The sequence below is a fragment of the Solwaraspora sp. WMMB335 genome, assembly GCF_049179075.1.
Lineage (GTDB): Bacteria > Actinomycetota > Actinomycetes > Mycobacteriales > Micromonosporaceae > Micromonospora_E.
On record NZ_JBMHMF010000001.1, the window covers coordinates 2,990,467 to 3,105,809 of the forward strand.

Annotated in this window: 94 protein-coding genes, 3 tRNA genes and 1 pseudogene (2 of these 98 only partly in view); 40 read left to right on the plus strand and 58 right to left on the minus strand. The window is 70.1% G+C overall.

The genetic code is table 11. The features are described 5' to 3' along the window. A protein-coding gene (locus ACN27F_RS12750) for a LamG-like jellyroll fold domain-containing protein (RefSeq protein ID WP_421433563.1) crosses the window boundary here: on the minus strand, positions 1 to 4,304 show its start. The gene continues 6,793 nt to the left of window position 1, outside the view; only the first 4,304 of its 11,097 coding nucleotides appear in the window; it begins with the start codon at positions 4,302 to 4,304; the stop codon falls past the left edge of the window. A gap of 334 nt (positions 4,305 to 4,638) precedes the next feature. Between ACN27F_RS12750 and ACN27F_RS12755 the strand changes: the two genes are divergently transcribed. Then, on the plus strand, positions 4,639 to 6,075 hold the full coding sequence (locus tag ACN27F_RS12755) for a GuaB1 family IMP dehydrogenase-related protein (RefSeq protein ID WP_421433564.1): 1,437 nt from the start codon (positions 4,639 to 4,641) through the stop codon (positions 6,073 to 6,075). Positions 6,076 to 6,129: 54 nt separating this feature from the next. Further along, positions 6,130 to 6,642, plus strand: coding sequence for a MarR family winged helix-turn-helix transcriptional regulator (locus tag ACN27F_RS12760; RefSeq protein WP_421433565.1), 513 nt, complete (start codon positions 6,130 to 6,132; stop codon positions 6,640 to 6,642). Here ACN27F_RS12760 and ACN27F_RS12765 read toward each other — a convergent pair. The 4 genes from ACN27F_RS12765 to ACN27F_RS12780 form a co-directional block, all read right to left on the minus strand. Then, positions 6,606 to 7,469, minus strand: a complete 864-nt coding sequence (locus ACN27F_RS12765; RefSeq protein ID WP_421433567.1) for a transglutaminase family protein — start codon at positions 7,467 to 7,469, stop codon at positions 6,606 to 6,608. The two genes, ACN27F_RS12760 and ACN27F_RS12765, sit on opposite strands and share 37 nt — an antisense overlap. Then, complete coding sequence (locus ACN27F_RS12770) at positions 7,466 to 8,419, minus strand: alpha-E domain-containing protein (protein WP_421433568.1); 954 nt, start codon at positions 8,417 to 8,419, stop codon at positions 7,466 to 7,468. The genes ACN27F_RS12765 and ACN27F_RS12770 overlap by 4 nt, the downstream gene beginning before the upstream one ends. Beyond that, positions 8,413 to 10,041 carry a circularly permuted type 2 ATP-grasp protein gene (locus ACN27F_RS12775; protein WP_421433569.1) on the minus strand — a complete coding sequence of 543 codons (1,629 nt, stop codon included), beginning with the start codon at positions 10,039 to 10,041 and terminating at the stop codon, positions 8,413 to 8,415. Before ACN27F_RS12775 ends, ACN27F_RS12770 begins: the two co-directional genes overlap by 7 nt. A gap of 361 nt (positions 10,042 to 10,402) precedes the next feature. Further along, positions 10,403 to 11,806, minus strand: a complete 1,404-nt coding sequence (locus ACN27F_RS12780) for an NAD(P)H-quinone dehydrogenase (protein ID WP_421433570.1) — start codon at positions 11,804 to 11,806, stop codon at positions 10,403 to 10,405. Positions 11,807 to 11,951: 145 nt separating this feature from the next. Between ACN27F_RS12780 and ACN27F_RS12785 the strand changes: the two genes are divergently transcribed. Then, on the plus strand, positions 11,952 to 12,407 hold the full coding sequence (locus ACN27F_RS12785) for a gamma-glutamylcyclotransferase (protein ID WP_421433571.1): 456 nt from the start codon (positions 11,952 to 11,954) through the stop codon (positions 12,405 to 12,407). Positions 12,408 to 12,439: 32 nt separating this feature from the next. Here ACN27F_RS12785 and ACN27F_RS12790 read toward each other — a convergent pair whose 3' ends face one another. From ACN27F_RS12790 to ACN27F_RS12800, 3 genes are read right to left on the minus strand one after another with little or no spacing between them, the layout of a single operon-like run. Further along, positions 12,440 to 13,183 (minus strand): SCO6745 family protein, encoded by a 744-nt coding sequence (locus ACN27F_RS12790; protein ID WP_421433572.1) that lies wholly within the window; start codon positions 13,181 to 13,183, stop codon positions 12,440 to 12,442. A 55-nt stretch (positions 13,184 to 13,238) separates the two neighbouring features. Further along, positions 13,239 to 14,162: a hypothetical protein gene (locus ACN27F_RS12795; protein WP_421433573.1), complete on the minus strand. Its 924-nt coding sequence runs from the start codon at positions 14,160 to 14,162 to the stop codon at positions 13,239 to 13,241. Between the two features lie 16 nt (positions 14,163 to 14,178). Further along, a complete protein-coding gene (locus ACN27F_RS12800; protein ID WP_421433575.1) occupies positions 14,179 to 14,808 on the minus strand; it encodes an MBL fold metallo-hydrolase in 630 nt (209 codons plus the stop codon). Between the two features lie 155 nt (positions 14,809 to 14,963). Between ACN27F_RS12800 and ACN27F_RS12805 the strand changes: the two genes are divergently transcribed. After that, on the plus strand, positions 14,964 to 16,106 hold the full coding sequence (locus ACN27F_RS12805; protein WP_421433576.1) for a DUF4349 domain-containing protein: 1,143 nt from the start codon (positions 14,964 to 14,966) through the stop codon (positions 16,104 to 16,106). 73 nt (positions 16,107 to 16,179) lie between these two features. Here ACN27F_RS12805 and ACN27F_RS12810 read toward each other — a convergent pair whose 3' ends face one another. Next, on the minus strand, positions 16,180 to 17,439 hold the full coding sequence (locus tag ACN27F_RS12810) for an amidohydrolase (protein ID WP_421433577.1): 1,260 nt from the start codon (positions 17,437 to 17,439) through the stop codon (positions 16,180 to 16,182). Positions 17,440 to 17,933: 494 nt separating this feature from the next. Between ACN27F_RS12810 and ACN27F_RS12815 the strand changes: the two genes are divergently transcribed. The 4 genes from ACN27F_RS12815 to ACN27F_RS12830 all read left to right on the plus strand — a co-directional run bounded on the left by ACN27F_RS12815 (position 17,934) and on the right by ACN27F_RS12830 (position 24,468). Then, the gene (locus tag ACN27F_RS12815; protein WP_421433578.1) at positions 17,934 to 20,003 is read left to right on the plus strand and encodes a protein kinase domain-containing protein; all 2,070 of its coding nucleotides are present in this window, start codon (positions 17,934 to 17,936) and stop codon (positions 20,001 to 20,003) included. A gap of 7 nt (positions 20,004 to 20,010) precedes the next feature. Next, positions 20,011 to 21,738 (plus strand): phospho-sugar mutase, encoded by a 1,728-nt coding sequence (locus tag ACN27F_RS12820; protein ID WP_421433579.1) that lies wholly within the window; start codon positions 20,011 to 20,013, stop codon positions 21,736 to 21,738. 104 nt (positions 21,739 to 21,842) lie between these two features. Further along, complete coding sequence (locus ACN27F_RS12825) at positions 21,843 to 23,930, plus strand: hypothetical protein (RefSeq protein ID WP_421433580.1); 2,088 nt, start codon at positions 21,843 to 21,845, stop codon at positions 23,928 to 23,930. Between the two features lie 43 nt (positions 23,931 to 23,973). Further along, complete coding sequence (locus ACN27F_RS12830; RefSeq protein WP_421433581.1) at positions 23,974 to 24,468, plus strand: NUDIX hydrolase; 495 nt, start codon at positions 23,974 to 23,976, stop codon at positions 24,466 to 24,468. Positions 24,469 to 24,514: 46 nt separating this feature from the next. Here ACN27F_RS12830 and upp read toward each other — a convergent pair whose 3' ends face one another. Both upp and ACN27F_RS12840 read right to left on the minus strand, forming a co-directional pair. Further along, complete coding sequence (gene upp / locus ACN27F_RS12835; RefSeq protein WP_421433583.1) at positions 24,515 to 25,147, minus strand: uracil phosphoribosyltransferase; 633 nt, start codon at positions 25,145 to 25,147, stop codon at positions 24,515 to 24,517. Then, a complete protein-coding gene (locus tag ACN27F_RS12840) occupies positions 25,128 to 26,429 on the minus strand; it encodes a glycosyltransferase (protein WP_421433585.1) in 1,302 nt (433 codons plus the stop codon). The genes upp and ACN27F_RS12840 overlap by 20 nt, the downstream gene beginning before the upstream one ends. Positions 26,430 to 26,554: 125 nt before the next feature. Between ACN27F_RS12840 and deoC the strand changes: the two genes are divergently transcribed. Genes deoC through ACN27F_RS12855 form a run of 3 tightly spaced genes read left to right on the plus strand, consistent with a single transcriptional unit; the run spans position 26,555 to position 29,812 of the window. After that, on the plus strand, positions 26,555 to 27,541 hold the full coding sequence (gene deoC, locus ACN27F_RS12845) for a deoxyribose-phosphate aldolase (RefSeq protein ID WP_421433587.1): 987 nt from the start codon (positions 26,555 to 26,557) through the stop codon (positions 27,539 to 27,541). A gap of 5 nt (positions 27,542 to 27,546) precedes the next feature. Then, entirely contained in the window at positions 27,547 to 28,977 is a 1,431-nt protein-coding gene (locus tag ACN27F_RS12850) for an aldehyde dehydrogenase family protein (RefSeq protein ID WP_421433589.1), read from the plus strand. Beyond that, positions 28,970 to 29,812, plus strand: coding sequence for an aldehyde dehydrogenase family protein (locus ACN27F_RS12855; RefSeq protein ID WP_421433591.1), 843 nt, complete (start codon positions 28,970 to 28,972; stop codon positions 29,810 to 29,812). Before ACN27F_RS12850 ends, ACN27F_RS12855 begins: the two co-directional genes overlap by 8 nt. A gap of 60 nt (positions 29,813 to 29,872) precedes the next feature. On the opposite strand, the gene ACN27F_RS12860 is transcribed toward ACN27F_RS12855, so the two are convergent. After that, entirely contained in the window at positions 29,873 to 32,329 is a 2,457-nt protein-coding gene (locus tag ACN27F_RS12860) for a CHAT domain-containing protein (RefSeq protein ID WP_421433593.1), read from the minus strand. Here ACN27F_RS12860 and ACN27F_RS12865 point away from each other — a divergent pair. Then, entirely contained in the window at positions 32,328 to 32,552 is a 225-nt protein-coding gene (locus ACN27F_RS12865) for a hypothetical protein (protein ID WP_421433595.1), read from the plus strand. The two genes, ACN27F_RS12860 and ACN27F_RS12865, sit on opposite strands and share 2 nt — an antisense overlap. A gap of 28 nt (positions 32,553 to 32,580) precedes the next feature. Here the strand turns inward: ACN27F_RS12865 and ACN27F_RS12870 are convergent, their stop codons facing one another. Next, positions 32,581 to 33,579, minus strand: coding sequence for an NAD(P)-dependent alcohol dehydrogenase (locus ACN27F_RS12870; protein WP_421433597.1), 999 nt, complete (start codon positions 33,577 to 33,579; stop codon positions 32,581 to 32,583). Positions 33,580 to 33,782: 203 nt separating this feature from the next. On the opposite strand from ACN27F_RS12870, the gene ACN27F_RS12875 reads away from it, so the two are divergent. Continuing rightward, positions 33,783 to 34,982 (plus strand): sensor histidine kinase, encoded by a 1,200-nt coding sequence (locus ACN27F_RS12875; RefSeq protein ID WP_421433599.1) that lies wholly within the window; start codon positions 33,783 to 33,785, stop codon positions 34,980 to 34,982. Next, a complete protein-coding gene (locus ACN27F_RS12880) occupies positions 34,979 to 35,644 on the plus strand; it encodes a response regulator transcription factor (RefSeq protein ID WP_421433600.1) in 666 nt (221 codons plus the stop codon). Before ACN27F_RS12875 ends, ACN27F_RS12880 begins: the two co-directional genes overlap by 4 nt. Before the next feature lie 218 nt (positions 35,645 to 35,862). On the opposite strand, the gene ACN27F_RS12885 is transcribed toward ACN27F_RS12880, so the two are convergent. Next, a complete protein-coding gene (locus ACN27F_RS12885) occupies positions 35,863 to 36,654 on the minus strand; it encodes a TetR/AcrR family transcriptional regulator (RefSeq protein WP_421433601.1) in 792 nt (263 codons plus the stop codon). 87 nt (positions 36,655 to 36,741) lie between these two features. On the opposite strand from ACN27F_RS12885, the gene ACN27F_RS12890 reads away from it, so the two are divergent. Next, entirely contained in the window at positions 36,742 to 37,095 is a 354-nt protein-coding gene (locus tag ACN27F_RS12890; RefSeq protein WP_421433602.1) for a hypothetical protein, read from the plus strand. Here ACN27F_RS12890 and ACN27F_RS12895 read toward each other — a convergent pair. Then, a complete protein-coding gene (locus ACN27F_RS12895; protein ID WP_421433603.1) occupies positions 37,073 to 37,876 on the minus strand; it encodes a trans-aconitate 2-methyltransferase in 804 nt (267 codons plus the stop codon). The two genes, ACN27F_RS12890 and ACN27F_RS12895, sit on opposite strands and share 23 nt — an antisense overlap. A 144-nt stretch (positions 37,877 to 38,020) precedes the next feature. Between ACN27F_RS12895 and ACN27F_RS12900 the strand changes: the two genes are divergently transcribed. From ACN27F_RS12900 to ACN27F_RS12910, 3 genes are all read left to right on the plus strand, one after another. After that, complete coding sequence (locus ACN27F_RS12900; protein WP_421433604.1) at positions 38,021 to 38,554, plus strand: GNAT family N-acetyltransferase; 534 nt, start codon at positions 38,021 to 38,023, stop codon at positions 38,552 to 38,554. Positions 38,555 to 38,903: 349 nt separating this feature from the next. Then, complete coding sequence (locus ACN27F_RS12905; RefSeq protein ID WP_421433605.1) at positions 38,904 to 43,187, plus strand: S8 family serine peptidase; 4,284 nt, start codon at positions 38,904 to 38,906, stop codon at positions 43,185 to 43,187. Between the two features lie 72 nt (positions 43,188 to 43,259). Further along, positions 43,260 to 44,189: a diacylglycerol/lipid kinase family protein gene (locus tag ACN27F_RS12910; protein WP_421433606.1), complete on the plus strand. Its 930-nt coding sequence runs from the start codon at positions 43,260 to 43,262 to the stop codon at positions 44,187 to 44,189. Positions 44,190 to 44,374: 185 nt separating this feature from the next. Here the strand turns inward: ACN27F_RS12910 and ACN27F_RS12915 are convergent, their stop codons facing one another. Then, positions 44,375 to 44,935 (minus strand): carboxymuconolactone decarboxylase family protein, encoded by a 561-nt coding sequence (locus ACN27F_RS12915; RefSeq protein ID WP_421440158.1) that lies wholly within the window; start codon positions 44,933 to 44,935, stop codon positions 44,375 to 44,377. Positions 44,936 to 45,112: 177 nt separating this feature from the next. Next, positions 45,113 to 45,241, minus strand: a pseudogene (locus ACN27F_RS12920) (UTRA domain-containing protein); the annotation flags it as partial. On the opposite strand from ACN27F_RS12920, the gene ACN27F_RS12925 reads away from it, so the two are divergent. The 8 genes from ACN27F_RS12925 (at position 45,225) to ACN27F_RS12960 (ending at position 52,792) form a co-directional block, all read left to right on the plus strand. Beyond that, complete coding sequence (locus ACN27F_RS12925; RefSeq protein WP_421433608.1) at positions 45,225 to 45,380, plus strand: hypothetical protein; 156 nt, start codon at positions 45,225 to 45,227, stop codon at positions 45,378 to 45,380. The pseudogene ACN27F_RS12920 and the gene ACN27F_RS12925 sit on opposite strands and share 17 nt — an antisense overlap. 103 nt (positions 45,381 to 45,483) lie before the next feature. Next, complete coding sequence (locus ACN27F_RS12930; RefSeq protein WP_421433609.1) at positions 45,484 to 45,954, plus strand: hypothetical protein; 471 nt, start codon at positions 45,484 to 45,486, stop codon at positions 45,952 to 45,954. A 60-nt stretch (positions 45,955 to 46,014) separates the two neighbouring features. Beyond that, complete coding sequence (locus ACN27F_RS12935) at positions 46,015 to 46,797, plus strand: alpha/beta hydrolase (protein WP_421433610.1); 783 nt, start codon at positions 46,015 to 46,017, stop codon at positions 46,795 to 46,797. 4 nt (positions 46,798 to 46,801) lie between these two features. Then, positions 46,802 to 47,362, plus strand: a complete 561-nt coding sequence (locus tag ACN27F_RS12940; protein WP_421433611.1) for a hypothetical protein — start codon at positions 46,802 to 46,804, stop codon at positions 47,360 to 47,362. Positions 47,363 to 47,648: 286 nt separating this feature from the next. Then, complete coding sequence (locus tag ACN27F_RS12945; RefSeq protein WP_421433612.1) at positions 47,649 to 48,707, plus strand: S1 family peptidase; 1,059 nt, start codon at positions 47,649 to 47,651, stop codon at positions 48,705 to 48,707. Between the two features lie 127 nt (positions 48,708 to 48,834). Next, positions 48,835 to 51,663 (plus strand): ATP-binding protein, encoded by a 2,829-nt coding sequence (locus tag ACN27F_RS12950; protein ID WP_421433613.1) that lies wholly within the window; start codon positions 48,835 to 48,837, stop codon positions 51,661 to 51,663. 176 nt (positions 51,664 to 51,839) lie between these two features. Continuing rightward, positions 51,840 to 52,382, plus strand: a complete 543-nt coding sequence (locus tag ACN27F_RS12955) for an RBBP9/YdeN family alpha/beta hydrolase (protein WP_421433614.1) — start codon at positions 51,840 to 51,842, stop codon at positions 52,380 to 52,382. Positions 52,383 to 52,573: 191 nt separating this feature from the next. Beyond that, positions 52,574 to 52,792, plus strand: coding sequence for a DUF6767 domain-containing protein (locus ACN27F_RS12960; protein WP_421433615.1), 219 nt, complete (start codon positions 52,574 to 52,576; stop codon positions 52,790 to 52,792). 76 nt (positions 52,793 to 52,868) lie between these two features. Here ACN27F_RS12960 and ACN27F_RS12965 read toward each other — a convergent pair whose 3' ends face one another. Continuing rightward, entirely contained in the window at positions 52,869 to 53,621 is a 753-nt protein-coding gene (locus ACN27F_RS12965; protein ID WP_421433617.1) for a Type 1 glutamine amidotransferase-like domain-containing protein, read from the minus strand. 80 nt (positions 53,622 to 53,701) lie between these two features. Here ACN27F_RS12965 and ACN27F_RS12970 point away from each other — a divergent pair, with 80 nt between their 5' ends. The 6 genes from ACN27F_RS12970 (at position 53,702) to ACN27F_RS12995 (ending at position 62,335) form a co-directional block, all read left to right on the plus strand. Beyond that, positions 53,702 to 54,082 (plus strand): BlaI/MecI/CopY family transcriptional regulator, encoded by a 381-nt coding sequence (locus tag ACN27F_RS12970; RefSeq protein ID WP_421433619.1) that lies wholly within the window; start codon positions 53,702 to 53,704, stop codon positions 54,080 to 54,082. 7 nt (positions 54,083 to 54,089) lie between these two features. Next, positions 54,090 to 55,049: a M56 family metallopeptidase gene (locus ACN27F_RS12975; protein WP_421433620.1), complete on the plus strand. Its 960-nt coding sequence runs from the start codon at positions 54,090 to 54,092 to the stop codon at positions 55,047 to 55,049. Then, entirely contained in the window at positions 55,049 to 56,788 is a 1,740-nt protein-coding gene (gene cydD / locus ACN27F_RS12980; protein ID WP_421433621.1) for a thiol reductant ABC exporter subunit CydD, read from the plus strand. Before ACN27F_RS12975 ends, cydD begins: the two co-directional genes overlap by 1 nt. Further along, complete coding sequence (gene cydC, locus ACN27F_RS12985) at positions 56,785 to 58,674, plus strand: thiol reductant ABC exporter subunit CydC (RefSeq protein ID WP_421433622.1); 1,890 nt, start codon at positions 56,785 to 56,787, stop codon at positions 58,672 to 58,674. Before cydD ends, cydC begins: the two co-directional genes overlap by 4 nt. 81 nt (positions 58,675 to 58,755) lie before the next feature. Next, positions 58,756 to 59,823 (plus strand): DNA primase, encoded by a 1,068-nt coding sequence (locus ACN27F_RS12990; protein ID WP_421440160.1) that lies wholly within the window; start codon positions 58,756 to 58,758, stop codon positions 59,821 to 59,823. Between the two features lie 31 nt (positions 59,824 to 59,854). Then, entirely contained in the window at positions 59,855 to 62,335 is a 2,481-nt protein-coding gene (locus tag ACN27F_RS12995) for a transposase (protein ID WP_421433623.1), read from the plus strand. 108 nt (positions 62,336 to 62,443) lie between these two features. Here ACN27F_RS12995 and ACN27F_RS13000 read toward each other — a convergent pair whose 3' ends face one another. From ACN27F_RS13000 to ACN27F_RS13020, 5 genes are all read right to left on the minus strand, one after another. Beyond that, a complete protein-coding gene (locus ACN27F_RS13000) occupies positions 62,444 to 63,031 on the minus strand; it encodes a GTP-binding protein (RefSeq protein ID WP_282232215.1) in 588 nt (195 codons plus the stop codon). 1 nt (position 63,032) lies between these two features. After that, positions 63,033 to 63,410 (minus strand): DUF742 domain-containing protein, encoded by a 378-nt coding sequence (locus tag ACN27F_RS13005; protein WP_282225544.1) that lies wholly within the window; start codon positions 63,408 to 63,410, stop codon positions 63,033 to 63,035. A 118-nt stretch (positions 63,411 to 63,528) separates the two neighbouring features. Beyond that, the gene (locus ACN27F_RS13010) at positions 63,529 to 63,933 is read right to left on the minus strand and encodes a roadblock/LC7 domain-containing protein (protein WP_421433624.1); all 405 of its coding nucleotides are present in this window, start codon (positions 63,931 to 63,933) and stop codon (positions 63,529 to 63,531) included. Then, positions 63,930 to 67,451, minus strand: a complete 3,522-nt coding sequence (locus tag ACN27F_RS13015; RefSeq protein ID WP_421433625.1) for a nitrate- and nitrite sensing domain-containing protein — start codon at positions 67,449 to 67,451, stop codon at positions 63,930 to 63,932. The genes ACN27F_RS13010 and ACN27F_RS13015 overlap by 4 nt, the downstream gene beginning before the upstream one ends. 398 nt (positions 67,452 to 67,849) lie before the next feature. Continuing rightward, positions 67,850 to 68,929 carry an adenosine deaminase gene (locus ACN27F_RS13020; RefSeq protein WP_421433626.1) on the minus strand — a complete coding sequence of 360 codons (1,080 nt, stop codon included), beginning with the start codon at positions 68,927 to 68,929 and terminating at the stop codon, positions 67,850 to 67,852. Positions 68,930 to 69,120: 191 nt separating this feature from the next. On the opposite strand from ACN27F_RS13020, the gene ACN27F_RS13025 reads away from it, so the two are divergent. Beyond that, entirely contained in the window at positions 69,121 to 70,008 is an 888-nt protein-coding gene (locus tag ACN27F_RS13025) for a putative RNA methyltransferase (RefSeq protein WP_421433627.1), read from the plus strand. A 51-nt stretch (positions 70,009 to 70,059) separates the two neighbouring features. Here the strand turns inward: ACN27F_RS13025 and ACN27F_RS13030 are convergent, their stop codons facing one another. From ACN27F_RS13030 to fabI, 12 genes are all read right to left on the minus strand, one after another. Then, positions 70,060 to 70,740 carry a DUF4272 domain-containing protein gene (locus ACN27F_RS13030; RefSeq protein ID WP_421433628.1) on the minus strand — a complete coding sequence of 227 codons (681 nt, stop codon included), beginning with the start codon at positions 70,738 to 70,740 and terminating at the stop codon, positions 70,060 to 70,062. A 132-nt stretch (positions 70,741 to 70,872) separates the two neighbouring features. Continuing rightward, on the minus strand, positions 70,873 to 72,177 hold the full coding sequence (locus ACN27F_RS13035; RefSeq protein WP_421433629.1) for a thymidine phosphorylase: 1,305 nt from the start codon (positions 72,175 to 72,177) through the stop codon (positions 70,873 to 70,875). 49 nt (positions 72,178 to 72,226) lie between these two features. After that, entirely contained in the window at positions 72,227 to 73,000 is a 774-nt protein-coding gene (locus ACN27F_RS13040) for a cytidine deaminase (RefSeq protein ID WP_421433630.1), read from the minus strand. 226 nt (positions 73,001 to 73,226) lie between these two features. After that, entirely contained in the window at positions 73,227 to 74,504 is a 1,278-nt protein-coding gene (locus ACN27F_RS13045) for an ABC transporter permease (RefSeq protein ID WP_421433631.1), read from the minus strand. A gap of 6 nt (positions 74,505 to 74,510) precedes the next feature. Then, the gene (locus tag ACN27F_RS13050) at positions 74,511 to 75,890 is read right to left on the minus strand and encodes an ABC transporter permease (RefSeq protein ID WP_421433632.1); all 1,380 of its coding nucleotides are present in this window, start codon (positions 75,888 to 75,890) and stop codon (positions 74,511 to 74,513) included. Next, positions 75,887 to 77,440, minus strand: a complete 1,554-nt coding sequence (locus ACN27F_RS13055) for an ABC transporter ATP-binding protein (RefSeq protein WP_421440161.1) — start codon at positions 77,438 to 77,440, stop codon at positions 75,887 to 75,889. The genes ACN27F_RS13050 and ACN27F_RS13055 overlap by 4 nt, the downstream gene beginning before the upstream one ends. A gap of 141 nt (positions 77,441 to 77,581) precedes the next feature. Then, positions 77,582 to 78,649, minus strand: coding sequence for a BMP family lipoprotein (locus ACN27F_RS13060; RefSeq protein WP_421440163.1), 1,068 nt, complete (start codon positions 78,647 to 78,649; stop codon positions 77,582 to 77,584). Between the two features lie 290 nt (positions 78,650 to 78,939). Continuing rightward, on the minus strand, positions 78,940 to 79,281 hold the full coding sequence (locus ACN27F_RS13065) for a hypothetical protein (protein WP_421433633.1): 342 nt from the start codon (positions 79,279 to 79,281) through the stop codon (positions 78,940 to 78,942). A 132-nt stretch (positions 79,282 to 79,413) separates the two neighbouring features. After that, the gene (locus tag ACN27F_RS13070) at positions 79,414 to 79,617 is read right to left on the minus strand and encodes a hypothetical protein (RefSeq protein ID WP_421433634.1); all 204 of its coding nucleotides are present in this window, start codon (positions 79,615 to 79,617) and stop codon (positions 79,414 to 79,416) included. Positions 79,618 to 79,689: 72 nt separating this feature from the next. Continuing rightward, positions 79,690 to 80,502, minus strand: coding sequence for a helix-turn-helix transcriptional regulator (locus ACN27F_RS13075; protein ID WP_421433635.1), 813 nt, complete (start codon positions 80,500 to 80,502; stop codon positions 79,690 to 79,692). A gap of 36 nt (positions 80,503 to 80,538) precedes the next feature. Further along, positions 80,539 to 81,042 (minus strand): MaoC family dehydratase, encoded by a 504-nt coding sequence (locus tag ACN27F_RS13080; protein ID WP_421433636.1) that lies wholly within the window; start codon positions 81,040 to 81,042, stop codon positions 80,539 to 80,541. After that, entirely contained in the window at positions 81,039 to 81,869 is an 831-nt protein-coding gene (gene fabI, locus ACN27F_RS13085) for an enoyl-ACP reductase FabI (RefSeq protein WP_421433637.1), read from the minus strand. The genes ACN27F_RS13080 and fabI overlap by 4 nt, the downstream gene beginning before the upstream one ends. 260 nt (positions 81,870 to 82,129) lie before the next feature. Here fabI and ACN27F_RS13090 point away from each other — a divergent pair, with 260 nt between their 5' ends. Further along, positions 82,130 to 82,495: a nuclear transport factor 2 family protein gene (locus ACN27F_RS13090; protein WP_421433638.1), complete on the plus strand. Its 366-nt coding sequence runs from the start codon at positions 82,130 to 82,132 to the stop codon at positions 82,493 to 82,495. 252 nt (positions 82,496 to 82,747) lie between these two features. Further along, entirely contained in the window at positions 82,748 to 84,136 is a 1,389-nt protein-coding gene (locus ACN27F_RS13095) for an MFS transporter (protein ID WP_421433639.1), read from the plus strand. A gap of 77 nt (positions 84,137 to 84,213) precedes the next feature. On the opposite strand, the gene ACN27F_RS13100 is transcribed toward ACN27F_RS13095, so the two are convergent. The 22 genes from ACN27F_RS13100 to ACN27F_RS13205 form a co-directional block, all read right to left on the minus strand. Beyond that, positions 84,214 to 84,705, minus strand: coding sequence for a PaaI family thioesterase (locus ACN27F_RS13100; RefSeq protein WP_421433640.1), 492 nt, complete (start codon positions 84,703 to 84,705; stop codon positions 84,214 to 84,216). Then, positions 84,705 to 85,493 carry a thioesterase II family protein gene (locus ACN27F_RS13105; RefSeq protein ID WP_421433641.1) on the minus strand — a complete coding sequence of 263 codons (789 nt, stop codon included), beginning with the start codon at positions 85,491 to 85,493 and terminating at the stop codon, positions 84,705 to 84,707. The genes ACN27F_RS13100 and ACN27F_RS13105 overlap by 1 nt, the downstream gene beginning before the upstream one ends. Before the next feature lie 19 nt (positions 85,494 to 85,512). Next, a complete protein-coding gene (locus ACN27F_RS13110) occupies positions 85,513 to 86,511 on the minus strand; it encodes an LLM class flavin-dependent oxidoreductase (protein WP_421433642.1) in 999 nt (332 codons plus the stop codon). A gap of 1 nt (position 86,512) precedes the next feature. Beyond that, entirely contained in the window at positions 86,513 to 88,120 is a 1,608-nt protein-coding gene (locus tag ACN27F_RS13115) for a long-chain-fatty-acid--CoA ligase (protein ID WP_421433643.1), read from the minus strand. Between the two features lie 17 nt (positions 88,121 to 88,137). Beyond that, complete coding sequence (locus ACN27F_RS13120) at positions 88,138 to 93,939, minus strand: SDR family NAD(P)-dependent oxidoreductase (protein ID WP_421433645.1); 5,802 nt, start codon at positions 93,937 to 93,939, stop codon at positions 88,138 to 88,140. Beyond that, positions 93,936 to 94,265: an acyl carrier protein gene (locus ACN27F_RS13125; RefSeq protein WP_421433646.1), complete on the minus strand. Its 330-nt coding sequence runs from the start codon at positions 94,263 to 94,265 to the stop codon at positions 93,936 to 93,938. Before ACN27F_RS13125 ends, ACN27F_RS13120 begins: the two co-directional genes overlap by 4 nt. Positions 94,266 to 94,331: 66 nt before the next feature. Continuing rightward, positions 94,332 to 95,444 carry a fatty acid desaturase family protein gene (locus ACN27F_RS13130; protein WP_421433647.1) on the minus strand — a complete coding sequence of 371 codons (1,113 nt, stop codon included), beginning with the start codon at positions 95,442 to 95,444 and terminating at the stop codon, positions 94,332 to 94,334. Positions 95,445 to 95,541: 97 nt separating this feature from the next. Next, positions 95,542 to 96,762, minus strand: coding sequence for a beta-ketoacyl-[acyl-carrier-protein] synthase family protein (locus ACN27F_RS13135; RefSeq protein WP_421433648.1), 1,221 nt, complete (start codon positions 96,760 to 96,762; stop codon positions 95,542 to 95,544). Further along, a complete protein-coding gene (locus tag ACN27F_RS13140) occupies positions 96,762 to 96,992 on the minus strand; it encodes an acyl carrier protein (protein ID WP_421433649.1) in 231 nt (76 codons plus the stop codon). The genes ACN27F_RS13135 and ACN27F_RS13140 overlap by 1 nt, the downstream gene beginning before the upstream one ends. A gap of 105 nt (positions 96,993 to 97,097) precedes the next feature. Continuing rightward, positions 97,098 to 98,153, minus strand: a complete 1,056-nt coding sequence (locus tag ACN27F_RS13145) for a beta-ketoacyl-ACP synthase III (RefSeq protein WP_421433650.1) — start codon at positions 98,151 to 98,153, stop codon at positions 97,098 to 97,100. Next, entirely contained in the window at positions 98,150 to 99,130 is a 981-nt protein-coding gene (locus ACN27F_RS13150) for a VlmB-like protein (protein ID WP_421433651.1), read from the minus strand. Before ACN27F_RS13150 ends, ACN27F_RS13145 begins: the two co-directional genes overlap by 4 nt. 87 nt (positions 99,131 to 99,217) lie before the next feature. Then, positions 99,218 to 99,856, minus strand: coding sequence for a flavin reductase family protein (locus ACN27F_RS13155; protein WP_421440165.1), 639 nt, complete (start codon positions 99,854 to 99,856; stop codon positions 99,218 to 99,220). Positions 99,857 to 99,888: 32 nt separating this feature from the next. Next, positions 99,889 to 100,395, minus strand: coding sequence for a hypothetical protein (locus ACN27F_RS13160; RefSeq protein ID WP_421433652.1), 507 nt, complete (start codon positions 100,393 to 100,395; stop codon positions 99,889 to 99,891). A gap of 17 nt (positions 100,396 to 100,412) precedes the next feature. Next, on the minus strand, positions 100,413 to 100,904 hold the full coding sequence (locus tag ACN27F_RS13165) for a type II toxin-antitoxin system RatA family toxin (RefSeq protein WP_421433653.1): 492 nt from the start codon (positions 100,902 to 100,904) through the stop codon (positions 100,413 to 100,415). A 2-nt stretch (positions 100,905 to 100,906) separates the two neighbouring features. Continuing rightward, positions 100,907 to 102,202, minus strand: a complete 1,296-nt coding sequence (locus ACN27F_RS13170) for an aspartate aminotransferase family protein (protein ID WP_421433654.1) — start codon at positions 102,200 to 102,202, stop codon at positions 100,907 to 100,909. A gap of 49 nt (positions 102,203 to 102,251) precedes the next feature. Next, positions 102,252 to 103,394 carry an acyl-CoA dehydrogenase family protein gene (locus tag ACN27F_RS13175; RefSeq protein ID WP_421433655.1) on the minus strand — a complete coding sequence of 381 codons (1,143 nt, stop codon included), beginning with the start codon at positions 103,392 to 103,394 and terminating at the stop codon, positions 102,252 to 102,254. An 86-nt stretch (positions 103,395 to 103,480) separates the two neighbouring features. Beyond that, positions 103,481 to 105,064: an aldehyde dehydrogenase family protein gene (locus ACN27F_RS13180; RefSeq protein WP_421433656.1), complete on the minus strand. Its 1,584-nt coding sequence runs from the start codon at positions 105,062 to 105,064 to the stop codon at positions 103,481 to 103,483. Positions 105,065 to 105,361: 297 nt separating this feature from the next. Next, complete coding sequence (locus tag ACN27F_RS13185; RefSeq protein ID WP_421433657.1) at positions 105,362 to 106,912, minus strand: MmgE/PrpD family protein; 1,551 nt, start codon at positions 106,910 to 106,912, stop codon at positions 105,362 to 105,364. A gap of 4 nt (positions 106,913 to 106,916) precedes the next feature. Then, positions 106,917 to 108,011 (minus strand): diacylglycerol/lipid kinase family protein, encoded by a 1,095-nt coding sequence (locus tag ACN27F_RS13190; protein WP_421433658.1) that lies wholly within the window; start codon positions 108,009 to 108,011, stop codon positions 106,917 to 106,919. A 44-nt stretch (positions 108,012 to 108,055) separates the two neighbouring features. Beyond that, positions 108,056 to 108,140: transfer RNA gene (locus ACN27F_RS13195), tRNA-Arg, on the minus strand. A gap of 323 nt (positions 108,141 to 108,463) precedes the next feature. Then, positions 108,464 to 108,548, minus strand: a tRNA-Arg gene (locus tag ACN27F_RS13200). 323 nt (positions 108,549 to 108,871) lie between these two features. Further along, positions 108,872 to 108,956 (minus strand) — tRNA-Arg (locus tag ACN27F_RS13205). Between the two features lie 216 nt (positions 108,957 to 109,172). On the opposite strand from ACN27F_RS13205, the gene ACN27F_RS13210 reads away from it, so the two are divergent. Beyond that, positions 109,173 to 110,171, plus strand: a complete 999-nt coding sequence (locus ACN27F_RS13210; protein ID WP_421433659.1) for a bifunctional lysylphosphatidylglycerol flippase/synthetase MprF — start codon at positions 109,173 to 109,175, stop codon at positions 110,169 to 110,171. Positions 110,172 to 110,253: 82 nt separating this feature from the next. Further along, positions 110,254 to 110,418 carry a hypothetical protein gene (locus ACN27F_RS13215; RefSeq protein ID WP_421433660.1) on the plus strand — a complete coding sequence of 55 codons (165 nt, stop codon included), beginning with the start codon at positions 110,254 to 110,256 and terminating at the stop codon, positions 110,416 to 110,418. Between the two features lie 341 nt (positions 110,419 to 110,759). On the opposite strand, the gene ACN27F_RS13220 is transcribed toward ACN27F_RS13215, so the two are convergent. Further along, a complete protein-coding gene (locus tag ACN27F_RS13220) occupies positions 110,760 to 111,557 on the minus strand; it encodes an AfsR/SARP family transcriptional regulator (protein ID WP_421433661.1) in 798 nt (265 codons plus the stop codon). A gap of 1,003 nt (positions 111,558 to 112,560) precedes the next feature. Between ACN27F_RS13220 and ACN27F_RS13225 the strand changes: the two genes are divergently transcribed. The 3 genes from ACN27F_RS13225 to ACN27F_RS13235 form a co-directional block, all read left to right on the plus strand. Next, entirely contained in the window at positions 112,561 to 114,102 is a 1,542-nt protein-coding gene (locus ACN27F_RS13225) for an MFS transporter (RefSeq protein WP_421433662.1), read from the plus strand. 16 nt (positions 114,103 to 114,118) lie between these two features. Then, positions 114,119 to 114,811 carry a TetR/AcrR family transcriptional regulator gene (locus tag ACN27F_RS13230; RefSeq protein WP_421433663.1) on the plus strand — a complete coding sequence of 231 codons (693 nt, stop codon included), beginning with the start codon at positions 114,119 to 114,121 and terminating at the stop codon, positions 114,809 to 114,811. A gap of 230 nt (positions 114,812 to 115,041) precedes the next feature. Continuing rightward, positions 115,042 to 115,343 carry the beginning of a cytochrome P450 gene (locus tag ACN27F_RS13235; protein ID WP_421433665.1) on the plus strand. The gene runs 910 nt beyond the window's last position, so the window shows 302 of its 1,212 coding nt (coding positions 1-302); it begins with the start codon at positions 115,042 to 115,044; the stop codon falls past the right edge of the window.

A 115,343-nucleotide genomic window follows, 5' to 3' on the forward strand; every position in this document is an offset into this window, starting at 1 on the left:
TTGGTCAGCACCGCGTGGTGCCACTTGCCGTCGTTGACCGGCGCCGCCGACACCAACGCCAACGCCCACCACTGATTGGCCTGGTCGTTGCAGGTGCGGATCGCCAGCTGGGTGCCGTCCGTGGTCGACGAGCCCGGCACCTCCAGACACCGGCCCGCCCCCGAGTTGCGCCACCCGTTCCCGGACGTTCCCCACTTCTGGTTCGCGCTGCTCGAACAGGTCTGCGCCTGGACCGGGGTGCCGTTGCCGGTCGCCTGACCTGCCAGGCCCAGACACTTGTCACCCCGACGCAGCTGCCGACTGCTGCCGACGTAGCGCCAGCTCTGCGCCGTCGCACCGTCGCAGGTGCTCAGTTGCACCTTCGTGCCGTCGGCCGCCAACTCGGCGCACTTGCCGGCGAGCCCCGACGTCAGCGGCCCGGTCGGATCCACCGACGCGGACAGCCCCCGCAACCGGCCGTCGAAGTCGATCCACAACACCGGCGACCCCACCGACGGCGCACCGTCCACCGCCGCGTCCTGCGCCCCCGCCAGCACATCGCCGGTCCCCGTGGTCCTGAACCAGAGCTCCTGAGACCGCGTCCAGGCCGGCGCCAACCGCTCCCCCGGCACCGACACCAGCGACGATGACCCGTCGAACGACACCGCCGTGCCGTCCGCGAACGGACCCGCCGCCCCCAACGTCACCGAATTGAACGTCGCGGTGGTCTGCCAGGTCTCGTTGACCGCCTGAACACCGGCCGCATCCCGCAACCGCCAGTAGTCCGTCGGCGCGGACCCCAGCACCGCCGCCGCGTACACCCCGCTCGTCCCCGCCACCCGCGGCGTCCCCAACGCCCAGGTCCCACCGTTGCTGTCGGTCACCGACGCCAGCTTCCCGGTCACCGAGTCCATCGACAACGACGCCAGCGTCCTGCCTTCGGAGCTGGTCACCTTCGACAACTGCCGGCTCTGACCCCGCGCCGTCGCGTTGATCTCAGTGACCTCGGCCGAGGTCAACGTCCGGTCGAAGAACGCCACATCGGCGATCTGCCCGTCGAAGAAGTTCGCCTGCCCGTGGTAGTTCGGCGAACCATGATGCGGCTGGTCCGGCCAGTTCCCGCCGACGAAACCCGCACCCACGTACTCATGCGCCGACCCACCCACGTCGAACATCTCGATCAGGCCGGTGCGGCCCGCGTGCCGGAGCCCGTCCACATACAGCGACTGACTCGAGCCGGCCCCGGCCAGCACGACGTGATGCCACTGCCCGTCGTCCACCCGACCGGACGACTGCATCGTCGTCGAGTTGCCGTCGTAGAACTTCGCGTGCAACTTCCCACTCGACCCGACATAGATCGACGGCGTGTAGTTGCGCGACGTCGTACCGTCCGAGATCGGATCATGCTGGTACGAGAACAACACCCCCGCCCGGGACGCCGTCCCCGTCCGGAACCACAGACTGACCGACTGGTACGCACTGTCGTTGACCAGCCCGCTCGGCAACCGCACCCGCGACGACGTGCCGTCGAAGTCGGTCGACGTCGACGTCGATCCCGGCCACACCCCCGGCACCCCACCCGCCGACGTACCCTCGTAGAACGCCACATCGGTGCCGCCGTTGTCCAGCATGCTGCTGGCCGCCAGGGTCGACCCGGACGGTTCGTTCAACCGCCAGAACGACGACGGCGCGTGGTTCAGCACCGCGTTCGCCCCCTGGTTGGCGCTGTTACCCCAGGAATACGTGGTGCACGACGCCGTCGGCGGACACACCTTCGTCAACCGGTCATGGTTACCGTACGTGTACTCCCACACGTAGCCACTGCCACCGGCGGTCGGCGCGTCCGTCGTCACCCGGGTCACATGGGACCCGGCCGACGGACTCGCCGTCCCCGCCCACGTCAGCGTCAGCGACCGTCCCGACGCGCTGGTCAGCTTCGACACCAGCCCACTGCCGTTGTAGGTCACCGTCAGGGTCTGGTAGTTGGCGTCCGTCACCGACGTGACCTTGAACGCGCCGCCACCGGCCGCCCGGCCGAACACGTACGTCGTCCTGTGCTTGACGGTCAACCGGTACCCGGTCACCGTGGCGCCGGACTTCACCGCGGTCAGCACCTCGTACCGCCCCGGCGGCGCCACGAACGACCCGTCCCTCCTCGGCCCGAACACCGCCTCCGACCCGTCCGGATACCGCACCACCACACCCAGCACCGCACCCGCCGAGTTCGTCCGCTCGGTCACCCGCGCGTCCAACAGACTCGACCAGCCCTGCCCGAACGCCCCCGACCGACGGGTATCCAACGTGTTGTACGACCGGGTGATCTCCAGCGCCGGCCCTACCCCCGCCACCTGCGCATCCGTCACCGCAGACGTGTAGTTGCCGATCTCCGGGTGGTAACCCACCCCCGGGTTCTGCACCAACCGGGATCCCAACGCCGGCTGCGGAGCCCGCGTGTAGAACACGTACTTCGGATAGCGGGCGCCGAAGACAGCCCCGTCGAACGGCTGCACCGCCCACGAGTACTGCTTGTTTGTCTCCAACAACCCGACCGGGACGTCGTAGTACGACTTGGTGCCCTCGTTGACGTGGATGACGGTCCCGGCGCTGTCGTAGAGCCAGACCTTGTAGCGCACGGTGCCGGACTCGTCGAAATCGCGACCCCGCACGTACAACCGGGGCGTCAACGTCGACACCACCGCACCGTGGGTCGGCGCCCGCTGGTCCACCTGCGGCGGCAGGTTGTTCGACAAGGTCAGCTGCAATCGCGGCGCGTAGTCACCGCCGGCATAGTTGGCCGAAGCGAACAAGGCCGCCGCCGCCTCAGACCAGTGTTCCTCGTCCAACAACGCCAGACCAAGATTGGGCTGACCGAGCGCCCAGCCCGAAATCAGTTCCCGGACGTCGACCTCGACCCACTGGCCGACGGACGGATTCGGGTTCGGGTTCTCACATGCCCGCCCGTTGTCGGTGTAGTACTGGTAGTGACCCGGCCCCAGGTCGATCTTCGGCCCCGGGTAGGCGGCGGTCCGCAGATCCCCGACGCTCCACTCCTCCTCGACCAGCCCGACCTTGATCCGTTGGACGTCACACCTCGCCCGGTAGTTCAGGTACAGCCGCAGGTTCGCCGAGGAGACGAACCAGCCCGCCTTCGCAAACTCCGATGGGATGGTGAACTTGAGAAACGTCCGGGACAGGACGTCATCCTGATCCTGGAATCCGATCGCGAGACGGTCGCCGTCCTGTACGGCCGGGCCGGTGTCCGGATCGGTGTCGACGAACACGTCCCCGCGCGTCGAGATCAGCGCGCCCACGTCCGCCCGTGCCGGGAACACCCGCGCCGGATCCGTCAACCACTCCCGGTCGGCCACCAGCTTCAGCGCCGGACCATCGTCGACCTCCACCAACTCCATCGCCACCGCCGCCGACCGCGCCGGCAACCCTGTTTCCGGATCGACCGACGAATCCTGCATGACCGCCGGCAGAATCGACCCCACCACCGACCCCGCGTCGTCGACCACATCGACCGACCCGCCGTCACCGGCCCGGACCGACACCCCGTCCAGCGTCAGCGGAAACACCCACTCCGACCCAGCCTGCGGCGAGGCCAACACCAGCCCCTGCTGCACTCCGTCCGGCCGCGCCACCACCTCCAGATCGGTGTCCGCGAACACCTCCGCGTACGTGGCCGTCCTGCCGTCGACCGCCGGTACCACCGCCGCCGCACCCGCCAGACCCCAGCCCACCGACCCGCCACCCGGCAGCGACAACTCCACCAACGACTCACCGGCAGCAGCGCCCGCCAGCGACAGACCCAGCGAGTTCTCCTTCACCACCCACCGGTCACCCCGACGCACCAACGTCGAATCCACCGGCCGCCACGAACCATCCGCCGCCTCGTAGTTGACCCGCCCCGTACTCAACTCCACCGACGTCGAACCATCCGCATTGGCGTACACGTCCGCGTCCGGCCCCGACACCGCCGCGTCCCGCACACTCGACTCCGGATCGAACCGGCCCACCGTCACCGGCGACACCGACCCGGCCACCACCGGCTCCCCCGCGAACCCCGACAGACCCTCCACCAACCGCTGCGCCGAACCCGCCCCACCCGACTCCCGCGTCACCGCCGACCCCACGTACCCACCCGCACCAGCACCGTCACCGACCCGCGCCGCCGGCAACTCCACCGCCGACCCACCCCACGGCAACCACCCCGACCGACCCGTGAACCACGACGACAACCACCCCACCGGAAACCCACCGTCCGCCGGCACCGCACCCGGCGGCACCGACGACGACAACCCCACCAGCGCCGCGACCACCACCGCGACCCCACCCGCCCACCGCCGCCACCGAGCAGACGAACGCGACGTCCCAGCACCACGCCCACAGCGCAGATCACGGTTCGCAGACATCAGCGACGACCTCTTTCACACATCGAAACGACGGTCCAGCGACGCCGGACCAGAACAGATCGTCCATGCCCGACGCCCCCGAAACCTGATTGATTTCTGAGGATTGCCTGCGGGAATTTCCAAGGGGATTTCTGAGGATTCCCGGCCGGAGCATCACCGCGACCGCCGTGATCTGGAGCTACGGCACTCGGGCCGCAGGTCGGATCCGCGCATGCCCGCCCGGACGGGCGGGCATGATGACCGAGTGCGGTTCACATCCGGTGCGCCCAGCGCACACGAGCTCACCTACAACGACGTCTTCATGGTGCCCAACCGCTCCGACGTGGCGTCGCGCCTCGACGTGGATCTGGCCACCACGGACGGCACCGGCACCACCATCCCGATCGTGGTCGCCAACATGACCGCGGTGGCCGGTCGGCGGATGGCGGAGACTCTCGCCCGCCGGGGCGGTCTCGCGGTGATCCCGCAGGACATCCCGATCGAGGTCGTCACCGAGGTGATCGCCTGGGTCAAGCGACGACACCTGGTGTACGACACCGCGCTCAGCCTCGCCCCGTCCGACACCGTCGGCGACGCGATCCACCTGCTGCCCAAGCGGGCCCACGGCGCGGTGATCGTCGTCGAGGCGGGAATCCCGGTCGGCATCGTCACCGAATCCGACTGCGCGGGTGTGGACCGCTTCGCCCAGCTGCACGAGGTCATGTCGACCGAGTTGCTGACCGTGCCGGACAGCACCGATCCGCGTACCGGATTCGACCTGATGGCACAGGACCGCCGCCGGGTGGCCCCGGTCGTCGACGGCGACGGCCGCCTCGTCGGAGTGCTGACCCGGGCCGGGGCACTGCGCGCCACGCTCTACCGGCCGGCGCTCGACGCCGCCGGGCGGCTACGGGTCGCCGCCGCCGTCGGCATCAACGGTGACGTCGCGGGCAAGGCCGCCGCGCTGCTCACCGCCGGGGTGGACACGCTCGTCGTCGACACCGCGCACGGCCACCAGGAGCGGATGCTGGCGGCCCTACGTACCGTCCGTGGGCTCGATCCGGCGGTGCCGGTGGTGGCGGGAAACGTGGTCGCCGCCGCCGGCGTCGACGATCTCATCGACGCCGGCGCCGACATCGTCAAGGTCGGTGTCGGGCCGGGCGCGATGTGTACCACCCGGATGATGACCGGGGTCGGCCGGCCGCAGTTCTCCGCCGTGCTGGAGTGTGCGGCGGCGGCCCGTCGCCGTGGCCGGCACGTCTGGGCCGACGGCGGGGTGCGCTACCCGCGCGACGTGGCGCTCGCTCTCGCCGCGGGGGCGGCCAACGTGATGATCGGTTCCTGGTTCGCCGGCACCTACGAATCACCGGGGGACATCTACACCGACGCCGACGGCCGTCGCTACAAGGAGAGCTTCGGGATGGCCTCGGCCCGTGCGGTCAGCGCCCGTACCGCCGACGACAGCCCGTTCGACCGCGCCCGCAAGGCGGTCTTCGAGGAAGGGATCTCGTCCGCGCGGATGTTCCTCGACCCGGTCCGGCCCGGTGTCGAGGATCTGATAGATGAGATCGTCGCAGGTGTACGCAGCGCCTGTACCTACGTCGGGGCAGCCAATCTGACCGAGTTCCACGACCGGGCGGTCCTCGGTGTCCAGAGCGCCGCCGGCTACGCCGAAGGAATGCCGGTGGCGGGCAGTTGGTGACCGCACTATGTTGAGCCACGAAACAGCCTGCGGGCGGGAACGGACGGAGCCACAGTGACGCCTGATCGGGAAGGAACCGTCGCCGAGCTCGGACAGTTGCTGTGGTGGCACGCCCAGGAGGCGTACCGGGTGCAGGCCGCCGTCGGTGACCAGCTCGGACTGCACGTCACCGACCTGGCCTGTCTCAACACCCTGAGTACGCAGCAGCGCACGACCGCAGGTGAACTCGCCGACCGGCTCGGGGTGACCACCGGGGCGGTCACCCGGATGACCGACCGGCTCGCCGAGCGCGGCTACGTACGCCGTAGCGCCGACCCGGCCGACCGCCGGCGGGTGCTGATCGAGCTGACCGCCGCTGCGGTGGCCGAGGTCGGACCCGCCTATCAGGAGGTCAGCAGGGATCTGGCGGCCACGGTCGCCGCCTGCACCGATGAGCAGATCCAGTTCCTGATGGACTTCCTGCGCCAGCGCATCGTCAGCAGCCGCCGGATGACGGCACACCTTCGCGGGCAGCGGCGCGACGAACCGGATCAGCGCAGCCGGGTGAGCACCACCTCGACGCCCTGACCGGTGTTGGCCGGGCCGGCGTACACGCCCTTGAGCGGCGGCACGTCGGCGTACTCGCGCCCCCGGCCGACCACGACGTGCCGTTCGCCGACCGGGATCCCGTTGGTCGGGTCGAACGCTGTCCACCGGCCGGCCCACCACTCCACCCAGGCGTGGCTCTGCCCCACCACCCGCTCGTCGGTCACCGCTGACGGGCTCGGATGCAGGTACCCGGAGACGTATCGGGCGGGGGCGCCGATCACCCGCAGCAGCCCCACCACCAGGTGGCTGATGTCCTGGCAGACGCCTTTGCGCTGACGCCAGGCGTGCACCGCGTCGGTCTGCACCCCGGTCGCGCCAGCGGTGTAGGCGACTTCCTCGCGCACCCGCTCGCAGATGGCCAGCGCGGCGGCGTGCGGGGTCGGCTGGGTTGCCCGTACCGACTCGGCCAGCTCGGTGAGCTCCCCGTCCAGGGCGGTACGAGGGGTGGGCAGGAGGAACTCGTGCCAGCGGTCCACCTGCTCCGGGCTGGCCAGCTCGGTCCAGCCCGCGCCGGCGTCGGCGTCCAGCAGGTCCCCCGGCGGCAGGGTCTCCACGGTGGATGTGGCGGTGACCTCCAGCGTGTCGTGCGGGGTGTGAACGTCGAACGCGGTGACCACGGTGCCCCAGTAGTCCTCGTACCGGTAGGTCCGGGCCGGCGGGAACGCTTCGATGCGGGCCTCCAGCACCGCCTGCCGTGGCTCGTTGCGCGGCGACATCCGCGCCTCGTTGTACGACGAAACCACCTTGCCCGCGTAGCTGAACCCGGTGCGGTGCTCGACCTTCAACCGCCAGCCGCGCACGCTCACGCCACCGCCTCCGACAACCAGGTCACCGCCGAGGTCTGGCGGAAGTAGCGCCGCGACACCGCGTCGTTGACGTGCGAACAGGTGCGTTCGAGGCTGGCCAGCACGGCGGCCAGATCGGTCAGCAGCTCGTCGGCGCCGCGGAACTCCAAGTTGTTGCGGGCCCGCCCGATGATCCGCTGCGCGTCGGTGACCGCCCCGTGCCGGCCGGTGGAGCCCGGCCCCGCGCTCGGTTCCAGCTCGATCAGACACGACTCGGCGGTGGTCAGCGCGGCGAACACCGACCGGGGGAAGAGCCGGTCCAACAACAGGAACTCGGCGGCGAACTGGTCGTCGAGAGAACCCCGGTAGGTGCGCAGGAACGTCTCCCAGGCGCCGCAGGAGCGCAGCAGGGTCAGCCAGGACGGAATGCTACCGCCGGCGCGTTCGTGGGTGGACAGCAACCGGGCGGTCATGTCGACCCGTTCGATGCTGCGGCCGAGCACCAGGAACAGCCAGCCCTCGTCGCGGCTCATGGTGGCGTCGGTGAGCCCGGCCATCAGCGCACACCGCTCCCGTACCCAGCGGAAGAACGCGTGCACCCCCTGCTGCTCGACCCGGCGCCGGGCGTCGGGCAACCCGTGCCAGGTCGCGTTGAGGCACTCCCACATCTCCGAGGAAATGGTCTCCCGCGCGCCGCGTGCGTTCTCCCGGGCGGCGGCCAGTGCACCCACGACCGAGCTGGGGCTGCGCTCGTCGAGGCCGAGCAGGCCGACCAGCCGCGCCACGGAGACCGGCTGGTCGTCGACGGCTACGCCCATCACCGCCAGCAGTGACCGGCAGGCGGTCGGTTCGTCCACCCACGGGTCGGAGATGATCCGGTGCAGGTGTACGTCGAGGATGCGGGCGGTGTCCTCGGCCCGCTCCACGTAGCGGCCGATCCAGTACAGCGACTCGGCGATCCGGCTCAACATCGCACGCCCCTTTCCTGCCGTACCACCGCTGGCTCTTGTGCCTGCTGCTGCTGTTGCTGCTGCTGTGCGGTGGTGGCGTCGCCACCACCCGGACCGGGGTCGGGCAGCGGCGACGGCTCGGACGGCTCGCCGAGGCGTGGGGCGAGCTCGGCCAGCACCGGCGCGTCATCCGGGTGGGGGGTGGCCGACGGGGATGCCAGCACCCAGGTGTCCTTCGAACCACCGCCCTGGCTGGAGTTGACCACCAGCGCTCCCTCCGGCAGCGCGACCCGGGTCAGGCCACCGGGCAGCACCCAGACCCGCTCGCCGTCGTTGACCGCGAACGGACGCAGGTCCACGTGCCGGGCCCGCAGTCGATTGCCGACCAGGGTGGGCACCATGGACAGCGCCACCTCCCGCTGGGCGACCCAGCCCCGCGGATCCATCTGAATCCGCTCCCGTACCCGGGCCAACTGCTCGTCGGTGGCCTGGGAACCGATCACGATGCCCGCTCCACCCGAGCCGTCGACCGGCTTGAGCACCAGTTGGTCCAGCCGATCGAGCACGTGTGCCAGCACGTCCGGGTCCTCGTCGGGCCGGTGGGTCTCCACATTGGGCAGGATCGGTTCCTCGGCCAGGTAGTACCGGATCAGCTCGGGGACGTACGTGTAGAGCAGCTTGTCGTCGGCGACGCCGTTGCCGACCGCGTTGGCGATGGTGACCCGGCCCGCCCGGGCCGCGTTGAGCAGGCCGGCGACGCCGAGCACCGAGTCGGCCCGAAAGTGCACGGGGTCGAGGAATTCGTCGTCGATACGCCGGTAGATCACGTCCACCCGCTGCTCACCGGCGGTGGTGCGCATCGAAACCTCGTTGCCGACGCAGACCAGGTCCCGGCCCTCGACCAACTCGACGCCCATCTCCCGGGCCAGCAGTGCGTGCTCGAAGTACGCCGAGTTGTGCACGCCGGGGGTGAGCACCACCACGGTCGGCTCGCTCACCCCGACCGGGGCGGCGGCCCGCAGCGCGCGCAGCAGTTGGGCCGGGTAGGACTCGACCGGCCGGATCCGGGTCGAGGCGAACACCTCGGGCAGGACCTGCGCCATCGCCCGCCGGTTCTCCATCACGTAGCTGACCCCGGAGGGAACCCGGACGTTGTCCTCGAGGACCCGGAACGTGCCCTGCTCGTCGCGGATCAGGTCGACCCCGGCGACATGGATGCGTACGCCGTTGTGCGGGGTGATGCCGGCGGCTTCCCGATGGAAATGGGCGCTGGTCACCACCAGCCGTCGGGGCACCACGCCGTCGGCGAGCACGTGCGCCGGCCCGTAGATGTCGGCGAGGAACGCCTCCAGTGCGCGTACCCGTTGGGCGACCCCGGCCTCGACGGTGCGCCACTGGTCGGCGGCGATGATCCGCGGCACGATGTCCAGCGGGAACGGCCGTTCGACGCCCTTGAGTGCGAACGTGATGCCCTGATCGAGGAAGGCTCGGGCGAGCACCTCGGCGCGGATCTGCAGCTCGGCGCTGGACAGCGGCTGCAGGGTGGCGTGCAGCGCCTCGTACGTCTGTCGGGGCATGCCCGGCTCGCCGAACATCTCGTCCCAGCCGGGGCCGAGGTGGTAGTCCTCGAACAGATCGGCCATCGGCCAGCCCCGCCCTTCCTCCCGGCGCCTGCGGTCACCTCACCCCGTGGGTCCTGCCCGACGAAGGTCGAGCCTCTCCTGCATCACACCACGGTCCTCGGCAACCTGCATCTTCGTGATCTCCGCACGGTACGCCGGACTCGTTGCGTACGGGTAACACCGCTCGCCCCGCCCGCCGCCCGCCGCCCGCCGCCCAAGATCGTCGGGCAGACAGAAGGGCGGGCTGCCGACACGGGACCTGCCGGCAGCCCGGGCGCTCCACGACCACCGTGAACGGGGGGATCCGGGGGTAGCGGATGTTGCCGCGTCAACCGTACGCCGTTGCGACCGGTTCCCGCCGCCCCAGCCGGTTTTCAACCGGTCACTCTTCGTCGTGCCACATAAGTTGACGTGCGGCTTCAGCGATTGATCCGGACAACGAAGGATAAATTGTGATTGTGTGCGCCAACTGACTGACCGTCATGTGGTTCTCCACCGCCACCGTGATCGGCATGATCAACTCGCTGGCCCTCGGCGCCACCACCACCCCGCCGATGATCTGACCGCTCGCCGGCCGGCAGAACAGCTTGACGAAGCCGTCGTGCAGGTCGGCCATCTTCGCCCGGGCGTTGCCGGCCAGCGGCAGCATCACCTGCCGGGCCGGTACCCGGCCGTCGTCCACCTCGTTCTGCGACACTCCGACCGTGGCCAGCTCCGGATCGGTGAAGACGTTGGCCGCGACGGTACGCAGCCGCAGCGGCACCACCGCCTCGCCCAGGGCGTGCCACATGGCGATCCGCCCCTGCATGGCGGCGACGCTGGCCAGCGGGAGCACACCGGTGCAGTCACCGGCGGCGTAGATGCCGGGCACGTTCGTCCGCGACACCCGGTCGACCGGAACGAAGCCGCTGTCCGCGACCGTGACGCCGTACTCCGTCAGGCCGAGCCCGTCGGTGTTCGGCACCGAGCCGACCGCGATCAGCGCGTGCGATCCGGTCACCGTACGGCCGTCACTGAGCCGGACCTCGACGCCGTCGCCGACACGGGTGACCGCCTCGGCCCGGGAGTTGTTCAGGATCGTCATACCACGGGCCCGGAACACCTGCTCGATCGCGGTCGCGGCATCCGGGTCCTCGTGCGGCATCACCCGGTCGCGGCTGGAGACCAGGGTCACCGGCACCCCCATGGCCAGGTAGGCGCTGGCGAACTCGGCACCGGTGACGCCGGAACCGATCACGATCAGCCGCTGCGGTAGTTCCGGCAGGTCGTACACCTGGCGCCAGGTGAGGACCCGCTCGCCGTCCGGGACAGCGGAGGCCAGCACCCGAGGGGTGGCGCCCGTGGCGATCAGTACGATCGAAGCCTCGATCGCATACTCAGAGTCACTGCCATGCGGGCTGACGACCACCCGATGGGTGTGACCGAGCGTGTCCTCGCCGAGCCGGGCGGTACCAGCGACGAAGGTCACGCCCGCCTTGACCAGTTTGCTGTGCACGTCGGCGGACTGGGCGAGCGCAAGTCGTTTGACCCGCTCGTGCACGGCTGTGGCGTCGACGGTCACCGCCTCCAGACCGTCCGAGTGGATGCCGAACTCCTCCGTGTCCCGGTAACCCGTGACAACCTCCGAGCTGGCGATGAAGGTCTTCGACGGGACGCAGTCGGAGAGCACGCAGGCACCACCGGCACCGTCGGCTTCGATCACCGTGACATCGGCCCGCAACTGCGCCGCGACCAGCGCCGCCTCGTAGCCGGCCGGGCCACCGCCAATTATGACTATCCGCTTCAAGACGACCTTCTCCCCAAATTAGAACTTATGCTGGCAGTTCTACCGCCCGGTCCCGGCCAGCCGCCGGGCGCTCCGCCGGGTGCCCGACACGCGACACGCACACTCGTATTCTCCCCCACCCCGGTGCCGGGCTATCGTCATCGCCGTGCGTCACTACGCCGCGTATGGCTCGAACCTCGACCCCGCTCGGATGCGTGCTTACTGTCCGCATTCGCCCATGGTGGGCACCGGCTGGCTGGAAGGCTGGCGGCTCACGTTCGCCGGCGAGGGGGTGATCGGCTGGGAAGGGGCGGTCACCACCGTCGTGGAGTCACCGGGTGACCGGGTCTTCGTCGCACTTTACGACGTCCACCCCTGGGACGCCGCCCAGCTCGACGAGGTCGAGGGCGCGCTGTCCGGCACCTACCGGCGGCTCACCGTTCGAGTGGCCACGCTGGACGGCGAGGTGACCGCCTGGGTCTACGTCTTCGACGGCTACGAGGGCGGGTTGCCGACCGCCTGGTACCTGTCGGAGATCGCCAACGCGGCGGAGAAGGCGGGCGCGCCCGACGACTACGTCGCCGCGCTGCGCGCCCGGCCTACCCGTACCGCCACCACCTGACCCGGTGGACCGGCCAGGCCACCGTCGTGTCGTCAGGTCGTCGGCTGGATGTGTGCCAACGCGTCGGCGAGCAGGGTGACCAACTCCCGCCGCTGCGCCGGGTCGATCACCGTGAACGCCTGCCCGGCCAGCCGGTTGGTCACCTGATCGGCCCACAACCGACGGCGGATCAGCGGGCCGACCGGCGGCCACGGCGGCGACCAGCCGGCGGCGACCGCGCCGTTGGGTCCCTCCGGACCGCTGAGGATCGCCTCCACCGGCGTCAGCCCCGCCACCCGTACGGCGAGCAGGTGCGCACCCGAGCGGTGTTCGGACAGTAGCCGGACCGCCACGGCGGCTTGTGCGCCGGCTGATTCGTCCGGCCGCGGCATCGCCCGCCAAGCGGCGAACAGTGGCATCGCGGTGGCGTCCGCCGCTCGCACCACCGGGCTGGCCAGCTCGACCAGCCGGTCCACGCCGGTGAACTCCCCCAGCCGCTCGACGCCCCAGCGGCAGCACTCGGCCATGGCCACCGTGGCGACCTGCTGCGGCGTGCTGACAGCGCAGGCCGCGTCCCAGCCCTCGGTGACCGCGTCGGGCGCGATGAAGCCGATCGCGGCGGCGACCGTCTGCGCGGTCACCGGGCCCAAGGCGCCGGCGCGGCCGGCGACGTGGAACGCCCAGCCGCTCAGCCCCAGCTGCCGGGACCGGCGCAGGGTGCCCGGGCATTCGCTGTAGGCCGTGCTCAACTCGTGCAGGCTACGCCGGCACGCCCCGGCGGCCTGGTCGGCAATCACGCGTCCTAGCCTCTCGCCCACGCCGCACGACGGCGACCGTGGCAGTTGACGCATGTCACCGGTCGGACCACCGCTGCGGCAGATCCTCCAGCGCGGCCGCCACGTCGCCGACGTAGCGTCGGGCGGCGGACGCTGACCGTTCCGCTGTCTTGCGGGCCACCTTACGACGCGCCAATTCCTGCTCGGCGGCGGATCGGCGACGCTCCCATTCGGCCAGTTGACGGTGTGCCTCGGCGACCGTCTCAGCGGCCTCGTGCTCGGCGGCGGCGGCCCGGGCGAGGTCGGCCTGGGCGGCCCGCTGTCCGGCGTTGGCTCTGTCGAGTTCCACGGTGAGTCGCTGCCGCCGCGCGGCCAGCTCACGATCGGCCAGCTCACGATCGGCCAGCTCACGCTCAGCCGGCTGCGGTGCCCGGCCCTGCTCGGCGGCGGGCCGCGTCCGGGCAGTGGGTGGCGGCACCTCGTCGTCCGGGCCGACCAGGCGCAGCCGCGGGCGGGGCACCTCGCCGAAGCCGGCGTAGTCCACCGCCCGGACCAACCGGCCGGAGCGCACCTGGGCGGCGATCTGCTCGTCGGCCAGGGCTGCGGACAGAGTCGCCTCCACCTCGGCCAGCGGCAGCTTGCCCGATGCGGTGCCGGGATCCGCCTCGGCGGCGAGCTTGCGGGCCTCGGCGACCAGCCCGTCGACCAGCGCCCGCCGCCGGCTGGACAGTTCGCGCAACGCGGGCCCGCGCAGCTGTCGTTGGGCGTCCCGCAACTGCCCGGAAAGCTCCACCAGCCCGTCGATCAGCTCCGGACGGCGCAGCGCGAGCAGGTTGACCAGCCAGGCGGCCACCGTCGGCTTGCGCAGCTGCCCGATCGCCCGGGCGGCGGCCGGATCGTCGCCCCGGGCCGCGGTCACCGCCTCGGTGCGGGCGGTGACGAACCGCGCCGGCGGCAACACGTACAACTGCGCGACGACCTCGGCGGGCACCCCTGCCACGACGGCGACCGCCCGCTCAGCGCAACGTGGTGCCGGCCGCCAGCCGGGTGTACTCGCACCCGGCCAGCTTGGTCATGTTGCTGTCGGTGACCGTGTGACCGGCGTCGTTGAGCAGCCCGTCGTGCAGGGCGAAGGCCCGGCGCGGGGCGACCGCCCGGACGAAGTCGACCGCCTCGGACAGTTTCAGCCATGGCGCGGATACCGGTACGAACAGCGTGTCCACCTGCGCGTCGGCCGGCACGTCGAACGAGTCGCCGGGGTGGTAGACCGAGTCCGCGACGAGGAACCCCAGGTTCGGCACCCGCGGGATGTCCGGGTGGATCTCCGCGTGCCAGCCGCCGTACGCCCGCACCGGTATCCCGGCCGCGGTGAAGGTGTCCCCGGACTCGACCGTGGTCACCACGTCGCCGATCTGTTCCAGTTTGGACCTGACGGCTGGGTGGGTGTGGACGGTCACCGACGGACGGGTGGCCAGCGCGTCGGCGAGTAGATCGACGTTGAGGTGGTCGAAGTGCTCGTGGGTGATGAGGACCGCGTCGACGCCGTCGAGCGCGGCCGGCTCGCTGAACGCGCCCGGATCGATCACCAGTACCGCACCGTCGTGTTCCAGCCGTACGCAGGAATGCCCGAACTTGGTCAACCGCACCGTGACTCCTAGCCAACCGAATCGTGATCTGACAACCGAATCGTGATCTGCCGCCTCGCAGTCTGCCGGAACCGGGCGCCGCGCGCCGCGCGTCTCAGCGACACCGGGTGCAGATGTGAAACGAACAGATGTAGGACGAGTACGAGGAGAACCCCTTGATAGCGAAGAGTAGGCGCAACCACCGGCGGCTCGGTGGCCGGCGCGGCGTGGCCGCGGCCGGCGCCGTGACCCTGCTCGGACTGGTGATCCTGAGCGGCTGCTCGGGATCGGATTCCGGCGAGTCGACGGACATGTCGACGCAGGCCGAGGCACCGGTGCAGGAGGACGGCGGCGCGGCGGACGGCGCGGACACGGCCGGCGGCGGCGCGGTGGAGCGGCAACGGGAGGCCGCACCCGCTGACGACAGCGCGCAGGAGGCGTCCGCCGGTGGTGCCGCCCCGGCGGATCTGCGGGTCGGCAACCGCTCGATCATCTATTCCGGATCGATAACCATTGAAGTAACCGAGGTCTCGGCGAAGGCCGCCGAGGCGGCCACCATCGCCCGGTCCGTCGGCGGATTCGTCGGGCGCGACCAGCGGTCGGAGTACGACTCGTACGGGCGGGCGACGCTGGAGCTACGAGTGCCGGCCGCCGAGTTCGACGTCGTGGTCGACCGGCTGTCCCGACTGGGTGAGGAACTGAGCCGGGAGCTGAGTACCCAGGACGTCACCGAGGAGGTGATCGACCTGGACGCCCGGATCGCCACCCAGGAGGCGCGGGTGCGCAGCGGCCGGGCGTTGCTGGCCCGCGCCGAGACGCTGGCTGAGCTGGTGATGTTGGAGGGCGAACTGGCCAGACGGGAAGCTGATCTGGCGGCGCTCCAGGCCCGCAAGCGCGGCCTGGACGATCTGATCACCCTCTCACGAATCACCGTCGAACTGGTCGGCCCGGACGCGACGCCGCCCGAGGAGGAGTCGGAACTCGGCTTTCTGAGCGGGCTCGCGGCCGGGTGGCGGGCGTTCGTCGCGTCGTTGCGGGTGCTGGTCACCGTGATCGGCGCGTTGCTGCCCTGGCTGATCGCGCTCGGCGTACCGGCACTCGGGGTGCTCTGGCTGGTCCGGGCGGTGAACCGGCGGACCCGGCTGGCGACCTCGCCGGGACTGACGACGGCCACGGTACCCACGCCACGCGAAGGCGCCGAACAGACGGGGACGCAGCCAGACAGCGCGGAATCCGAGTCCGGCGCGGAACGGACCGGCACGGCCGAAGGCGCGGCGGACCGGCCAGCCGGCAAGGGCGCGCAGCCGCCACACGAGTAGGGCGGCCCGCGACACCGGTAGGGCGGCCAAGACGGATACCGGGTGGTGGCGCGGTCCGCGCCACCACCCGGTGTCAACCCGCCTCGGGTGCCTGCAGCACGGTGTGCACGAGCAGCCGTACGCCGACCCCGATCGCCCGCTCGTCGACGTCGAACGACGCCCGATGCAGGTCGCTGCCGGGTTCGGCGCGGCCCACACCGAGCCGGGCCAGGGCTCCGGGCACGTACTCCAGGTACCAGGAGAAATCCTCACCGCCCATGCTCTGCGGCGTGTCGGCGACCGCGGCCGGGCCGAGCGCGGCGCTGGTGGCGGCGGTCAGTACGCCGATCGCGGCGGCATCGTTGATCACCGGTGGCCGGCCGCGCAGATACTCGATGTCGACGGTGGCACCGGTAGGGGCGACCACTTCCCGGATGATCTGGGTGACGATCTCCGGGGCGGCGTCCCAGGTCGCCCGGTCGAGCACCCGCAGGGTGCCGGCGGCGCTCGCCTCGTTGGGGATGACGTTGTACTGGGTGCCGGCCGAGGCCTGACCGAAGACCAGCAGCAGCCCGGAGTTGGCCGGCACTCGCCGGTTGACCAGGGCGGGCACCTCGGTCACCAGCCGGCCGAGGGCGTTGACCAGGTCGACCGTCAGGTGCGGGCGGGCGGTGTGCCCGCCCGGGCCGGACAGCCGGACGCTGATGTTGTCGGCGGCGGCGGTGATCGGCCCGACCCGCAGCCCGACCTTGCCGACCGGCAGGTTGGGGTCGCAGTGCAGGGCGTAGATCTGACTGACGTCCTCCAGCCCGCCGGCCGCGACGACCTCCAGCGACCCGCAGGGCAGAATCTCCTCGGCGGGCTGGAAGATGAGCCGGACCCGCTGGTTGAGTTCGCCGCGTTCGGCGAGCTGGGCCAGCAGCATGGCCGCGCCCAGCAGGACCGTGGTGTGCACGTCGTGCCCGCAGGCATGGCAGACACCGGCCGCGGTCGACCGGTAGGGCACGTCCTTGACGTCGGTCAGCGGCAACGCGTCGATATCGGCGCGCAGCGCGACCACCGGAGCACCGGGCGGTCCGGCCTCGATGTCGCAGAGCACTCCGTTGCCTTTGGGCAGCAACCGCGCGGTCAGTCCCATCGTGGAAAGCTGATGGGCGATGAAGGCGGCGGTCTCGAACTCGTGGCCGGACAGCTCGGGGTGGGCATGCAGATGCCGCCGGATCGCGGTCAGCTCCGGACCACGGACGTCGAGCAACTGGTCCAGCCCGGCAGGCAGGGGTTGGGCGCCTGGCAGTGGATCGGGCCAGGACGACGCCATCTCGCTGCCGGTGGGCAACGTCAACGCACTCGTCACGTCAGATTCTCGATCACTGTGGATGGGATGGGACGGAGACAGCCTAGACCGGAGCCGGTAACGCTGCGCAACATCATTCGGGTAGTGACCGCATCGCGTATTGTCATGGAATGCCTGGTAGAGGCGTTCAGACCGCTGCGGTCCGCCCCGAATGTCACCATCGAAGGCAGCCATCGGTCCCACACCTCCTACAGCGCGTAACGACGGAGGCAGACACGCGGCCGTCGGTTCGCCCACGAACTGACGGATATCCGACTCTTGCCGACCCCACACCCGGTTGTCACCGACCACCCGCGGCAGGTCACGATAGCTAGTTGCGGCGCGGTGAGGAGTTGTGCACCGAGCGTCCGATCTGGTGTACATTGAGCTATCACACAACGACACAGAGTGGACTTCTCACCAACCTCGGCGCGTGGCTTTCGTTCCGCCGAGTGACCCAGCAAGATAGAGGGGTTGGTTCCCCGGCCCCTCGATTTCTCTCGGCGGCATTTCCTGTGACTCAGATTCCGACGTGGAGTGGCGGACCAGTCAGCTCTACCAGCGCGCGGGCGGCACCTGGCACCACCATCGGTGGCCGGTACGCGCTGCGTGCCGCGGTCGGGCACGGCGGTATGGGCACCGTCTGGCGCGCCACTGACACCCTGCTCCGACGTGACGTTGCGGTCAAGGAGGTCGTCCTTCCCCCGGGACTGGCCCCCAGCGACCGCGACGCGATGTACGAACGCACCCTGCGCGAGGCACGTGCCGCCGCCGCCCTGCAACATCCGGCCGTCGTCCAGGTCTACGACGTGGTCACCGAAGCCGGCCGGCCCTGGATCGTGATGGAGTTGCTGGACGCCCGCAGCCTCGCCGACATGGTGATCGACGACGGCCCGATGGCCCAGCGCGCGGTCGCCAAGATCGGAATCGCGCTGCTCGGCGCGTTGGAGGTCGCTCACGCGGTGGGGGTGCTGCACCGCGACGTGAAACCGGCCAACGTGCTGATCTGCTCCGACGGCCGGTGCGTCCTCACCGACTTCGGTGTCGCCCGGATGCCGACCGACGTGCAGCTCACCACTCCCGGCATGGTGCTCGGCTCCCCACATTTCATCTCCCCGGAGCGGGCCATGGGCCAGGACTTCGGGCCACCGAGTGATCTGTTTTCCCTCGGCGTTACGCTCTACACCGCGGTCGAGGGGCGTCCTCCCTTCGACAAGGGTGATCCGATCGAGACGATGCACGCCGTCGTCGAGGACCCACCGGCGGCGCCGGTACGCTCCGGTCCGCTGACCGAGGTACTCCTCGGCCTGCTGGAGAAGGATCCGGCGCACCGGTTCGACGTACCCACCGCGCGCAGCATGCTGCGCGAGCTGCTCGCCGGCCCGCTGGCCAGCAAGGCGCCGGCGAACCTGGTCACCGACCCGTACGCGGTCGTCTCGGTCCAGCGCCCACCCGCCTGGCAGTTGCAGGCCCAGGCGAGCGCACCGCCGCCGCCCCAGCAACCGCAGCCGACCGGAAAGATCGGCGGTCGGGCGATGTTGGGGCCCAACGAGTCACTCACCGACCGGCTCAACGAGTTGCGCAGAGCGGGCCGGCAGATGCCGACCGCCGCCCAATGGTCGGCCGCCGGACTCGATCAGGCCTACCCGACGTCCCCGGCCAGCGGCCCGGTCAGTCCAGCCGCGCCACACAGCCCGGCCGGCCCGACACCGGTCAGCCCGGCCACCGGACCCACCCGGGCCACCCCTGTGGTCGGTCCGGCCGGCGTTCCCGGCCCGCGCGGCCGGCACGCCGGGCCCGGCCAGGAATTGCTCACCCCGACCGGCGCGATGCCGACACCGAGTTGGAGCGACGGCCCGCAGGGCTGGGGACAGGGCCACCGGCCGACCGACCGGTCGACCGGCGACGGTGCCACCGCGGGAGCCATGCTCGACCGGGCGATCGCCAGCTTCCGGCAGGCCGGCGGCACGGTGGTCACCAAGGTGAAAGCCTGGGACCGCAAGGTGCAGATCGGTGCCGCCGCCGGCGCCACCCTACTGGTGCTGCTCGCGTCCACCCTGCTGTTCAACAGCGGTGACGAGCCGCAGGGACCGACCCTTGTCGCGCCCACCAACATCGAGCCGCCGGGTCCCTCGTTCGAAACTCAGACGTACGCCGACCGCGGTCTTTCGGTCAACGTCCCGGACGGCTGGGTCAAGACCGGCGCCGGTGTCTGGGTCGACTACACCGACCCCGACGACGGTGGTCGCCGGGTGCGGATCCTCGTCGAGAACGCGGGGCCGAGCACCCAGCCGCTGCCGTTCCTGCGCAGCGCCGGCGAACGCCTGTCCACCAACCGTGGCAGCTGTGACGAGCCGTACGAACAGATCGCGCTCGTCGAGGCCGAGGTCGCCGGCAAGCCGTCCGCCGAACTCGAGTACACCTGCGGAGCGGAGTCGAACAAGCGACACGGCATCTGGCGAGCGGTCATGCACGACAGCAAGGCGTACTCGTTTTTCATGACGACGCCCGACGCGCGGTTCGCGGAGAGCAAGCCGATCTTCGACGAGATGATCCGTTCCTTCCAGCTGGCCGAGGCGGGCTGATCGGCAGATGGTCCCCGACGAACGGGACACGCTGCGGGCACAGGTGGCTGCGTGGCTGGCCGACGAGCCGGATCCGGCCGCCCGCACCGAGCTGCGGGAGCTGCTCGACCGGCTGCCCGGCAGTGCCGACGAGCTGGCGGACCGGTTCTCCGGTCCGCTGACCTTCGGCACCGCCGGGCTACGCGGCCCGCTACGCGCCGGTCCCCACGGGATGAACCTGCAGGTGGTGACCAGGGCTGCGGCCGGGCTCGTACGCTGGTTGGCCGCGGCCGGCGCGACCGGACCGCTGGTGATCGGCTACGACGCCCGGCACGGCTCGCGGGCCTTCGCGGTACGCACGGCGGAGGTGGCCACCGGTGCCGGGCGGGACGCGTACCTGCTGCCCCGCCCGCTGCCCACCCCGGTGCTGGCCTACGCGGTACGGGCGCTGGACGCCGCTGCCGGGGTGATGGTCACCGCCAGTCACAACCCGCCCCGGGACAACGGCTACAAGGTCTATCTGGGCGCCGGGCTCGGCGGGGTCGCCGGGGCCGGCGCCCAGATCGTGCCGCCGGCGGACGGCGAGATCGAAGCGGCGATCCGGGCCATCGGCCGGCTGGCCGAGGTGCCGCTCGGCGGTCCCGGCAAGACGCTCGACGACGAGGTGGTCGCCGGATATCTGCGCTCGGCTGCCGCAGTGGTGCGTCCCGCCGCGCCTCGGGCGTTGACCGTGGCGTACACACCGCTGCACGGCGTCGGCGCGGCGGTGGTCCGGGACGCGTTTGCCGCAGCCGGTTTCCCGGCCCCGCTGGTCGTGGCGGAGCAGGCCGAACCGGATCCCGATTTTCCCACGGTGGCCTTCCCCAACCCGGAGGAGCCGGGCGCGATGGACCGGGTGGTCGCGCTCGCCCGCGAGCACGACGCCGATCTGGCCATCGCCAACGACCCGGACGCGGACCGGTGCGCGGTCGCCGTGCCGGTACCGGACCCAACACCGGCCGGGGGCACCGTCGGTAGCGGCTGGCGCATGCTGCGCGGCGACGAACTCGGCGCGTTGCTCGCCGACCACCTGATGCGACAGGGCCGGCACGGCCGGTACGTCACCACGATCGTCTCGTCGTCGCTGCTGCGGGCGCTGTGCGCGGCGCGTGGCGAGCCGTACGCGCAGACCCTCACCGGCTTCAAGTGGATCGTGCGCGCCGGAACGGACGAGGCCACCGCTACGGCTACGGACGCCCGCCGGGCACCGGTGCCGCTGGTCTTCGGCTACGAAGAGGCTCTCGGCTACTGCGTCGCCCCCGACCACGTCCGCGACAAGGACGGCATCACCGCAGCGCTGATGGTGGCTGAGCTGGCCGCCGGACTCAAAGCGGACGGGCGGGATCTGCTGCAGCGGCTCGACGAACTCGCCGTCGAGTTCGGCGTGCACCAGACCGACCAGCTCGCCGTACGGGTCGAGCAGCTGGACGAGATCACGGCGGCGATGGCGCGGCTGCGGGCCGACCGGCCGGCGACCCTGCTCGGCGAGCCGGTCACCGCGTTCGAGGACCTGCTGCCCGACGCGGACGTGGTCGTCGTGCGCACCGGCACCGCCCGGGTGGTGGTACGCCCCTCCGGCACCGAACCGAAGCTCAAGGCGTACCTGGAAGTGGTGCAGCCGGTGGCCGACGGCGACCCGGCTGGCGCGCGGGAACGGGCCGGCGCGGCACTGGTCAGGTTGCGGGCGGAGATGGCAGCCGCGCTGCGCATCGCGTGACGATCACACCGGACTGAATCATCACCTTATGCCAGATGGATCCGATAAATGAGATCCGGCCCGATAAACGTGACCTTCACCTATCGTAGGTCGTTTATCCGGACATGCTGGCTCACCTCGCCTCGTCGCCACCACCACCGACACCACCACCACCGGCCACACCACCACCACCGGCCACCCCGGCACCATTGGCCACCCCGACACCACCGACCACCCCGACACCACCGACTCCGTCGCCGTTGCACCGGCGGCGTCTACTGCACCGGCTGGCCACCCGGCCCCATCAGGTCGCTGGCTGCTGGTTCGCCGGGCTGCTCCGCACACCGGCACCCAGGCACGGCGAGCCACTGCGGCGGTGGACGATCGTCGACGGTCGGTCGACGCTCGCGGTGGTCGACGAGTCCGTCACCGCCCTCAACGCCTACCGCCGCAACCTGCGCCTGGTCACCGACGCGCTCGACCGCGCCGGGATAGCTCACTTCGTCATCCCGGACAGCACCGGCCTGCGCAGCCGGGTCGGCGTACCGGAGCCTGCCCGGCGATCCGCCCTGCGGGCGCTGGCCGGCGTCGCCGATCTGGTCGCCGCCGTACCCGGCCGGCGGGCCCGCCGCTTGTCTAGTCGGCGTCGCGGCGGCCTGTCCGGGCGGCGGGCCCGACGGCTGCGCCACGCCCCGGTGGTGCAGGCCTTCCAGCCGGTCACCAGCCCGGCCGGGGAGCTGACCTTCGGCGCGGAGCTCGCCTGCGAGATCGAATTCTGGCCCGCCGACGGCGACCAGTTGCGGGCGCCGCGCGCCAACGAGTTCACCGTCGCGCTGGCGACCGGTTCGGCACGGGTACGGGTCACCGAGGACGAGGTCAGCGCGTTCGCACCGGAGGACCCGATCGCGCGGTACGTGACCCGCGCCGGCTTCGCCCAGCGGCCCGCCGGGTGGCCGGACTTCCCGGTCGATCTGGTCTGCTGCTGGGCCGATCCGGACGACCCCCGCTGGCGGTTACGCCAGCGCCGGGCGCTGTCCCAGCAGGAAACGGCGACGACGACCCGGCGGACCCGGTCCCGGCGTCGGCGACCCGCCCGAGCCGGCGGCGGCCATGGCCGACATGCCGACGACACCCCGCGCTGGACCGGCGACGCGACCGGTGGGGACAGCGACAGCGCCGGTTGGACCAGCGGCGAACGGTTGCGCTACCTGCTGCGCTCGGTTCATCTACACGCCCCATGGATCCGGCGGATCTTCCTGGTGACAGCCAACCAGCTGCCGCACTGGCTGGATGTCGACCAGCCTCGGCTGACCGTGGTCGACCACCGGGAACTGCTCGGTGCGCACACCCTGCTGCCCACCTTCAACCCGTACGCGGTGGAGTCGGCGCTGCATGAGATCGACGGTCTCGCCGAGCGTTTCCTCTACCTGCCCGGCGACGTCTACCTGGGCCGTCCGGTCACCCGCAGCACCTTCTTCGAAGCCAACGGAGTACCGCGGGTGCTGCTCGACGGGTCCCCGCCAGAGGTCGAATGTCGACAGCTGATCTCGGCACAGTTCGACCGGCTGGTCACCGCCGGCGTACCGGGTGGCGTGCCACTGCCGCTGCGTCGGTCCACGCTCGCCGACATCTGTACCAGCCTGCCCGACCTGGTCACCGGGATCCGGAGTCATCAGCTCAGCCAGGCCGGCGACGTGTCGCTGGTACGGTCACTGCACCACCATTGGTCGTTCCTGCACGGCACCGCCGTGCCCGGGCAACTGCGGTGGCACCAGGCCACTCTGGACGGGGCGGGTACGCGGCAGTGGCTGCACCGGCTACTCGACCGGCGCGACCTGGACGCGTTTCGCCTCGACATGTCCAGCGAATCCGCCACCTCTGGCCGTGGCCGTGATCCGGACGCGGGCGACCCGCAGGAGACGGCATCGCGGCTGGCGTACGACTTTCTCGGACGGTACTTCCCGACCGCCGCGCCGTTCGAGGTCAGCGCCGAGGTGGCCGCCTCGCGCGTCCCGTTCACCGCCACCGAGCTGGCTCAACGACTATTGCGGCCGCCGGTCGGGCGTTATCCTGCCAGTCCACTGGTCCGGATGCGTCCGCCGGTCGAGACGTTCCAGCCACGTCCGCCGGTCGAGACGTCGCGTGACGAGATTGGCTGTTCCGGGCGGGCCGGTCAGGACCTCGATGTCCTGGTCGCACACCGCTGCGGGTGACCACTCACCGGACCGACGGCACCGGTCCGCCTAGAGTGGCCCGGTGCAGGCGATACTCGCGACCCTGGGCTATGTGCTGTCAGCCGACCGCGGTCAGGTGCTGATGGTCCGCCGGGACACCCGTCCCGACGACATCCACTTCGGCTACTACAACGGACTCGGCGGCAAGCTGGAACCGGGCGAGGACGTGGTCAGCGGCATGCGCCGGGAGATCCGTGAAGAGTCCGGCCTGGAATGCCGGACGGTGGACCTGGCCGGCACCATCTCCTGGCCGGGTTTCGGTCGGCAGGGGGAGAACTGGTTCGGCTTCCTGTTCCGGATACCGCACTGGTCGGGCCAGGTCCGACCGGATTGTCCGGAGGGCACACTGATCTGGACCGACCTGGCCGACATGCTCGCCGGGCGGGTGCCGATGTGGCCCAGCGATCGGCACTTCCTGCCGCTGGTGTTCGCCGAATCGCCGGCCGTCTTCCACGGCGTGATGCCGTTCGCCGACGGCACCGCGACCGGCTGGAGCTACACCGACACCGCACACTGACACCGCACACCGACACCGACGACGCACCCGAGCGACGGGCTGGTGGTCAGAACCGTGGCATGCCGCCGAACTGCCGGTCGCCGGCGTCACCGAGCCCCGGCACGATGAACATCTTGTCGTTGAGCCGCTCGTCGATCGAGGCGGTGACCAGCCGCAGCGGCAGACCGGAATCCGCCAGCCGCTCGATCCCGGCCGGAGCGGCGAGCGCGCAGATCACCGTGATGTCGGTGCAGCCCCGGTCGGCGAGCAACCGGCAGCAGTGCTCCAGCGAGCCGCCGGTGGCCAGCATCGGATCGAGCACCAGCACCGCGATGCCGCCCAGGTCGACCGGCAGCGACTCCAGGTAGGCACGCGGCCGGAAGGTCTCCTCGTCGCGGGCCAGCCCGACGAAGCCCATGGACGACTCCGGCAGCAACGCCAACGCCGAGTCGGCCATACCCAGGCCGGCTCGCAGCACCGGGACCAGCAGCGGCGGGTTGGCCAGCCGGGTCCCGTCGGTCGGCGCCACCGGGGTGGTCACCGGATAGGTCTGCACCGGAAGGGACCGCGCCGCCTCGTACACCAGCATGGTGGTGAGTTCGTGCAGCGCGGCGCGGAACGCCGCCGAGTCGGTCCGGGCGTCACGCATCGCGGTCAGCCGGGACTGGGCCAAGGGGTGGTCAACTACGAGTACGTCCACGAGCGTTGAACCTACTCGCCAGCCCGACGGCCGACGCATACACCTCGGCGATCGCCTCGGCGTACCGGGCCGGAGTGTGCGCGGCGGCCCGCCCCGCCGCGGCAGCCGCTATCCGCCGGGCGCTGTCCGGGTCGAGCAGCAGGCGGAGCACTCCGGTGGCCAGCCCGCCCGGGTCCGGATCGGCGCAGACCGCGGCGCCGGCGAGCGCGCCGTGCGCGTGCAGCGCCCGGTCCACCAGCACCACCGGTACGCCGGCCAGCCCGGCCTCCTGCAGCACGAGTGCCTGGGTGTCGGTGCGTGACGGGAAGGCGAACACCTCGGCGGCACCGTACGCGGCGGCCACCACCTCGGGCGGCTGCTGTCCGGTGAGCGTCACCCGCTCGGCGACCCGAGGGTCGGCCAAGCGCAGCAGCCCGGCGAGCCAGCGCGGCTCGTAGAGGGCACCGACCAGCACCAGACGCGCGTTCGGGCAACCGGCCAGGACCTGCTCGAACGCCGAGATCAGCAGTTCGATGCCCTTCTCCCGGTTGACCCGGCCGACGTAGAGGACCACCCGGTCGCTGGGCGCGATGCCGTGGCCGTACCGGAAGTCGTTGATCTGCCGTGGTGTGGTGGGTCGCGGCGCGACACCGGTCGGCACCAGGTGGACCCGCTCGGCCGGCACCGGCAGGTGGATCCGGTCCAGCACGGCCCGGGTCGGCACCACGACCGCGTCCGCTCCACCCAGCAGCAACGTGTTGGTCGCGTCCATGGCGGCCCGACGGCGGGCGACCGCGCCGCTGGCCATCGGCCGGTGGTCACGGGCGTGGCTGGCCGGTGCGGCGGCCGGGCGTGGTACGCCGAGCCGGCGGGCGTACAACCGGACCCCGGCGCTGAGCGCGCGGGCCGGCACCCGGTAGGCGTCGGCGTAGGCGTGCAGGTCGGTGTGGTACGTCTGGACCAGCGGCAGGCCGAGCCGGCGCGCGGTGAGTACGCCGAGCAGCCCGACCGGGCCGGGAGTGTGTACGTGTACCACGTCAGGGCCGACCGCGGCGATCTCGGCGATCGTCCCGGTGGCCGCCGCGCCACGCAGCAGCCACGGCGACAACCGCAGGTCGGCCACCCCGCAGGGTAGTGCGCGCAACCGCAGCACGTCCGGTTCATCCGGCTGGTCCGGATGGCGGGGCACCACGGTCAGCCCTGGATGACCAGCGGTGGTCAGTGCCGCCGCGAGAGTCCGCAACGAGGTGACCACCCCGTCCCGGCGGGGCAGGTACGTGTCGGTGAAGTGCACTGCTCGCACGTCAGGGACGGTGGGTCACCCGGCTCAACATGATGTAACGGTAAGCCAACGGCATCGTTAAGTCTGCTCGTCCGATCGGACCACGCTCAAGATCGTGAAGTGCGGGGCGACGTAGACTCGCGGGCATGACAGCGGCGACCACAGCAGCGCCGGTCGGCCATGACACGGCGCCCACCGGCCACGACCTGGCCGAGGTGGGGCGGTCCCCGGCCACCCTGCGTACCTTCCTGCACGGGTTGCCCGGAGTCGACCAGGTCGGGGCGGACCAGCGGGCCGCGATGCTCGCCACCCGCTCGATCAAGACCACCGCCAAGGCGTGGGCGATCGATCTGGCCATCCGGATGGTCGACCTGACCACCCTGGAAGGCGCCGACACCCCGGGCAAGGTACGGGCGCTGGGTGCCAAGGCACGCCGCCCGGACCCGACCGACGCGGGCTGCCCACCGGTCGCCGCGGTCTGTGTCTACCCGGCGATGGTGCCGGTCGCCGCCGAGGCGTTGGCCGGCTCCGGCGTCCACCTGGCCAGCGTCGCCACCGCGTTTCCGGCCGGGCAGGCACCACTGGACGTGAAGCTGGCCGACACCCGGGCAGCGGTCGCCGCCGGTGCCGACGAGATCGACATGGTGATCAGCCGAGGGGCGTTCCTGGCCGGGCGCTACCACGAGGTGTACGACGAGATCGTGGCGGTCAAGCAGACCTGCGGCGACGCCCACCTCAAGGTCATCCTGGAGACCGGGGAGCTGGCCAGCTACGACAACGTGCGCCGGGCCTCCTGGCTGGCGATGCTGGCCGGCGCCGACTTCATCAAGACCTCCACCGGCAAGGTGCCGGTCGCGGCCACCCTGCCGGTCACCCTGATCATGCTGGAGGCGGTCCGCGACTTCCACGCCGTCACCGGCCGGCGGATCGGGGTGAAACCGGCCGGCGGAATCCGCACCACCAAGGACGCGATCAGGTACCTGGTGCTGGTCAACGAGACCGCCGGTGACGGCTGGCTGACCCCCGACCTGTTCCGCTTCGGCGCCTCCAGCCTGCTCAACGACCTGCTGATGCAGCGGGCGAAGCTGGCCACCGGAGCGTACTCCGGTCCCGACTACGTCACCCTGGACTGATCGCCGTGTTCGACTACGCACCCGCTCCCGAGTCCCGCTCGGTCGTCACCATCCGCGACTCGTACAGCCTGTTCATCGGCGGCGAGTTCGTCGACCCGGCCGACGGCGGCGCGGTCAAGTCGGTCAACCCGGCCACCGAGGAGGTGCTCACCGAGGTCGCCGAGGCCGGTCCGGGTGACGTGGACCGGGCGGTGGCCGCCGCGCGCACGGCGTACCAGCGGGTCTGGGCTGTGATGCCGGGCCGCGACCGGGCCAAGTACCTGTTCCGGATCGCCCGGATTCTCGCCGAACGCAGCCGTGAGCTGGCCGTGCTCGAATCATTGGACAATGGCAAGCCGATCCGCGAGTCCCGTGATGTCGACCTGCCGCTGGCCTCGGCACACTTCTTCTACTACGCCGGCTGGGCGGACAAGCTGGGCTACGCCGGGTTCGGTCCAGGTCCCCGCCCGCTCGGTGTCGCCGGGCAGGTCATTCCGTGGAACTTCCCGCTGTTGATGCTGGCCTGGAAGATCGCTCCGGCGCTGGCGGCCGGCAACACCGTGGTGCTCAAGCCGGCCGAGACGACCCCGCTGACCGCCCTGCTGTTCGCCGAGATCTGCCAGCAGGCCGACCTGCCGCCCGGCGTCGTCAACATCGTCACCGGGGCCGGCGCGACCGGTCAGGCCGTGGTCGCCCATCCCGGCGTCGACAAGGTCGCCTTCACCGGATCCACCGAGGTCGGCCGGCAGATCGCCCGCACGGTCGCCGGCAGCCGCAAGAAACTCACCCTGGAGCTGGGCGGCAAGGCCGCCAACATCGTCTTCGACGACGCCCCGATCGACCAGGCCGTCGAGGGCATCGTCAACGGCGTCTTCTTCAACCAGGGACACGTCTGCTGTGCCGGGTCCCGACTGCTGGTCCAGGAATCGATCGCCGAACCGCTGCTGGAGTCGTTGCGGCGGCGGATGGCCCGGCTGCGCGTCGGCGACCCGCTGGACAAGAACACCGACGTCGGGGCGATCAACTCGGCCGCCCAACTCGACCGGATCCGTACGCTGGCCGCCGCCGGTGCCGACGAAGGCGCGCAGGCCTGGTCGCCACCGTGTGAGCTGCCCGAGCAGGGCTTCTGGTTCGCACCGACCATCTTCACCGGGGTCAGCCAGGCGCACCGCATCGCCCGGGAGGAGATCTTCGGGCCGGTGCTGTCCGTGCTGACCTTCCGCACCCCGGCCGAGGCGATCGAGAAGGCCAACAACACGCCGTACGGGTTGTCGGCCGGGATCTGGTCGGAGAAGGGTTCCCGGATCCTGTGGGCCGCCGACCGGCTGCGTGCCGGAGTGGTGTGGGCGAACACGTTCAACAAGTTCGACCCGACCTCGCCGTTCGGCGGCTACCAGGAATCGGGCTACGGTCGTGAGGGTGGCCGGCACGGGCTGGAGGCGTACCTCGATGTCTGACAGTGGCACCGCCTCCGTACGGGTCGCCGTCCGCAAGACGTACAAGCTGTTCATCGGCGGGAAGTTCCCGCGCAGCGAGTCGGGACGGACGTATCCGGTGCAGGAGGCCAACGTGGCGCTCGCCTCGCGCAAGGATCTGCGGGACGCGGTCGTCGCCGCGCGGGCGGCGGTCAAGGGCTGGTCGGGCGCGACCGCGTACAACCGGGGGCAGATTCTCTACCGGGTCGCCGAGATGCTGGAGGGTCGGCGCGAGCAGTTCGTCACCCTCGGCGAGCCGGCCGCCGAGGTGGACGCGGCGATCGACCGCTGGGTCTGGTACGCCGGCTGGTCGGACAAGCTGCCCCAGGTGTACGGCGGAGCGAACCCGGTCGCGGGCCCGTACTTCAACCTGTCCGCTCCGGAGCCGACCGGGGTGGTCGGCGTCGTCGCACCGGCCCAGCCGTCGCTGCTCGGGCTGGTCAGCGTGGTCGCACCGGTGATCGTCAGCGGCAACACGGCGGTGGCGCTCGCCTCGCCGACCAGGCCGCTGGCCGCGGTCACCCTGGCCGAGGTGCTGGCCACCAGCGACCTGCCCGGCGGGGTGGTCAACATCCTCACCGGACGGATCGCCGAGACCGCACCGTGGCTGGCGTCGCACCTGGACGTCAACGCGCTCGACCTGACCGGGGTCACCGACCCGGAGTTGGCGACCGAACTGGAGCAGGCCGCCGCCGGCAACCTCAAGCGCGTGCTGCGCCCGGCGGTCACGCCGATCGACTGGTCGGCCGATCCGGAAACCCGGCGGATGACCACGTTCCTGGAGACCAAGACCGTCTGGCATCCCAAGGGGGTGTGATGTCGCGGCGCACGGAGATGGAACGTGTCGGCCGCCCCTGGCCGGGTGCCGCAGGCGCGATCATTGACCGAGGCGCAGGCCGGTGGCGTCGGGATCGCCGACCACGGTGAACGCGGCCCAGTCACGTGCGTCGGTGCCGGTTCGGCGCAGGTGAAGCATGCCGCGGCGCAAGGCTTCACCGACGGGCAGGCCGCTTCGCAACTGCCGGTGCAGCTCGATCATCAGGTCGGCGGTCGCCTCGTCGTGCACGGGCCACAGCGAGACGACCACGGCACGGGCACCGGCGGCCAGGAAAGCACGGGCCAGACCGAGAGTGCCTTCGTAGGTGCTCTGGCCCCAGCCCGTACGACAAGCGCTCAGCACCGCCAACCGGCATGACGTCAGCCGCAATCGAGCGACCTCGTCCGAGCGCAGGTAGCCGTCGTCATCGCCGTCCGGACTCAGGCAGAGCGCACCAGGAGTCTCGCCGCTGGACGCGCCTTGAACGCCGTGCGTGGCAAAGTGCACCATTCCGCATCCCTCGATCCGGGCCAGGACGGCCGCCTTGGTGGCCGCCGCGCCGACCAGCGGAGGTCGAGCATCACCGTGTACGGAGGCGATCTCGTTGACCTCGCGTTCGGCGTGGACAAGGGTGGGTAGATCAGGTACGGGAAAGCCGGGCGAGAACGGGTGCCGGGGCGAGGTCGGATTGCCGACCAACAGCAGATCGTGTGTCCGGCCGCGGGGAGTCGCTCGCGCGGCCAGTTCGGCGAAGACCGCCATGCTTGGGACCACCGCGACCGGCCAGCGGTCGACGACACGTTCCCCGGAGCTCAGCCGCAGGGCCGAAAACGGCACCCGTTCCAGCTCACCGTGCGGGATCAGGACAAGGTTGCGTGCGGGGGACCCGGTCAACGTCCCTTCCAGCGGCTCGATAAAGATCTTGGAAAGCGCCTCCAGATTCAGGCCCAGGTCAGGATGTGCCATCGGCATTTCGATCTCGCGGGTCAGCCCCAGGAACGGGTCGGGTGCGGTGGCCGGATTGACCTCGGTCGTGTAGACCATCTCCGGACCGATCGAGCGGTAGGTGACGCCCCGAGCGTCCACGAGCCACATGTGAAGCCCGGCGTATTCCGACTCGGACAGCTGCTGCGCCTGCGGCATCGGCGACAACAGACTGCAGACCAGGAAGCCGGTCTCCCATCGTTCAGCCAATCTGACGGCGTCGGCGACGGTCACGTGTGGATCTTCCACCGAGCCCGGCCGGATCGTCCGAAGCAAACTGCGGCCGCGCGTCCGTTCGAAGACCTCCAGGCACCCCGCCGTATCACCGGCCAGTAGCCGACAAACCTGCCAAAGCCGGTATATGGTGCCCTGCCGTTGCAGGACATCGACGTTGATCCGGTCGCTGGACACGGTCCGGCGGAGTTCCTCCCAGTCGTCAAGCGCTTGGCGGATCTCCGCTTCCGCCCCGACCGCGTCCCCTGCGGCCAACATCATGTACGCGAGGTTGTAGTGCACGGCCCCCCGGTTGTTGATGCCCCCGCGCACACTGAGTCGCACCGCGTCGCGTGACCATTCCCGCGCTTCGGCCAGCCGACCGCGCCGGAACATGGCCGAGGCGAGGTTGTTGGCTGCCCGGCCGGCCAAGGTGAGTTCGCCCCGCTCGATCAATTCCCGGTAACTCTCGACAAGTTCGGCGCTACCGCGTTCGAGGTCACCGCCCTCCACCTCGGCGGTCGCCCAGGTCAGCTTGGCTGCCATGTACTGCGCGGGACGCTGCCGCTGGCAGAACAGCATCAGCTCTTTCGCGTCGGCGATCGCACCCGCGAAGTCGCCGCTGTTGCGCTTGACGGCGACCTTGCCCGACAAAGCGGAGATTCGCAGCATCGCCACGGTCGACTCGTCCGGGATCTGGGCAGCTTCCGCCAATCCATCGTCGATGGACCGTAACGCGTGGTCGAACTGCTGGAGATCAGCGAGCGCGTGGCCCTGCTCGATCATCACGGTGGCCAGCAGGGGGGCCGAGTCACCGGGCTCAGCCAGTTCGAGGACCCGCCGAGCGCAGCCCAGTGCCTGAGCCGACCGGCCATCGCGGTAGTAGACCTGTTGCAGTGCGACGTACGCCTCCATCTGACGAAACCGATCGCTGGCCGTCTCGGCGAACGCGACGGCTCGGCGCGCCACGCTCTCGGCCTCACCGACGCGCTCGAGCCACTGCAGTGCGTCGGCAAGCATGAGCAGGCTTTCGAAGCCCGTCTGCACGGTCAGCCTGGTGCGCCACCTCGCCTGCGGTGGCAGCGTTTCCAACGCTCTCCGGCACTCCGCGAGTTGGGCAGCGCGATCCTCCAGCTTCGCCGACTGGTTGGCGGCGTCGAGCCAATGCATCGCACCGATCACTCGGTCGTGGGTGGACCGGAACTCGGCCAGCTCCCGGTAGATCTCTCTGGCCTCGGCGTACCGGCCCTGCTCTGCCAGGTCATTCGCCCGCGCACGTCGCCTGATGGCTTTCACGACCCCGGATACGCCTTCGAGCATGTCGGTCCTCCTGACGGCTGCTCGTTTCCTGACGGACACGGTCCGGCGGTACGCCGACGAGCCGTCCGTCAGTCCAGATGGGCAGGAGCAGGTACGTTCGACTTCCTCGATCAGCTCCGAGAGCCTGTTGCGGGCATCAGTGAACGGCATGATCGCCATGCCGCAAGCAGAGCAGAAATGGCGCGATTTCTGTGCAGTTCCTGATCCTTCGGGAACCAGCTAGTCGCTGCGACACACCATCGCTGCGGCTCTCACATGGTGACGACGACCTTGGCGCGGGCGTGCTCGGTCTCGACGTACCGGATCGCGTCCGGTACCTCGCTCAGCCGGAAGGTCCGGTCGACGACCGGGGTCAGCTTGCCCGCCTCGGCCAGCTCCCGCAGCGTCGCCAGATGCCCGCCGCCCGTCGTCGCCATCGGCGCGACGATGCGGTGCCGGACGAACCGCCCCAGCAGTGGCCCCCGGACCAGCAGACTCATCGGCCCGAAGACGCTGCCGCCGCTGGAGACGCCGCCGCCGGACAACAGCAGCGTCCCATCCGGGGTCAGTACCCGCCGGCAGTCGGCCAACGACCGGTTTCCGACCAGGTCGAGCAGCACGTCGTAGCGACGGCCGGCGCGAACCGCATCGGTACGGCTGAAATCCTCGCGGGTGTAGTCGACGACGTGGTCCGCGCCGAGCGACCGGACGAGCTCGATGTTGCGGGTCCGGCACACCGCGGTCACCTGCGCGCCGTACGCCTTGGCCAGCTGCACCGCGAAGGTGCCCACCCCACCGGACGCCCCGTTGATCAGGACGTGCTGGCCGGCACGCAGGTCGGCCGCGTCGCGCAGACAGACCAGGGCGGTGGTGGCTGCCAGCGGGACGGCCGCCGCCTGCACGAAGCTCAGATTCGCCGGTTTCGCCTCGACCAGGTTCCCGGCCACGCACACGTACTCGGCGAACGCGCCACCGGCGGAGCCGACCTCGCCGTACACCTCGTCGCCGGGCCGGACCCGGGTCACCGCCCGGCCGACCGCCTCGACCCGGCCGGCGAAGTCCTGGCCCCGGATTGCCGTACCGGGTCGTCGCAGCCCGAAAGACAACCGGGCCAGGTACGGGTCGCCGCGCATCGCGTGCCAGTCGTACGCGTTGACCGAGCTGGCGTGCACCCGGACCAGCACCTGGTCGTCGCCGGGGGTCGGGGTGTCGATCTCGCACATCCGTAGGACGTCGGGTGGGCCGTACCGGTGCTGCACGATCGCCTTCATCGCTGGATCTCCTCAACTGCGCCGGGTCAATTCGCTCGTGGCACAGCATGTCTGCGCCGGCCGGGGTGGTGCGTCCGCGCGTCGGCGGTATCGCGACTGCGCCCGACACGGCAGCGCGCCGGCCGGTCTACTCCACCGGGAGTACGCCAGGCTGCCTCCCTCCGGGCTGCCGCAGCCGACGCCGGTCGGCCTACAGTGCGCTTATGAGCCGGTCGGGCCCTGACGCCGACGTCGCGGCGCCGGGCGGGCGGGCGACGTCACCCGACGGACGGTCGGCGTCGCGGCGCGGACCCGGCCTGGCGGTACTGACCGCAATCGTGCAGCCGGTCGGCACCGCGGTCGCCGCCGGCTGGCAGTCGGGCGGCGTCGGGATCATCGGGTACGCGCTGCTGGTCTTCAGCGGACTGGCGCTGGCCGACCGGCACCGGTTCCCGAGGCGCAACTTCCTGATCGTGCTCGCCGCGACCCTGGCGTACCACCTGCTGGACCGGCCGGCCGGGGTGACCCTGCTGGCGCCGATGATCGCCGCGTCGGCGGTGCTGACCGCTGGTCACCGGTGGCTGGTGGCTGCGGCGTCGGCGACCTCGTGCGGCATCTGGGTGCTGGTCGACGGCGTGACGCTACGTCAGGTGTTGCTGGCGGTGGCGCTCGTCGCCGGTGCCGGGCTGATCACCGAGATCGGCACGCTGATCGCCGGCAAGGTCGACGAGGCCGTCGCGGAGCAGCGCCGGCTCTCCGAGGAGCGGCAACGCCGCCGGGCCAGCGAGCAGCGACTGCTGATCGCCGCCGAGCTGCACGACGTGCTCGGCCACCACCTGTCGCTGATCAACGTACGGGCCGGGGTCGGTCTGCACCTGATGGACCGCGACCCGGAACAGGCCCGGGCCGCGCTCGACGCGATCGCGCAGTCCAGCGCGGAAGCGTTGCGCGAGGTCCAGGCGGTGCTCAACACGCTCTACCCGACCGGCGGGAGCGCGCCGCTCGCCCCCGCACCCGGACTGGACCGGCTCGCCGAGCTGACCGACGACGCCGCGGTGGCGACCCGGACGGTGATCGACGGCCCGGCCCGGTCACTGCCCGCCGCCGTGGACCGGGCCGCGTACCGGATTGTGCAGGAAGCGTTGACCAACGTGCGTAGGCATGCCGGACCGGGTGCCGCCGCGACCGTCACCATCGCCTACCGGCAGGATGCGGTGGTGGTCCAGGTCGACGACGACGGTGGGACGGCGCCCTCCAGACCGGCTGCGGGCCCGGCGGGCAATGGCATCACCGGGATGCGGGAGCGGGCCGCCGCGTTGGGCGGCGAGTTGACCGCCGGACCGGCACCGGACGGCGGCGGTTGGCGGGTACGGGCCACGCTGCCGCTTGATCCTGATCCGCCGCAGGAGGAGGTCGCCATATGATCCGGGTACTGCTCGTCGACGACCAGGCGCTGGTGCGGGCGGGGTTCCGGGCGTTGCTGGACGCCGAGACGGACATCGAGGTCGTCGGGGAGGCCGGCGACGGGGCACAGGCGGTCCGGCTGACCCGGCAGGTCCGCCCGGACGTGGTGTTGATGGACATCCGGATGCCCGGTGTGGACGGGCTGGCCGCCACCCGGCAGATCGCCGCCGACGCCGAGCTGTCCGGCGTCCGGATCGTTGTGCTCACCACGTTCGAGCTGGACGAGTACGTCGGTGAGGCGCTGCGCGCCGGTGCCGCCGGCTTCCTGGTGAAGAACACCCAGCCGGCCGAGCTGATCCACGGCGTCCGGGTGGTGGCCGCCGGGGACGGCCTGTTGTCGCCGAGCGTGACCCGCCGGGTGATCGAGCAGTTCGCCGCCCGTACCGCCGCTCCGGCTGCTCCCCGGCGACTGGCCGAGCTGACCGACCGGGAGCGGGAGGTGGTCGCGCTGGTCGGAACCGGCCTGTCCAACGACGAGATCGCCGCCCGACTGGTGGTCAGCCCGGCGACAGCGAAGACCCACGTGTCCCGGGCGATGGTCAAACTCGCTGCCCGGGATCGCGCCCAACTGGTCGTGTTCGCCTACGAGGCCGGCCTGGTCCGCCCCGGCTGGCTATCGTGACCGGTTTCAGTGCCGGTGACGACGGCACCAGCGAGCCAGAACCCGCTTCGTCGTCGGCACCAGCCGAAGGCCCGGGTCGTCGGGCTGCCCGACACGTTCGACGCGACCTTGATCAAAAGGTCGGCCGCCGGATTCGACGTGATCGCCAGCCAAGGGCTATCGGGGAAGCCACGGGGTCGTCGTCCGAATCGGTCACGCCAAGATGGATGGTTGCGGGATCACGTACGCGAACGCAGGTCGCTCAGGCGCAGCGGGGCAGCCGGCGGCAGCGGGGCGGCCTGCTCGGTGTGGAAAGCGGCGAGCAGGTACGCCACGAATCGTCGGGAGGCTCGCGGTGCCACGCCTGCCGCCGCGGCGACGACGCCGCAGTTGGCCATCAGCAGCAGCGGGAGGTCTTCCAACGCGAAGTCGGCCCGCAACCGCCCGGTAGCCTTGGCCCGCCGGGTCAGCTCGGCGAAGCCCGCCATCGCCCGGCTGCGTTCGGCGTCGACGTCGACCGCGTGGGGAAACGCCGCGATGAACGCCGCGCCGAATCCCCGGTCGGCCGCCTGCATGGCGCACACCTTGCCCGCCATCGCCCGGCTGCGTTCGGCGTCGACGTCGACCGCGTGGGGAAACGCCGCGATGAACGCCGCGCCGAATCCCCGGTCGGCCGCCTGCATGGCGCACACCTTCTCGATCGCGGCGCAGAAGCCGTGCCACGGGTCCGGATCAGCCAACGCGTCGTCGATGACGGAGACACACGCCTGAAACTGCGCCGCGAACACCTCGGTGACCAACGATTCCTTGGTGGGGAACCGGCGGTAGAGGGTCGCGACACCGACCCGGGCGTGTCGGGCGATCGCGGCCATCGGCACGTCGAGACCGCGTTCGGCGAACAACTCGCGGGCGACGTCGACGATCCGGTCGCGGTTCTGCCTGGCGTCGGCCCGCAACCCGGCCTCGGCCGGTGATCTGGTCTGGGCCGGCGATCTGGCCTCGGTCGGCAACCGAGATGATGCGCCGTTCACCTGTCTCACTTTAGCCCAAGTGGACGGGGGTCTCCGTTTGCCGTGTTAGCTTGGCCGGCAATGGATTCCAGGGGCGAGGGAGACGTGGTGGGTTACCAGAAACCGCTGCCGAAGCGGCTTGTTCACGGGCTCAACACCGGCGTACTGGCACTGCGTTCGTCACCATGGTTCGGCCGGCTGATCAGCCGGCGCCTCACCGTCGTCACCTACACCGGCCGCCGTTCGGGGCACACCTTCAGCACCCCGGTGGCCTACCGCCGGACGGGTGACGTCGTCACGATCGGCGTTCAACTACCCGACGCCAAGGCGTGGTGGCGCAACTTTCTGGGCGAAGGCGGTCCGATATCGCTGCACCTCGACGGGACCGACCGGGCCGGGCACGCGATCGCCCGACGCGACGAGCGGGGCCGGGTGCGCGTCACCGTCCAGCTGAAGCGCTGACCGGCGGTTTCACGGCCACCACGAAGACCCGCCGGAACGGAAAGCCGACCAGTCCGTTGTCAGCGGGATAGCTCATGGCCAACCGTTCGCCGAGTCGCTCGCGGAAGGCTGCCCACTCAACGTCGTCGAGCGCCGCGCGGACCGGCCGCAGGGCGGTGCCCTCGACCCAGGACAGCACCGGATGCGCCGCCGGATCGGGCCGTGCGCAGGGCAGCAGGTGCAGGTAGGTGGTTTCCCAAGCGTCGACCGCACAGCCCTGCCGTAGTAGCGGCGCGGCGTAGCCGACCGGGTCCAGCACGGCGTGGCCGTCACGCAGCCCGGTCAGCCGGGCGCGCCATCGTGGGTCGGCCGCGACCGCCCGGATGGCGTCGTGCGACGGCGCGGTGAAGTTGCCCGGGACCTGGAACGCGAGCACCGCGCCCGGAGCCAGCCGGGCCGCCCACCGTTCGATCAGCGCCGGGTGGTCGGGCACCCACTGGAGTACGGCGTTGCAGACCACCACATCCGTCTCGGGTCCGGGATCCCAGTGCCGCACGTCCGCGACCTCGAACCGTAGGGGTGACGCCAGTGCCCGCGCTGCTTCGATCATCTCGGGCGAGGCGTCCAGTCCGGCCACCCGGGCCCGCGGCCAGCGTGCCGCCAGGTGCATCGTCAAGTTGCCAGGGCCGCAGCCGAGGTCGATGACCTCGGTCGGGTCGTCGGCCTCGACGCGGTTCAGCAGATCGGCGAAGGGACGCGAACGCAGGTCGGTGAAACGCAGGTAGGTGGCAGCTTCCCACATGGCACGCCGCTCCCTTCAAGAAACCGTACGTACGTACTGCCACGACGCTACCCGAAAGCAGGGTAGTTTCGCGTCGTGACGTTCACTGGCCGGGGCGCCGGAGAACCCGAGTACCAGCGCCGGACTCCCGGTGCTCGTCCTCGAGTGACCGCGCCACCGCAGGTCCGCCGGGCCGTCCCGGCCGATGCGCCTGATCTGCTCAGGCTCCGGATCCTCATGATGCAGGCGATCGGCGCGGCGGTCGGTGACGAGACGGCACCGTGGCGGGTCAATGCCACCGACTGGTTCACCCGGGCGCTGCACGATCCCGGCACCTTCGCCGCCTTCGTCGTCGAGGATCCGCGACACGGGATCGTCAGCAACGCGGCCGGGCTGTGCGAACGGTTCGTTCCGGGGCCCAAGGACCCGACCGGGCTGCGGGGCCATGTCTTCAACGTCAGCACCGACCCGGATGCCCGTGGCCGCGGCTACGCCCGCGCCTGCCTGACCGCGCTGCTGGACTGGTTCGCCGACGAGACACAGGTGAGCGTGGTCGACCTGAACGCGACGGCCGGCGGCGAGCGGCTGTACCGGTCGTTGGGCTTCGCGCCACCGCGCTACCCGGCACTGCAACTGCGGCGGGTCCGGATGTCCGGGCGGGCACCCGGACCGGGTCGGCCCGGGGACGACAGCCGGTAGACGGACCAGGTGAAGCCGACTCGGCGGGAACCGCCGATCCGGGCCCGGTCCGCGTGCCGGCCTTTCAGGCGGAATGTCAAGTGCGGCGATGTTCGTCTTCACCACATGGGTGTCGCCGTACTCCCTGCCTGCGGCTTGTGGACAACCAGGGCGCGTTGTCCGCACCGGCGGACAACAAGACTGGCGCATCGCACCGTGAAGGGTTGACGGCAGGGAGTTATCGAGATCAAATGTTCGCCGATAGCGCGTTCCACGATCTTCGATGACCACCGGCTGATCCCCGGCCCTGCGATCCAGGAGACGATCGATGTCAGGACGCAACCCCGCCCATCCACGACCATGGACCAGAATGCGCCGCGTTCTGGCCGCCGCCGCCGGCGCGGTCCTCGCCGGCGGCTTACTTGCCGCCCCACCCGCAGCCGCCGCACCGACCGGTGGGGACATGTCGGCCGGCGCCGGTTCGGCGCCGATCGCCGCCGAACTGCAGTCCGCGGTGGCCGAATCGGCCGGCGAGCGGATCCAGGCACTGCTCATGCTGCCCAATCCGCAGCGCTACCCCACCAACCCGGACACCGCGGTCGACCAGCTCCGTACACACGCCCAGGAGCTGCAGGACGAGGTCGAGAACGCCCTCGAACAGCGGGCCGAGATCGCCGGTGACGTCGAAGTGGTCAACCGCTTCTGGATCACCAACATGTTGCTCGTCGAATTCACCGCCGACGCCTCCCGGCTCGCTGCGCTGGCGAGCGTCCCCGGCGTGCAGCGGGTGCTGCCCAACTTCACCGTGACCCTGCCGGAGACCGACCTGGACGCCGCAGCCGACCCGGCCGCGACGATCATCGATGGCCGGATCACCTGGGGCATGGACCGCATCGGTGTCGAGCAGGTGTGGAACGAACTCGGCCTCGACGGCACCGGCGTGCGGGTGGTCACCCTCGACACCGGCGTCGCCATCAACCACCCCGACCTGGTCGGCAAGATGGCCACCGACAATCCCAGCGACCCGACGTACCCGGGTGGCTGGATGGAGTTCAACTCCAGCGGCGGCCTGGTCTCGTCACAGCCCCGGGACTCGTCGACGCACGGCACCCACGTCTCCGGCACCATCCACGGTGGTGCGGCGTCCGGCGTGATAATCGGCGGCGCGCCCGGTGCCGAAATGGCCCACGGCCTGGTCATCCCCGGCGGCTCCGGCTCGTTCGCGCAGGTCGCCGCCGGCATGCAGTGGGCGATCGCGCCCACCGACTCCGCCGGCCGCCCCGCCGGCCGCCCCGCCGACGTGGTCAGCATGTCGCTCGGCGCGGCGATCTACTCCCCCGAGATGATCGCCCCGACCCGGGCGATCGTCGCCGCCGGCGCGTTCCCGTCGTTCGCGATCGGCAACGAGGACATCTTCGGCAGCTGCGGCGTCGGTTCGTCCAGTCCCGGCAACGTGTACGAGGCGGTCGGCGTCGGCGCCACCGACATCGACGACAACGTCGCCGACTTCTCCTGCGGCAACGTGGTCAACAAGTCCAGCTGGACCAGCCCGCCGGCCGACTGGCCGGACAGCTGGGTCACCCCGGACCTGTCCGCCCCCGGTGACGAGGTCTGGTCGGCCAGCCCGGACGGCACCTACCGCTACGCCAGCGGCACCTCGATGGCCACCCCGCACACCAGCGCCGCCGTCGCGCTGCTGCTGCAGGGCGCGCCGGAACTCACCGTCGACGCGACCCGGACCGCGTTGATCGACACCGCCTTCTGGGACGACCGGTACGCCGACGTCGCACCGGACACCCGCTACGGCCACGGCCGCATCGACGCGTACGCCGCCGCCGTGCAGGTGGCCCTGGAGAGCGGCATCACCGGGCAGGTGACCGACGCCGGCTCCGGCGACCCGGTCGCCGGCGCCAAGGTGACCGTCAGCCCGGGCGGCGCCTCGGTCACCACCGGCGAGGACGGCGGCTACACGCTGCGCCTGCCGCCGGGTGACTACTCGCTGACCGCCACCGCCTTCGGCTACGAAGCCGGCTCGGCCAGCGGCATCACCGTCACCGAGGACACGTTCACCACCGTCGACCTGGCACTCGTGCCACAGCCGACCGGCGCCGTCGCCGGCACGGCGATCTTCGCCGAGAGCGGCGAGGGCGTCCCGGGCGTGACGGTGTCCGTACTCGGCGTCCCGACGCCGGTGTCGGTGCTGACCGACGTGGACGGTGAATACTCCGTCGACCTGCCCGCCGGCACCTACCGGATCGCCGCCGACCACCCCCGGTTCGGCACCCCGCCGGCGTTCGAGGTGATCGTCCCGAACCGTGAGACGGTGACCGCCGACATCACGCTCACCCCACCGCCGCAGACCGTCGCCCTGGTCGGCAGCTACGTCGAGTCGTACGCCGAGGAGATCTTCACCCCGCGCGGCATCGAGACGGTGATCTACGACTGGGACGACCTCGTCGCCGCCGCCGACCACCCGCTGGTGGTCCTCGGCTACGGCGTGACCAGCAGTTACGACGCCGCCACCTTCCAGGCGTTCCTGGACGCCACCGACGCCGCCGGCACCGGTGTGATCTTCACCGACCACGCCTACAGCACCGGCAACGGCATCCGGCAGCTGTCCCAGCACACCGGGCAGCCGGCCACCACCGGGTCGAACACCGGCGGCACCGGGGTCGCCGAGTCGTTCTACGAGGTGACCGCCGAGCACCCGATCTTCGACGGGTACTCCGTCGGTGACCGGATCCCGCTGGACACCAGTACCCAGGCCAAGTGGATCGCCTGGTTCGGCGACTACGCCGGTGACGGCCGGCAGACCATCGCCGAGCTCGGCCGCACCGACGCCACCGAGATCTACGGCAACGGCATCGGCGTCGACCAGCGGGCCACCAACCGGCACGTGCTGCTGTCCACCCACGGTGTGTCGGTGACCCGCGGCCCGGTGGACTGGACCGAGGAGGCCACCCAGCTGTTCCTCAACGCCGTCGACTGGGCCGCCCGGCCGGGCGAGACGGGCCAGCCGTACTTCGCGGTACACGGGCTGACCGTCAGCCCGGACGTGGTCAAGAGCGGCGAGCCGGTCACCGTCACCGTGCAGGTGAAGAACATCGGTGCGTCGTCCGGGCCGTACCAGGCGGTGCTGCGGGTCGGCGGCCAGAGCGAGGCGACCACCACGGTCACCCTCGACTCCGGCGTCAACCGCACGCTGAGCTGGACCGTCGACCGGGACGACCTCGGTGACTACGACGTGTCGGTGGAGTACCTGACCGACTCGTTCCGGGTCCGCGCGCCGCAGGTGGGCCTCACCGCGTACACCGTGGACGCACCGGACGCCGAACCGGGTCCGCTGGCCGAGGCCACCGTCGAGCTGATCCACGACGGTGCGATCCTGCCGGTCGGCGCCACCGGCTCCGACGGCACCCTCACCTTCGAGGCGCCGGAGGCCGCCGGCCGCTACACGCTCGTCGTGCGCAAGGCCCCGACCGACGGCGGTACGGCGTACCTGCTGCACAAGACCATCACGGTGTTCGACGACGACGAGGTCGTGCTGGCACCCCGGGTGCTGGCCGGCGGTCCGGTCGGCAGCGAGCTCACCCAGGACTTCGTGACCCGGGTGGACCTGGCCGCCGACCTGGTCGCCAACGGCCACCGGGCGCTCACCTACCTGCGGCCGGCCGGGCTCGCGCCGTGGGCGTACCCGTACGGTCCGGGCACGCTGGTCGCGACGCTGGACACGTACGAGGCGGTCGCCGTGCACCAGGTACCCAAGCTGGAGCGGGACTGGTGGCTGGTCAGCGAGATCATCGGTGGGCTGGACTGGTCCGACCCGTTCGACACGGCGTTGCCGTACGGCGGGGCGGCCCAGGTGCAGCTGGCCGCGACCGCACCCGAGCCGGGTTCGGTCCAGGTCGACTGGTCGGTGACGGACGCGCACGGCAACCCGTTCGCGACCGTGCTCGCCACCGACATCCGGCCGTTCGCCGACCTGCCCGGGGTGACCCGGCTGGAGGACCTGGTCGCCGCGGTGAAGGCGCTCGCGCCCAACGAGCAGCGCCCGATCCTGCGGCTGTACGCGCCGGACGGTGACGAGGTACGGGCCGGCTACATCACCTGGGCCGACCAGCCGTTCGCGTTCGACGTCGAGGACCCGGCGGCCGGCCAGTACCGGGTGGAGCTGGAGCTCGACACCGGCTTCTACAGCGGACTCATCGACGCCGAGGACTCGCTGGCGTTGGCCGAGGCGGCGACGGTGACCACCACCTACCCGACGACCGCGACGGTCGACGGTTGGTTCCTGCCGCAGGTGCGGGTGGTCAACCAGAGCGGCGTCGACCAGGACACTGCCGAGTTGACGCTGACCGTCAGCCACCCGGACGGCGATCTGCTCGCCCGGGATCTGGCGGTGCAGTTGCGGATCGACGGCGCCTGGGTGCGGATTCCGTTCACCGTGCAGGACGGCACTCTCGTCGGCACCGTGGTCGCCGAGGTCGCCCTGCCGGCCGGCGCCGACCACACCTTCGAGTTGCGGTCCCGTACCCGTCGGGCCGGGGAGTTCACCTTCGCCCACGCGCTCACCGGTGACGGCGTCGCCGCGACCGCGAGCAGTGTGGTGACGGTGACCCCGGCGGTCGCCAGCTACGGCGTGCTGGCGGCCTGACGGCTGCCGGTCCGGTCCCGACGGCCACCCGCTGGCCGTCGGGACCGGACCCGTCCGGGTTAAGGTCTGCCGGTGCGGACCAAGCAGGAGCTCAGCGATGCCATCCGGCAGCAGCGGCGCGCCGCGCTCATCGTCAACGCAAAGTCACGACGCGGACGCCAGCTGTACACCGATGCCCGTGAGCGACTGACCGGTGCCGGCTTCACCCTGGTCGGCACCTACCCGGTGGATGAGCCGGGTGAGCTGGAACGCAGCCTCGACGCGGCGGTGGCGCTCGCCCCCGACCTGCTGGTCGCCGGCGGGGGTGACGGAACGATCGGCGCCGCCGCCCGGCTGCTCGCCCACCGGGACATCGCCCTCGGCCTGCTGCCGCTGGGCACCACCAACAACTTCGCCCGCACCCTGGGCATCCCGCTGGAACTCGACGCGGCCGTGGGCATCCTCACCGATGGCAAGGTGATCGACGTCGACCTCGGGTTGGCCGGCGGCATGCCGTTCGCCAACCACGTCGGCATCGGTCTGTCCGCCGAGGTGATGACGCGGACCCCGCCGCCGCTCAAGCGGGCGATCGGCAAGCTCGCCTACCCGGTCACCGCCGCCGCGCTGACCGTGAGCCACCGCCCGCTGCGGTTCACCGTCCGCGCCGAGGGCCAGGTCCGCGAGATCCACAGCCATCAGCTGTACGTCGCCAACGGCGGCCACCAGGCCGGCCGGCCGATCGCCGCCGACGCCAACGCCGACGACCGGCTGCTGGTGGCGTACCCGGTGGGCGGTCGCACCCGGCGGAGCCTGATGGGTGCGACGGTGCGCAACGCGGCGACCGGCCACCGCCGCACCCTACGGCACGATCCGTTCCTCGCCGTCGGCGAGTTGTGGGTGGAGACCGACCGACCGGCGCCGGTGGAGATCGACGGCGAGGTCTGCGGCGAGACCCCGATGCGGATCACGATCGACGCCAACGCGTTGCGGGTGATGGCCGCCGCCAGCGTCGTGGACCGCTGACCGGGCGGGTCCTTCCACGGCCGTACCCGCCCCCGACGATCCCCGGATCGAGTACAAAGACGCGGCGTACGCCTTCCACTACTCGCTCGACGGACGGTACTGGCACCTCGCCCGGCTGTTCCGGCTGGCCACCGGCTCGACGGACGGAGCCGATGCCGGTGCCGGTGGACCTGCGGGACGGCCGGTCATCCGGTCGGCAGCGCTACTCCGTAGCCGTGCCGGACCACCCGCTCGGCCTGCGACCGGTAGGACTGCGGGTCGTCCGGCGCGTAGGTGCCGAGGCCGTCGACATAGCGGTTGAACATGCAGAAGGCGGCGGCGATCAGTACCGTGTCGTGGATCTCCAGGTCGGTCGCGCCCGCCTCGCGCGCCACGGCGACAAGTTCGCCGGTCACCTCACGGCCACTGCGCTGAACCGCTGCCGCGATCCGTAGCAGGGCCCGCAGCTTGTTGGACACCGGTGCGCTCGCCACGTCGGTGAGGACCTGGTCGACCAGTACGGCACCGGTGTCGAGTTGGGCGGCGGCGAACGCCGAGTGAGACGAGCAGCAGAACGTGCAATCGTTGAGGCGGGACACGTAGGCGGCGATCAGCTCCCGCTCTCCCGGGGTGAGTGGGTGTGGCAGGCTCCGCAGCAGTACCTCGGCAAGTGCGTTGAGCGGCTCGGCGGTCTCCGGACGGAAGCGCATCGGCCCGGTGATCCCGGGAAACAGCCGCTCATCGAGGCCGAGTTCGATATGCGCCACGTGGCGTACCTCCTGATCGGTCGGTGCCGGCCCGGTCGGACGCCGAGGTCTGCTCCATGCTCGCAGCCGACCGGCCCTGCGGTCTTCTCGCTGATTGCCCATTGCGGCGGGGCGCGACCACGAGGCGCTGCCCGTGGTCGGCCGCACCATTTCGATCTCGAAGGCGTAGCGGTCGCCCCGGTACGTCGACACGGCCCGTTCCACCGGTCGGTCCCGCTGGTCGTACGTCGTCCGCTCGACCAGTAGGGCCGGGCTGGACGCCGGAACCGGAGCGGCCCGGATTGGTGCCGTGGCGGTACGGGTCAATCACCCCGACGACGTGCGGGCCGCCAAGTCCGCCATGGATCTTCCAGTGATCGCCCTGCACAAGGAACAGGCCACCGGCCGTGGCGAACTGCCGGTCGGTACGGTCGTCGCCCGACGCGCGGTGCGCGACATCCGTTGACAGTCCTGTGTAGTTCGTGTCGTCGGAAGGCGACTCGCGGCTGTGTCCACTCAGTCCACCACCGCCGGCCGGCTGGGTAGCGGACGTGCCGTAACGTGAGGCGATGGATACCGATACCGCGCCCCCCGGTTTCGGTGTCCTGGTCGCCGGGGCGGTGGTACCGACCGGCACGCTGGTAGGCCGTGGACCTATCGGCTTCGGCCAGGACGCACCGGGGCGGCCGGAGGTGCCGTACACGTTGCACATCCGCACCAACCTGCTCTGTGAGCTGGTCGGGCCGACCTACGACCGGTTCCTGGATGACGCGCTTGTCGACGTCGGGCAGTTTCCGGACGACTGGCCGGAACTGGTGGCGGTGATCGCCGCTGGTTGCCCGCCGATCGAGCGGCTGCCGACGATGCTGCCCCACGATCTGGCGCACATCCTGCGGAGCTTGCTGGCGCCCGAGATGCTGGACGCGCTGCTACCGCCGGGCGGCGCGGCCCCGGCCCGCTATCTCGCCAACACAGTGGACCATTTGTGGGTGGATCCGGACTGGGCGGCGATCTGCGGACGCGCCCTGCTGTCCGGGTAGCCGACTGCCGGATCCGGGGCTTGCCCGCACACCCGGCCGGGAAGCAGGCAGACTGGGGCCATGGCGCTACTGCGGGTCGACTTCTTCTCCGACGTACTGGAACAGGCCACCGCGATGACGGTACTGCTGCCGCAACAGACCCGGAGCAGGATCGGCGCCGCCGGGCAGACGAGCGGCGGCGCGCCGCCGGTGCTCTACCTGCTGCACGGGCTCACCGACGACGCGACCGCCTGGACCCGCTACACCAGCCTCGAACGGCACGCCGAGCAGCGCGGCCTCGCCGTGGTGATGCCGCAGGTGCATCGCAGCTTCTACGCCGACGAGGCGCACGGGGCGCCGTTCTGGACGTTCCTGCACACCGAACTGCCCGCGGTCGTCGGCTCGTTCTTCCGCGTCTCCGCACGCCGCGCGGACACCTTCGTCGCGGGCCTGTCGATGGGTGGGTACGGCGCGTTGCGGTGGGCGCTACGCGAGCCGGAGCGCTTCGCCGCGGCCGCCAGCCTGTCCGGGGCCCTCGATCTCGGTCGCCGCCAGCACGAACCGCCCTCGACCACGGATCCGCTGATGTCCCGGGTGTTCGGCGACCGGCAGGTCGCCGGCAGCGACGAGGACCTGCTGACGCTGGTCGACAAGGCTGATCCGGCCGGGCTGCCGAGGCTGTACCTGTGCTGCGGCACCGACGACGTCCTGTACCCCGACAGTGTGCGGTTCCGCGACGCCTGCGCCACCCGTGGCGTGCCGTTGACGACGGACTTCAGCCCCGGCGACCACGACTGGGAATACTGGGACGCCAAGATCCGTGAAGTGGTCGCCTGGCTACCGCTGACGTCCGACGGCCGCTGACATCATGGTCGAACCAGAGGGCGGGCCGGCCCTGGCGACGGCACTGTCCCGCCGGCTGGCCGCGCTCGCCTTCACCGACCGCACCACCGAGCAGGTGACCGAACTGCTCCTCGACACGATCGTGGGCTGGGGCAGGAGCCAGGGCTGGCGGGTCTACCGGCGGGCGGCCAGCGTGATGCCGCTGCCGCCACCGATGTCCGGTCAGCACTCGGTCGTCGACGTGGCCTGTGCCCGGGTCGGCGCGCCGCCCGTGGTGGTCGAGGTCGACCATACCGACCGGGGCCGTACGGTGGAGAAACTGCTCGCCGAGGCCGGCGCCGGACGGGTGCCGGTCTGGGTCCGTTGGGGCGTGCGCGGCTTCACCACCCCGCCGGAGCCGGTCCAGATGGTGACTGTCACGGTGACCGCCCGGCGCGATGCCAACTCCGGCATCCGGCTGTTCACCCGGACGCCGCAGCGACAATTGGCAGCACCGGAGCACCGCACCGACCCGGTCACCGCGGCCGGGCCGCCGCCGCAGCTGTTCGGCCCGGATGGCGCCGGTGACGGCGGCTACCGCGCCTGAGGCACCTGCGGCATCGGCCAGCACCGCGAGTCGTTCCGGCGCGACCAGGGCGTCGTCCGCGCCGGCCGCGTCGACTCCGTCGTACAACTCCCGGTCATAACGCGGGATACCTCATGACAAAGTTAGTTCTTGTGGACGTACGCCACCGGCTGCCATCCTTTCGACAACCATCGATCGAGATTGTTGGTGAGATCCCGCAGTCTCGTCCCGGATCCGGCAATCCACGCCGGATCCGGGCTCGCCCGGCAGGCACGCCGACCGGCGTGCAGACCTCCAGGAGGCGTACGTGACAACCACCAGCTCCCACCTCAAACGGGCTGCGGCCGCTCTCGCCGCACCGTTGCTGCTCGTCGGGATGGCCCTGTGGCCGTCCGCCGCTCAGGCCGCCCCGGCGCCGTTGCTCGCCGCCGACGCCGAGGCCGCCGTCGAGCTCAGCGAAGACCTCGGCGCCCTCGCCTTCCTCGATGAGGCGACCGGTCGCATGGTCGTCACCGTCACCGACGAAGCGGCCGCCCGCACCGTACGGGCAGCCGGCGCGGTCGCCAAGACCGTCGCCTACAGCGCGGCCGACCTGGCCGCGGTGACCACCCGGATCGAACGGGCGGCTGCGCTGCCCGGCACCGCCCGTGCCATCGACCCGGTCACCAACCAGGTGGTGGTGACCGTGGACAGCACTGTCACCGGCGCCCGGCTCGCCGTGGTCGCAAAGGCGGTCGAAGCCGCCGGCAGCGCCGCCCGGCTGGAGCACGCGCCCGGCGAGTTCAGCCTCCTGATCGCCGGCGGCGAAGCCATCTACGGCAGCAACGGCTCCCGCTGCTCGCTCGGCTTCAACGTACGCACCTCGAGTTACTACTACTTCCTGACCGCCGGACACTGCACCAACAGCGCTGCCACCTGGTACGCCAACTCCAGCCGTACGACCGTGCTCGGCAGCCGGGTGGTGTCGGTCTTCCCCGGCAGCGACTACGGCATCGTGCAGTACACCAACAACAGCATCGCCAAGCCCGGCGCGGTCTACCTCTACCCGGGCAGCCAGACCATCAGCTCGGTCGGCAGCGCCTACGTCGGACAGTCGGTGCGGCGCAGCGGCAGCACCACCCGGGTACGCAGCGGCAGCGTCACCGCGGTCAACGCCTCGGTGACCTACCCGCAGGGCACCGTTCGCGGTCTGATCCGCACCACCGTCTGCGCCGAGCCGGGCGACAGCGGCGGCTCGCTGTTCGCCGGCAGCGCCGCGCTCGGCCTCACCTCCGGTGGCAGCGGGAACTGCTCGACCGGCGGCACCACCTACTTCCAGCCGGTGAACACCATCTTCGCCACTTACCCGCAGCTCAGCCTGGTCTGAGCGGTCGATGCCCGACTGACCAGTCGAGACCGGCCCGGCCGGGCCGCCGGAACGCAACCGGCGGCCCGGCCGTCGTGCCGGCCGCGCCCGCGACGGTGCCCTAGGCTCGACTCCGGTGGAGGCGCGGATGACAGGTGGGCAGCTGTTCGGCCGGGCAGGCGAGCAAGTCGAGCTGGACGGCTTGCTGGCGCAGGCGATCGGCGATCAGGACAGCTGCCACGGCGGCAGCCTGGCGCTGCGCGGTGCGGCCGGGATCGGCAAGTCGGCCCTGGTGACGTACGCGGTTTCCAGGGCACGACAGCTTGGCATGCGAGTGCTGGCGACCAGCGGCGTGCAGGCGGAGATCCACGTACCGTACGGCGGGTTGCACCGGCTGCTCGGCCGACTGCCCGGCACCGGCCGCGAAGGGCTCGCCGTGGCGCTGTCCGGCAGCGACGAGCCGGGCCACGGCTCGTTCCGGGTGAGCATGGAGGTGCTCGACCTGCTCGTCGACCAGGCCGTGGAGGGGCCGCTGCTGCTGGTCGTGGAGGACGCGCAGTGGCTGGACGAGGCGAGCTGGGACGTCCTGGCCTTTCTCGGCCGCCGGCTTGCCCACGACCCCGTCCTGATGCTGCTGGCGATCCGCGACGGGGTCGAGACAGAGCGCCGGGTGGCCACCTCCGGCTGGCGTGAGTTGTCTGTCGGCCCGCTCGCCGAGGCACCCGCCGCCGATCTGCTCGACCGTCATGTACCCGGGCTCGCACCGCAGTTACGCCAGCGGGTGCTCACCGAGGCGGCCGGCAATCCGCTCGGCATCGTCGAATTCGGCGCGGCGGCGGCTCGGCTCGGCACCGGCGCCTTCCTACCGGCGTGGCTGCCGTTGAGTACCCGGGTCGAGCGGACGTTCACCGCGATCGTCGCCGAATTGCCGCTGGCCACCCGCGCGGTGCTGGTCGTGGCGGCCCTGGACGACCACGACGACCTGGCCGAGATCCTTGCGGTGGCCGGCGCGATCGGCGCCGATCATGGCGCTACACCAGACACAGCAGATACAACAGACATACCGGACACGCCCGATATGCCGGACACGCCCGATACACCGGCCGGACCGGCTCCCCCGGCCGACGAGCGGGCCCTCGAACCGGCGCTCGCCAGCGATCTGGTGTCCGTCGACGCCGGTGACCGCTTGGCGTTCCGGCATCCGTTGCTGCGCTCGGCGCTGCTCCAGAGCACCCCAGCCGCGCAACGCCGCCGGGTCCACGCCGTACTCGCCGCCCGCCTCGACCCGACCGACGGCCGCCGGGTGTGGCACCAGGCGGCGGCTACGCTCGGCCCGGACGAGCGGATCGCCGCGGAACTGACCGCGACCGCCGAGCGGGCGAACCGGCAAGGGGCACCGCAGATCGCGGTGACCGCGCTGGAACGCGCCGCCGAGTTGACCGCGGGACCCGCCGGTAAAGCTGGCCGGCTGCTGCGCGCCGCGATCCTCGTCAGCCAGATCGGCGACCGCACCAGACTGGTCCGTACGCTCGACGCCATCGCCGAACACCACCTCGGGCCCGCCGAGCGTGCCCACCTCGTCTGGCTGCGCGAGGTCTACCTGGACGCCGGCTGGTCCGGCGCCACCCGGATCCCGGCCCACCTGGACGTGGTGGAGCGGCTCGCCGCGCGGGGCGAAGCGGAGCTCGCGCTGGAGTCGCTGGCGGCGATCACCGTGCGCTGCTGGTGGTCCGGCCCGGATCCGCAGTTGCGACGCCGGATCGTCGCCGTCGCGCGGGCGTTGCCGGTGCCGTCGGACAGCCCGCACCTGCTGTCGATCCTGGCCGGCGCCGACCCGCTCACCGAGGGGGCGACGGTACTCGCCGGGCTCACCCGGTTGGCCGGCCGGATCACCGGCACCGACCCGGATGAGCTACGGATGTCTGGCACGGCAGCCGACGCGATCGGCGCACACCCACTCGCGAAGCCGCTGCTGGCCGATGCGGTCCTGCTGATCCGCAGCCAGCGGCGGCTGGGCATGCTCGCTCAGACACTCACCGGCCAGGCGTGGAACGCGGCGCTGTTGGGCGACACCCGGCTGGCGATCACCGCCGGTGCGGAGGCCCGGGCGATGGGTGTGGAGACCGGTCAGCTCCGGTGGGCGCTGACCGCGGATCTCGCACGCGGGATCGCCGAGGCGCTACGCGGCAACAGCACGGCCGCCGCCGGCCTCGCCGACCAGGCCGAAGCCGTCCTGCTGCCGAGCGGGGCGTTCCCGATGCTGGCCATGGTGCACCTGGTACGTGGGCTGGACGCGCTGGCCGGCGGGCGGTACGAAGACGCGTACCAGCAGCTGCACCGGATCTGCCATCCGGACGGCGCGGTTTTCCACCCGTACCTGCGGTTGACCGTGCTGGGGCAGCTGGCCGAGGCGGCGGCCCGCAGCGGCCACCGCGACGAGGTCGCCGCCCTGGTCGCACCGCTGGCACCGGTCGCGCGGTCCGGCGTGGCGCCGGTGCTCGCGGTCACCCTGCGGTACGCCCGCGCGGTGCTGGCCGGCGACGGGGATGGGGCTGAACAGGCATACCGGGACGGGCTCGCCGCCGACCTGACCGGCTGGACGTTCGAACGGGCCCGGCTGGAACTGGCGTACGGTGCCTGGCTGCGCCGCCGGCGGCGGGCCGCCGAGGCACGGGCGCAGCTGCGCTCGGCGGCCGGTACGTTCGACGCCCTCGGTGCCCGTGCCTGGGCCGAGCGGGCCCGCCGGGAGCTGCGCGCCTCCGGTGAGTCGCTGCGTCGGCCGGCGGACGGGCTGGACCGGCTTACCCCGCAGGAGCTGCAGATCGCGCAGCTGGCCGCGGCCGGGTTGAGCAACCGGGAGATCGCAGAGCAGCTGTTCGTGTCACCGCGTACGGTCACCACCCACCTCTACCGGATCTACCCGAAGGTCGGGGTGCGTTCCCGCGTCGAGCTGGCCCGGGCGCTCCCCGCGACGTAGCCGCCAGGATACGTCGCGGTACGTGGGTGCCAGATACGTAACGCTACGTACGCGAGGGCCTCGAGTGGGCGGTGCGGCACGCCGCGACCGACCCGGCCGCACCGACCGACCCGGCGGGCTGACCAGTTCCAGATCGTCTACTGTGCGGTGTCGGGTCGCCGGCCTATCATCGGCCGGTGACCCGACACCTGCTGGTACCGGGCCGGGGTGCGCCCCGGCCCGAGCACTGGTTGAGCCGCTGGGCGCGGGCCAACCCCGACTACCGGTGGGCGTCGGAGCCGACCGGGCCGCCGTTCGTGCTCGCCGACCGGGTCGTCGCCCTGCATGCCGCGGTCACCACCAGCGGCGAGGCCACGGTGCTGATCGCGCACAGCGCCGGTTGCATCACGGTCGCGGCCTGGGCCGCCCGGTACGGCAACGCCGGGACAGTCCACGCGGCGTTGCTGATCGCTCCCCCGTACCTCGATCCGCGCCGACGGCCCGGCCCGGACGATCCGGGCGACCTGCGCCACGACATGATCCCCCGACGGCCGCTGCCGTTTCGCACCGTCCTGGTCGCCAGCCGCACCGACCCGTACACCAGTTACGAGCAGTTCGAGCAGTACGCGGCAGACTGGGGCAGCCAACTGTACGACGCGGGTGACGCCGGGCACCTCGAAACCGCCAGCGGATACGGCCCCTGGCCCGCCGGCGAACGTCTCGTCGCCAGCCTCGCCTAGCGCCACACCGTGTTCTCGGGCGCCGCCCGGCCGGCCGGGTCGCGCACCACCCCGTCACGGTCGATCAGCCGCCAACTGCTGCCGAGCCGGTTCATCGGCCGTCACCTCGCCAGCCAGGGGGCGCAGGTCCCGCAGCAGGTGGTGCCGTTCGGCCCTGCCGCCGGTTGCCCGCGGCACGGCATCGTACGGGTATGACAGCGCGAACACTGAGCCGACACCCGGACGCCAAGTGCCCGATCCGGCCCGGCGAGCCGTGCACGCTCTGCCTGCCAGGTGCCACCGGGCCGGCCGACTGCGGATTGGTCTATCTGGTGATGGGCGACGACGAACTCCGGGAGGGCCTGCACCAGACCCGGCTGGCCGTGCGGGGAACCGTCACGGATGCGCTGGCCGAGCGGCCTGCGGCATAGCGGGTCGCCGGCGTCCGGCACCGCCGCCACGGTCCGCCGCCAGCGCCAAGGTCGTCCGGGTGCCGACCGACACCAGCTATGGTTCCGGCGGGCGCACGAGGATCGGCCGGGCCGGGATCGGCCGCTCGACCGCCGTACCCGCACGCCCACCGGGTTCGATCAGGTACGCGGCGGCATCCGGCAGGCAGCTGACAGCTTCGGCCAGCTCGGTGTCGAGATAGTGCAGTCCCACCCCGTCGTCGGTGGCATAGCCCGCCGGCAGCGCACCGCCCGCCACGCACTCCAGATAGCGGTCCCGGCGCGGCTGCTCTGCCAGGTCGTGGTGCACGCCGTTGCTGAACGGCAACAGCGCCAACGCGTCGGTGACCGGGTCGAGCCAGTCGGAGAAGGAGTCGGTCACCCCGCCGACGTGCCAGCACAGGCTGCCGGCGCTGCCACCACCGAGCACCACACCGGCCTCCCAGCACTCCCGCAGTATCTCGTCGAGCCGATGCGCTCGCCACACCGCCAGCAGATTGACCAGGCTGCCTCCGCTCACCCAGATCAGGTGCTGGCTACGCAGGAAGGTGCGCACGTCGTCGACATTCGGCTGGGTGAACAACTGCAGATGTGTGGAAACCGCATCCGTCGCGCCACGGAAAGCGGCATGAAATGAGTCGATCAACTGCCGGCTGTCACCGGTGGCGGTTGGGATCAGACAGACGTTGGCGATCGGAACCCCGGTCAACGAGATTGCATGGTCCAGCAGCGCGCTTCTGGTCGGAGCCAGTTGACGGGCCGGTGGGTGCAGAATGCCGGAAACCGCAAAGATCTGCCGGACGGGAGGCATTCACCAGACAGTACCTGTACTGCGGGCCGGGCCGCTGCCCTGAGCAGCCGGACGTCTACTACCGGCGGTAGGCTTGGCCGGTGACGCGACTCGGTGAGCTCGAACGCGCGGTGATGGACGTGCTGTGGGACCGCGACCCGGCGGCCGGCGCGGTCACCGTTCGCGACGTCGCCGACGCCCTGCAGGAGCGGGACCTGGCGTACACCACGGTGATGACCGTGCTGGACCGGCTCGCGGGCAAGGGGATGGTCAGCCGGGAACGGTCCGGCCGCGCCTGGCGGTACCAGCCGGCGGCCAGCCGGGAGGCGTACATCGCCCAACTGATGCTGGACGCCCTCGACCTCGCCGGCAGCCGCGACGCGGCGCTGGTTCGATTCGCCCGATCGGTGACCGGCTCCGAGGCCGAGGTGCTCCGGGCCGCGCTCACCGATCAGGCACAGGCCACCCAGCGGCAGGGCTGAGCCGGCCATGGCGTACGCCTCGTACTTCGCCGCGGTGCTCGTCGCGTGCTATCTGGCCGCGCAGACACTGACCAGGTCGAGCTGGCTCGGCCGGGGTTGGACCTGGCGCAGTCCCCGGGTGGCGATCCTGTGCTGGCAGTCGCTCGGCCTGACGGTCGGGCTGGCCGCCATCGGCCTGCCACTCGCCATCGGCCTCGCGCCGTACCACACGGGTCCGGGCGACGCGACCCGGCTGTTCGTCGCCGACCTGGCCACGGCCGTGGCCGCCCTGGCCCGCGCCGACGGCTGGCCGACCGCGGTCTTCCCGGCCGGGTTGGGTCCACCGCAACTGGCGCTGGTCGCGTCGGCCGCCGCGATCGCCGTGGTGCTGCTGGGCTCGACGGTACGCGGTCTGCTCGCCGCCGTACGCGCCCAGCGCCGCCATCGGGACCTGCTGGCACTGGTCGGTCGGGCCGATCCGGCGGCCCCCGGCGCGCTGGTGCTCGACCACCCGAGTGCGGCGGCGTACTGCCTGCCGGGGGTAAGACCGACCGTGGTGGTCAGCGCCGGCACACTCGACCTGCTCGACGCCGGCCAGTTGGCGGCGGTGCTCAGCCACGAACGTGCCCACGCCGACGAACGGCACGATCTCGTGCTGCTGCCGTTCACTGCCCTGTGCCGGGCGTTGCCCCGGCTGCGTCGGCTACGCGCGGCGCACCGGGCGGTCGCGCTGCTGGTCGAGATGCGCGCCGACGACAAGGCCCGCCGCCGGCACCCCGATGAGCTGTTGGCCACGGCGCTACGCCGGTTCGCCGCCGCCGGAACACCGATCACCCCGGCCGGTGCGTTGGGGGCCGCCGATCACGATCTCGACGCCCGGGTGCAACGGCTGCTGCCCGGCGGTCCGCCGCCTCGGCTACGCCCGCTGGTGGCGAGCGTGGCCGCCGCCGCGCTGCTCGCCCTACCGGTGTCGCTGTACCTCTCCTGATGTCCGCCTCGCCGCCGTCCGCGCCATCGAATGTCCCGGTTGAGCGCCGCCGGCCGTTCGACCCGCGATTGGTGCGTCAGGTGCCGGCGGTCCGGGCGCACCTCGGTGCCCTCGGTGTCCTCGGGGTGGCTACCGCGGTCCTGGTCGTCGCCCAGGCCACCACGCTCGCGACCGCCTTGGCCGCAGCCGCCACGGGGAGTTTCGACCAGACCGCGCTGACCGCCTTCGTGCTCGCCGTCGCCGCCCGGGCGGTGGTTGTCTGGTCCCAGGGTGTCGTCGCCGCCCGAGCCGCCGCCACGGTGAAGGCGCAGTTGCGCACGACCCTGCTGGCCGCGATCCAGCAACGCGGACCCGGCTGGCTGGCCGGTCAGCGCACCGGCGCGCTCGCCACCCTGACCGGCCGGGGGCTGGACGCGCTGGACGGCTACTTCACCGGGTACCTGCCGCAGTTGGTGTTGAGCGTCACCGTGCCGGCGGCGGTGCTCGTCCGGCTGGCCCTGGCGGACTGGAGTTCCGCGCTGATCGTCGCGCTCACCCTGCCGCTGATCCCGGTCTTCGGCGCGCTGCTCGGCTGGCACGCCCAGGCCGCCACCGACCGGCAGTGGCGGCGGCTGAGCCAACTCGGCGGCCACTTCCTGGACATGGTGGCCGGCCTGGCCACACTGCGCGCCTTCGGCCGGCAGCGGGCCCAGGCCGAGGTGGTACGCCGGATGGCCGACCGGCACCGGGTGGCGACCATGCGTACGCTGCGGATCGCCTTCCTGTCCGCGCTGGCGCTGGAACTGGTCGCCACGCTGTCCGTGGCGTTGGTGGCGGTGCCGGTGGGTCTACGGCTGCTCACCGGCGGGATGGTCCTGTCCACCGCGCTGCTGGTGCTGTTGCTCACCCCGGAGGCGTACCTGCCGCTGCGGGCGGCCGGCAGCCGCTTCCACGCCAGCATGGAAGGGCTGGCCGTGCTGGACGAAGCGCTCACCTTGATCGGGCCGCCGGCGCCTGCCGTACCGACGGCGACGGCACCGCAGCCGGCCGCGGCGACCAGTCGGCCGCGGCGACGAGGCGGGCCAGCGGAGATCAGGTTCGAGTCGGTCACCGTCGACTACCGGCGTACCACCGCGTTACACGACGTCAACTTGACCGTACGGGCCGGCGAGCGGATCGCCGTGATCGGCCCGAGCGGTGCCGGCAAGAGCACGTTGCTGCAGCTGCTGCTCGGATTCGTCCAGCCTACCGCCGGCCGGGTGCTGATCGACGGGGTCGACCTGGCCCAGCTCGACATCGATGGTTGGCGACAGCAGTTGGCCTGGGTTCCGCAGCACGCGCACCTGTTCGCCGCCTCGCTGGCGGACAACATCCGGCTCGGCTCGCCGGATGCCGCACCGGCCGACCTGGCGGCGGCGGTACGGGCGGCCGCGCTGACCGATGTGGTGTCCGCGCTACCCGAGGGCCTCGCCACCCGGCTCGGTGAACGCGGCCACGGACTCTCCAGCGGCCAGCGGCAGCGGGTCGCGCTGGCTCGGGCGTTCCTGCGCAACAGCCCGGTGGTCCTGCTCGACGAGCCGACCGCCAGGCTGGACGCGACGTCCGAGGCAGCGGTGCTGGCCGCCGCGCGTCACCTCGTGACCGGCCGGACCGCGCTGATCGTGGCGCACCGTCCGGCCCTGCTCGACGGTGCCGACCGGATCATCCGGCTCGACGGCGGGCGGATCATCGAGAGCCAGCTCAGTGGAGCACCGTCGTGACCGCCGCTGGTAGCCCGGCCGGCCAGCGCCTCCGGCGGACCAGCCGGTCGGCTCCCCGACACCGGGCGTGGTGGGGCCCGGAGTCGGCAGTGCTGACCATCGCCCGACCGTACCTCGGCCGCTTGATCGCCTCGGGGTTGCTCGCCGCCGCGACCGAACTCGCCGCGCTCGCGTTGATGGCCACCGCGGTCTGGCTGCTGATCACGGCGGCCGGCCGGCCGCCGTTGGACGCCGTCACCGTGGCGATCGTCAGCGTACGAGGGCTGGCCATCAGCCGCGGAGTGCTGCGTTACACCGAACGACTCGCCGGGCACGACGCCACGCTACGGGTGGTCACGGACGTACGGGCGGGTATCTTCAGCACTCTCGCCGCCCGCCGGCCCGGCGCCGCCGACCGGTCCGGAGACGCACTCAGCCGGCTGGTCTCCGACGTCGAAGCCGTCCAGGACCTGCTGCTGCGGGTGCTGGTGCCGGGTGCCGCAGCGGTGACGGTCACGGTGCTCGCGATCGTCGGGGCGGCGGTGATCAGCCCTGCCGCGGCGGTCGTGCTCGCCGCCGGGCTCACCGCCGCCGGTGCCGGGCTACCGGCGATCGCGGTCGTGCTCACCCGACGTACCGCCGAGCGGGTCGCGCCGCTGCGCGGCGAACTCGCCGCCGGCAGCACCGATCTCACGTACGGTGCCGCTGATCTGGCGGCCTACGGCGGCACCGAAGCGGCGCTGGCCCGGACGACCGGCCAGATCGAGGAGGTGGCGAGGCTGGAACGTCGGCTGGCGACCGCTGGTTGGGCGGTGGACGGCGCCGGTGTCCTCCTCGCCGGCCTGACCACGGCTGCCGTCGTCACGACGGCACTGCGCGCCGGCGTGGACGGCGTCCTGGTCGGGGTGCTCGCGGTCGGGAGTCTGGCCGCCGTCGAGATGAGTCTGGCTCTGGTCGCCGCGGCGCGGCAGTGGAGTCAGCTGCGGGGCGGCCTACGGCGGGTCGCGGAGCTGGTGGCACCGTTCCCGGCCGCGCCCGCAGCACCCCAGCGCCGGGGAGGTTCCCTCCGGGAGACGGCAGTTCGGGAGACGGCACCCGGAGAAACCTCGTCCCGAGAAGTCTCGGGACCCCCGTCCCGAGAAGTCTCGGCGGTGACCGTCGTCCTCGACCGGATCACGGTGCGGTACCGGCTGGACGGGCCGCCCGCGCTCGACCGGATCGGACTACGGTTGCGGCCCGGCCGGCGGGTGGCGGTGGTCGGACCGAGCGGAGCCGGCAAGAGCACCCTGCTCGGCGTGCTCACCGGGCAGATCCCGCCGGACCACGGCCGGGTGACGGTCAACGGCATCGATCTCGCGGCCGTGCCGGCCGAGTCCCGGCCCCGGGTCGTCGGCGGGCTACTCGCCGACGCGTACGTGTTCAACGCCACAGTCCGCGACAACCTGCTACTCGGCCGCCCCGACGCCAACGATGACGAACTCGCGGCAGCCATGGCCGCCGCCGGACTGCTCGACTGGGTACGTGACCAGCCAGCCGGCTGGCAGACAGTCGTGGGTGCCGCCGGCAGCCAGCTTTCCGGTGGTCAGCGGCAGCGGCTGACGCTGGCCCGGGCGCTGCTGGCCGGGCCAGCCGTTCTGGTGCTCGACGAGCCGACCGAAGGACTCGACCCGGTCGCCGCGGACGCGGTGCTGGCCGATGTGCTCGCCGCCGCCGGGCACCGCAGCGTCGTGTTGGTGACCCACCGGCTGGCCGGGCTGGACTCAATGGATGAGATCCTGGTACTGGCCGGTGGGCGGATCGCCCAGCGAGGCAGTCACGCCGAACTGAGCACGCGGGCCGGCTGGTACCGCGAGCAGTGGATCATGCAGCTTGCCGCGGAGAAGGGATACCTGACGGTTTCTGGTTGACGCACTGGGCGGGGTGCGGGCTGCCGTACAGCGGGCTGCCCACTAGGGTGTGCGCAGAGTCACCCACCCGACAGTCCGGGTCTGGGCGCCGTCACCGCAAGAAAAACGGAGGTCAGCGTGGCCAAGTCGCCGAACCAGCCCGACGCCGACCGGCTCGAAGCCGGGTCCGCCGACATCGACACCGAGGCCAACGACGCTACTGAGACCGGCATCGGTACCGAGACCGACGACGACGCCTCGGCCAGCGAGTCGGTCCGGGCCGGGTCCGCCGACCGGTCGCTGTGGCAGGACGTACGGATCGATCCGGTCGAGATCGCGCTCCCGTCAGGCGTCGGCTACACCCTTCGGGCCTACCGCTCCGTCGGCGCGCTGACTCCGACGGACATCTCGGGGCGGGAAGAAGACGATCCGTTCGCCGCTCGCCGTCGGATCGCCGAAGGCGAGGACGACGACGAGACCGTCGTCATCCTCGACGAGGAGTTCGCCGCGGCCCTCGACGAGGAAGATGCCGCCGAGCAGGCCCGGCCCGGCCGCGACGACCGCGCGAAGGACAACGACGAGGTGGTCGCCGACGCCGACCAGGACGACGACGCCGCCGGCGAGGACGACGACGAGGCCGGCGAGGACGACGACGAGGCCGGCGAGGACGACGACGAGGCCGGCGAGGAGGTGCCGGTCTTCCTCAGCCACCGGGGCAGCGTGCTGCTGTTCAAGAATCCGGAAGCTCTGGTCAGCTTCATCCGCTCGAGCGCACCCCACGATCTCGCCCAGCTCGACACCTGGTCGGAGCTGGTCGACCGGGTGCAGCCAGCCGACATCGACGCCCTTGCCGAGGACACCTACGAGCTCGACCTGGTGGTGGAGAACCTGCGGGGTGGCCACGACGTGTGGGACGCCCGGCTGCTCATCCAGTCCGGTGAGATCGCACGGGATCTGGCCTACGCGCTGCGGATGCCATCGGTGTTGGACATGCTTTCCGCCGGTTCCAGCCTGGACGATCTCGACGAGGCGCTAAGGTCGACCGTTGACGGCGGCATTGGCGGGTTCATGGCCCGACGGCGGCTGAAGAAAATCGGGGCACAAACCGCAAGTCTCGGATGGCGCACGATTATCGGGAAGATCTCTGCCGCTGCGGACTGGCGCGACTGACCCCTTACCAGGGACCATCAGTCCTTGGCACATGGCAGGTTCCCGGGAGGAGGACGGCGCGGTGGCGCTCGTACGGGTGTACTGCGGTCTGGCATCGGCGGACCGGGCTGCCCGGTCGGCTTCGGCCGGTCCGGCCCTGACCGCCGCGATTGTCGACGACGCCGGGCGGCTGCTCGACGTCTGCGGGATCGACGACGATCCGGCCGGCTATGCCCGGCTCAGCGCGCTGCTGGTCGAACGCGCGAGCGGCCCGAGTGGGGCAGCCATCGCCGCGGACAGCGACGATCATGTCGTCACCTCCCTGCTGACCGCCGCAGGACGCCCGCTGGCCGTCGCCGACGACGATGCCACGGACGACTACGCCGAACGCTTCGCCGACGACGAGTCGCTGGAGGAGATGTCCTCCGCCCCGGCGCAACGGCGGGCGGTCGGCCTGGCCCGGGCGCTGCAGGCCGGTGCCCTCTCCGCCGTCACCCTGCCCGCCCCCCGCGACCTGATCACCTACAAGCCCGTGCTGGCCGCACACGCGGCGCTGGCCAACGGGCGCCAGGCCGCCGCTGTCGCACTGCGCGAAGTGCTCCGCGAGTTGTACCCGGCCGCGCTGCGCGCGTATCCCGACCCGGCGGAACCGGTCGCGCTCGCGGTTCTCGACGCGTTGCCCGAGCCGGGCATGCTCAGCGGCACCAGCTCGCGCAACCGGGAACTGGCCGTCGCCGCCGACGCGGTGGCCGCGCATCTGAGTGCTGACGGCGTCGCCGACGCCGAGACGATCGAGGATGCGGTCACCGCGCTGCGGGTCGCCATCGTGGAGTCCCCCCGCCGTGGCGTGGTCAACAAGGTGATCACCTCGGCGACCGCCGAGACCGTCCGGCACGCGGTGGCCGCGGTACGCGCCTGCGACGCCGCAGCGGACGCTCTGATGGCCACTCTCACCGCCCGGATCACCACGCCCACCCCGATCGCCGGGCGCCGGGCCGGCCGCCGGGCGGCCGAGCCGACCTCGGCCCCGCCGTCGACCGGCCTGCACGCCGTACCGGCCATCGGTGGTGACCCCGCAGCGAGCCGTCCGCCGGCCGGCGGACGGCGGGCCCGTCCGCAACCGGCCGGCGGTACGGCTCCCCCCGCCGTCCCACAGCCGCTGGCCCCGCCGCCGGTCGCGCCGGCACCGGTCGCGCCACCGCCGACCGCCCCGGCGCCGCTGGCGCCGGTCGCACGGCGGGCAGCGGAACCGGGTGGCAACCGTCCCGTCTCGGCTCCGCCACCGCCGCCCCCGGGGATGACCCCGATGCCGGCACCGCGACCGGGTGTCGCGCCAGCTGACGCCGGTGAGCCGTTCCGGGCCACCCTGACCACGGCAGCCCTCGCCGACGCTCGGGCGCAGCGTCGGCCCACTCCGATCGTTCCACGGCCGGATACGCGGCACGGACGCAATTCGACCGGTGCCGCTGACGTCACCAGGCAAATGCCGGGCGCACCGGTGTCGGATGCGCCGGTATCCGCTGATCCGACGTCCGGAATGCCGGCCCCGCATATGCCGGCCCCCGCACTGGGTCCATCCAGTCGCCCGGCGTCGGCGCCTCCGCTGTCGGGTTCGCCCGCGTCGGCACCCCCGCTGTCCGCCGGTCCGCTGGCCGAGCCGCCGACCGGTGGTTTCGCTGCCACTGACTACAGTCTGCCGGTGCCGACGCCACGGCCGGGACCGGCCGGTCCGCCCGGGTCACGCAGCAACTGGCCACTGGTCGGGTCGACCGGTGAGCATCCGGTGGCTGCCAATGGCAACCACTCCGTAGTGGACAACCCGCTTGCGCCCGGTCACAGCAGCCGGATGGACCCGCCCGCTGCCAGCCACAGCGGTCGGGTGAAGCCGCCCTGGCTCGCCGATGATCTCCCACCGGAGCCGCCGGTGCTTCGGCTCGTCGAGCCGGCGATGGCCGAGCCGGCCCGCGACCCGTACGGGAGGCCGGCGCAAGACCCGCTGGACGCGCCGTCGCTGCGACTGGTCGAGCCGGACCGTCCCGAGTACGCCCGTGGTCGGCAGGCTATCGCCGAGCCGTTCAGTGCCCCGCCCGTTCCGGACGAAGGTGACGGCGACCTGTTGATCTTCGCGGCCGCACGGTCCGCGTGGTTCGTACGCAGCCCGGAAGAAGGCGACGGCATCGACTTCTCCACCCCCATGGACACCGGCTGGCGGGCAGCCGAGCAGGCCGCCCGGCCGTCCATCGGCTCGGAGACCGAAGCCGGGTTGCCCAAGCGCGTACCGCAGGCGAACCTGGTGCCCGGCTCACCGCTACGCGATGACCGCCCGCTGCGGATCGTGCGAGACGCCGCCAGGATCGCCGAACACACCAACGGCTACTTCCGTGGCTGGCGTAGAGGGCAGGAGATCGGTGGCTACGCGGTCGGCGGACGGCCTGGTCGCGAGGCCGGTGGCGGCTGGGACTTCAGCCGTGACCAAGGCGTGCAGGGCGACGGCCGGGAGTTCGAGTACCGCCCCGCAGGCTACCGCTCCTGAGACTGGCTACCGCTCCTGAGCGATCGACCCGACCCAACCTACTCACGATCTTGGGCTTGTCGCGAAGAAATATCTGGATTTCTCCGCGACAAGCCCAAGATCGTCGTATCAGGCCGGAGCGACGGCGCGCTGACGACGCATCGTCAACACGTACTCGACCAGCGAGATCAACACATGCTTCGTCGACTCGCGGTTGCGGGCGTCACAGGCGACGACCGGCACATCGCTGGAGATCGCCAGCGCGTCACGGACGTCCTGTGGATCGTGGTACTGCATGCCGTCGAAGCAGTTGATCGCCACCAGGTACGGCAGACGACGGTGCTCGAAGAAGTCGATCGCCGCAAAACAATCAGCCAGCCTGCGGGTGTCGACGAGCACCACCGCACCGATGGCGCCTCGTACCAGTTCGTCCCACATGAACCAGAATCGCGTCTGGCCCGGGGTACCGAACAGGTACAAAATGAGATCCCGGTCGATCGAGATACGCCCGAAGTCCATGGCCACCGTGGTGGTCGTCTTTCCCGGCACCTGTCGCGTGTCGTCAACGCCGACGCCGGCCGAGGTCATGATCGCCTCGGTGGTCAACGGCGTGATCTCCGAAACCGAGCCGACCAGCGTCGTCTTGCCGACGCCAAACCCACCGGCGATCACGATCTTCGCCGATGTCACGCGCCCGGCCATGGGGCGGTGCGCCATGTCAGAGCCTGCGAAGTCCACTCAGCACCCTCTCCAGCAGTTCCGTGCCCACCGCGTCGTTCGTGTCGTCCAGGGATGTCGGCTCATACACCGCGACCAGGCCGTCTGAGGCCATGTCGGCGATGATGACCCGGGCTACTCCGAGTGGAAGCTGCATCCGCGCCGCGATCTCCGCGAGCGACTGCAGCCGGCCGTCACACAGCGCGGCAATGTATTGATGCTCCCGACCCGTGCCACCCTTTGTGGCACCAGCAGACCGGCCCCGCACCGTCGTTTCCACGAGCGCCTCAAGGGCGATTTCCAGCTTCGGCCGGGTACGACCTCGGGTGACGGCGTACGGCCTGACCAACGCGCCGGTTGGCTCGTCACGCTCGGTCACTTGCCGTCACCCCCTCTCGTCCTGCCAACCGCTCCACCCCGTCGGAGCTCGTAGTGTTCAGTTTCATCTTGCAGATCCGTACCGATCACCTGCACCGGCACCAACCTCACCGACGTGGTCAGCCCAGCATCCCGGCAGCCGTACGCGGTGCGGGGGTCAGGGCGTCACCCACCCGGTCGACAAGCAGGGCCATTTCGTACCCGACCTGGCCGACGTCGCTGCTACGTGCGGCGAGAACCGCGAACGACGAGCCGTCCGAGATCGACATCAGGAACAAGAAGCCGTTGTCCATCTCGACGACTGTCTGCAACACCGCGCCACCCTCGAAGCAGCGAGCGGCGCCCTGGGTGAGGCTGACCAGTCCGGAGGCGATGGCCGCGAGTTGGTCCGCGCGGTCCCGGGGAAGATCCCGGGACGCCGCCAGGAGCAGACCGTCCGCCGAGACCGCAATCGCGTGAGCGACCCCGGGCACGCGGTCGGCGAAGTTGGCCAGCAACCAACCGAGATCCTGCGTAGTTGTCATCCCTCATGCTCCTTGCCAGCCTGCGAGGATTGCTGCCCTCCCGGGGTCGCCCCCGGGTTGGTCGAGTGGTCGTCCTTGGGCTGTGTCCGGCCACGTTGCACACCACGGTGGTACGCGGACAATAGCCCACGAACCGCTTCAGGTGTACGACGCTGCACCGAACTTGTCGCCTTCTCTACGCCACCTGGTACGAGTTGCGCCATCGGGACCCGTTTGGGGAGTCCCGCCTGAGTTCTCTCGGCCACCGAGACCTCGGCGGCGGCACTGGCCGCGCGCCAACCGTCGTCGGCAGCAGTCTGCCAGCTGTTCGACTGGCCGTCACCGCCGCCAACGCCGGACGCGGCCACCGGCTCAGGACGCCGTGGCAACGACGATCCCGATCCGGCACCGCCGGCGGCAGTCGTGGCACCTGCCGCCTGGTTGGTGTCCGAGCGAGCGGTATCCACTGTAGCCACCGGTTGGGTCGTGGTGGTCGAGGTGGTAGCCCCAGATGGTTTGATCACGGATGATGCCGCAGCCCGGGCTTCCTCTGCCGTCGGGCGACGGGTACGGAACCAGGCCGACTCCAGCTCGCGGAAGATCGGCAATTCCATGGTCTCGTCGGCGAACCGCTTGATGCCGGTGTCAGGTGTCACCACCGGATGTGCGGCGGTCACCGAGTTGTCACCGCCACGGACGACCTTCGGCAGCTCGGCGGTCATGTCCAGCGCGGCGGCCAGCTTCTCCGGCACCGGTGGGGTGGCCGCGTCACGGTCCCCGGTGACCGGCGGCCACACCGGCGGCGCCGGGTTCGGCGGTGTCGGCGGTGTCGGCGATCGACCCGGCACAGTCGGCTGCTGGTGGGTCGGCGGTCGTTGATGTGCCGGCGGCTGCTGGCGGGGTGGGACGGGCTGCTGCAACGCCGATGGCTGCTGCGCAGCGGTCGGCACCGGCGGCACCGGCGGAGCCGAGAACGGCCGTACCGGCGGCGCGGAGACCGGCGGGACCGATATCGGCGGCGGCGCGGAGACCGGCGGCACGTACGGTTGCCCGCTCACCGGTCGCTGACTGATGCCAGTCCCGGGAAGCTCCGGCGACGAAGGCATCTGCCTGGGGATCCCGCTTGTCGGCGCGGCTGCGCCGGCTTCCCCGTCGACTGTCCAGTGGTCGGTGGAGCGGCGCTGCGGCAGTGGTTCGGTGCGCTGTCCGTTGGACGGCCGCCCGTTGAGCACCTCCGAGCCGTTGGCACCGTTCGTCCCGTCGGTGGCCCCGGTCAGGTCGGACCAGGCCGGCATCGGAGGTGGGGCAGCGGCCGGCTTGCTCGGGCCGCCGCCCCCGTTGATCGGCGCTGGCTCGAACGGACGCGGTGGCGGCCCGGCCGGAGCGGGTGGCTCGACGGGCCTACCACCGCCGAGGCCGCCGTTGGGCCCGCCGCCCTCCAGCGCCAACGGAGCGGGGAACGGTGGGCGTCCGGCAGCGACCGGGCTGATGTTCGGTCCGCCGGCTCCGAACGCAGCCGGTGTGGGGTTCCGGTTGGCGAGCGCCCGCGGAATCAGCACCGACGTCGGCAGGGTGACGTCGGCGACGGTGCCCCGTTCTGCCGCCGGCCGCAGCTCGACCTTCACGCCGTGTCGGGCCGCCAGCCGGGCGACCACGACCAGGCCCATCATCCGCGAGACGGCGACGTCGACCATCGGCGGATTGGCCAGCCGTTCGTTGAGGTCGCGCAACTGGTCCGGGGTGATTCCGATGCCCCGGTCCTCGACATAGAGCGCGGCGCGGTCGCCGACCCGACGTGCCTCGACCATCACGTGCGAGTCCGGCGGAGAGAAGGCGGTCGCGTTGTCGAACAACTCGGCGACGAGGTGCACCATGTCGTTGACCGCGTGGGCGGCGACCTCGATATCCCGGTCGACGACCCCGAACTCGATCCGGGTGTAGTGCTCGACCTCGGACTGGGCGGCCCGCAGCACGTCGATCAGAGCGGCCGGCTCGCGCTGCACCCGGGTCGAGTCCGCGCCGGCGAGCACGAGCAGGTTCTCGTCGTTTCGCCGCATCCGGGTGGCGAGGTGGTCGAGTTGGAACAGCTCGCCGAGGCGGTCCGGGTCCTCTTCACCCCGCTCCAACCGGTCGAGGTGACCGATGAGGCGGTCGACCAGGATCTGCGACCGGCGGGCGAGGTTGACGAACATCGTCGACACCGAGGAGCGCAGGGCGGCCTGTTCGGCCGCGGTCTTCACGGCTTCCAGGTGGACGGCGTTGAACGCCTCGGTCACCTGGCCGAACTCGTCCTTGCTGCGCACCGGTAGCGGTTCGGCGATCTGGTTGGCCAGCTGCTCGGGCGAGGTCTGCGCGCTGACCTGCGGGTCGCGCAGCCGGGCCACCGCCTGCGGCAGACCGTGCTGGGCCACTGCGAGCGCGCCCTGGCGCAGATCGCGCAGCGAGCGGGCCATCGCCCGGGCGACCAGTGCCGCGAAGAGAATAGCCAGCAACAGCACCACGAGCAGCAGGATGGTCTCGATGAGCAACTGCTGTTGGACGTCGTCACGCAGAATCGTGGCTTCGTTGACGACGTCACTGTCGATCTTCTGTTCGACGGTGCGGATGAGATCCGCGTGACCGAGCAACGCGGCGTCCCAGGCGTCGGCGTCGAACGGCGTGTCGCGCATCGACTCTTCACTCTGGCCACGGATGAAGCCACCGTAGGTATCGGCTTCACGCAGCGCCGGACCGGCCACTGTCTGGTTGTAGAACTCCAGGTCGTCCTGGGTGGCGGCGGCCTCGAAGCTCTGCCGGGACTGTGCCTGCCCGGCCCGGGTGCTGATGTAGTCGGTGCGCAGTGCGGGAGTCAACGCGTTCTGGCTGAAGGCCCGCAGGACCACGATCCGCTCGCGGGACAGGAACTCCTTGTTGCGGGCCAGCGAGGCGGCGGCCCGCATGTGGTCGCTCAGCGCGGTGTCGTCGGCGAGCTGCGCGGCGGCGTCCCGGATGTCGAGCAGGTCGCTGAGCAACACCTCGTACGCCCGGGCCGCCTCGGTCAGCCGGTAGCTGCCGTCGGCCGTGGCGCTGTTGACCACCTGGCTGCGCACGCCCGGCAGGTCGGCGAGGTTCTGATCGATACGGGTGAGCAGGTTACGGAAGTTCAACGGCAGGTCGGTCAACTCCGCCCGACGCTGCGAGTACGGCGTACGGGACGAGTCGACGACGCCCTGCTGGGCGTTGTACGCGTCGAGATACCGCTGTCTGGCGCCCTGGTCCCGGGTGCCCAGCAGAAGCACCGCGGCGGCCCGCTCGTTCTGCAGGTCGTGCACCAGGTCGCCGGAGGCGGCGGCCAGCGTCGCGAGAGTCCGTGACTGGGCGGCGTTGTTGGCGGTCTCGAGGTGGCCGATGAGCCCGTTGGTGCCGACCACGATCGTCGCCAAGGTCGGGACGATCATGATCAGACCGAGCTTGGACCAGATCGGCAGGTCGTTGAGCCGGCCAAGGGGCCGGCGGAGACGCGACAGGAAGGAGTCTGCCGTCTTCGGCCGCTTGCTCACGTCACCGCCCTCCTCATCGGTGCCAGTCGAGTGCCCGGGCACCGCCCATCGGCCGACCCGGGCGGATCGGACCTCCGAGATTCCATCACGACACCCCTCAAAGAGAAAGCCCAGGTGGCCAGTCACTTGGAGTGTGACGCGATGGTTATCCGAGGTTGCAACAAATTGCACCGATCCGATTACGCTACGTAGTTGATTCCGTCCAAACCTCCGGGTCCGGGAGCAATCTCACTCCCGCAGTGCGACGTGCCATACTACGCGCATCCCACCAGACCTCCACCGCCCGAGAAGACGGCGGCGACCGACCGTACACGAGGGCCGGCCAGCCATCCAGCCCATCGACTTGGACCGAACGGTCGATGGTCGCAGGCACAGGACGGTGGCAGCAGCGGCGGACGTCAGCCGATCAGCTTCGCGTACGCCGGCTTGATGACGTCGTCGATGATCGCCAACCGCTCGTCGAACGGGATGAACGCGCTCTTCATGGCGTTGATCGTCAGCCACCGCAACTCCGGCCACCCCCACCCGAACGCCTCCACCAACAACGCCAGTTCCCGCGACACCGACGTCCCGCTCATCAGCCGGTTGTCCGTGTTCACCGTCACCCGGAACCGCAGGTCCCGCAACAACCCGACCGGATGCTCACCTATCGACCCCACCGCGCCCGTCTGCACATTCGACGACGGACACAACTCCAACGGAATCCGCTTGTCCCGCACGTACGATGCCAGCCGCCCCAACCGCGTCCCGTCCGCACCCACCTCGATGTCATCCACAATCCGCACCCCGTGGCCCAACCGGTCCGCCCCGCACCACTGAATCGCCTGCCAGATCGATGGCAACCCGAAAGCCTCACCGGCATGAATCGTGAAATGGAAATTCTCCCGCTGCAGATACTCGAAAGCGTCCAGATGCCGGGTAGGCGGGAAACCCGCCTCCGCACCCGCGATATCGAACCCCACCACCCCCACGTCCCGATACCGCACCGCCAGCTCCGCGATCTCCTGCGACCGCGCCGCGTGCCGCATCGCCGTCAACAACGTTCCCATCCGGATCACCCGGCCCGACCGTGCCGCCTCCGTCGCTCCCGCGGCGAACCCCGCCAACACCGCCTCCACCACCTGGTCCAGCCCCAACCCCCGCGACAGATGCTGCTCCGGCGCGAACCGCACCTCCGCGTACACCACCCCGTCGGCCGCCAGGTCCGCCGCGCACTCCGCCGCCACCCGGAACAACCCTGCCTCCGTCTGCATCACCGCCACGGTGTGCGCGAACGTTTCCAGATAACGTTCCAACGATCCTGAATCGGCCGCCGCCACAAACCACCGACCCAACTCCTGCGAATCCGTCACCGGCAGCACATGCCCCACCTCATCGGCCAGCTCCACCACCGTCGCCGGACGCAGGCCGCCATCCAGATGGTCGTGCAACAGCGCCTTCGGCGCCCGAACAATCTCCGCGAACGACACAGCCACCATGGGGGAAGGGTAGCCAGGCATCCGGCGATCGGTCCGGCCGGGACGCCAGCGACCAGGCCCGATCCGCCACGCCAGCTCACCGGGGCGAACTCCAACCGCCAGGACCGGGCCCGGGATCGCCGGGAGGCGGTTCCGATCCGATCGGGATCCCGGTGCCCGGAGGCCGGCTCGGACCTGCAGGATAGGTAGCGATGTTGCCTGACGTACTGCCGTGCCTGCGTTGTCCGTTCTGCCACGCAGCGCTGGCCGCCCACGGCGACGGCTCCGCCCGGGTGCTGTGCTGCCCTGCCGGACACAGCTTCGACGTGGCCCGACAGGGCCACGTCGACCTGCTCGGCCGCCGATCGGCGCACGACGGCGACACCGCCGAAATGGTCGCCGCCCGGGACCGCTTCCTGCGGGCCGGTCATTTCGCCGTGATCAGCGACGGAGTCGTACGGGCCGCTCGGACGCAACTCGTAGCCGCCGACCGGTTTGCCGACGCCGACCGGCTGACGCGACCGCCCGGCCCGTTCGTCGTCGACGCCGGGGCCGGGACCGGCAACTACCTGGCGGCGGTGCTGGACGCGGTGCCTGGGGGTGTCGGGCTCGCCCTGGACATCGCCAAAGCGGCCGTACGCCGTGCCGCCCGGGCCCATCCGGCGGCGGCCGCCGTCCGCTGTGACACCTGGCAGGCGTTGCCCCTGGCCGACGGGGTGGCCGACCTGGTGCTGAACGTGTTCGCCCCACGCAACGGCGCCGAGTTCGCCCGGGTCCTGCGACCGGGCGGCGCGTTGCTGATGGTCACCCCACTGCCGGACCATCTCGGCGAGGTGGTTGGCCCGCTCGGTCTGCTCGGGGTCGATCCGGACAAGGAGGGCCGGATCGTCGCCGCGCTCGGCGACCATCTGGTCGAGGTGTCGCGGCATCCGCTGCGCCGGCGGCTGCGTCTGAGCCACGGCGAAGTCGAGGCGCTGGTCGCGATGGGGCCGAGCGCTCGGCACGCCGACCCGGACCGGTTGGCCGCCCGGCTCGCCACGCTGCCCGATCCGGTACCGGTCACCGTCGCGGTCCAGCTCACCGTCCACCGGCGGCGATGACGACCGGTCCGGCGACGATGACGACCGGTCCGGCGACGTCGCCACGGCCGCTCAGGTCGACAGGTCGATCTCTTCCCAGCCCGCTGGTGGATCATGGTAGGGGCCGCGGAGAACGACCACCCATTCCAGGGCCCACCGCCGCTGGCCGATGGCGTTCGCGTCGACCACTCCGGGCAAGGCCGCGCCTCGGCGTTCTGCCTCCAGGTAGCCCCAGTCGAGGCAGTAGTAGAAGTCGAGCAGCACCGCCACCTCGGCGGCGTCCCGGGGCGCCACCAACGTCCGCGACCGCCATTGCGCGAACGTCTCCCCGGCCGGCAGATTCGGCAGCAGTGACATCAACCGGTCGTCCGAGGCGGCGACCGGGTCGAGATGCCGGGTCAGACCAAGCACCCAGGCGAGGGCGAAGATCGCGTCGTGATGCAGGACGAAGGACCGGTGATCGCCCCGACCGCCGATGACGAACTGCCACTCCGGCGGCGTGACCAACTCGACCAGACGGGAGTTGAGCAGCCAACTCATCGCCGCCTGCGGTGGCATCCCGAAGCAGCGGGCCAGCACGACGTGCAGGATCGCCGTACGTGCCTCGATCTCCGCGGTGGGTCGCAGCTCGACCCCGTCGCCCGGCTCCCACACCAGCGGAAAGCCGGGCGGTGGCAGTGGCAGACGGAGCCGACGCAGCTCGTCGAGACTCTCCGCGCGGATGGCCCGGGGGTCAGGAGCGAGTACGGTCACAGGCTTCGTTCCCTGCTAGTCGGCGTCGGCTTCTCCTGAACGGACCCCCCGGCGAGGCAGGATATCCGCTCTGTGTCACGGGCACCACGACCCGGGGTAGGCGCTGTGGATTCCCGATTTCGCCCGGTGGGCTCAGCCGACCCGTTCGAGCACCAGGTCACGGGCCGGTGGCGGCTCCTCGGCGAGTTCGACCGTACCGGCGAGGTACGGCAGCACGTCGGCGATGCGACGTGGATCGTCGGCCCGCAGTTCGAGCAACGGATCGCCGGCGCGCACCGGTTCACCGGGTCGGCGGTGCAGGACGACACCGGCCGCGGCGCTCACCGGATCCTCCTTGCGGGCCCGACCGGCGCCCAGTCGCCAGGCCGCGACGCCGATCGCACGGGCGTCGGCGCCGGCCACGTACCCGTCCCGATCGGCCCGGATCAGCTCGGCCTCGGCCGCTACCGGCAGCGGGGCCAGCGGATCGCCGCCCTGCGCGGCGATCATCGCGCGCCAGGTGTCCATCGCCCGCCCGGCGCCCAGCGCGGCGGCCGGATCGGCGTCGGGCAGGCCGGCCGCGTCGAGCATCTCCCGGGCCAGGGCCAGGGTCAGTTCGACGACGTCGGACGGGCCGCCGCCGGCGAGGACCTCGACCGCTTCGGCGACCTCGACCGCGTTGCCGACCGTCCGGCCCAACGGGGTGGACATGTCGGTGAGCAGCGCGGTGGTGCGTACCCCGTGCGCGGTGCCCAGGTCGACCATGGTGCGGGCGAGTTCGCGGGCTTGCGCCATGGCGGACATGAACGCCCCGGTCCCGACCTTGACGTCAAGGACGAGCGCCCCGGTCCCCTCGGCGATCTTCTTGCTCATGATCGAGCTGGCGATCAGGGGGATCGCCTCGACGGTGCCCGTCACGTCACGCAAGGCGTACAGCTTGCGGTCGGCCGGAGCGAGTTCGTCGCCGGCGGCGCAGATGACCGCGCCGACCTCGGTGAGTTGTCGGACGAACTGGGCGTTGCTGAGCCCGGCCCGCCAGCCGGGGATCGACTCCAGTTTGTCCAGGGTGCCGCCGGTGTGCCCGAGGCCGCGTCCGGACAGTTGCGGGACGGCCGCGCCGCACGCGGCGACCAGCGGTGTCAGCGGCAGCGTGATCTTGTCGCCGACGCCGCCGGTGGAGTGTTTGTCGACCGTCGGTCGGGCGACCGACGACAGGTCGAGCCGCTCGCCGCTGGCGATCATCGCGGCCGTCCAGCGGGCGATCTCGCCGGCCTCCATGCCGCGCAACAAAATGGCCATGGCCAGCGCGGACATCTGCTCGTCGGCGATCTCACCCCGGGTGTACGCGGCGATCGTCCAGTCGATCTGGTCGTCGGTGAGCCGGCCGCCGTCGCGCTTGGCGCGGATCACGTCCACGACCCCGGCGATCTTGGTCTTATCGTTAGACAAATCGGTCATACCTTCTCGATAACTCCAAGATCGTGCGAGATCTGGAGAGAGGTCAGGGTCAGCCTTGCCAGCGGGTGCGCACTTCGGCCGGCGGGTCGCCCTCACCGGCCCAGGAGACCGCCCCGTCGGCGTCGACCACCACCACCCGGTGTGTCCGGGCCCGGCCCCAGGCCACCACCGACTCGACCGACGGCCAGCTCGGCGCCTCCTCCAGGATGCCGGTGCCAGCGGCCTCACCGGTGGACTCCGACCGTTCCCAGTAGCCGGTCCAGATCACCTCGCCGCCGGCCGAGTCGGGGTGCACGAACACCGTTCCGCGACCCCGCCACTTGGCCAACCGGGCGGGTACGGCGGTGTCCGGTGCCACCACCGGACGCCCGGCCGCGTCCGCCCGCCCGACGTGCTCGGTGCTCACCCTGGCCCGCTCCGCCGGAGCGAGCGCCGCCGCCGCCAGATCCGCCGGCCCGAACGCGTACGGCAGCAGTTGCGCCACGGTAAGCGGCGCGGGTAGCGCCTCCACCAGGCACTCCGGCCCGCCGTGTTCCCACAACAGCTGCCGGCACCGCCCGCACGGCATCAGCGGTTGACCGTCGCCGCCCACGCAACTGAGCGCCACCAGCCGACCACCACCGGTGGCGTGCAGCGCGGACACCACGCCGCACTCCGCACAGAGCGCCACGCCGTACGCCGCGTTCTCCACGTTGCACCCGACGACGACCCGACCGTCGTCGACCAGCCCGGCGGCACCCACTGGAAAGTTCGAGTACGGCGCGTACGCGTGCTGCATCGCCGCTATCGCGGCGCGCCGCAACTCCACCCAGTCGATCTCCACGACTGCCTCCTTACCCGTCCGGGCCACCGCCGCCGGCCGCCGGCCGCCGGTCCGGGACGTTCCCGGCCGCCGAGCCCGGACCGCGACCTTGCCCGGTCACCGGGCCACGACCTTGCCCGGTCACCGGGCCACGACCTTGCCCGGTCACCGGACCGCGACGTTGCGGGTCACCGGGCCACGACCGACCGGCCAGTAGTAACCAGTAGTAAACGGTAGACCGCGCTGGTCAGGACTTGATGTAGGGCTTGCCGTCAGCGGCCGGGGCACGGACCCGGCCGACCAGCCCGGCCACCGCGAGAATGGTGGCCAGATAGGGCAGCATCGCCAGGAACTGGCTGGGGATGGCGCTGCTGATCGCCCCGAGGTACGCCCCGAGCTGGTCGGCGAAGCCGAAGAACAGCGAGGCGAGCAGCGCCCCGGTCGGGCTCCACCGGCCGAAGATCATCGCGGCGAGCGCGATGAAGCCCTTGCCGCCGATCATGTTCTTGGTGAACGAGTACAGCAGCAGGGTGTAGGACCCACCGCCGATCCCGGCGACCATGCCGGCGAGCAGCACGTTGCGGTAGCGCAGCCCGAGCACCCGTACGCCGAGGGTGTCAGCGGCGACCGGATGCTCGCCGATCGACCTGGTCCGCAGCCCCCACCGGGTCCGGAACAGTGCCACGTTGATCACCACGACGAGGATCAGCGCGAGGTAGAGGAAGATGTTGGTCCGGAACAACGCCGGACCGATCACCGGAAGCTGCGACAGCAGCGGAATCTCCCAGATCCCGAAGTGCGGCGGCTGGTTGAACCGGGGCTGGTCGGTCTGCATCAACCGCTCGTAGAGGAACCCGGTCAGGCCGACCGCGAACAGGTTCAGCACGATCCCGATGACCACCTGGTCGACCAGGTAGCGGATGGCGAACAGGGCCAGCAGCAACGAGATGAACGCGCCGCCGAGCGCGGCGGCGATCAGCCCGGTCCACACGTTGCCGGTCATGGTGCCGATCAGTGCCCCGGTGAAGGCGCCCATCAGCAGCTGACCCTCGATGGCCACGTTCACCACGCCGGAGCGCTCGCAGAGCACGCCGGCCAGGGAGCCGAAGATCAGCGGCAGGGCCAGCAGGAAGGTGCCGCGCACCATGTTGACCATCGGCATGAAGTTCTGCCCGGCCGGCGCGGTGGAGATCTGCCAGCACAGGAAACTGACCACGAATCCCACGATGCCGATGCCGAGCAGCCAGCGGAACCACCGGACGCCGTACGGGGTGAGCAGGATCGCGCCGACCGCGACGGTGATCAGGCCGAACAGCACCGCGCCCAGGTTGCCGGGAATGCGCAGGGCGGCGCCGCCCGCGGTCTCACTCAACGTGAACCGGGCCTGCTGCGAGCTGGCCAGCGGGCCGAACACGGCCGCGGCGATCACCCCGGCGGCGGCCATCCCGGCACCGGTGATCCGGGTACGGTTCCAGAACCGGTCGGTGACCGCGATCGGTGTGTCCGCGACGATCATGGTGGACAACGCCGGTCACCAACCCTTCGCCATGCTGGTCTGCATCCGGACGGCCCGCGCGGCCCGGAGCTGGAAGATCGCCTTCACCAGGGCGGGTGCGGCGATGAAGATCACGATCAACGCCTGCAGGACGGTGACCAGCTCCAGCGATATGCCGGAGAACGACTGCATGGTGTTGCCACCGGCGCGCAGCGCGCCGAACAGCAGGGCGGCCAGCGCGACCCCCCAGGGTTTGACCCGGCCGAGCAGCGCGACCAGGATGCCGTCGAAGCCGATCTGGGCCGCGACCAGTGGAGTCAGCGCGTTGGCGGTGCTGCCCAGGACCATGTTGGCGCCACCGAGTCCGGCCAGCGCGCCGGCGACGACCATCAGCAGCACGTACGTGCCGGCGACACTGATCCCGGCGGTACGGGCGGCGTCCGGGTTGGCGCCGACGGCACGCAACTCGAATCCGAAGGTGGAGCGGTTGAGCAGCCAGGCGACGGCGGCGGTGGCGGCGATCGCGACCAGGATGCCGGCGTGCACCCGCAGCCCGTCGCCGAGCAGCCGGGGCAGCTGGGCGCTGGCGTCCACCGGCCGGCTGATCGCGTCGGGGCGGTCCGGGTTCTGGATGCCCCGCTGGATGATGATCCAGGTGAGGAAGTACAGCGCCACGTAGTTGAGCATGATCGTGTTGATCACCTCGTGAGCACCGGTGCGCGCCTTGAGGAAGCCGGGGACGAACCCCCAGATCGCGCCGCCGACCGCGCCGGCGAGCACCGCGACGATCACGTGCAGCACCGGCGGCAGCGGCAACAGGAAACCGGCGAGCGCGGCCAGGATGACACCGACGATCGCCTGCCCCTGGGCACCGATGTTGAACAGGCCTCCCCGGAACGCCAGCGCCACCGACAGCCCGGTGAACACCAGCGGAGTCGTGTAGGTCAGGGTCTCCGAGATCGGGCCGAACACGGCCGTCCACTGTGCGTCGCCGCCGGCCCAGGCCGCGACGGTGTCCGGATTGACCACCGCGCCCTTGAACAGGTTGGTGTACGCCTCACTGACCAGATTCCAGCTCGCGGTCAGCGCATCGTCCGGACGGGCGAAGAAATAGGTGTACGTGGCGAGCACGTCCGGATCGGAGACGATCATCAGTATGCCGCCGATGACGATGGCCAGCACCAGCGCGAGCACCGTGACGGTGACCGTGTTGGCCGACCAGAGATTACGCAGGAAATGCTGCCCGAGGGCACCACCGGAGCTGTCGGCCGGGGGCCGCGTGCCGACGGATCCACTCGTCGCGGAACCATCTGTCGCGGCGTCGGATGCCGCGGCATCGGGTATTGCGGCGGGCGGCTCGGCGCCGGCGGGCGGCTTGTCCGGCGAACCTGCCGTCGAGCCGTTCTCGCTGGTCATTGCGTCCCTTCTTCGTCTACCGCCGGGTCCGCCGGCGCACCCACCGGGTCGACCACGCCGGCCATCAGCAGTCCGATCTGTTCGCGCGGGGTGTCCGGCGGTACGACCGCGATGATCCGGCCGCGGTACATCACCGCGATCCGGTCGGCCAGGCCGGTGACCTCGTCCAGTTCGCTGGAGACGACCAGTACACCGGTGCCGGCGTCACGCTCGTGGACGATCCGGCCGTGGATGAACTCGATCGATCCGACGTCGACCCCCCGGGTCGGCTGCGCCGCGACGAGCAGCTTCAGCGGCCGGGAAAGTTCCCGGGCCACGATCACCTTCTGCTGGTTGCCGCCGGAGAGCGTGCTGACCGGCGCGTCGGCGGAGGAGGTACGTACGTCGAACTGCGCGATCCGCTCCCGGGCGCCGGCCGCGATCGCGGCCGGGCGCAGCACCAGCGCGGACCCGTACGGCGGCTGGTCGTACAGATCGAGGACCAGATTCTCGGCGACGCTGAACTCCTTGACCACCCCGTCGACGCTGCGGTCCTCGGGCACGTAGCCAACCCCGGCACGCAGCACCCGTTTCGGGGTCCAGCCGTCGATGCGGTCGCCGTTGAGGGTGATGGCACCGGCCCGTACCGGGCGCAACCCCATGATCGCCTCGACCAGCTCGGTCTGGCCGTTGCCCTGCACCCCGGCGATGCCGAGCACCTCACCGGCGTGCACGGTCAGGTCGACCCCGTCGACCACCCGGTAGTCGCGTTCGTCGGTGACCACCAGGCCGTCGACGGTGAGCACCGGATCGCCGGGGTCGGCCGGGGACTTGTCGACGGTGAGGCTGACCGTCCGCCCGACCATCAGCGCGGCCAGTTCGTCACGGCTCGCGCTCGGCTCGGCGGTGGCCACCGTCCGGCCTCGGCGGATCACCGTGATCCGGTCGGCGATCGCCTTGACCTCGCCGAGCTTGTGGGTGATGAACACGATCGACTTGCCGGCCCGCGCCAGCGAGCGCATCACGGCGAGCAGGTCCTCGGTCTCCTGCGGGGTGAGCACCGCGGTCGGCTCGTCGAGGATCAGCAGGTCGACCTCGCGGGTGAGTGCCTTGACGATCTCCACCCGCTGCTGGATGCCGACCGGCAGGTCCTCGATCACCGCGTCCGGGTCGACCGCCAGGCCGTACCGGTTGGAGACGTCGACCACCTCGGCGCGGGCCCGCCGCTGGTCCAGGAAGCCGAGCAGCCCGCCATGGGTACGTTCGGCGCCGAGCATGACGTTCTCGGTGACGGTGAGCACCGGCACCAGCATGAAGTGCTGGTGCACCATGCCGATTCCGGCGGCGATGGCGTCCCGCGGGCTGCGAATCTTGACGGGCTCGCCGTCGACCAGGATCTCGCCCTCGTCCGGCTGCAGCAGCCCGTAGAGGACGTTCATCAGGGTCGACTTGCCGGCGCCGTTCTCGCCCAGCAGGGCATGGATCTCGCCGGGTTCGACGGTCAGGTTGATGTTGTCGTTGGCGACCAGATCGCCGAAGCGTTTGGTGATGCCGCGCAGTTCGAGTCTCAGCGGAGCCTCCTGGGGGACCGCCGGGCCATCGGAGGTCCGGACGGGTGGACGGCTGAGGCCGCCCCTGTCACCGGAGGTACGGGATCCCGGTGACAGGGGCGGGTGTGCAGGTGCGCCGGGGGCGGCGCCGACCGCGGTCGGTTACTCCGGCTGCGCCTCGGAGACGACCTCGATGGTGCCGGCGATGATGTCGGCCTTGAGCTGCTCGATCTCTTCCTTCAGCTCGGCCGGGACCCGGTCTTCGAACTCGTTGTACGGCGCCAGCGAGACGCCCTCGTTCTCCAGGTTGCCCAGGTAGCCGGGGTCGGCGCTGAGCTCGTCACCGGCGGCACCGGTCAGCACGGCCTGCTTGACCGCGTCCGGGATGTTCTTGACGACGGTGGTCAGGAAGGTGTCGCAGTACTGCTCGGCACTCTGGCAGCCGTCGACGTCGACCCAGATCACGCTGTACGCACCACCGGCGGCCTGCGCGGCGGCGGCGGTGCCGAGCCCGGCGCCACCGGCCACCGGCATGATCACGTCGGCGCCCTGGGCGACCAGGCTGTCGCTGACCCGCTTGCCCTCGTCCTGGGCGACGAAGTCGTTGGTGAACGAGCCGTTCTGGGTCGCCTTGTCCCAGCCGAGGACCTGTACGTCGGCGCTCTTGACCTCGTTGTAGTGTGCGACGCCGTCGACGAAGCCGTCCATGAAGATGGTCACCGGCGGGATCGGCAGGCCACCGTAGGTACCGACGATGCCGCTCTCGGAGAAGCCGGCCGCCAGGTAGCCGGCGAGGAACGCGGCCTGGGCGGTGTCGAACTGCATCGGGTAGACGTTGGTGGGCTCCAGTTTGGCGTCGACGATGCCGAACTGCTGGTCCGCGTTGGCGCCGGCGACGGCAGCGGTGGCGTCGCCCATCAGGCCGCCGACGGCCAGGATGAAGTCGCAGTCCTGGTCGACGTAGCCGGTCAGGTTCGGTTCGTAGTCGGCTTCCGCACTGGAGGCGACGTACTTGCCCTCGACCGCGTCGTTCTCGCTCTCCGCCGCCTGGACGCCCGCCCAGGCCGAAGCGTTGAAGGACCGGTCGTCGATGCCGCCGACGTCGGTCACCATGCACGCGGAGTACGTTTCGGTGGCCTCTCCACCAGTGCCTTCGCTATCGGGCGCCTCGCCACACGCGGCAGCGGTGAGCACCAGCCCACCAGCCGCGAACACCGAGACGATCCGCATCCCACGCGTAGCGCGCAAGACGGTCTCCCTTCCATTGCACACCGCCACTGTCGCGGCGCAGCGTCTTTCCGCCCGGCCGGTCCGACCGGACGCACTTGGGACGGGAGCGTACGCCCGGTCCCGTCCACCGGCCGACAATCGTGCACGACTGTTGAGCCGCCGTTACCCTCGCGTAACTCTCCCGCGCGGGAGGTGACTCACCGGCGTACGGCGGCGCTCCCTGCCGTGACCCTATCCGGGCCGGTTGCCGACGGTGGACGCTTCACCCGGTCGCGCCCTGGCCGCATGGGTCAGCGCCAGAAGACCGCGACGGCCGCGTTGGCCAAGGTCAGCACGACAACCGCGATAAAATGTCCCTTATTTACCGCTTCTCGCTTACGCGGAAAGAAGACCATCGCCAGAATGAGCAGCGAGAGCACCAGTTTGGTAACGAGTTTCGCCGTAGCCGGCTCGTCGCCGTCGCGTAACGGCGCGGACAGCCCGATCCCGGTGACGACCTGGATCACGGCTCCCCAGAGCATGGCGGGATTGATCCGGATACGGCCACTCGCCCACTGGACGACAGCGCCGCCGAGCAGCAGCGCGAACCCGATCAGATGCACGTAGAGCAGTACGAGCCTGAGAGCTTCCACGGGAGCATCCTCCCGTACCCGGGCCGCCGCGGCCGTCCCCGGGTCCGGCGCGTTACGCCGACGGTGGCCGGTCCCGCCGGGCGACGGCCGGACCGACCACGACGACCGGTGGGTGTAACGCCACGAGGAATCTCAGGTCTGCTTCCGACGCAGTCCGACGATTTGAAGAACGGCGAACAGGCCGACGACGCCAGCCTGCATCACGATCCAGACGCGGGCGACGACGGATGGATCGCCGAGGCCGGCACCAGCCGTCACAAGGCTCCCCAGCACCCAAATCAGATTGACAGCAACCACTGTCACCGCAGCCGGCTGCCACGAGGTACACCAGTCCATTCAGACCGGTCACCACGGCATCCAGTTTCAGCGCGAGCCGCAGGAACTTGTCGGAAGCGAGTCGATGCGTGATCAGCTACCGGAAAGCGCGAACTGATGCGTCTCCCGCAACACGCGTGCGGTCTCCTGATCAGCCGGGTAAAATGATTCGATCGACAACTCGGACACCGTGATGTCCAGCGGAGTGCCGAATGTGGCGACCGTCGTGAACATACTCAACAGCCGCCCGGCGCGCCGGATCCGTAACGGAACCACGATGCTGGCGACCGGAGTCGGCTCTGCCTCGCCGGAGTCGTCCCCCGGATAGTCGGACAGCTCATCCTCCAACTCGGCCAGCGCCGGGTCGCCGCTGGCCTCGACCTGGCGGCGTAACCGATGGAGCAGGTGGGCGCGCCACTCACCAAGGTTGACGATGTGCGGTGCCAGGCCCTGCGGGTGCAGGCTCGCCCGGAGAACGTTCGCCGGCGGAGCGAGCAGCCATGGTGAGACCAGGTCGGTCAGCACACCGAGACTGGTGTTCGCCTCGACGAGATTCCACCCCCGGTCCACGACGACCGCGGGATAGGGTTCGTGACCGGTGAGTACCTGCCGGACGGCCGCCCGGATCACCGACATCGACGGCTCGTCCAACGACGTCTCCGGGTACACCGGCGCGTAGCCGGCCGCCATCAGCAGCCGGTTGCGTTCACGCAGCGACAGGTCGAGCTGATCGGCGAGCTGGAGCACCATCTCCCGACTCGGTGCCGACCTACCGGTCTCCAGGAAGCTGAGATGACGGGTGGAGATGTCCGCCCGGATGGAGAGTTCGAGTTGGCTGAGCCGGCGGCGCCGCCGCCAATCCCGCAACAGCTCACCAACCGCCGACCTCGTCACGGTGATCGACATTCTGCCATCGTGCAGGCCGGCACTACATGACGTCCATTACCTTGAAGGTAGTTTCCTGCGAACAGACTGGTTGTCGTCGGCTCGGTACAGGTAGGTCACCCCAGCGCGCAGGACGACGGTCATGGTGGCATCGACCTCGGTCTCCATCTGCACGCCGAAGACCGACTCCCAGTACCCCCGCGGACGTGCCCGCGCCGACCGCAACTCGATCCGGGCGCGCAGCCGTGCCCCGACCCCGACGGCGGCGCCGAGCCGGATGCCGTCCACACCCTTGTTGAGGATGTGATCCACCCCGTCCACCATGATCACCTCGGCGAGCATCGCCGGGATGAGCGACACCACCAGGAAACCGTGCGCGACAGGACGGCCGAACGGCCCGGTCGCGGCCCGGCACGGATCGACATGAATCCATTGCCGGTCACCGGTGATCCGGGCGAAGTCGTCGACCGTCTCCTGGTCGATCCGTTTCCAGGAGCTCGTCCCCAGTTCGGTCCCGACCAGGGCCGGCAGGCCGGTGGGGCAGGCCAGGCGATGCATCATCGGACCTGCGCGGGGACCGGATCGAGATCGCGGCCGACAGCGGACGTCACCGGCGCCGGCGCCGCACCGACGGCATGTACCCCGCCATCGACATGGATCACCTCTCCGGTGACCGCCGGCAGCCAGTCCGACCAGAGCGCGCAGATCGCCCGACCGACCGGCAGGGCGTCGGTGACGTCCCACGGCAACGGCGACCGGTCCCAGGCAGTCTGCAGCGACGTGAACGAGTTGATCGCGGTGGCGGCGATGGTCCGCAGCGGGCCGGACGCCACCAGGTTCACCCGGGTGCCCTGCTGCCCCAGGGCGTGGGCGAGGTAGCGGCAGCAGCCCTCCAGCCCCGCCTTGGCCACCCCCATCCAGTCGTATCCCGGCCAGGCCTGCCCGGCATCGAAATCGAGCCCGACGACCGATCCGCCACCGGCCTTCGCCAACAGCGGCGCGCAGGCCCGGGCGAGCGCGGCGAACGAGTACGTGGACACCTCCATCGCCCGGGCGACATCGGGCCACGGTGTATGCAGGAAGTTGCCGTCCAGTGCCGAGGGCGGAGCGAAGGCGACGGCGTGCAGCAGGCCGTCCAGCCGCCCCCAACGCGACTCGAGGTCCGCCGCCACGGCTGAGAGATGGTCCGGCTCGGTGATGTCGAGTTCCAGCACCGGACACGGCTCCGGCAGCTTCTCCGCCACCCGTCTGGTGATCGACAGACCTCGGCCGAACCCGGTCAGGACAATCTCCGCGCCCTCCTGCTGCGCCAGTCGGGCGGCGGCGAACGCTATCGACCGGTCGTTGAGCACACCGGTGACCAGGATCTTCCTGCCAGCCAATAGCATCGCTGCTCCAATTCCTTGGGAGAACGGCAGTCGGCACTGCCGACGTGCCACATTTCGGACCTCATTGTCAGTGGGTGGCCTGACAAGGCATTGACAGGCCGCTGATGGAGTACGGCTTCGGCATCATGAGTGGCCGACGCGTTGGCCGCCGGCGTTACCCATCAGGTAATCGACGACCCGGCCACGACATGCCATATTCCCAATGACTTTGTCGGTCCCGGCAGCATGGCTGCCCATACTGAAACGGAGCCAGGCGTTCCATGAGTGATTTCATCAAGCTCGCCGAGCGGTACCTTGAGATCTGGAACGAGCCGGATGCGCAGGCCCGCGCGCAGAAGATTCGCGACCTCTGCCAGGAAGACGTCACCTACACCGATCCGATGGCGGACGTGAGCGGGCACGAGGCGTTCAACGCGCTTGTCGGCGCCGTCCAGCAGCAGTTCGCCGGGATGGTGTTCACGCTCGACGGCAGCGTCGACGCGCACCACGATCTGGCCCGCTTCACCTGGGGTCTGGCACCGGCCGGAGCGGACGAGGCCCTGGCGATCGGGTTCGACGTGATCAAGACCGGCCCGGACGGCCGACTGGCGGCCGTCTACGGATTCCTCGACAAGATCCCCGGCTAATCGCCGCTCTCCCCACGGATGGCCCCGGCCATCCAGCCGTCGGACGTCCGTCCGACCGGCATCGATCTGGCCAAGGTCCGCGCTGGCGGGCTTTGGCCAGACTGCCATCGGCCCGGTCCGCAACGGCCGGCCGGCCGACATCATGCCGGCTCGCCGGTCGGCGGGCGGCCAACGGCTGGAGCACCCTTGACGCACTCCACCACTTTGCCCAAACCGGCGAACAGCGCTTCGATCGGCGCACGCCTCGACCGCATGCCGATCATCAGCGCACATCGCACATTGACTTTCCTCATCGGCATCGGCCTGTTTTTCGATTACTTCGACAGTAATCTCTCCGGTACGGTGTCGAAGGTCCTGCAGGTCGAGTTCGGCGTGGACGGCAACACTCTCAAGCTGTTCCTCGCCTCCGGATTCATCGGCCAGTTCTTCGGCTCGATCCTGCTCGGCCGCCTGTCCGACATCACCGGACGCCGCCGGGCGTTCATGATCAACCTCGCCGTCTACTCGGTGTTCACCCTGCTCGGCGCCTTCTCCCCGAACGCCGCGTGGCTGATCCTCACCCGCTTCATCGCCGGCGTGGGCATCGGAGCGGAGCAGACACTCGCCGACTGCTATCTCGCGGAGGTGCTGCCGGCTCGTCGGCGCGGGCGTTTCATCGGCTGGGCCTACTGCATCGCGTTCTGCGGCGTTCCCGCCGTCGGGTTCACCGCGCTCTGGCTCGCCCCACAGACGATCCTGGGGCTCGCCGGCTGGCGGTGGGTCTTCATCATCGGGGCGCTCGGCACCGCGCTGATCTGGATCCTCCGGCGCCGGCTCGTCGAGTCGCCACGGTGGCTGGCCGAACAGGGCCGCACCGCCGAGGCGGAGGCGATCGTGCGGGGCTTCGAGCGGCAGGCCGGCATCCAGGGGCAGCCGGTCACGGCAGAGCCCGCGTCGCCGGCCACGGCAGAACCCGCGCGGCAGGCCACGGTTGAGCCGGCGCAGACCGACCCCGTCCGCCTGCGCCGGCCGGGCTACCGCGAGTTGTTCGGCCCGTTGTACTGGCGCCGCACCGTCATGCTCTGGACGTTCTGTCTGCTGTCGGTGACGGCGTACTACGGTTTCGGCGCGCTGGCCCCACAGGTACTCGCGGTCAAGGGATTCGACGTCGTCGCCGGACTCGGCTACACGGCGATGTCGTTCCTCGGCTATCCGATCGGTTCGTTGCTGTCCGTGCCGATTCTCGACCGGGTGGAGCGACGCACGCTGATCTGCGTCTCGGCCGCGCTGATGGCCGCCAGCGGCATCGGGTTCGGCCTGGCCGGCAGCACCGTCGCCGTCGTCGCCTTCGGCTTCTGCTACACGTTGCTGAGCAACGTCTTCTCCACCGCGTCGCACGTCTACCTGTCCGAGCAGTACCCGACCGCCTTCCGGACGACCGCGGCCGGAGCGGCCTACTCGTTGTCGCGGCTCAGCGCCGCGCTGCTGCCCTTCGTCCTCCTGCCGATCCTCACCAACGCCGGAGCAGGCTGGCTGTTCACCGTGATCGCCGGCTGCGTGGCGATCATGATCGCCACGATCCTGCGGCTCGGGGACCGTACCACCGGGACGTCGGTCGACCTGCCGACCACGGCGGGAGCGGGCCACGACGGCAGCAGCTGACGGACGTACACCGATGCGGGGTGTGCGCGGTCCGGGCGACGGACCGCGCACACCCCGCGGGCATCTGGGTGAGGCTGTTACCGGAGAACGATCTGGGACTGCACCACGATCCCGACCGCTGGGCGCTCACCCGTGCGCTCACCCCCGTGGGTGCCGTTCGCGCAAGCGGGTTCCATCAGGTGCAGATCCGTCTGGACCACGATGACGCTACGGCCGACGCTCAGCGGTCGGGCGACCGCCTGCACCGTCCCCCGACGGACCGCCGCGAGGAAGTTCACCGTCAACTCGATGGTCGAGGTGACGGCCCCGGTGGGCAGGTTGAGGTACGCGCACACGCCTGCCACCGAGTCGGCCAGCGCCACCAGGGTGCCGCCGTGCATCACCCCGCCCGCCGTGCACAGCCGTGGGTGCCAGTCCACCTCACCCGCGACCCGGTCCGGACCGAGCTGGCCGAACCGGATACCGAGGGTCGCGGACAGTGGCATGAGGTCCGGCAGGGTCCGCGCGGTGAGCGGTGGACCGACGGTCGGTGGACCGGTGGTCGACCCGCGGCCGTCCACCGACGGCATCAACGGGTCCCGGCCGCTTCGAAACGGTAGAGGTGCCGGGCGAAGTCGGTGGTCACGGTCAGCGCATGGGCATCGATGTAGAAGTGCCCGCCGGGGAACTCGCTGTTGCCCAGGTAGCGGGGAGTCCTGTCGCGCCACGACTCCATCGCGTCCTTGCGCTCCATGAGCGGATCCGAGGCCCCGCCGTAGGAGACCACCGGACAGCGCACCACGGCCGGCTCGTCCACGTACTGCGCGCAGATGGCCAGGTCCGCGCGCAGGGCCGGCACCACCAGGGCGAGCATCTCGGGATTGTCGTAGATCTCCGCCGGGAACGAGCCCAGCTTCTTGATCCACTCGACCATCTCCGATTCCGGCATCCGGGACTGTTCGTCGGTCGGCTGGAAGAAGCCCTGCGGTGCCCAGCCCGACATCCCGAGCAGGATCGGTCCCGGATCGCCTTCGGCCTCGATGCGCTGGGTCAACTGGTACGCGAGTTGTGATCCCATGCAGTGGCCGAAGAACGCGTACGGGCGATGGTCGAGTTCGGCCACCACCGCCTCGTACAACGCGTCCATCAGCGGTTCCCACTTGTCGTACGCCTGCTCCTCCCGCCGGTTGTGCCGGCCGGGCAGGGTGATCGCCTGGGCGGCGACGTCCGACGGCAGCAGTTGCGGCCAGTCCCGGTAGATGATCGCGCCGCTGCCGGCGTGCGGAAACAGGAACAGTCGGATCCGGGAGTCGGCCGACGGCTCGTCCGGATGCAGCCACTGCCCGGCTTCGGACGTCTGCCCGATGTAGTCAGTCATGGTCAACCTCGATTCCGGATCAGTTGGCGGCGATCGGGACGGCGGCTTCCCGCAGCGCGGGGAGAACGGTCGCACCGAGTTGTGCGAGATGCGGTCCGGGATCCAGCGACCCGATCCGGATCACGACATGACGGGCGCCCGCCCGCAGGTATCCCACCAGCCAGTCGGCGCATTCCTCGGCGCTGCCCCAGCCGTACGCCTGGATCTGCGCCATCGTCTCCAGCGACCTGCCGTAGTACCGGTGCAGGTAGTCCGCCAGCTCCGCTTCGGCGGCGGCCCGGCTGTCACCGATGGTCACCGTGGCGTACATGCCCGGGACGACCGCGTCCTGCGCACGGCCCAGGTCGCGGCAGTGCTCCTGCACGGTACGCCAGGCCGTGTCGTACGCCTGCGCGGTCGGCAGGAAGGGCATCCACCCGTCGTAGCGCTCGGCCACCCGGCGCAGCACCCGGGGCGTGTCGCTGCTGGCCAGCCAGAGCGGCGGCCCGCCGGCGCGGTACGGGGCGGGTAGCCGGTCGAGACCGTCGGCCTGCCAGTACCGCCCGGTGAAGTCGGTCGGCTCCGAATGCCGGCTCCGCCACGCCGTCCGCCACAGGTCGACGATTTCGTCGAGCCGTCCCGCCCGACCGGCGAAGGCGGCGTCCACGAGGCCGAACTCCTCCTCCGTCTCGGGAATCGGAAAGCCCGAACCGAGGCCGAGGGCCAACCGGCCGGTACACGCGTGATCCAGGCTGGCGATCATGTTGGCGCCGATCAGCGGGTGCCGCAGCGCCGGCGTCATCGCCGCGGTGCCGAGGGTGACCCGGCTGGTGACGGCGGCGCAGGCGGCGAGCACCACCATCGGGTCCAACCGTGGCCGGGCGACCAGCGAGTCGCCGGTCCACACCGAGTCGAACCCCAGCGACTCGGCCTGCCGCGCGAAGTCGAGGATCTGCGCCATGTCGATGCTGTCGGTTATCGCCTGTTCGCGGGTCGGCAGCAGGACCCCGATCAGACACGGCTGGTCGATGATGGACATGTCAGTCTCCTTTCGAACCCGACGCGGCGGCCACGAGATCCGCATCGCCCTGCCCGGCGAGACGTTCCCGGACGAGCCGACGGAGGATCTTCCCGGACGGATTGCGCGGCAGCTGCGCCACCATGTGGTACTCGACCGGGATCTTGTAGTCGGCGACCCGGCCACGGAGGAAGACCAACAGTTCGCGAGGGGTGGCCCGGTGCCCCGGCCGAATCACCACACAGGCGTGGACCGCGTCCCCCCAGCGGGGGTGTGACATACCGACCACGGCGACGTCGGCGACCGCGGGATGGTCGGCCAGTTCCTTCTCCACCTCTGCGGGGTACACGTTCTGCCCGGCCACGATGATGGTGTCGTTGATCCGGTCGCCGAGGAAGAGGTAACCGTCCTCGTCGAGACGACCGGCGTCGCCCATGTACAGCCACTCGCCGACGAGGGTCCGGGCGGTGGCCTCGGGCAGATTCCAGTATCCGAGCATCCGGGCTGGGGTACGCACGCACACCTGGCCCGTCTCGCCCGGTGGCAGTGTCCGCCCGTCCCGGTCCACCACCTTGATCTCGGTGCCCGGGCAGGCCCGGCCCGCCGCGCGCAGCAGCCCACTGCCCGGCACGTGCGCCGCCGGCGGCAGGCAGACCGCGACCGTCCCGGTCTCGGTGCTGGCGTAGATCTGCGCGAACTCGCAGCCGAACGTCTCCAGACACTGGCGGAGCAGTCCTTCGGAGATCGGCGCGGCGCCGTAGGCCACCTTGCGCATCGACGCGAACGTGTCGGGGCCGACGCCGTGTTCGGCGAGCATCATGGCGAGCATGGCCGGGGCGACGAAGGTGATGGACACCTCGTACTCCCGGATCAGCCGGACCGCTTCCTGCGGTAGGTACATCCGCATCACCACATTGGTGGCGCCGGCGTTGAAGCCGTGCATGAACCAGCCGATCCCGGCGATCCCGAGGCCCGGTAGGGAGATGAGGCTGACGTCGTCCGCACGCCAGTCGATCCAGTCGACCCCCTCGGCGCGCATCGCCGCCGGCAGGCTGAAGAAGCTGCGGTGGGCCAGGACGACACCCTTCGGTTTGCCGGTCGTACCGCTGGTGTAGATCTGTACGACCGGGTCGTGCGGCCCGCAGCGATGCTCCACGTCGCTGTCCGCCACGTCGGCCAGCCAGTTGGTCAGCCCGGCGCCGGGATCGTCGGAGCCTTCGGCGTCGAGCACGACGACCTGTCGGATCGTCGGTACGTCCGGGCGCACCCGGTCGACGACCGGGTGGAACTCGCGCTCCACGAACACCAGTTCCGCGGTGGAGTCGCGCAGGATGTGGTCGACCTCGCCCGCGGTGAGCCGCCAGTTGACCGGGACCAGCACCGCGCCGATCTTCGCGCAGGCGAGCACCGTCGAGTAGTAGTGCTCCGATTCCTTGCCCAGGTAGGCGACGCGGGTCCCCTCCCGGACCCCCGCCTGGCGCAGCCGGTGGGCGGTCCGGTTGCTGTGCCGGTGCAACTGGGCGTACGTCACGGCCCGGTCCGCGCACCGGATGGCCACGTGCTCGCCACGGTCGCGGGCATGTGCCGCCGATGTCGCCGACAGGGTCCAGTCTTCGGGCAGGTCGTCCACATGTTCCTCCAGGTCGGTCAGGCAAGGTGTTCGACGGCGAACCTGCGGTGCAGGAATTCCGCGAGTTCCTGCACCGACGGATGGTCGAAGGTCAGCGAGGCGGGCAGCGGAATCCGTAGCGCCGACTCCAGCCCGCTTTTCAGTTCGACCGCCATCAACGAGTCGAGCCCGAGCGAGACGAACTCGGCACCGGCGTCGAGATCACCGGGGTCGTCCAGGTGCAGCGCCTGCGCCACCTTCGCGCGGACCAGGTCGCCGATGACGGCGGCCCGGTCGACGTCCGGGCTCAGCAGCCGCTCGCGCAGGTCGCCGCCGGGCGACCCGGCCGCCCGGCCGCTGGCGACCCGCGAGTAGAGCGCGTTGTCCAGCGGCAGCGCGCCGGCGATCCGCTCCCAGTCGTACTCGCCGACCACCCGGTGCGCCACCGGTCGGTCCCAGAGCTGGGTGAGCGTGTCCAGGGCACGCGCCGGCGAGAAGAACCGGATGCCGCTGCGATCGATCTCGCGGCTCAGCTGCTCGTCCAGCCGGGCCGACATACCGACCTCGGCCCAGGCGCCCCAGCTGAGGCTGAGGCCGGGCAGCCCCCGCGCGACCCGCCAGGCGGCCAGCGTGTCGAGAAACGCGCTCGCGGCGGCGTAGTGGGCCTGGGTCGCGCCGCCGATGACGGCCGCGATGGACGAGTACACCACGAAGAACTCGTGTTCGGGGCAGCCCAGGCTGAGCTCGTGCAGCAGCCACCCGCCGAACACCTTGGGGCCGAACTGCTCCTCGATCGCCGGCCAGTCGAGCTTCGCGACAAGTTCCTTGCCGATCGCGCCGGCCGCGTGGATGAACCCGCCGACCGGGTGCGGCATGGCGTGCAGCCGGGCCGTCAGGTCGGCCATGTCCGCCGGCCGGCCGATGTCGGCGGCGAGCACCGTCACCGTGGCCCGCTGGCGCAGGTCGGCGAGGATTGGCTCCGCTTCCGGGGTCGCCCGGCCGCCGCGGCTGACCAGGACGAGGTGGCGGGCACCGCTCTCGACCAACCGCCGTGCGGTGACCAGGCCTAGCCCGCCCAGGCCGCCGGTGACGAGATAGGTCCGGTCCGCCCGCAAACGCCGCACCGCACCGGTGACGGCGAGCGGGCCGGTGTCGGCATCGACACCGGTCAGGGACAGCGCCACCGAGCCCGGCGCGGCACCGGCGCGCAGCCGCGCCGCGACCTCGTCGAGTTCGTCCAGTCCGTACCGGATGGGCCGCGCCTCGCCGGAGGCGCCCGCGCCCGCCACGGCGGCCTGGTCGGCCGCGGCCCGAACCGGGTCCGTTCCGTGCGCCACCGCGCGGGCGGCGTCGTCCGGCACGGTCAGGTACCGGGCCGGCGGCCCTTGACGCCGGACCACGACGACGTCCCCGACCTGCGCGGCACTGTCTGGCGGGGCGAGCGACACCGTGCCGACACAGACGCTGTGGTTCAGTTCGGCGCCGGCCGGGACGGTCACGTCAACCAGCACCTGCAGCTCCTCAGGTCCTGGCGCGACGACCGCCGCCGGCTCGATCCGGTACGACGGCCCGGTGTCCGCCGGGTCCGGACCGGTCACCACGAAGCCACCGGACCAGGACGGCGTGCTCTCACCCGGCAGCAGCCGACGCACGTGCCGTCGACCGCCACGGAACGCCACCTGGAAGTCGTCCGGGCGGGGTGCGCTCCACTCGCGGGCCAGGGCGGCGAGATCGGCGGAACCAGCAGGATCGACGGAGCCAGCAGGACCAGCGGGATCGACGGCCGCACCGGACGCGGCGGGCGGCGCGAGGTCGACAAGCGTCGCCCGGTACTGCGGATACTCGGTGAGCAGGACCGGACCGAAGCCCCACAGCGACGCGGCGCCGAGACTGGCCGCCGCCGGGTCGTCGCCCGCCAGCAGTTGGGCTCCTCTGGTGACCAGCCAGAGCCGGGGACGGCGTTCGACGGGTGCGCTGTCGATCGCGGCCACCACCCGCAACAGGTCACGGTAGTGGCACTCGGACTGCCGGCGTAGCTCGGACACGGAGACGTCCGTGCCCTCGTCACGCCAGAACCAGGCGACGTCGGTGATGCCGGCATCGGTCAGCGCCGCCGGGACGCGGTCGGCGTCCGGCTCCACGACCATTTCGACGCCTTCGCGGTCGACCGCCCCGCGCAGCGCGGCGCTGAGCGCCGGCTCGGCATGCAACACCAGCACCTTACGGCTGCCGGCGGCCGGTGACCGGCCGGGTTCCTCGCGCAACCAGCTGAGCCGGTGGGTGAAGGATCGCTGTTGGGCGGTGTCCCGCACGCCCCACCGGATGTCGTGCAGTTCGGCGACCACCCGGTCGCCGTCGAACAGCCGCAGATCGACGAACCCGGGCCCGGTGGCGTCGGTCGGTTCCCGCAGCCGTGCCTGGAAGCGGACCTTGTCGGTGCGCGGCCGGCGCAGCACCTGGACCGACCCGATCGCCAGCGGGCCGGCGGCCGGCCCGGCGTCGTGTACGGCGGCCAGTCCGTGCAACGCCGCCTCGAGCACGTCGGCCGGAAAGTATTCGCCGGTCCGGGCCAGGCGGTTGGTGATCCGACCGGTGATCGAAGCACCGTGCCGGACCACATCGTCCAGCAGCCGCAGTCGCGACCCGTAGACCCGCCCCACCGAGGCCAGGTCGACGTAGGCGCTGCTGCGGTCCCGGGTCCGGGCCGGCTCCCGGGCCGCTGCCGAAGGCTCGGAAGACGGCGTCGCGGCACCGCGGTCCTCGATGAGCGCGGTGGCATGCCGCAGCGTGACGCCGTCGACGACGCTCACCACCTCCACCGCGACCGTGCCGTCCGGACCGGTGCCGCATCTGGTGTGCACCGTGCGTGGCTCCTCGGCCAGGGTCAACGGCTCGTGCAGGACCAGGTCCCGGATCAGGCCACCGTGCTGACCGAAGAGCTCCTCCTGCAGCGCGAGCAGCAGCTCGACGAAGGCCGGGACCGGCATGGTCGGCACCGTGTCGATCACATGATCGGCCGCCAGCGGCAGGTCGGCAGAGGAGTGCTCGCTGGTGAACTCGCGGCGCTCGGGCGTACCGGTCTCCCGGCCGAGCAGTGGGTGGTACGCGCTGGCGGCGTTGCCCGCCCCGGCGGCTCGCGGCGTCTGCCGGCCAGCGGCCGGCAGCCAGTGCCGTCGCCGCTGGAACGGGTACGTGGGCAGCGAGAGCATGGGTTCCCGCCGGGTGTGCAGGCCACGCCAGTCGACCGGTATCCCGGCGACGTAGACCGCCGCGAGCGAGCGCAGGGTCGTCTCGTCGGTGCGGTCGCGGCGGCTGAGGCTGACGGCCCAGACGTGGTCGTCGGCGCTGATGCACTGTCGAGCCTGGGCGGTCAGGACGCCGGCCGGACCGACTTCGACGATCGCGTGCCGTCCCCGCCGGGCGACCGCCCGGATACCGGACAGAAACCGCACGGGCTCGGCGACGTGCCGAATCCAGTACTCGATGTCGGCGATCTCCGCGAACCGGGCCGTCCCGCCGGTCACGTTCGACACCAGGGTGGTGTCCGGTTCCCGGAATTCGATCCCGGCCAGCGCGGCCCGGAACTCGTCGAACGTCTCTGCCATCAGCGGCGAGTGGAAGGCGTGTGACACGGCGAGCCGGTCGACGCGGATCCCGCGCTCGAGCAACGCCTGGATCGCGTCGTCGAGCGGTCCGACAGCCCCTGAGATGACGCACTGGGTCGGGCTGTTGTGGGCGGCCACGGCGAGTTCGGGATGCCCCGCCACGTACGGCTCGACGTGCTCGATCTCCGCGTGCACGGCGGCCATCGCACCGGCGCGACGTACCGACTGCATCAGTCGTCCCCGGGCGGCGACCAGCGTCACCGCGTCCGGCAGGGTGAACAGTCCGGCGACCGTCGCCGCCACGACCTCGCCAATGCTGTGTCCGATGAGCACGTTGGGCCGGACCCCCCACGACATCCACAGCTTGGCCAGGGCCAGTTCCAGCGTGAACAGCGCGGGTTGGGTCAGCCAGGTCTGATCGATCTCGCTCGCGTCGGACGCCTCGTCGAGCAGCAGGGCGCGTACCGACCGGCCGAGGACGGGGGCGAACAACGCGTCGCACTGGTCCACCCAGTCGCGAAAGACCGGGAAGCGGTGGTAGAGCGCGGCTCCCATCCCGGGGTACTGGGCGCCCTGCCCGGTGAACATGAAGGCGACCTTGCGCAGCGGTGTGGTGGGCTTGCCGTCGGCCGGGCCGTCGAGCGTGGCCAGCAGCGCGTCGAGTTGGTCGCGGTCGGCGACCGCGCCGGCGAGGCGTTGGTTGTGATGGGAACGCCCGACGTTGCTGGTGTAGCACAGTCGGGCCAGGTCGATCTCGGGCTGGTCGGCGAGCAGCCGCCGGTACCGCTGGCCGAGCGCCTGCAGCCCGGCGCCGCTCTTGGCGGAGAGCGTGAACACGTGCCGGGTGGGTGGCTGCCCCGCCGGCGCCGGCTCCGACACCGCGGCCGGCTGCTCGGGTGCTTGTTCCAGCACCGCCGCCGCGATCGTGCCGGCGAAGCCGAAACTGTTCACCACCGCCCGGCGCACCGGCGCCGACCACGGCTGGCAGTCGGTGGGCACGCGGACCGGATAGCTGTCCCAGGGAATCCGTCCGGACGGGGTGCGCAGATTCAGGTGCGGATAGATCGTTCCTGCCCGCATCTGCAGCACGACCTTGATCAGTCCGACGATGCCGGACGCCGGCTCCATGTGACCGAGGTTGGTCTTGACCGAGCCGACCAGGATCGGCGACCGCGGGGTGTGCGACTCGGCGAACACGTCGTTGATGGCGCCCATCTCGATCGGGTCGCCGAGCGGAGTGCCGGTACCGTGCGCCTCCACGTACTGGACGTCGGCCGGACGCAGCCGCGCCGCGGCGAGGGCGGCTCGGATGACCTGTTCCTGGGCGGCACCGTTGGGCACGGTCAACCCGGCGCTGTCGCCGTCCTGACCGACGGCGGTGCCACGGACGACGGCCAGGACGGTGTCGCCGTCCGCGACGGCGGTCGACAGCCGCTTGAGGACCAGAACGCCACAGCCCTCGGCCCGGACGTAGCCGTCGGCCGACTCGTCGAAGGTCTTGCACTGCCCGTCCGGGGCGAGCATCTGCCCATGGGAGAAGATCACCGGGATCCGTGGGTGGTGCAGCGCGTTGACACCGCCGCACAGCGCGATGTCGCACTCACCCCGGCGCAGCCCACTGGCCGCGAGGTGCAGCGCGGTGAGCGACGACGAACACGCCGTGTCCACGCTCAGGCTCGGCCCCCGCCAGCCGAGGAAGTAGGACAGCCGCCCGGACAGTGGGAACATGGTGATCCCGGAGGCGAGATGTCCGTCGAGTTCGGCGTACGGCAGATCGCCGATCTCCAGGGCGTAGTCGATGGAACTCGCCCCGACGTAGACGCCGCCGTTGCCCCGGCGCAGTCGCGCCGGGTCGATGTTGGCGCTCTCCAGCGCCTGCCACGCGGTCTCCAGCAGCATCCGCTGTTGTGGATCGATGTACTGGGCCTCTTTGGGGGATATGTTGAAGAATCCGGCGTCGAACTGATCGATCCGATCGAGGAAACCACCGCCCGTCGTGTGTATCTTTCCCTTCTCCGTTGGATCCGACGGAGTGAAGGCCGAAACGTCCCATCGGTCTGCCGGCAGCGGCACGATGCCCGAACGTCCATCGCGCAGAAAAGCGTCGAACTCGTCGAGCGATTCGCAACCGCCGGGAAATTTCAGCCCGATGCCGACGACGGCGATCGGTTCGTCCTGGTTGACCGGCGACACGGGGTCGGCCGCACGGAATTGCGGATCGACTAGGTCGGTCATCGGGTAACCTCCGCATCCAGCGCACCGGCGTCGCTGCGAGCGGGTACCACGAGTTCACTCAACAGATAGTCGATCAGTTGCGCGATCGTCGGCTGGTTGAACAGCACCCGGGCGTCGATCCGCAGACCTAGTCGCTGCTCTAGAAGTTGACGTATCTCGATAAGTCGTAAAGAGGTGAGGCCAAGTTCGAAAAAGCCGCTCTCCAACGGGAGGTCGTCATCGCCCTCCATCAGCAGAGCCGCCTTGAACTGGTCGAGTACGAGGCTTTCCACCGCGTCCCGCCGCTCGGCGAGAGGCAGCGTGGGCAGAATCAGATCGTCGGGCATGCTCTGGTCACACCTTTGTCGTGGACGCCCGCACTGGCGGGTCCGGCGGATCGGGGGACGGCGGGATCAGCTGGCAGCGGACCCGGTCGCGACGGGCGACGGGTGGCGGGCTGGCTCACTGACCTCGTGCAGGAAGGTCGCGACCTCCCGGTACGACGCGACCAGGCCCACCTCTCGGTACGGAATGCCGTGCCGGCTGCAGTAGCGCTGAACGATCGGCCGGCACCGGTTCAGGTTCATCCGGGGCATCGTCGGAAAGAGGTGATGCTCCACCTGGTAGTTGAGACCGCCGTAGAGGAAGTCGACCAACACCGAGGGACGGATGTTGCGTGACGTCAGGACCTGACGCTCCAACCAGTCCAACGACTCCTCACCGGTACGTACCTCCATGCCCTTGTGATTGGGAGCGAAGATGAGGCCGAAGTAGACACCGAGCACCGCCTGCTGCACGACGATGAAGGCCAGGGCCTTGATCGGTGAGAGCACGAGCAGCAACACCCCGGCGTAGACGACGACATTGGCGAGGATGAGCAGCCCCTCCTGCACCGGACGACGCAGGTTCCCACTGAACAGGGCGAGTAGGGAGGTCCGGCGCATCTTGTAGCCCTCAAGGGTCAGCAGGACGAAGAAGAGCGTCCGTTGGTGACGCACCACGAACCGTCCCCATCGGGACCGGCTCGGGTACTGGCTCATGTCGAAGATCGCCGTCCGTCGTCCGATGTCCGGATCGAGGTCGATGTTGTTGGGGAAACTGTGGTGTCGGTGGTGGTGGTTGACCCACCATCCGTAGCTCACGCCGTTGACCAGGTTGGCGTGGACGAGCCCCATCGCGGTGGCCGCGGTGCCGCGGAACATGGCCTTGTGCCCGGCGTCGTGCCACATGAACGCGCTCTGCGCGCAGCTGACGCCCATCCAGGCAGCCACCGCCAACTGCCACCACGAGTCGCCGATCAAGAAGAACGCCATCAGGCCGGCGCCGAACAACGCCGCGTTGAAGGCCAGCCGCCCGTAGTACCGTGCCGGTACGAGATCCAGCAGCCCGGCGGCGCGGACCTCCTTGGCGAGTTCCGCGAAATGAGCACCCACCTCCTTGGCGGTTGCGGCGGCCGGGTCGACGCCGACCAGGCCGCTTCTTGCCGGCCTGGCGCCGTTGGCCAGGTTTTGCTGCTTGGCCTGCATGGACCAATCTCCTTCCTGAATGCGTACCTGCTCAAGAGCCTGCGCCGTAGCACTGACCAGCACCTGACCGGGCACTGACCAGATGCGGCCGGACCGGTCAGGCGCGGCCGACGAGAACCGCGGCGTTCTGTCCACCGAATCCGAGCGACGTGCTGAGCGCGAGGTCGATCCGTAGCGGTGTCGCCTTCTGCGCGACCTCGATCTCGAGTTGGCTGTCGGGTTCGTCCAGATTGGCTGTCGGTGGCACCAGTCCCTGCTCCACCGCCAGCACGGTGAACGCCGTCTCGACCGCACCGGCGGCACCGAACAGGTGCCCGGTGACGCCCTTGGTCGAGGTGACCAGAGCGCCGGAACCGATCACCCGGTGCAGCATCTGTGCTTCCACCAGGTCGTTCAACGGCGTGGCACTGCCGTGGGCGTTGACATGCTCTACCTCGGTAGGCGCGATCTCCGCGTCGGTGAGAGCACTGCGTACGGCCGCCTCGGCTCCTCTGCCGTGCGGATCCGGTGCGGTCACGTGATAGGCGTCGGCGCTCGCCCCGAACCCGGCGATGCGTGCCCGCACCGGGGCACGCCGGGCCTGAGCGTCGGCGATCCGCTCGAGCACCAGCACACCGGCACCTTCGCCGGCGACGAAGCCGTCACGCGCCGAGTCGAACGGACGTGACGCGGTGGACGGATCGTCACAGCGCCGGGACAACGCCCCCATCTGCGCGAAGCCGGCCATCACCAGCGGGGTCACCATGGCCTCGCCGCCGCCGGTGACCACGACGTCACAGCGGTCCAACAGCAACAGATCGCGCGCGAGTCCGATGGCGGAGGCGCCGGACGCGCAGGCCGTGGCGACGACCAGACTCGGACCGGTCGCGCCGAGCTCGATGGACACCTGCCCGGCCATCATGTTGGGCAGTTGCCGCGGCAGCAGCAGCGGCGAGACCTGATTGGGGCCTTCGGCGAGCAGTATCCGGTGCTGGTCCTCGACGGTGCCCGGACCGCCGTCGGCGCATCCGAGCACGACACCGACCCGGGCTCCGTCCCAGCTACCGACGTCGAGCCCAGAGTCGGCGACCGCCTCCAGCGCCGCTACCACCGTCAGCTGGACGAACCTGTCGAGCCGCCGGGCCCGGCGCGGACCGAGTATTCGGTCCGGCGTGAAGGCCGGCACCCGGCAGGAGATGTCCACCGGGCATCCGGCCAGCAGCGGATCGGTCTGCGCGGTCGGTTGACCGGCGCAGACCCGGTCCCAGCTGGCCGCCACTCCGATGCCGGCCGGGCTGACGATGCCCAACCCGGTCACCGCCACGTCGCGGCTGGACATCAGACCCTCGCGCTCCGCGACTCGGCGAGGTCACGGACCGCTCCGACCGTCCCGGCCTGGATCAACTCGTCGTCGGAGATGGCAACACCCAGCTCCTTCTCGATCACCAGGCTCAACTCGACCATGTCGAGCGAATCGAGCTCCAGGTCCTGGAACGTCGCCTCCGGGACAAGCGCCGCACGGTCCAACTGGAACTTGCGGGCGATGATTTCCTTGAGCTGCTCGAACATCAATGGCACCTTTTCTCACCGACCCGCCGCGCCGCGACGGGTCTCCGGTCTTGATGACTCAGCGATTTCGGATATCGGTCGTCTTGACGGTTGCGGTCGGAACGGTCAGTCACCGAAGCCGAGGGTCCCCGGCCAGGTGAAGGTGGTCGCGCCCCAGGCCAGACCACCACCGAAGGCGGCGATCAGAATCCGCGCGCCGGGATCGAACGCGCCCGTCGCCGCCGACTCGGCGATGAGCAGCGGGATGGACGCAGCCGCCGTGTTGCCGACCCGTTCGATGTTCGACGCCACGCGATCCGCCGGGATTCCGATACGTTCCCCGACGGCCGTACAGATCCGCGCGTTGGCCTGGTGCGGGATGAAACAGTCGACGTCCGCCGGACGCCAGCCGGCCCGGTCCAACGCCGCCAGCGCCGCGTTCGACGTGTGTTCGACGGCGTAGCGGTAGACGTCTCTGCCGCGCATGTGGAACCACAGATCGTCCGGACCCGGCAGCTGTCCCGTCGACCGCTGGGCCGACCCGCCGCCCGGAATCATGATCAGTTCAGCGAGTTCGCCGTCGCTGCCGAGCACGCACGGCCCGAGGGCACCCGGCTCCGAGGCGGACCCGGCGCGCAGCACCACCGCCCCAGCGCCGTCGGCGAATATCACCGCGGTCTGCCGATCCATCGGGTCGACGATCGTCGAGAAGGCGTCGGCACCGATGACCAGGACGCGGTCGGCAGTGCCGGTCGCGATCTGCCCTGCCGCGCTGTTCAACGCGTAGACGAACCCGCTGCAGACCGCCGCGACGTCGTGCGCGGCGACTCCGCTGAGGCCGAGCCCGGCGGCGACCTGTGGTGCCGTGGCCGGGCACAGCCGCTCCGGCGTGGCGGTGGCCACGATGACCGAGTCCACGTCACCGCCACCGGCCGACTTCAACGCCGCCGCGCCCGCCTCGATGGCAAGGGCCGCGGTGCCCACGCCCGGATCGACGACGTGCCTGCGCGCGATGCCGGTCCGGCTGCGGATCCACTCGTCGGAGGTGTCCAGATATCGAGTGAGTTCCTCGTTGGTGACGATCCGGGGTGGCACCCAGGAGCCGACGCCGGCGATGACCGCCGCCCGGCCGGCAGCGGGTGCGACGGCCGTCGCCGCCGACAGGTCGGGATGGCCGTTCATTCCGCCAGCCCCAGTACCGGCAGCGCATCGGCAAGGCCCATGTAGCGCAGCCGCACCGCCGCCATCTCGTCGGTCCAGCGTTCCGCGGTGGCGTACCGCTCGGCCGGCGTGGTGTCCAGCAGCCGCCGGCCGGGCCACACCTCGTAGTCGCCGACGAGGTCGGCGTACTGCGCCATCCCTTCCTGGAACAGCGTTTCGCGCCGCATGATGTACGCCTCCTCCGGCAGGTCGTCCCAGAGCTGTCGGCCCTTGCGCAGAATGTCGAGCAGGCGTGGTCGGTAGCCCGGATGGGCGGCGAGATGATCGCGCAGAATCGAGCTGCCGACGGTGAGATGCCGGATCTCGTCGATGGAGGCCCCGCGGGCGATCTCACTCGCCGCCGGGTCCAGCATCTGCCACTTCCGTTCGCTGAGCTCGGCTGCGGGCGCCAGCACTCCCTCGATGACGATGGTGAAGATGGCGACGCCGCCGATGAAGTCCCCCTCGTCACGCACGGTATGGTTGGCGAACTCCTCGACCGGTTCCAGGATCTCCTTGGTGTAGTCGGCCGACATCTCGGCGATCGCCGCGACGAGGCCGTCCTCGGGCAGGCCGAGTTCGATCAGATGATTACGGAAGACCATGGCATGACGTGCCTCGTCGACCAGCTGCGTGGTGTAGAACTCCAACTCCGGTACGCCCGGCGCCTGGGCGACGTAGTGCGCGAGAATCCGGGTGGCCTTCTCCTCCGCGATGGACCGGTAGCCCAGTTCCATCACCAGAGCGTCACGAAGCGGTCCAGGCCGGCGCATGTGTTCCGGCGTGATCGCGGTCGGCGCGTGCCCGGTCTCGGCACGCCCACGCAGCGTTCCCTGTGCCACTGCCGCGAGCCAGTACGCAAGATTGCACTGTTCGGCGGTGAGAGCCAGATTCATCGCACCGTCGAGCAGCGTCGGCGCGTCGTCCCAGTCCGCCTCGGGCGGCACCGTCCGGGTCATCGTTGCTCCTTACGTCGATTCGCTTGGCGCGACACCGGCTGCCGGGAGCGCGTACGAGCGCTCCCGCAGCTCGGTGTCGTCGTTGTCCTACAGCTGCTCGGCGCGGCCGGTGCGCCGGCCCGCCGTCCGGTTGTTCTCCTCGTCGGCGTGTCGGGTCGGTGCCGGCGGGATCGGAATCATGGTGGTCACCTCGTGCAGGCGGCCACCGTGGTTGAGCAGTGGCTGGCCATCGGCAGCCGAACCGCCGGTCACCTCGGCGAGGAGCAACTCGTGGTCCCCGGCGTCGACGACGCGGACCAACCTGGCGCTGAGCCAGGCCAGGGCGCCGACGATGAGCGGTGCACCGCTGATCCGGTCCGGCTGCCACCGGACGCGATCGAACTGGGCCCGGCCACGGGGCCGGTCCGGGTTGGAGAACCATTTCGCCGGTTCTGCCTGGGCGGCGTCGAGGACACTGACCGCGAACGACCGATGGGTCTTGAGCAGGCTGAGGAACTGCGAACGCCGGTGCAGGCAGAGCCCGATCAGCAACGGGTCACGCGACACGGCGGTCAGTGAACTGACGGTCACACCATGCATAGCTGGCCCGGTACCGACCGTGAGAACCGCCACCCCCGACGCGATCTGACGTACGGCCGCGCGATTCTCGGTCGCCTCGTCGACTCCGCCGGATGTCACTCCAGCCGATCGGTCGTCCAGTTGGCCCGCTGCCGTCGACCTTGCCATGATCGTCCAGCCGGTCCGCGCCTCGACGTTGTTCACTTCGACGACCCGATATGGGCGACGAGTGGCTCAGGCGCGGAGTTGGTGGCCGGTTGTTGCCCGGGCGACCGGATCGACTCGATGAGCTTGGCGTAGAGCGGGTGGGGCACCGGCTCGAACGGCATTCCGAACGGCTTGAGGAAGTTTCCGAACAAGCCGCGATCCCCGAAGACGTGGAACGGGATCACCAGCAACGCCCACTCCGGCCCGATGAGCCACAGCCACAGGCCGACGACGACCGTCTGGGTGATCAGGCTGTGCATGACGTTGTAGAGCACGTAGTAGACCTTGGAGATCTTCTTCGTCTTGCTACGGTGGTAGGCGATCGCTCCCGGGATGTAACCGATCAGGTCGATGTACAGGAACAGCGCTATCGCGGGGAGCCAGCGGACCTCGTTCCAGTGCATGACCAACAGGACTGCGCTGACGCCGAAGCCGACCAGGTACTCGGCCCGATGCAGTCGAAAGGTGTTCGGAGTCTCGAACGGATTCTTCTGATCCATGATTCTGCCCTTTCCGGTCAGGCTGAGGCGACGGGCGTGGCCTGCAGTCCGTGTGCTTCGTGGCCGCCATCGAGGCGGACATCCTCGAACATTCCGACGACTACCCAGGCCACGGTCTCCCTGATCACCCGCTCCGCGATCGGATCCAGGATTCCCTGCAGGCTCGGGATGCCGAAGTCGAACTCGGCGGCGAATGTGAGCTCGCAGCCGTCAGCGGTACGGCCGAACGTCCACCGCCCCGTGAACGAGTCGAAGTCGCCGTCGGTCTGAACGAAGTCGATTGCCAATTCGTCGCGGTGGAACTGCTCTTCCTCACTCCACCGCAGCAGGCCGCTACGGAAATGCAGTTCCCAACTCGAGCTCCCGGTCGGCTCGGGCAGTGTCCGGTGGACGGTGGTCGACTGCACGTGCGGCGCAAGCTCCGGGTAGCGCTCGAAGCGGGCCACGCCGGCGAAGACGACCTCGGGCGACACTCGGGGGACGAACGCTGTCAACTTTACTTGACGCATGATCAGTTACTGCCTTCCGGCATCCGGGCACGCTTGTCCACGAGATCGCGGGTCGCGCCGTCCAACGCTTCGAGAAGAAAATTGATGTCCGAGTCACTGAGGATTGCCGGCGGCGTGAACCGGACGACCGAGCTGCCGTTCATCGAGTGGTTGCCGACGACACCGTGATTGAACAACTCGATCAGCAACTCGCCGGCGAGACCCGCCTCCACCAGTTCGATGCCGATGAGCAGACCCTCGCCCCGCACATCCACGATGAGCTCCGGGCAGTTGGCCAGCATGATTCGTCGGATCTCCGGCAGGATCCGGTGTCCGATCTCCATGGCCCGGGTCACGAGCCGTTCTTCCTTGACCGCCCGGATGGCACCACGCACCGCGGCCATCAGGATCGGCGCGCCGGAGAACGTACCGGTGTGCAGGTACGGATCCTTGTCGAATGGCAGGAAGGCGCTCCGGCTGGCCAGCGCGGCCGAGACCGGCAGCAGCCCACCGCCGAGCGCCTTGCCGACGAGCAGCACGTCGGGTACGACGCCGGCCAGGTCTGCTCCCCACCAGTGACCGAGCCGACCCATCCCGGTCTGCACCTCGTCCAGGATGAAGAAGCCCTTGTACCGCTGGCACAGCAGGGCCACCTGACGCAGGTAGTCCGGCGGCGGGATGATCACCCCGCCCTCGCCCTGGACCGGCTCGACGATGACACAGACCTCGCCCGGATGTGCGGCGAGTTCGCGCTCGACGGCCGCGGCGTCGCCGTAGGGCACCCGGGTCACGTCGGGCAGCAGGGGAGCGAAGGGTTTGCGGTAGACCTCCTTGCCGCTGGCCGACAAGGCACCCAGCGTCTTGCCGTGATACCCCTGGTGTGTGGCGAGGATGCGGCGCTTGCCGTGACTGCGGGCCAGTTTCAACCCGGTCTCGACGGCCTCCGCGCCGGACAGCGCGAAGTGCACCCGTTCCAGGCCGTTCGGGGCCACGGAGATCAGCGCCTCGGCGGCCTCGGCGACCGTCGGTTCGAGCAGGATCCGGGTGGCGATGGGGTGTCGGTGCAACTGTTCGAGTACGGCGTCCATGACAATCGGGTGCCGGGCACCCATGATGAACACCCCGTAGCCGCCACAGTTGAGGAAGCGCTCGCCGTCGCTGGTCTCCAGCCAGGCGCCGGACGATGCGACCTCCATGTGCGACCCGAACAGTTCGGCCAGGGTCGCCCTGCCCTTGCTCAGATGCGCCCGGTAGAGGTCCAACGTCCGTTGTTCGGTGCTGGCGCCGGGCAGTACGACCGCCGGCTCGACCATGGTCATGCCAGCTCACCTCCGTTCGTCGTGGTCGTGGACAGGGGTCGTGGACAGCTCAGGACAGCACCAGCGGTTGGCCGGCGAAGTAGTCGACCAACGGCTCAGCCGCGCTGGCCTGCGACGGCGGGTGGAATACCAGCGGCCGGGCGGCGGCGGCCAGGTAGGCGACGTCGCTCGAGGAGATGAACGCCATCCCGCCGAGTAGTTCGACAGCGGAATCGGTGGTCCGGCGGATGGCGTCCTGTGCCGCGTACCGGGCGACCAGAACGGCGGCCACCGCCTCGTCACCGTCGACACCATCGAGGACCGCCCTGGCGACCCCCTCGACCCCCGCGATGGCGGACTCCAGGCAGATCGCCATCGCCGCCCGATCGGTCGCGGATCCGCGGCCGCTGGCGAGCGCGCGTTCGGCCAGTGCGCTCGCCGCACCGAGATAGACCGAGGTAATCATCATCTCGAACCAGACGAACCCGGCGGTCTGCAGGTCGTCGAGCCGGTCCGGGTCGTCCGGCACGGTCCGGATGACAAGATCCTCTGGTACGTGCACGTCGGTCAGCCGTACCTCGTCGCTCTCGGCACCCGGCAGCACGTAGGTCGACCAGAACGGGTGGACCGAGACACCCGGGCTCTGCGCCGGAATCAGCAGGACGGCCAGGCTCGGCCGGCCGGTCTCGTCGGGTACGGCGATGCTGGCGGTGAGAAGGTCCATCGAGGCGGACAGGCTGCACGGCCGCTTCCCGCCACTGACCAGATAGCCACCGTCGGGCGCGGGACGGGCCGTCACGCTCGGCGTCAGGATGTTGGCGTTGGGGCGACCCTCGGCCCAGCCCGAGGCCATCAGCAGCCCTTCCGGCGCCACCCGGCCCAGCAGCGACATCTGAGCCGGGGTGAGTCTGCCGGCCGTCTCGGCCAGCTTGAAAAGCATCGCGGCGGTGAAGTGGTGCATCGTCACCGCCGCCCCCAACGACGGCGAGTACGCCGAGATGGCACGGGTGACGCGGACCGCCTCCAGCGCATCGGCACCTGCGCCCCCGTACGCGGCAGGCACCAGCAGTCCGGCACCACCGTACGCACGGTAGGTCTTGATCGTCGTGGTCTGTTCGGACTCGTGGACGGACAACGGGGTAGCGGCGAGCGCATCGCACAGACCTGGATGGAATTTCTCGCATGCGGCGCGCGCAAGGTCGAGAGATCGCATTTCGAATCAACTCCTGTAGCGATTGTCCTGGCCAGTCGGCCCGGCACGGCTGGCTACCTGAACCGCGCCGGACCCGGATGGAGGTATTACTCGCCGAAGACAGCGGTACGCGGTCGAATGCCGGCCGACACGCTCACGCCCTGCAGGTGAGATGTCTTGAGAATGGGATAGTTGGCTTCGCCGAACGCTCCTCCGGTCAGCCCGGTTCCGCCGTGGCTCGGCAGATAGGGCAGGAAGCCGATGTGCGAATCGTTGACCTTGAGCAGGCCCCCGTTGTGGGTACGGGTGACGAAAGTGTCGATCACCCGCTGGTCCTCGGCCCACAGCGAATTACGCAGGCCGTAACGGTTGGAGTTGATGAATTCGACAAAGCCGTCGAGCAGTGCCACATCGTCGTCATCGTCCGGGACGACCACCGGGATGAGCGGAAAGAAGGTCTCGTGAGCGACGACGTCGAACCGCCGTGCACCGGCCAGACCGTTGACCCGGACGACTGTCGGTTCGAGGAAGACACCGGTGTCCGACGGGGTGCCGTCGAGTTCGGTCCGACGCCCGCCGCAGACCAGTTCCGCGCCCGCGTCCAGGGCCTGTCGCAGGAGACGGAAAAACCGTTCGCTACGCCGTACCGGGGACAGCAGCACGCCCCGGTCCTCGGGATAGCCCGGACGGACGTTGGCGACCTGGCGGACGACCTCGGCCAGCAGGTCGTCGGCGATCGACGGATGCGCCAAAACGTAGTTGGGTACCATGCAGATCTGGCCGGACCCGTAGAAGCACTCGGTGACCGCCTCTGCGGCCATCGACAGATCCGCATCCCGCCAGACCACCAGGCCGTCGTTGCCGGCCAGCTCAAGGACGGGCTTCTTCCCACGGGCGACGCACTCTCTCTCGAACTGCAGTCCCTCCTCACTCCCGCCGAAGTAGATGATGTCGTCCACACCCGGGTGCTCCAGCCACCGGTCGAGCGTCTGCTGCGGCTTGCTGCAGACGACGTTGAGGGTGCCCGGCGGCGCGCCCAGCTCCGTCAGCAGCGGCGCGATCAGCTCCCGCACGACGTACATGGTGCTCAACGCGATGCTTCTGGGCGCTCGGACCACGACCGTGTTGCCGGCCATCAGGACCAGCACCGCGAGCGCGGCACTGGGCGCCGGCGCGTTCTGCGGAGGGTTGATGCACACCACACCGTCCGGGCTGCGGCGCACGACCAGGCGTCGTGGGCCGTACTGGAACTCGGCCTGCATCTGCTGGCGGTACCAGGAACAGCTTTCCGCGCTGTAGACCTGTTCCAGGCAGGAGAGCTCCCATTCGGCGAGCATCCGTGGGTGCGCTTCGGCCATCAGCAAGGAGAGGAACGCTTCCCGGTTCTCCCGTAGCTGCGTCAGGAACAGTTCCCCGAGACGCATCCGGTCATCGAGCGGAACAGCTGCCCAGCCGGTCCGGGCGTGCACCGCGGCGTCGACCGCGGCGTCGATGTCCTCCGTTGTGGCCACTGCGGCACGGCCGACCACATAGGGATGTAGCGCGGCTGACGAGTCGGGATTCTGCTCCAGAGTGCGCTTGACACTCACACTGGTGAAGACGTCCTCCAGCAGCGATCGGGAACTGACCGTGTACACCCACCCCGCACCCGGCACGTCTCGGTCACCGATGTAGGAATCGTAGCTGCGCACCGGCACCGGTGGCGGATTCTCGGATACGCCTGCGATTCCACCCCGAGATATGGGGCGCACGGCATTGACGTCACTGGCGATAGCCACTCGAACAGCTCCTCGAGCCATTGGCAAGAACACCCCAGGTGTCCTCAATCAGTGAGACAACAGAATATTGCCAGCAACTCCTGACGGCTGGCTGACAACCACCTGACGACCGACAGCACAGATCAGCGACATGCAATGAGCGACCTGGAAACAACAGTTATAACCGTTTCCGTCTTGCCGGAAAGCACTGACGGAAAGATGACGGAAACTTCAGCGCAGGGCGTTCTGCACAAGCACCGCAAGACGCTGCGGGGTGGTTTCCACGAGATTCTCGATCTCGTCGGCCACGGCACCTGCGCCGCCACTGGCGGCGAACTTCGCGCGGACCAGCTCGCGGTGTGTCCGGCGGGTCTGCGGTCCGGCCCCACCGAGCGGAATGGTCTGCTCCCGGCTCAGAGACCGCCCGTCGGCGAGCCGGACCAGAAGCCGAGCCGGAGTCGCCTTCGCCGCGTCCCGGAAGGAGACCAGAGCCGGCGGAAGGTCGCCCCGCCCGAGGGCGCCGTCGGCATCCACCGTCCGGCCGTTCCGCAACACCGACGCGGCCACGTCGACGCCGACGAACTGGCGCAGCCAGGGCAACGCCCGATCCCCTGCCTGCAGCAGGGCCGCGCCGAACGGAGCGACGCAGGTGAGCAGTTGGGAGGTCATCGTCGGCTCGTGGACAAGGCGTACCCGTTCCGCGAGGGCCCAACGGGCCGGATCGGCGATCGCCGGCTGGTCGAAGTCCGCGGCGGTAAGGTCGCCGGTGAGCAGAGCCGTCGCGACCGGGTAACCGGTCGAGAGCAGGAGCGCGCTGATCGGGCTGTCCGGGCCGGCGAGGTACTCGGTCGCCTGCCTGGCCGCGAACAAGGTGTAGACCGATGCCGCGACCTCGATGTCCACGATCGCGGCAGGATCCACCTGATGGTGCAACGCGATGGCGCAGTCGACGGCCGCGTCGATGCCGGGGCCGCCGGGCCGCAGCTTGAACGACAACGTCTCGGTATGCCACCGCTGCCCGAGCAGATCGGTGACCACCTGCGGGACGGGAACCGTCGCGAACCGGGCGAGAAACCCCCGAGGATGCTCCAGGACGTCGGCGGGGCCGGTCAATCCGGCGATCGCCCCGTCGCAGGCGTCCATGGCCGAGCGCACCGGCACCAGTACGTGCAACAGCTTCGCCGCACCGCCCAGGAACGCGTGCATGACCGGCCAGGGCGGGGCGGCAAACGCCAGGCTCATCGCGTCGGTCCAACATCGGGCGGATACGTCCGCACAGCTCAGCCGCCCGGCCACCGCACCGGCCAGATGGGTGTGCATCGCGCTTTGGCCGCGCAACGGTCCCAGGGTGGCGGCAGCGGTTATCCGGGCGGCGCATTCGTTGGCCACGACCACGGCCTTCAGCAGGGTCCGCCCGTCGACGCGCCCGGCGGCGGCGTAGGCGAGCGGGACGCTCACGGTGGATGCGGCCAGGTGCCCGGCGTACGCCGTGTCGTCGAGGTTCAACCACGACCCGGCCGCCGCCAGAACCCCGGCCGTACGCCGTGGATCCGTCTGAAAGACCGGACCGTACGCGTCGACCAGCCGGCGGCCGAGGGAGTGCCGTAGCCCCGCTCGGATCGCCGCGAGATGGGCGAGGATCTGGCTGGCCGCGAGTTCGACCACCGGCTCCGGAAGGTCGGTGAACCGGACCTGGGCGGCCCATTCGCACAGCGCACCGAGCAGGGTCGAGCCCGGCTGGTGCAGCGGTGCCGAGGACAGATCGCGCAACGGGGCGGCCAAGGTTTCACCCCGTACCCGGGGCGGATCGGACCCGGTCGAGTCGACCGGCCCGGCAGAACACCGGTAGCGCTCGCGGCAGCACTTCCAGCGTCACGCTCGGCCAGATCCTCGGCAGCAGTTCGCCGTCGTGCTCGAACCACAACGGGTCGCCGGCTGTGTTGCTGATCGTGATCTGGCGGCCCCGCGCGTACACGGTCCCGAGACGGTCCAGGTGCTGCGCGGTCCGGGTCAGCTCGGGCACGTCCGCAGGTGCGATGTCGTCCCCGATGACGCACACGTCGAGCAGCCCGTCGTCGAGAACCGAGTACGGCAGCACCTCGTACTGACCACCACGGTGCCGACCGCCGCCGACGTTCGCCAGCACGGTTCGTCCTTCATGCACGATCTGGCCGTCGACCGTGACCCGGCCCGGGTACGCCGAGAAGCCCGCAGCTGCGCACGCCAGGGCCACCTGGTAGCGGGACCGGCCGGTCAGCGGTACGTCGGGCGCGAACCGCAACGCCTTGGCGATCAGGCCCGAACAGGCACCCAGCATCACCAACTCGTCAGTCTCCACGAGCCGGCAGAGGTCGAGCTTTCGCACCTCCCGGCCGATTCGATCAGCTGCCGGTTCGGTCTCATCCGGTCCGGTCCCGGTTGGTCCGGTCCCGGTTGGTCCGGTTGCGGCACCACCGGTTGCGGAGGGCGACAGCGCTGCTGTCACCGCGTCCTGCCAGGGCAGGTCACCCCACTGGGCGAGGTAGTTGGAGTTGCCGGTGCCGGCTGGGATCACCAGCAGCGTCGGTACCGGGCCCGAACTGCCCGGATCACCACTGCCGGTGGCGCTGACCGGCGCCAACCGGGTCGCCGCGACCAGGCCGGAGACCACCTCGCGTACCGTGCCGTCACCGCCCACCGCGATGATGATCTCGGGTCGGGTGGCTTCCGGGCGGGCCACGGAATCGTGCGCCACCGCCGATGCGTCGCCGGGCCCCGAGGTCCAGTGCACCTCGACGCGTAACAGGAACTGCCGGCACCGGGCGGCCAAGTCCGCCACCGTCTCCGGACTGTTCGTACCGGCCGCCGGATTGGCGATAATCAGGGCAAGACGGTTAGCCATCTCTTCTCGTGGCATCGCAACTCTTCTCCGAACGTAACCGGTTGCGGAGAGGGCAGGATTCGAACCTGCGTGGGCAATGCCCGACCGAGTAGACCCCGGCCCCCAATAGACCACTTCGGGTACCTCTCCCCATCGATCACTCAACCCCAGAATCCGGCCAACACCCGCGACCATCAACTCCGGCCTCGCTCTCGATGACACCAATACTGCAACCACCCACTGACCACACACTGACCACCCACTGACACCCCAAAACCCAGCCACCACCACCCCAAACAACGCAACGCAACAAAAACTGGCCCCACCGAAACGACAACCGTCGGCACACCGGCCAAGACTCAAAAAGACCAACGAACAGCGCATCACACACGCTCACGACACGGCCGCCACGGCCAAACCGGCCCACCGGCGAAATCAACCACCACAAAATCTCACCCAGAGATCAGCAACTGCGGAGAGGGCAGGATTCGAACCTGCGTGGGCAATGCCCGACCGAGTAGACCCCGGCCCCCAATAGACCACTTCGGGTACCTCTCCCCATCGATCACTCAACCCCAGAATCCGGCCAACACCCGCGACCATCAACTCCGGCCTCGCTCTCGATGACACCAATACTGCAACCACCCACTGACCACACACTGACCACCCACTGACACCCCAAAACCCAGCCACCACCACCCCAAACAACGCAACGTAACAAAAACTGGCCCCACCGAAACGACAACCGTCGGCACACCGGCCAAGACTCAAAAAGACCAACGAACAGCGCATCACACACGCTCACGACACGGCCGCCACGGCCAAACCGGCCCACCGGCGAAATCAACCACCACAAAATCTCACCCAGAGATCAGCAACTGCGGAGAGGGCAGGATTCGAACCTGCGTGGGCAATGCCCGACCGAGTAGACCCCGGCCCCCAATAGACCACTTCGGGTACCTCTCCCCATCGATCACTCAACCCCAGAATCCGGCCAACACCCGCGACCATCAACTCCGGCCTCGCTCTCGATGACACCAATACTGCAACCACCCACTGACCACACACTGACAACCCACTGACACCTCGGAGAAGCCGGTTCTTATCAGCCTCGATGCCCTCTAGACTGAAGTCGAGGCCAGCGGTGTACTCGATGAGGTACTCCACGGACAGGAGCATGAAGTGACTGGCATCCTCACCACCGGAAATCCCGCCCTGCACGCTATTCGCACCTACACCTCGGCAGAGAATCCGAGCTCCTTCCTCGCGGTCAGCGAGGGGAACCGGTACTTCCAGCTGCCCGGGCACGAAGGAGTGATCGTCTACCGCCGCTCCGGACGCTTCCTCGTCCAGTTCGGTGGCCCGTTCGCACCCGCGGCCTCCTACCGGCCGCTGCTCGACGGGTTCGTCGCCATGGCCCGGGAGGAGGGCCTCGAAGTGGTGTCGGTGCAGGTCCAGCAGGCCGACGCGCCGATCTACGCGGATCGTGGATTCACCGTCAACCAGGTCGGCGCCTCGTGGGCGCGCAGCCTTGCGGACTTCTCCCTCCGAGGCACGAAGTTCATGCAGTTGCGCAACAAGATCTCCCGGGCGCTACGGGCCGGACTGGTCATCTCAGAAGCGACGGACGACCGCTGGTTCCCCGCACTGCGCGAGATCGACCAGGTCTGGCTACGCGACAAGGGTGAGCACGCGCGGCCGTTGGAGTACCTGGTTGGGCAGTACGGTGACGCGATGCAGCCGCACCGGCGCATGTTCATCGGCTTCATCGACGAGGCACCCGTTGGCTACATCTCCTACTCGCCGGTGTTCGGTAGCCGGTCGGGCTGGATGCACGACCTCAGCCGGCGGCTGCCGAGCCGACTGCCCGGCATCATGGAAGCGATCAACGTGCATGCCATCGAGACCTTCCGCACGGAGGGGTCCGCCTGGCTGCACTTCGGGTTCACACCGTTCAGCGGGCTTCGTCGCGAGTGCGAGCTGCCCGGACACGACCGTGGTTTCCGCCGGTTAATGGAGTTGCTGTGGCACCACGGCGAGGCGGTCTACCCGGCGCAGTCACAGCTGGCTTACAAGGACAAGTGGGCTCCTGACCTGTTCGTACCGGAGTACGTAGCCTTCCACGGGTCGGCGAGCATCGCGGGCTTCGCCCACATCTTCCGGGCGTCGAACGCCTTCTGACTCCGGTACGACGGTCCGGTACGACAGCTCGGGTACGCACACCGCAGCTGGCATCCAGCCAGCGCCACCACTGGAGGAACCGATGACGGATGACAGGCAAGCCCAGCTCACCGCAGCACTCGGCAGGGTCGCCGAACTGTTCGCCGCGATCTGCGGAGCACCGGACGATCTAAAACTCGCAGCCCAGGCGGACGAGGCGCTGGTCGCGGTCAACCGGCTGGACCCGGAATCGCCGGCTGACAGCTGACGCGACAGCCTGGGCCCAGCAGCAGGCCAGGACGGCGCACCGAAGGCAGGTGACGTAGAGCGCCCCCGGGGTGAGGCTCACGTACCTCACGGGAGTTCGTGAGGTACGTGAGCCTCACCCCGGCGCGACTCCGGGGCCCAGCATCCGTCAAGGCAGCGACACGGTACGGAGTGGGCCCGATCAGGGCGATGGCACGCGAGTGCAGTAGCGTAATGCGGCTCGCCATCCGCCGAACGAGATATCGTCCTGCGTCTGCCGAGGATGTGCACGTCAATGGAGACAGCCCGGCGGCGAGAGCATCGTCCGCGCGGCGCGGTCGTCGTGCCCGGCGAACCGCGCTGTCAGCAGACCCGCTCGCGGAGATTGAGGTGGCCTTCTCTGAGTCGCAGTTCCGGGTCATGCGAAAGGATGGCTCGCTCGTGGTGGCGCAACATCGGCGACGGATCAACGCCGAGTTCCTCGGCCATTCGGTTACGCATCCACTGGTAGACACTGAGCGCGTCTGTCTGTCGGCCGCACCTGTACAGCGCCACCATGAGCTGCTCGCACAGCCGTTCGTTGGGCGCTTCGGCCCGTACGAGAGCGGTCAATTCGGGCACAATGTGCGTGTGCCCACCGAGCTGAAGCTCGGTGTCGAAGAGAAGTTCCAGCGCCGCGATCCGGGACGCCTCGATTCGGGCCGCCGCGGCTTGAGCGGTCAACCCGATAGTCACGCCGCCGAAGACTGGGCCGCGCCACAGCGCCAGGGCCGCCCGCAGCCGATAGGCGGACTCGGCGGGCCGCGACATGGCCAAGGCTCTGGCATCGTTCAGTGACGACGTGAACGTCATGGCGTCGACGCTCGCACCGTCCAGCACGAGACGATAACCGCTGGCCTGTACCTGCAGCCGCGACGTCGCCCGCCCGGGCTCGATCGACTGAAGCTTGCGCCGTAGCCGACTCACGTGCGCCTGCAGCGCGTTCTCTACCTGATCAGGCGGATTGTTGCCCCACAGCTCGGTTATCAGCGAGCCGGTCGAGACCGCCTGCCCCTCCGCAGCGAGCAGGGCTGCCAGCAGCACGCACTGCATCCCGCTTCGGAAATGAATCACCTTGTCCCTGGATCCGACCGTCACTCTTCCCAGGATCCAGAATTCCATGTCAATCCCTCCCGCGCGTTCACTTGCCGGCCACATCGAAACCAGTGTTGAACAACAACTCCGAATCGGAGGAGTAATTGACTCAGACGAGACGACATCCCTTCCGCAAGGCGATCCTAGTTCCGCTCCCCAGTAGAGGCTAGCGGTGGAAGTTGCACTCGTCAATGGTATTAAACATTGCTACAGCAGATCGATTGACGGATAGAAGACAGAACGACAACGGACGCAGGACAAGTCAACCGCCCAGCTAGCCAATGAGCTGACCACCGGCGGCAACAGCCACGGAACATAGGCACAACACTGCCGCACCCAACACGACGGTCAATTACGTGCCAGGTAGCCACGGCTCGATGACCAAACTGCGTTATGCACAACGAGCAACGACCTCTTGCGCCGGTAACTATTTCGGCCGACGAAGCATCGGCCACCACCCACCCCCGACAAGTTCACCTGCCACCCAGGTCACACCACGCCCGCCCGGCCCGCAAGGACACCACGCACACTGACCCACCTCTACGCAACACAAGCCATACGCAGCCACACCGACACTGAAAGTGATCATGACTCCCAATCCCCAGTGGTATGGATCACATCAGGATGTGTCCTTATACTGACAAACAGTCAGAAGTCCACCAGCGCACAAGGCTGTGGATGCATCGGATCGCTCAGCTGGGCACGAACGGCAATCAGGCGGATCCACGAAACGGATCAAAGGAATGCAGTCGGCCTGCTGACTTCCGACCGCCAGAACCTCGCGCAATGTTGCTGTCAGCGAACAGTTGGGGGCTCCTGTCGGAATCCCGGCCCAACAAGCCGTCGACACTCCAAATGATCCGGGCTAGTCACTTTACCCAGGACGTAATCGACAGAACGGACCATAACCACCAAGATAGCCGGGAAGAGTCCGCCAGCGGCGACAACCCGGTCAGACATCTACCGACGGCACTGGCACATCAACCCTGACAGGGTCGCCGGTCACGCGTCGGACAGCAGCGGTGTGGACATGGCGGGCGGCGACGCTCCGGGCGGCAGTCGTCGGGTGCACAGCCGCCACGAGTTTCGTCGAAGGGAGGTAGAGATGTCGGGAACGGTGACATCCGCGGACCAAGTCGAGGCCACGCGATCCGGCGGGCAGGCAACGGGTGCCGGGCCGCGCTGGGTTGTGATGCCTATCATCCTGGCTGCGATCTTCATGGTCGCGCTGGATTTCTTCATCGTCAACGTCGCGATCCCGTCGACCCAGCGCGACTTGGAAGCAAGTCCGGCGGCAATTCAATTCATCATTGCCGGTTACTGGCTGTCACTGGCCACTGGATTGATCATCGGTGGCCGCATCGGTGACATCTACGGCCGACGCCGCGTCTTTCTCATCGGGCTGGCCTGCTTCACCGCGTCCTCCGCCGCCTGCGGTTTGGCACCGACTGCGGACTTCCTGGTTGCCGCCCGAATTGCACAAGGCTGGTCAGCAGCCTTGCTGATGCCGCAGGGGCTGGCGATTCTCGGCGTGGTCTACGCAGGAGCAGCACGCGCACGTGCCTTCACTGCCTACGCCGTCACGCTCGGGCTGGCATCGGTCTGTGGGCAGCTGATCGGCGGCCTGCTCATTGCAGCCGACATCATGAACCTGAGCTGGCGAAATTGTTATCTGGTGAATGTACCGATCGGCGTAGTGACGTTCTTTCTCACCTTACGATTCGTACCCGAATCCCGGGCGGGAGCCAGCAGCAAACTCGACTTCATCGGCACCGTACTGGTCGCTGCGGGACTGGTCGCGCTCGTTCTGCCGCTGGTCGAAGGGCGGGAGCGCGGATGGCCACTCTGGACCTGGCTCATGCTGGCCGCCTCCGTTCCGGTCTTGGCCGCCTTCGTCCGATACCAGAGCATGCTCCTCGCCCGATCCGGGGGACCGCTGATCGACGTACGGCTGTTCCGGGAGCGAGCCTTCAGCGTGGGGTTGATCGTCACGATGCTGTTCAACATGCTAATGGGGTCGTTCTTCCTCTTCCTCGCAATCTACCTGCAGGAGGGCCAAGGGATGACACCGCTCGAATCGGGGATCATCTTCACTCCGATCGCCGCGGGATACTTCCTCACCTCGCTGTACGCCGAGGCGGTATCCCGGCGTATCGGACGACACGTCCTGACGGTCGGCTCGGCGGTCATGTTCATCGGGCTGTCGATCACGCATCTGATCGTCAGCGGGCTCGGGACCGGCGGCCGGACCTCGGTCCTGGTGCCTGGCTTCGCACTCGCGGGCGCAGGCATGGGGCTCGTGCTCGCCCCGTTGACCAACACCGTTCTCGCCAATCTCGATCCGGAGTACGCCGGGGCGGCGTCTGGCGTACTCGCGACCTCGCAACAGGTCGGCGGTGCGGTAGGCGTGGCCATCGTCGGTGTGATCTTCTACAACCGATTGGGCGGTTCATCGGATCCGGGCGGCTATCCGCCTGCGTTCCTGGCTGGTTTGGTCTGGCTACTCGGATTCACGATTTTGATTGGTATGTTGGTTCAATTCCTTCCCCGGCATCGGCCGGAAGTTCCCTAGGAGATTGGAATCTCATATGACACGTGACGACCGCGATGGCCTGAAAGTGGCTGATCAGGTCAAGAGTGAGGCATACACCCGTTTGGCCCGCAAGGGAACTGCCGCATTACCGCTCGCGAACATTGCCGCCGATCTCAAGGTCGACCCAGCCGAAGTGCATCGCCACTTCTCCGACCCGGCGCACCTTTTGACGGCGATGATCCTGGATGCCTATCAAGACATGGGCGACGCCGCCGAGTACGGTGCCAAACAGGCAGTTGGGCACGGTCCGCTCAGCCAGTGGGTAGCCACCTGCCGCAGCATCCGCGAATGGGCCATGGCGAACCCCGAACGGTACGTGCTGATCTGGGGTCCCCCGCAACCGGACTACAGCGCCCCTGCCGAGACGATGGTCGTCGGCGCACGCGCCGCCACGATCCTCATCAGCCTGCTCAGGCAGGCTCACGATGCCGGTACGTTGACCGTGTTCGACGACCCGACGATGAGTGAGGGGATGCAGCGGAACGTGGATGCCCTCGCCGAGGGCTTTCTTGCCGGCCTGCCACCAACCACGATAGCCCGGACCCTGGTGGCGTGGACTCAGCTGCTCGGCATGGTCAGCTTCAGTGTGTACGGACACGTACAGGGTTTCGCCGCAGATCCGAACGCGTTCTTCGACCACGCCGCCGCCGCGATGGGACGCTTTGTCGGGCTGACCGCGTCGGGCTGACCGCGTGCTCCTGGCGCTCGCAACAGGATCGACGCGACTCGACCGTCGAGTCGAAGATCGCCTGCGCAGGTGCGCGATCCGGGGGCAGGAGACAACTCCTGTCCCCGTTTCGCACGCCGTCATCGCTTCCTGAGCCATCTGCGTGCCCTCGTTTGTGTCAGTAATTCGTCAGGTCGACGGATAACAATATGTCCACGCAAGTTGTCGTCACCCAGTGATGAGGAGTCGCGATGGACCTGCACGAACAGCAATGCGTACTGGATTGGCCCTTTCCACGGGCACACGACGGCACGGTCCCGGCGATCCTCGACGAGCTACGCAAAGACGTGCCATGCGCGGTAACGATTCCGGCTGGAACCGCCGAGGCCCGACGCGCATGGTTGGTCACCAGACACCCCGACGTGCAGCAGGCTCTGATGGACCCACGACTCAGTGCCGACGAGCTGCTGCCGGGAGCACCTCTCCGTATCCAGCTTCCACCGGGTGACCGTCCATCGTCCTTCCTGCGTATGGACGATCCGGAGCACAACCG

What these genes read in the sequence shown, in the direction of transcription:
- ACN27F_RS12770 (WP_421433568.1), bottom strand. Translation starts at nt 8,419, where the DNA reads ATGTTGAGCCGGATCGCCGAGTCGCTGTACTGGATCGGCCGCTACGTG.
- ACN27F_RS12775 (WP_421433569.1), bottom strand. Translation starts at nt 10,041, where the DNA reads ATGGCCGATCTGTTCGAGGACTACCACCTCGGCCCCGGCTGGGACGAG.
- ACN27F_RS12820 (WP_421433579.1), top strand. Translation starts at nt 20,011, where the DNA reads ATGGTCCCCGACGAACGGGACACGCTGCGGGCACAGGTGGCTGCGTGG.
- ACN27F_RS12825 (WP_421433580.1), top strand. Translation starts at nt 21,843, where the DNA reads ATGCTGGCTCACCTCGCCTCGTCGCCACCACCACCGACACCACCACCA.
- deoC (WP_421433587.1), top strand. Translation starts at nt 26,555, where the DNA reads ATGACAGCGGCGACCACAGCAGCGCCGGTCGGCCATGACACGGCGCCC.
- ACN27F_RS12855 (WP_421433591.1), top strand. Translation starts at nt 28,970, where the DNA reads ATGTCTGACAGTGGCACCGCCTCCGTACGGGTCGCCGTCCGCAAGACG.
- ACN27F_RS12865 (WP_421433595.1), top strand. Translation starts at nt 32,328, where the DNA reads ATGTCGGTCCTCCTGACGGCTGCTCGTTTCCTGACGGACACGGTCCGG.
- ACN27F_RS12860 (WP_421433593.1), bottom strand. Translation starts at nt 32,329, where the DNA reads ATGCTCGAAGGCGTATCCGGGGTCGTGAAAGCCATCAGGCGACGTGCG.
- ACN27F_RS12870 (WP_421433597.1), bottom strand. Translation starts at nt 33,579, where the DNA reads ATGAAGGCGATCGTGCAGCACCGGTACGGCCCACCCGACGTCCTACGG.
- ACN27F_RS12875 (WP_421433599.1), top strand. Translation starts at nt 33,783, where the DNA reads ATGAGCCGGTCGGGCCCTGACGCCGACGTCGCGGCGCCGGGCGGGCGG.
- ACN27F_RS12880 (WP_421433600.1), top strand. Translation starts at nt 34,979, where the DNA reads ATGATCCGGGTACTGCTCGTCGACGACCAGGCGCTGGTGCGGGCGGGG.
- ACN27F_RS12895 (WP_421433603.1), bottom strand. Translation starts at nt 37,876, where the DNA reads ATGTGGGAAGCTGCCACCTACCTGCGTTTCACCGACCTGCGTTCGCGT.
- ACN27F_RS12905 (WP_421433605.1), top strand. Translation starts at nt 38,904, where the DNA reads ATGCGCCGCGTTCTGGCCGCCGCCGCCGGCGCGGTCCTCGCCGGCGGC.
- ACN27F_RS12930 (WP_421433609.1), top strand. Translation starts at nt 45,484, where the DNA reads ATGGATACCGATACCGCGCCCCCCGGTTTCGGTGTCCTGGTCGCCGGG.
- ACN27F_RS12935 (WP_421433610.1), top strand. Translation starts at nt 46,015, where the DNA reads ATGGCGCTACTGCGGGTCGACTTCTTCTCCGACGTACTGGAACAGGCC.
- ACN27F_RS12940 (WP_421433611.1), top strand. Translation starts at nt 46,802, where the DNA reads ATGGTCGAACCAGAGGGCGGGCCGGCCCTGGCGACGGCACTGTCCCGC.
- ACN27F_RS12950 (WP_421433613.1), top strand. Translation starts at nt 48,835, where the DNA reads ATGACAGGTGGGCAGCTGTTCGGCCGGGCAGGCGAGCAAGTCGAGCTG.
- ACN27F_RS12960 (WP_421433615.1), top strand. Translation starts at nt 52,574, where the DNA reads ATGACAGCGCGAACACTGAGCCGACACCCGGACGCCAAGTGCCCGATC.
- ACN27F_RS12965 (WP_421433617.1), bottom strand. Translation starts at nt 53,621, where the DNA reads ATGCCTCCCGTCCGGCAGATCTTTGCGGTTTCCGGCATTCTGCACCCA.
- ACN27F_RS12975 (WP_421433620.1), top strand. Translation starts at nt 54,090, where the DNA reads ATGGCGTACGCCTCGTACTTCGCCGCGGTGCTCGTCGCGTGCTATCTG.
- cydD (WP_421433621.1), top strand. Translation starts at nt 55,049, where the DNA reads ATGTCCGCCTCGCCGCCGTCCGCGCCATCGAATGTCCCGGTTGAGCGC.
- ACN27F_RS12995 (WP_421433623.1), top strand. Translation starts at nt 59,855, where the DNA reads ATGGCAGGTTCCCGGGAGGAGGACGGCGCGGTGGCGCTCGTACGGGTG.
- ACN27F_RS13000 (WP_282232215.1), bottom strand. Translation starts at nt 63,031, where the DNA reads ATGGCGCACCGCCCCATGGCCGGGCGCGTGACATCGGCGAAGATCGTG.
- ACN27F_RS13010 (WP_421433624.1), bottom strand. Translation starts at nt 63,933, where the DNA reads ATGACAACTACGCAGGATCTCGGTTGGTTGCTGGCCAACTTCGCCGAC.
- ACN27F_RS13020 (WP_421433626.1), bottom strand. Translation starts at nt 68,929, where the DNA reads ATGGTGGCTGTGTCGTTCGCGGAGATTGTTCGGGCGCCGAAGGCGCTG.
- ACN27F_RS13025 (WP_421433627.1), top strand. Translation starts at nt 69,121, where the DNA reads ATGTTGCCTGACGTACTGCCGTGCCTGCGTTGTCCGTTCTGCCACGCA.
- ACN27F_RS13035 (WP_421433629.1), bottom strand. Translation starts at nt 72,177, where the DNA reads ATGACCGATTTGTCTAACGATAAGACCAAGATCGCCGGGGTCGTGGAC.
- ACN27F_RS13050 (WP_421433632.1), bottom strand. Translation starts at nt 75,890, where the DNA reads ATGACCAGCGAGAACGGCTCGACGGCAGGTTCGCCGGACAAGCCGCCC.
- ACN27F_RS13060 (WP_421440163.1), bottom strand. Translation starts at nt 78,649, where the DNA reads ATGCGGATCGTCTCGGTGTTCGCGGCTGGTGGGCTGGTGCTCACCGCT.
- ACN27F_RS13070 (WP_421433634.1), bottom strand. Translation starts at nt 79,617, where the DNA reads ATGGACTGGTGTACCTCGTGGCAGCCGGCTGCGGTGACAGTGGTTGCT.
- ACN27F_RS13075 (WP_421433635.1), bottom strand. Translation starts at nt 80,502, where the DNA reads ATGTCGATCACCGTGACGAGGTCGGCGGTTGGTGAGCTGTTGCGGGAT.
- ACN27F_RS13080 (WP_421433636.1), bottom strand. Translation starts at nt 81,042, where the DNA reads ATGATGCATCGCCTGGCCTGCCCCACCGGCCTGCCGGCCCTGGTCGGG.
- fabI (WP_421433637.1), bottom strand. Translation starts at nt 81,869, where the DNA reads ATGCTATTGGCTGGCAGGAAGATCCTGGTCACCGGTGTGCTCAACGAC.
- ACN27F_RS13090 (WP_421433638.1), top strand. Translation starts at nt 82,130, where the DNA reads ATGAGTGATTTCATCAAGCTCGCCGAGCGGTACCTTGAGATCTGGAAC.
- ACN27F_RS13095 (WP_421433639.1), top strand. Translation starts at nt 82,748, where the DNA reads ATGCCGATCATCAGCGCACATCGCACATTGACTTTCCTCATCGGCATC.
- ACN27F_RS13100 (WP_421433640.1), bottom strand. Translation starts at nt 84,705, where the DNA reads ATGCCGTCGGTGGACGGCCGCGGGTCGACCACCGGTCCACCGACCGTC.
- ACN27F_RS13105 (WP_421433641.1), bottom strand. Translation starts at nt 85,493, where the DNA reads ATGACTGACTACATCGGGCAGACGTCCGAAGCCGGGCAGTGGCTGCAT.
- ACN27F_RS13110 (WP_421433642.1), bottom strand. Translation starts at nt 86,511, where the DNA reads ATGTCCATCATCGACCAGCCGTGTCTGATCGGGGTCCTGCTGCCGACC.
- ACN27F_RS13120 (WP_421433645.1), bottom strand. Translation starts at nt 93,939, where the DNA reads ATGACCGACCTAGTCGATCCGCAATTCCGTGCGGCCGACCCCGTGTCG.
- ACN27F_RS13125 (WP_421433646.1), bottom strand. Translation starts at nt 94,265, where the DNA reads ATGCCCGACGATCTGATTCTGCCCACGCTGCCTCTCGCCGAGCGGCGG.
- ACN27F_RS13130 (WP_421433647.1), bottom strand. Translation starts at nt 95,444, where the DNA reads ATGCAGGCCAAGCAGCAAAACCTGGCCAACGGCGCCAGGCCGGCAAGA.
- ACN27F_RS13135 (WP_421433648.1), bottom strand. Translation starts at nt 96,762, where the DNA reads ATGTCCAGCCGCGACGTGGCGGTGACCGGGTTGGGCATCGTCAGCCCG.
- ACN27F_RS13140 (WP_421433649.1), bottom strand. Translation starts at nt 96,992, where the DNA reads ATGTTCGAGCAGCTCAAGGAAATCATCGCCCGCAAGTTCCAGTTGGAC.
- ACN27F_RS13145 (WP_421433650.1), bottom strand. Translation starts at nt 98,153, where the DNA reads ATGAACGGCCATCCCGACCTGTCGGCGGCGACGGCCGTCGCACCCGCT.
- ACN27F_RS13150 (WP_421433651.1), bottom strand. Translation starts at nt 99,130, where the DNA reads ATGACCCGGACGGTGCCGCCCGAGGCGGACTGGGACGACGCGCCGACG.
- ACN27F_RS13155 (WP_421440165.1), bottom strand. Translation starts at nt 99,856, where the DNA reads ATGGCAAGGTCGACGGCAGCGGGCCAACTGGACGACCGATCGGCTGGA.
- ACN27F_RS13160 (WP_421433652.1), bottom strand. Translation starts at nt 100,395, where the DNA reads ATGGATCAGAAGAATCCGTTCGAGACTCCGAACACCTTTCGACTGCAT.
- ACN27F_RS13165 (WP_421433653.1), bottom strand. Translation starts at nt 100,904, where the DNA reads ATGCGTCAAGTAAAGTTGACAGCGTTCGTCCCCCGAGTGTCGCCCGAG.
- ACN27F_RS13170 (WP_421433654.1), bottom strand. Translation starts at nt 102,202, where the DNA reads ATGACCATGGTCGAGCCGGCGGTCGTACTGCCCGGCGCCAGCACCGAA.
- ACN27F_RS13175 (WP_421433655.1), bottom strand. Translation starts at nt 103,394, where the DNA reads ATGCGATCTCTCGACCTTGCGCGCGCCGCATGCGAGAAATTCCATCCA.
- ACN27F_RS13190 (WP_421433658.1), bottom strand. Translation starts at nt 108,011, where the DNA reads ATGGCTAACCGTCTTGCCCTGATTATCGCCAATCCGGCGGCCGGTACG.
- ACN27F_RS13215 (WP_421433660.1), top strand. Translation starts at nt 110,254, where the DNA reads ATGACGGATGACAGGCAAGCCCAGCTCACCGCAGCACTCGGCAGGGTC.
- ACN27F_RS13220 (WP_421433661.1), bottom strand. Translation starts at nt 111,557, where the DNA reads ATGGAATTCTGGATCCTGGGAAGAGTGACGGTCGGATCCAGGGACAAG.
- ACN27F_RS13225 (WP_421433662.1), top strand. Translation starts at nt 112,561, where the DNA reads ATGGCGGGCGGCGACGCTCCGGGCGGCAGTCGTCGGGTGCACAGCCGC.
- ACN27F_RS13230 (WP_421433663.1), top strand. Translation starts at nt 114,119, where the DNA reads ATGACACGTGACGACCGCGATGGCCTGAAAGTGGCTGATCAGGTCAAG.